Genomic DNA, 113,224 nt, shown 5'->3' with positions numbered 1-113,224 from the left:
CGCTGCATCTCACGCGTCAGGGCGACCACGCTGAACTGAGCCTCGATCGGACACGGTCGAGTCTGGACGCCGAGGTGGATGCGAGCAGCAGGGCGGGCCGGGTTCCTGTGGACGACGACGGCAGCGTCGCCATCCGCATCCTCGTCGACCACTCGGCGCTCGAGATCTTCGCCGGCGGCGTGCCCCTCACCACGCGCATCTATCCGACTCGGGAGGACGCGCTCGGAGTCCGCCTGAGCGGCGAGGGCGTCCGCGCTCGCGTCTGCGCGTGGGCTATGCGTCCCACGGCCCGCGAAGCAGTGGACGTGGACGGTGCCGCCGCATGAGTGCGCCCACCGGCGGCACGATGCGGCCGCGATTCCATTTCAGCGTTCCCGACAACTGGAAGAACGACCCGCAGCGGCCGATCTACCTCGACGGCGAGTATCACTACTACTACCTCTACAACGGCGATTATCTGGCGGGCGGAATCGGCACCTCGTGGCGTCACGCCACCACCCGCGATCACGTGACCTTCGTCGATCACGGCGTGGCGATAGAGAAGTTCACGAACAGCAACGGCGACTGCTGGTCGGGCTCCCTCGTCGTCGACACCCACAACACCTCTGGTCTCGGTGCAGGCTCAGTCATCGCTCTGGTCACCCAGGCTGCGGTCGACCGTGTGCCAGAAGGACAGCAGGCCCAGTACCTCTGGTACTCCACAGATCGCGGCCGAACCTTCCGGCCAGGCTTCGACGAGCCGGTGCTGGCCGAGTCGGATATCGCCGACTTCCGCGACCCCAAGGTCATCTGGGACGACCACCGACAGCGGTGGTTCATGGCGCTCGCTGAGGGAGACCGGCTCGGCTTCTACAGCTCGCTCGACCTCGCCGACTGGCGCCGCGTCGGAGAGTTCGCCCGAGACGACCTTGGTCTCCTTGAATGCCCGGATCTCTTCCAGATGACCGCCGACGACGGTTCCGCGACCTGGATTCTCGGGGTCAGCGCCAACGCGAAACATCGTGGTCTGCCCGCGACCTACGCATACTGGAGCGGCGCGTTCGACGGCAGCGCGTTCGTCCCGGATGCCGACGAGCCGCGCTGGCTGGACTGGGGCTTCGACTTCTACGGTGCCGTCACCTACCCGCATCACGATGCAGCCGGTGAAGTGGACGCGTCACTCCGACATGTGATCGGCTGGGCGAACTTCTGGGACTACCCGCACAACACTCCCACGATCGTCTCCGACGGATACAACGGCGACGACATGATCGTCCGGGACCTCCGGCTGGTGCACGACAGCGCCGGCTTCCGGCTGACCTCGGTACCGACCGCGGCGCTCGAGTCCTACACGACCAGGACGCATCAGCTCGGCGACATCGAGGTGGACGGGAGTGCGGACATCGCGATCCGGAGCGCAGCGTACGACCTCAGCTGCGCCATCTCTTTGACGACGGACGTGATCGACGTCGGCGTAGAGGTGTGCCGGGCAGAAGGCGGGTCCCGATTCGTCTCCGCAGGCCTGGACATCTCGACAAACCAGGCATACCTCGACAGAGCGCTGACGGCGAATCCGACGCGAGGACGTACCCACGCGCCCCTCGACACGACGCGGGGCACAACGATCGCCCTCCGCCTGCTCGTCGATCGCACCAGTGTCGAGCTGTTCATCGGCGACGGCCAGAGCGTCCAGTCCCATCGCGTCTTCCCCCTCGACGGAGACGACGGCATCCGGCTGTACGCCCGTGGAGGGGCTGCGGTCTTCCGTGGCCTCACCATCCGCGAGCTCTCCGTCCCCTCGGAGACGAGGGCATGACGGGGTGCGTGCTCGTCATCGGCGAGAGCGTCATCGACATCGTCCGCCGTGCAGACGGGGCAGTGGAGGAGGTGGTGGGCGGCTCGCCCGCCAACGTCGCGCTGGGGCTCGCGCGCCTGGGAGTGCGAGTCAGGTTCCACACAGCGCTGGCGCGCGATGCCCACGGCGAGCGTGTGGGCAGGCACCTGACCGCGGCCGGCGTCGAGGTGGTCGTCGCGTCGTGGTCGCTGGGGGCGACGTCGACTGCGCTCGCGCAGATCGGGGCCGACGGCGCCGCCCGCTACACGTTCGACGTCGACTGGTCGCTGCCGACCGAGCCCGACCCGGGCGGTGCCGCCATCATCCATGTCGGATCGATCTCAGCGTTCCTCGATCCCGGCGCCTTGGTCGTGGAGCAGACGGTCTCGACGGCGGATCAAGACACGCTGATCACGCTCGACCCGAACATCCGCGCCGCTCTGCTTCCCGACCGTGCCGACGCCGTGGCGCGGTTCCAGCGTCTGGCCGCCTTGGCGGACATCGTGAAGCTCAGCGACGAGGACGCCGCGTGGCTGTACCCGGGAGAGCGCGAGGAGGTGGTGGTCCGAAGGCTCCTCGCCCGCGGACCGCGCCTCGTCGCGCTGACGCGGGGGAGTTCGGGGGCGCTCCTCGCCAGCCGAGGCGGGAATCGGCTCGTGTCCGCACCGTCCGTGCGGGTGCGTGACACCGTCGGCGCGGGGGATACGTTCATGGCAGCGCTGATCGCGCAGGTCGTGAGGGGTCCCAGCGTGCTCGACGAGCTGGACCCTCACGCTCTGGACGCCATCGGGACATTCGCCGTGACCGCTGCGGCGATCACCGTGCAGCGCGCCGGTGCAGACGTCCCGACGGAGGGCGAGGTGCGCCAGGCGCTCGCCCGATGAGGGGACCTCCGGTCCGGGCCCGCGCAACGCGCTGCGGTGCCGATGCGAACATCGCTCGTGACGGCGTCGCGTCGTCCATCGGTGCATCGTCAGGAAGGGGCGACGATTGCGTCGGTAGCGACCGATGTATCGAGACGCATGATCGCCCGAGCGGCGGTCATGCGGAAGAATCGGGAGCATCGATGCCGGGCCTGTCGTCTCAAGCGATCCCGCGTTCGACCATCTCCGGGCGAGTATCGAGGACTTCGCCGCCGGCGGATACCCCGTCGACCGGGTGATCCCTGCGCTGTGCGAATGCGGTAACCGGACGTTCCTGGTCTTCCTCGACGACGAGGTGGGTGTCGCGGCGAGAGTATGCACCGCTTGCGAGTCGGAGGCGGGGATCGCCGACTCCGATGAGCACTCCGATGACGTGGAGGTCGTCGAGCAGGCGCAGTGCTCCTGCGGGAGCGTCGTCTTCACTGTCGCGACGGGATTCGCGCTCGACTCCGGCGGGGGCGTTCGCTGGGTCTCCGTGGGGCTGCGGTGCACGTGCGATGGGATCGCCGGGGCCTATGTCGACGGGAAGGTCGACGACGCGCCCACAGCGCACCTCTTGGCCAATACGTAGAGGAGCAAGGTGCCCGCTCCTCCCTGAACCGCGAATCTCCAGATGCGCGGGCAGCGGTCTGGCACGAGATCAGCGGCTCTCCGGGAAGCCCGCGACGGCATGCGCGTCACCTCGCGTGCCGGTCTCGACACCGAACACGAGCACGGTGAGGCCAGGATGCCCGGAGGCTGTGTCGACGGGCCGCTCATCGTCGCACCGATCGCGGGGGTGCTCGGAATAGTCACTCTAGCGCCCCGACGGAGTTCGCCGGGCTCTCGGAGTCCGCTTCCGGCCTTCCCCGCGGAGGCGATCGGCACGCCAAGGGGGTCGAGCTGCCGTGAGGATGCAGGCGTGTATTCGTGCTATTTTCAGAGAATGGTGAATCTCGATCGACGACTTGACCGATCGAACGCGGTGATCGCGTTCTCGGACTCGGGTGGCGATGGCGTACCGGTGGTGCTGACGCACGGGGCGGGCGTCGATCATACGATGTTCGACGTGCAGGCGGCGGATCTCGTCCGCGACGGCCTGCGAGTTGTCGTGTGGGATCTCCGCGGGCACGGACAATCGACGCTCGCCGACGGGGTCCGGTTCGTCGCGCGGGATGCGCTGGAGGATCTCGATGCCCTGCTCTGGGAGTGCGAGATCGAGAGAGCGGTGCTGGTGGGGCACTCGCTGGGTGGAAATCTCGTCCAAGCCTTCTCGCGAGCGCATGCGGACCGCGTGCGCGGCATGATCATCCTCGACTCCACCTGGAATACCGGGCCGCTGTCGAGCCTCGAGAGAATGGCGCTCCGTATCGCTGCGCCAGCCTTGTCGCTTGTTCCGGCGCGACGGCTGCCTGCCCTGATGGCGCGGGCCTCGGCGGTGAAGCCGGAGACGGTTGCCCGGGCGGAGAGACTGTTCGCACGAATGCCGAAGTCGAGATTCCTGGACGTGTGGAAGGCGACAGCCTCGTTCGTCGAACCTGACCCGCGCCATCGCACCGAGGTGCCGTTCGCCCTCATACGTGGCGCTGATGACCGTACGGGCAACATAGCCACCTCGATGCCCCGCTGGGCCGCGCTCGAGAACGTCGCCGAGCACGTCGTTCCCGGGGCCGGGCACATCGTGACGTGGGACGCACCAGCGCAGACCGCGCATGCTCTCCGTGAGATCCTCGAGAACTGGAGAAGCGCGGATGGGAGAGAGGAGAGGCGATCGTGACGTCGAACGAGCAGCATCAGTTCATCAACGCCATGGGCGATACTCTCGCGACCTGGCAGCTTTCTCGCTCCACCGGGCGCGTGTACGGCTACCTCCTCCTCCGGGGGACGGCGTCGAGTTCAGAGGAGTTGCGCGATGACCTCGCCCTGAGCTCGGGCGCTGTCAGCACCGCTGTCCGGGACCTGGTGTCCTGGGGGTTGGCGAGGACTCTTCCGCAGCCGGGGAGCAGGCGGCTGCTCGTCGAGGCCGCCGGCGGGTTCGAGCAGCTTCTCGCGGCGAGCCACGAGCGCACCCGTGCTTTCATACGGACGCTCGAAGCCGCCGAGCGTCTGACGGACAGCTCGAGCGCCGCCGCGCGCCTCCGTGACGTCACGGACCTGTTCGCCTCCTACGTGGACGCCGCCGAGCAGGCGCTTCGCGCAGGGTCGCGGTCGTGATTCACCGAGATGCGCACGACACGAAGCCGTCGCACCGGCGACACGGATGACGACGGTCGGTCCGGTCGGCGTTCGTCGAGTAGTCCTCAACCGCGACGCGACGTGCACACGAGTGGCGTCACGCGGGGTCTAAGACGCTGAACTCCCGTGCCGGTCGTCCAGCGAGGGCGCCGCGTCGATGAGCTGCCCGAGAGCGTCTCTGGTCGCCACGCGCTGGGCGATCTCGTCGGTGAGCCGGTCTCGCTCGACGATGAGTCGCCTCGTCAGCTGCGCAGTCTGAGATTCAGGGTGCGCCATGCACGGCAGGACGTCGGCGATGGCCGCGGTCCCGAGCCCGGCGTCGAGCAGCTGCCGGATGAGGAGGACGCGATCGATGACCGAGGACTCGTAGCGCCGCTGCCCGCTCGCGGTGCGCGTCGCATCGATGAGTCCGCGCTGCTCGTAATAGCGCAGCGATCGCACACTGGCCCCCGTGCGCCGCGAGAGATCTCCGACTCGCATCGCTTGCCCCTCACACTGATGTCAGGTCCTACCGTAGTCGGCATGACAGATCACGCTCCCGCATCCACGCATCGCGTGAGGCAGCTTCGCCTCGTCGTGGAAGCAGAGGACTTCGACGCGGCCCTGCGGTTCTATCGCGATGTGCTCGGCCTCACGGAGCGCGCGGCGTTCGAGGGTGAGGGCGATGCCCGCGTCGCGATCCTCGACGCCGGTGCTGCCACCCTCGAACTCGCCAATCCTGCCCAGGTTAGGATGATCGACGCCGTCGAGGCCGACGGGCGGCCCAGTGCGCGCATCCGCGTCGCGTTCGAGGTCGAGGACGGTGCCGGAGTCACCGACGAACTCGTCGACGCCGGCGCGCAGCTCATCGCCGCTCCCAGGGAAACGCCGTGGCGGTCGCTCAACTCCCGTCTGCATGCACCGGGGGAGCTGGAGATCACCCTGTTCCAGGAGCTCGAAACGCCCCTCGAACGCTCTTCGCATCCGGGTTTCACCGCTGGTGGTGCGGGCGGACGCCAGGGGTGAGATCAGGCTGCGCCCGCGGCCACGACAACTCGTCGGCTTCAGGATGGCGCTGGATGGCCGGCCGGTGTGCTGCTCGGCGTCGACTGTGTCGCGGCGCAGCTTGCCGCCGATCAGGCCGGACGGCCGTCGATTCCTGCATCGGGGCGGAGAGCTCCGGAAGGTCGCATGGTGTTCGCGCGCGACGAGCCATCGTTAGGCTGCGTCCGTGCAGAGTCGCGCAGCGCCCGACAGCCGCTGCTCGACATCAGATGCTGAGTATGCCGAGCCCCTCGATGGCCTGGACACCCGCGATAGCGGGGAGAAGGTCGCCGGGGATGAGGATCTTGGACGCGCGAATGCCGCTGCCGAGCACGATCAGTTCCTTCTGGATGACGCGCGCGTCGGCGTAGATCGGCCATGCGCTGGGGAGGCCGACCGGGGTGATGCCGCCGTACTCCATCCCTGTGGAGTTCGTCGCGGTGTCTCTCGAGACGAATGAGGCTTTACGGACATCGAGCAGCCGCTTGATCGTCGAGTTGATGTCCGCCCTGCTGTCCGCCAAGACCACACAGGCGGCGATCTTCTCGACGCCCTCGCGGCGGCCGGAGACGATCACGCAATTCGCGAACACGTCCCACGGGAGTCCGAAGCTCTCTTGGGAAGCCGCCGTGTCCGAGATGTCGGGGTCGATCTCGACAACACCGGTCCTGTCTTCCAGGCCTACGGCGCGGATCGCGTCGCGCGCGGCGGGCGCGAGAAGATCCGGTCGTCGCGAGGCGGGGACGGCGGACAGAGAGCCGAGACGGTAGAGAGGCATATCGCCACCGTATGCGGACATCTCTGCGCCAGAAGGGAATATGACACGACATGCGTGTCCCGCTGACGAACCCCACCGGGGTGATAGGGAGTCGCGATCCTCCGTCTTTGCAGGATTCCATCTGTTACAAAATGCGTCCTGCCGGCGCAGCTTGCTGTTACAAACCTCCATAGCATTGCGGCCGTGCCAACCGCTGCGTCCCCAGGGTCACGACCTCGCGTGCATCTCGCCGCCTTCGTTGAGGGCGTCAACCACACCACGATCTGGTCCCATCCCGCAGCGGGGGATCAGATCGCCGTCGAGACTTTCGAGCACATTGCTCGAGTCGCGGAACGAGGCTTGTTCGACCTGCTGTTCCTGGGACAGGGTCTCCGGCTTCGCGAGCATCGAGGGGAGCTGTTCGAACTGGACGTCGCCGGACGTCCCGACTCCCTCGCCCTTTTCGCAGCGCTCTCCGCGCGAACCGAACGCATCGGGCTGGCGGCGACGCTCAACACCACGTACACCGAGCCTGCGGAGCTCGCCGCGGGGCTCAGCACGATCGACCACCTGAGCAATGGTCGCGCGGCGTGGAACATCGTCACGTCGCACGACGCGTACTTCGGCGAGAACTTCCGCCGTGGTGGGTACCTCTCGCACGCTGACCGCTACGTTCGCGCAGAGGAAGTCATCGGCGAGGTCGAGGCGCAGTGGAAAGCAGCGCAAGACCGCCTACCCCAAGGGCGTCCGGTGTACATCCAGGCGGGAGACTCCGCTGACGGACGGCGCTTCGGTGCGCGCTACGCCGACGTCATCTTCTCGCTGAACACGTCATTCGACGCCGCAGAGAGGTTCTCGGCCGACATGGCTACACATCTCACGGCCATCGGGAAGAAGCGTGAGGAGCTGCGGATTCTGCCGATCGCACGCGTGGTCTTCGGCGACACCGCCGCCGAAGTCGAGGAGCGGGTGCGCGAGAACGGGTTCGCCCAGATTTCCGGCCCACGTGCGTTGGCCTTCGCTGAGCAGGTGTGGGGGCGCTCCCTGGACGGTGTCGACCCCGAGGGCCCTCTGCCGACCTTCGATCCCGTACGCCCAGCCGATCACCTGATGAAGGGCCGTGTGCAGTCGAAGGCGGACCCGTTCGAGACCGTCGCGAGATGGCGCGCGCTGGCAGACCGAGACGGTCACTCGCTTCGCAGCCTGATGGTCGCGATGTATGGCCAGCCGGCTTTTCGAGGCACTCCGTCCGCGGTGGCGGACGAGATCACGCGCTACACCGACGCGGGCGTGACAGATGGGTTCGCACTCGGCGCCTACGTCATGCCGGGCGGGTTCGATGAGATCGTCGACCGCCTCGTGCCAGAACTTCAAGAGCGTGGAGTCTATCCCGACCGCTACGAGGGGACCACTGCCCGCGACCACCTGGGGCTCGCGCCGGTCGGCCAGCCCTCTTACTGAACTCCCCGAACACCCGCACCCATCCTCCCGAGGAGCACCATGACCATCCACTCGATTCGTCCCCTGCGCACGGGCGCGCTGGTCGCCGTCGCGGCGACATCGGCTGTTCTGCTCGCCAGCTGCGCCGCCGGCAGTGACACCACGTCCACCCCCACGCCGACCTCCTCGCCCTCCGCCGGCGGGGACCTCACGATCGGGATCTCCGCCGACCCGGTATGCCTCGACCCGCAGCAGAACGGCAACGCAGCGTCGATCAACGCCAGCCGTCAGGTTGTCGACAGCCTGACCGACATCGACCCCGAGACGGGCGAGCTCGTGCCGTGGCTGGCTGAATCGTGGGAGGTCTCCGACGACGCGACGAGCTTCACTTTCACATTGCGCGAGGGCGTCACCTTCAGCGACGGGACACCTCTGGACGCTGACATCGTCGCCCGCAACTTTACGAACGTCGTCTCCCTCGGCGCGGCCACCTCCCTCGTCACGGGCTACCTCGCGGGGTTCGAGAGCGCCACGGCCGTCGATGACACCACCGTGCAGGTCGACTTCTCGGCGCCGAACGCCGGGTTCCTCTCGAGTACTGCAGTGGTTCAGCTCGGCATCGTCGGTGCCTCCACCCTCGACCTGACTGCGGAAGAGCGCTGCCAGGCGGAGAACATCATCGGCAGCGGACCTTTCACGTTCACGTCGTACGCCCAGAACGATTCCACCGTGCTGACCCGACGCGACGGTTACGACTGGTCGTCGGCGCGTGCCGCGCACACCGGGGACGCGTACCTCGACACGGTGACGTTCCAGGTGGTCGGCGAGTCGAGTGTGCGTGTCGGTTCGCTGCAGTCGGGACAGCTCGATGCCATCACCGATGTGCAGCCCACCGACGAAGAGGTCCTCTCGGGCGCCGGCTTCGGTGTCATCGCCCGCGCGAACCCGGGTGTCCTGAACAGTCTCTTCCCTCGGGCCAGCAACCCGATCACCGCCGACCCGGCGGTGCGTCAGGCCCTGCAGATCGGCATCGACCGCGAGCAGCTCGCCGCGGTGCTGAGCGTGTCGTACGCACCCGCAACCGGCGTGCTCGCCAGCAGCACTCCCGGCTACCTCGACCTCTCTGATGAGCTGACGTTCGACGCGGATGCTGCGGCAGACCTGCTCGACGGAGCGGGCTGGGAGGCGGGTGCTGACGGGGTGCGGGAGAAGGATGGCGTACCGCTGTCCCTCGAGGTGGCGTACATCAACAGCGTCGTCACGAACCAGAGCGTGCTCGAACTCGTGCAGCAGCAGCTGAGCGACCTCGGCATCGAGCTGACTCTGCGTCCGCTCGCGGTCGCGGACTACCTCGAGGCGGTCAAGGACCCCGCCCTCGCGTTCAGCTTCGGCAACTTCACTCGTCCCGAACTCGACGTGCTGCGCACCACGTTCGGCGGTGCGGCCACGAACCCTGCACGCTTCTCCGACGACCAGCTGACCTCCCTGTTCGGCGACCTGCAGGCAACGGCGGACACCGCGGCTCGCGATGAGGTGGGAGCCGACGCTCAGCAGCTGATCGTCGACCAGGGGTACGGCATCCCCGTCTACGAACTCGCCCAGGTCGCCGCTGTCGGGCCCGATGTGAACGGGGTCTCCTTCGATTCCTCCTCGCGACTGTTCCTGTACGACGCATGGCTGGCGAACTGATCGCCCAGCCGGGCTCCCGCATGCATCTCGCTCTCTCGGCGGGAGTGGGCGGGGTGCATCAGGGTGCGTGGAGGCAGGCCAGCAGCCGTACCGAAGAATGGGGGACCATCGGACTGCTCACCGATCTCGCTCGGCAGGCGGAGGGGGCGCTTCTGGATGCGTTCTTCGTGTCCGACCTGTCTCAGGTGAACCGTGCGGGCCTGCGGGTGCAGCAGCCATACCTCTACTTCGAGCCGCTGACCGTGCTGTCGGCGCTGGCGACCCAGACGAGCCGGATCGGGCTCGTCGCGACGGCATCGACGACCTTCTCGGAGCCGTACACGCTCGCCCGGCAAGTGGCGTCGCTCGATCAGATCAGTGCCGGGCGCGCGGGCTGGAACGCGGTGACCTCCAGCGTCGGCTCGGGCAACTACGGTCACCACGCGTGGCCCGATCATGATGCACGCTACGAGCGCGCAGAGGAGTTCCTCGACGTGGTGACGGGGTTGTGGGACAGCTGGGCGCCCGACGCTCTCATTCGCGATCGCGTGGCGGGGCGGTTCGCCGACCCTGACCGGGTGAGGCCCCTCGATCACACCGGCACGCACTTCCAGGTGGCCGGGCCTCTCAATGTGCCACGTTCCGCGCAGGGGAGGCCTGTGATCGTCCAGGCGGGGTCGTCCGGCCCTGGCCGTGACCTGGCTGCACGGCATGCCTCGATGGTGTTCACCGCTCAGCAGGACGTCGACGAGTCACGGGCTTTCATCCGCGACATCCGTGCGCGAGCTGTCGGTTTCGGCCGGAGTGAGAGGGATGTGGTGGTGCTGCCAGGCCTCAGCCCGGTGATCGGTGACACCGAGGCCGATGCGCACCGCATCCGTGACGACCTTCTCGACCTCGTCGACGAGCCGACCGCCATCGCCCGGCTCGCCGACCAGCTGGGCGGTGCGGACCTGACCGGCCTCGGATTCGGGGACATCATCCCTGCGAACCGGCTTCCCGAGGTCTCCGCTGTGCAGGGAAGACGTAGCCGATACGAGCTGTTCCGCAGGCTGGCTGTCGAGGAACAGTGGAGCGTGCGCCGCCTCGTGGGCCTGGAAGCCGCGTCGTACGGGCACTGGTCGATCAGCGGAACCGCCGAGCAGGTGGCGGACGCGATGGAGGAGCGCTTCCGTGCGGGTGCGGCCGACGGGTTCATCGTGATGCCCCCCTCTCAGGACGCCCTGGATCGCTTCTACGAGAGGGTCATCCCGCTGCTCCAAGCCCGCGGACTCTTCCGAACCGAGTACGAGGGGACGACGTTGCGTGATCATCTCGGTGTCGCCGCGCCCGAATGGCCGGAACGGTGACCGGAGTGCCGCAGGGCTATGAGATCGGCGAAGCGGATTGGGACGATGAGGAGTTCCGTGAGCTCGTGCGGTGGGTCGGGGCCCAGACGCTCGCCCTATACGACGGTGTCGACCTCAGCAAGCAGAAGGTGCGTCCGCTCACCCGAGACGACGTGCGCACCATCGTTGCCATTCGCATCGACGGACGACTGGTTGCGGCGGGGTTGCTATCGGACGCGCACGGCGTGTGGGAAGTGAACCGCCTCGCGGTCGACCCCGACCATCGCCGTCTCGGGCTTGCGCGGGCGGTGCTCGCCGAACTGGAGAGACGTGCTCGTCGTGACGGCGTCGGACGGCTGCGCCTGCAGACCGGGTTCCGTCAGGAGGCGGCCATCGCCCTCTACGTCGACGGGGGATGGACCCGCATCCCTCCGTACGGTCCTTACGCCGACGACGACATCGTGAGCGTGTGCTTCGAGAAGGAACTGACATGACCCTCGGAATCGTCTTGCCCCCCGCGGACTCGCCGTTGGCGTCCGCTGCCATCAGGCAGGCGGCCTCGTCGGCGGCAGCGGCGGACGCCGCCGGCGCCGACTTCATCGTGGTCTCACGCCCGGCGGTGCCCGGATTGTCTCCCGTGCTGGTCGCGGCGCACCTGGCTGCCCACACCACGCAGATCGGACTGGTGGCGGACACACCCGCGGACGGTGCCGAGCCCTTCCATCTCTCCACCGCGCTCGCGACCCTCGACCACGTCAGTCACGGCCGGGGCGGGTGGCTCGTCGGACCCGCCGATGGCACTGACGATCTCGCTGACGCCGCCGCGGTGATCGACGCCGTCGCGCGGCTCTGGGACAGCTGGGAGGATGACGTCGTCATCCGCGACACCTCCACCGGACGCTACCTCGATCGCGCCAGACTGCACGCCATCGACCTGCAGGCAGCGACGTTCCGCATCGCCGGTCCGTCGATCACCCCGCGTCCGCCGCAGGGACGACTGCCGATCATCGCGGGAGCCGCCCTCGCGGACACACAACCGGCGACGGCGTGGATCGAGATCGTGCGCGGTCAGTCGCTGGTCGAGCGCCACGTCCGGAATGCGGCAGACGTCCGCGAAGTGCGCGACGCGCTCGCGGCGGGAGTGTCGGTGCTCGCCCGGCCCGAGACGCGCGACGCCCTCGCCCTCCTGCTCGCCGCCTCACCTGGGTCTTCTGGTGCTGAGACGCCCGCCACGACTCTTCGCGAGCGCTTCGGGCTGGCGCGGCCGCGATCTGTGTACGCAGGAGCCGAATGACCCGCCATCTCCTGTCGCGGATCGTGCAAGCGGCGGGCGTGCTCCTCGCCGCCTACACGCTGGGCTTCCTCATCCTCTACGCGCTCCCGAGTGATCCTGCCGAGATCATGGCGGCCGGCGCCGAGGGCGACAACATCGACCCCGCGGAGCTCGCCCGGTTCCGCGCCGAGCTGGGTCTCGACCGGCCCCTCGCGGTGAGGTACGTCGACGCGCTGCTGGCTGCACTGCGCGGAGATCTCGGCACATCGATCGCATCCGGCCGTCCCGTGACGGCCGTGCTCGCCGAGGCGCTGCCTCCCACCCTGCTTCTCGCGGGTCTCACCTTGGCGGTCGCGGTGGTGGTGGGCATCCTGCTCGCACTCCCCGCAATGAGCACGAGACGGCCTCGGCTGCGCGCGGCGCTTCTCGCCGTTCCGGGTCTCGGCCTGTCGATCCCGACATTCGTCGTCGGGCTCGTGCTTCTGCAGGTGGTCTCGTTCCGCTGGGGATGGGTCCCTGCGTTCGGCGCGGAAGGCCCGGCAGCGCTCGTGCTGCCGGTGCTCACCCTCGCTGTTCCGGCGTCGGCCCTGCTCGCACAACTGCTTGCCAAAGGCATCAGCGCCGAGGACCGTGCAGCGTACTCGGCAGTGCTCGCATCGCGCGGATCGTCACGGCCGCGCATCTTCTTCGCGCACCTTCTGCGTAACGCCTGCTTGCCTGCTCTGACGGCGGGCGCGCTCCTCGTCGGCGAACTGCTCGCCGGGTCGATCGTCGTCGAGACCGTCTTCTCCCGTCCCGGCCTCGGCCGCATCGCCGTCTCCAGCGTCGTGGCACGCGACCTGCCGGTCGTGCTCGGGATCGTCGTCGTCGGCGCCATCGCCTTCGTCGTCGTCAACGTGATCGTCGACTTCCTCTACCCGCTCCTGGACCCCCGGATCGTGAGGCACCGTGCTCGCCGCTCCTGAGATCGTCGCATCGCCCGTGACCCGCGGCCTCCGAGGTACTGCATCTCGTCCCGGCGTCATCCTCGCCGTGCTCGTCATCGTCGTCGTCGTCGGCTGGGTGCTCCTGCCGCAGGTCTTCGCGCCGGGTGACCCGCTTCGCGCAGCCCCCGAGAGCCGTCTTCTCGCCCCATCGCCCGACCACTGGTTCGGTACCGATGAGCTCGGCCGCGACCTCTACCTGCGGGTCGTTCACGGGGCATCGCTCTCCGTGCGCTCAACCCTCCTGGCGGTGATGATCGGGCTGGTGGCTGGTTCGCTCATCGGCGTCATCGCCGGCTACCTCGGCGGAATCATCGACGGCGCGCTCATGCGCGCGGTCGACGTGGTGCTCGCCATTCCCGGGCTGATGCTCTCCCTCGCGGTGATCGCCGCCCTCGGCCCCGGAACGCTGCAGATATCCATCGCCGTCGGAGTGGGCGCTATTCCCGCGTTCGCGCGCGTGGTCCGCGCCGAGACACTTCGCGTGCGTTCCAGCGATTTCATCGAGGCGGCGCATGTCGTGGGAGTGCGCGGGTCGCGGATGCTGGTGCACCACGTCGTCCCCAACATCACCGGCCACGTCGTCGTACTGGCCACCGCGACGCTCGCGACCGCCGTGCTCGCTGTGTCGGCCCTGAGCTTCCTCGGGTTCGGAGCAGCGCCACCGGCGCCGGAGTGGGGGAACCTCATCTCCGACGGCCGCGACTACCTCGCCGTCGCGTGGTGGCTCACGCTGCTGCCGGCCGCAGTCGTGGTCGCCACCGTGTCCTCGATCATGCACATCTCTCGCACTCTCGAGACACGGACGGGCGGCGCACGATGACTGCGATCCTGGACGTCAACGACCTCACGATCTCCTACGGTGACGGAGCGCCCGCCCTCGAAGCGGTGTCGCTCTCGCTCGGCCGCGGTGAGGTCCTCGCGGTCGTAGGGGAGTCGGGGTCCGGCAAGACGACGCTCGCGCGTGCGGTCCTCGGGCTGCTTCCCGGATCGGCCTCGATCGCCGCGGGTCGCATCCGCTTCGAGGAACTGGACCTCCTCGCGTCGGACCAACGACAGTGGCGCGCTCTCCGAGGCCGCCGGCTGGCATACATCCCTCAGGACCCCGCGACCTCTCTCAACCCCACCCGCCGGGTCGGTGCGCAAGTCGCTGAGACGTTGATCGCGCACGGGCTGACAGACCGTCGCACGGCTGGCCGTGCCGCGGTCAAGGCGCTCCAGAACGCGGGACTTCGTGACCCGGAGCGCGCCGCGCGCGCCTGGCCGCACGAACTGTCCGGCGGTATGCGTCAGCGTGCCCTCATCGCCGGAGCGTTCGTCGGCGACCCCGGACTCATCATCGCCGACGAGCCGACCAGCGCTCTCGACACGACAGTGCAGCGCCGGGTGCTCGATCATCTGGGTGGGCTCGTGCGTGAACGAGGCACCTCTATGCTGCTCATCACGCATGACCTGGGTGTCGCGCTCGAGCGAGCAGACCGCGTCGCCGTGATGCGCCGCGGGCACCTCATCGACGTGTTCGCGCCCGACGACCTCGGGGTGAGCGAGCTCGATCCGTACGTGACTGAGCTGCTGGATGCCGTCCCTTCGCTCGCGAAGGCGGTCCATGTGGAGAAGATCGACCGTGATCCGGTCCTTGCGGTGCGCGGCCTCGTCACCCGGTATCGGGGCGGTGTGACGGCGGTCGATGGGGCGAGCTTCGATGTGTCGCGGGGGATGACGACGGCGCTCGTCGGCGAATCCGGGTCGGGAAAGACGACCATTGCGCGCACCGTGCTCGGGCTCATCCCCGCAAGCGAGGGAACGATCAGGTTCGAAGGCACAGACATCGACTCACTGCGAGGCGAGGAACGTCGGCAGCTGCGCCGTCGCGTGCAGCTCGTTCAACAGAACCCGCATTCGACCTTCGACCCCCGAATCCCGATCCGCCGGGCGCTGGCCGAACCGTTGAAGGTGTTCGGACTCGGCACGCGCCAGGAGCGACAGCGCCGAGTGGACCAGCTGCTCGACCAGGTCGCGCTCGCACGCAGCCTCGGCGACCGGCTCCCGCACGAGCTGTCAGGCGGTCAACTGCAGCGCGCGGCGATCGCCCGAGCGCTCGCGCTTCGACCGGAGGTCGTCGTGTGCGACGAGCCGGTCTCCGCGTTGGATGTCTCGGTGCAAGCGCAGATCCTCCGGCTGCTTCGCGAGCTCCAGGACGAGCTCGGGCTCACTTACCTCTTCATCACCCACGACCTGGGCGTCGTCGGCGAGATCGCACACGACGTGGTCGTGCTCGCAGCAGGCCGGGTCGTCGAACACGGTCCGCTCGCATCGGTGTTCGGCACCCCGCAGCACGAAGTCACCCGCGAACTGCTCGCTGCGGCCCCGGGCGCGCCGTCTGCCCGATCGCTGCGTGACCGCCCCTTCGGAAAGGAACCTGCATGACCCAGTCACCGCGTCTTTCGCGCTTCGCCGCACAACTGGACGTCCCGCGCACGTTCGTCGAGGTACTCGGCAACCAGGCACTCGACAGCATCGACCTGCTCGGCGGCAACCCACCCATCGAGGCGCTGCCACTTGCCGGTTTCGCGGAGGCGGTGGCCGAAGCGGCTTCTATCGCTGGTGCGCCGGCGTTCCAGTACTCCTCACCTCGAGGTATCCCTGCGCTCGTCGAGCAGATCGCCCACCTGGAAGGGGTGGGCGCCGAACGAGTCGTGGTCACCAACGGTGCGCTGCACGCCCTGTCTCTCGCGACCCTCGCGCTCGTCGACCCGGGCGATGTGGTCGTCGTCGACGATCCGGTCTTCCCCGTCTTCCGTCGTGTACTCCAGCTCGCCGATGCGAACGTGGTTCCGGTTCCGGTCGACCGTGATGGCCTGGATGTCGATCGTCTCGAGGCACTGTTGGCAGAGGGGCTTCGACCACGCCTGGTCTACACGGTGCCGGACTTCCAGAACCCGACCGGCGGGTCGCTCTCGGTTCCGAGACGCGAGAAGCTGGCCGAGCTCGCGCGCCGCTACGGTTTCTTCGTCCTGTGGGACAACCCGTACCGCCGCTCGCGGTGGGCAGGGGAACCTCTCAAGGACGCCGACCCTGGTGACGACGTGTTCCTCCGCATCGACACGTTCTCCAAGTCTCTGGGGCCAGGGCTCCGTCTGGGATGGATCGTCGTTCCCGAATCCCTCGTGCCCGCGATCATCGCGGTACGGTCCCGCACTGATCAGCATCCGTCGACGCTGATTCAGACCGCCGTGGCGTCCCTCCTTGCCGATGGTGGGTTTGCAGACATCACGCGAGCTCTGGCCGCCGAACTTCGCGTGCGCGCCGAGACTCTCACCTCCGAACTGCGCGCCCGCCTCGGCGACGCGGTGACCTTCCATGAGCCGCAGGGCGGGTTCTTCCTCTGGGCCCGTCTCAACGACCCGACGCTGTCCGTCGCGCGCCTGAATGAGCTCAGCAGCGCGCGCGGTACGCAGTTCTCACGAGGCACCGCATTCGCCGTGCCCGGTGGTCGTTCCCACGATGAGGCGATGCGGTTGGGTTTCAGCTCGACGCGCGCCTCCGACATCCCGACAGCGGTCGCCCGGCTCGCCGACGCCTGGGGACAGCTCGCCGACGAAGGCGAGCACCATGGCTGAGGTCTCACTCACCCTCCTCGACCTCGCCGCAATCCCGGAGGGCGGCAGCGCTGCGGACACCATCGCCGCGTCGATCGCGCTGGCACAGGACGCCGAACAGTGGGGATACCAGCGGTACTGGCTCGCCGAGCACCATCTCACCGCCGGCCTCGCCGCCGTCAGCCCCGTCTCGGTGCTCGCTGCGATCGCGGGACGCACCAGCACCATCCGCATCGGTTCGGGAGCCACCCTCACCGGTCACCGCACCGCGCTGTCCATCGCCGAGGACTTCGCCACCCTCGCCGCCCTCGCCCCCGGCCGCGTTGACCTGGGATTCGGGCGGTCGGCCGCACGCGGACGCGACGCGTCGACCACGCGACCGGCTGCGGCAGCGGTCGCGGCATCGCCCCGATTTGCCCGGCGCCTCGACCTCCTTCAGCAGTCGGGTGCGGTTGCGGCCGACCACGGCGATCTTGTTCGCGATGTGCTCCGTATGCTCGAGGATGAGTACGTCGACGCGGATGGTGAGAAGTGGAACGCGCTCGTCGGCGGGGGCGAGGTCGAGGTGTGGTCGCTGGGCAGCAGCGCGGGCGAGAGTGCACAGCTCGCTGGAGACCTCGGCCTGCCGTTCGCGGTGAACCATCACATGAGCCCCTCGACCGCTGAGGACGCTGTGCAGCATTACCGCGCAGCCTTCACCGCCGCGCATCCGGGGCTTGCGGCGCGTGTTGCCGTCGCCGCTGAGGTGTGCATCGCCCAGGCACGTGACCAGGTCGCCGACCGTCGCGCGGCACATGCGGAATGGATCGCCCGCCAGCGGCGCGGCCTCGGCATCCTTCCGTTCCCGACGTCAGGGGCGCCCGGCGTCATCGACGACCCGCAGATCGCCGATCGGATGGGCGCGCTCGTCGCCGGCGCCCCGTCGGACGTCGCCGCCGACCTTCGTGCCCTCGCGTCCCGATTCGAAGCGGACGAGGTGATCGTCAGCATCCTCGATCACGAGCTCGCTCGTCGCGCCGAAACCCACCGGCTTCTCGCGGAGGCATGGTTCGTGTAACAGAGGGACTGTGCCGTCAGGCGGTCACAGCTGACACGAGAGCCGCGGCCATCCGCTCACGTTGGGAGCGGGTGAGATCTGTCTGCCCGACGGGTATGCGGATGTGCCCGCGGTCGACGGCGTCCAACCAGCACACGCTCCCCAGACCCCCGATCATTCCGTCAGCGGTGAGGTGCTCGACGGCGGCAACCTCCTCGCGCACCGGCACCCAGAGAACGAGGCCCTCGCCTGCAGGCAGTGGGAGCCCGGCCTCGTCCATGGACCGGACCAGAGCCCGGCGTCGCTGCTCGTACCGCCGGGCGGCGCTCTGCACGAACGCACGGGTGTCGGCATCGGTCAGCAACCACGCCAGGGCGTTCTGCAGCACAGGGCTGTTCCACACGGCCAACATTCCACGTGCCATGTTGACCGCTCGGATGGCGTCGTTGCTGCCGCTGATCACCGCGGTGCGCAGCCCGAGGCCGTGGCTGACATCGAACGAGCGGATGCGCACCACCGCGTCGGGAAGATGACGCGCAAGGCTCACCGCAGGCGCCGTCGACGCGGCACCGACCATGTCGTCCTCGACGATGACGACATCGGGATGCGTCTCGAGTACATCCGCGAGCTCCCTGACACGCCGAGGCGAAGCAGAGCGGCCGGAAGGGTAGTGCGCGCGCGGCTGCCAGTAGAACATGCCGGCTTTGCGTTGCACGACCGCCTGGCGAAGCTGATCGGGATCAGGCCCCTCCTCGTCCCAGGACACCCCGACCTGCGCTCGACGGTGATGCCGCAACAGCGCCATCGTCCGTTGCGCTGTCGGCTGTTCCACCGCGACTGGCCGCGCCCGCGGTGCGAGCGCACGCAGAACGAGCGCGGACGCATCCGTGGCCCCGTCCGCTGTCGTCCACGATGCGGGGCGGTACGGCCAGTCCTCTTCCACCGCGGAACGAAGCGGATCGGTGATGTAGGCGAAGTCGTGCGCGTTGACTGTGTCCCCAGAGAGTGCCGCTGTGAAGGCGTTCTGCAAAGCCGGTTGAAGTTCGGGGTCGGCAGCGCCTTGTGCGACGTCCATGAGGATCGACCCGGCGGTGGTGGAGATCTGCCGTTTGCCCGACCGTGGAGCGATGAACGTGCCCCGCCGTCCCTCGGTGCGGATCACCCCCGACGCGTGCAGACGGCCCCACGCGTCGGAGACGGTCGTGGGGGAGACCGACAGCGAGGAGGCGAGAGCGCGAATGGTGGGCAGTCGCGTCCCCGCAGCGAGGTGTCCGGCGTCGACCAGCTCACGGAGATCCTCGGCGATCGCCTGGCTCGTCCGCCCCGAGATCGAGCTCCACACGTCGATGCTCACGTGGATATGCCTCCGGGCCGACTGGATGGTGAGTGTGCACTGCGCGTGGCGATCGCCCGGCGACGGCAAAATCCTAAGGCAGAGGTCGCGTGCGCGCTGCACAGCGCCAGCGCGTCGTTTCAGCATCCACGCGGATGTTCCGCGAGATCGCCGCGGCGCGCAGCCGGCGGGAGCAACCGCATCTGTTGCGGGAGAAGTCCGGCGGTGTCCAGGTGTGACGGTGAGGCGTCCACGATCTCTGCCGGCGTGTTGTTGTCGTTCCCGGGCCTACATGAGAGAGGTCCGGAACGGAGGTCGCGGGTGAGATACGTCATCCGGCGCGTGCTGTACGCGCTGTTCGTGGTGTGGGCGGCGTACACGATCACGTGGCTGCTGCTGTTCTACCTGCCGGGTAACAGCGCGTCCATGATGATCAGCGGCGCGGGTGCTGACATCGATAAGACGCTGCTGGCGACGCTCGAAGCACGGTACGGGCTGGACCGCCCGGCCTATGAGCAGTACTTCGGGCTGTTGTGGCAGACGCTCACGGGTGATCTCGGCACGTCGATCGCTCTCGGTGTGCCGGTCGCGGTCGTCATTGGGGGCGCACTTCCGCACACCCTTGCGCTGGGCGCGCTTGCGCTCGTGCTCAGCGTCATCTTGGGCTTCGCGATCGCGCTACTCGCCAACACGGCGCGGGCGAGCTGGTTGCGCAACATCCTGTTCTCGCTGCCTTCGGCGTTCCTCTCCTTCCCGGTGTTCCTCACCGGCCTGATCTTGATCCAGATCTTCGCTTTCCAGCTCCATGTGCTTCCTGCCGTTGGAAACGACGGCTTCCGCGCCCTCATCCTTCCGGCGGTGACCTCGGCCATCCCGGCGAGCGCGGCGATCGCGCAGGTGACCGCGAAGAGCCTGTTCGAGTACACGCACGGCCCGCAGGCCACCTTCCTGAGCGCCCGCGGCGTCGGCCGCGGTCGGATCGTGTTCGCGCACGGTCTGCGCAACGCCGTCATTCCGGCCGCCACGATCATCGGGATGTCCGTGGGCGGCATCCTCGCCGGCGCCGTCATCACCGAGACCGTGTTCTCGCGCCAGGGCTTGGGACGCGTGCTGCAGGCTGGGGTCGTCAGCCAGGACGTTCCTGTCGTCCAGGGCGTCGTGATCGTCTCGGCGCTGCTGTTCGCTCTTGCGAACCTCGCCGTCGATCTCTTCTACCCGCGGATCGATCCGCGCATCCGATTGGGGGTCTCATGACAGTGGATATCGCAGATGAGGCGATCGCACGCGAGACGGCGGCGAACGCCGGCTCAGCCGTCGCCGAGGTTCCCGGCGGCATCGCGATCGTCGAGACCGAGCCCGCCCGCGCCAGGCCCCGTCGATCGGCGCGGGTCGCTCAGGCAACGCAGCCGACCTTCATCCTCTCGGCGCTGCTGATCGCCGCGGTGATCGTGGCCGCGTTCGTACCATCGCTGTTCACGAGCCTCGACCCGTACGCCACCGATCTTGCGAACAAGCTCGCGGCGCCGACGTGGCAGCATCCCCTCGGCACCGACAATCTCGGACGCGACCAGTACACGCGGGTCGTCTACGGCACCGCGAACACGCTCATCGCGTCACTGCTCGCCGTCGTGCTCGGGCTCTCGATCAGCGCCGTGCTCGGCATCCTCGCCGGATACCTCGGCGGCTGGGTCGACGAGGTCGTGGGCCGCTTCGTCGACATCTTCCTCGCCGTGCCGGGCCTGCTGGTCTCGCTCATGATCGTCACGACGCTCGGCTACGGCACGATCAACATCGCCGTGGCGGTCGGCATCGGCTCGATCGCCGCGTTCACCCGGATCTTGCGCGCCGAGGTGCTGCGGGTACGCGAGTCCGACTTCGTCACGGCCGCGCGCCTGTCGGGCCAGCGATGGTGGAACATCCTCCCGCGCCACGTCTTCCCGCACTCGATCGGGCCCCTCATCGCACTGCTGGCGCTGCAGTTCGGCGAGGCGCTGCTGGCGATCTCGGCGCTGAGCTTCCTCGGGTTCGGGGTGCAGCCGCCCGAGCCGGAGTGGGGCCTGCTCGTCTCGGAGGGCCGCACCTACCTCTCCACCGCGTGGTGGCTCGCGATCCTGCCCGGCCTCGTCATCGTGCTGGTCGTGCTCGCAGCCAACCGCATCAGCAAGTTCATCGAGAAGGTGACCTGAGAATGACCGACACCGCGCTGCTCGAGGTCGAGGACCTCACCGTCCGCTATGCCACCGCCGGCGATGACGTCGTCGCGCTCGACAGGGTCTCCCTCCGGCTGGCTCGGGGTGAGCGTCTGGCCGTCATCGGCGAATCGGGCTCGGGCAAGTCCACGCTCACCCACGTGCTGCTCGGCATCCTGTCGCGCAACGCCCACGTGAACGCCGCTCGTGCCGAACTCGACGGCGTCGATCTTCTGGGCGGCCTCACCGAGAAGCAGTGGAACGAGCTGCGCCGCTCCCGGGTGGCCTACATCCCGCAAGACCCGAACATCGCGCTGAACCCTGTGCAGCAGATCGGCCGGCAGCTCGACGAGGCGCTGCGGCTGTCGCCGCAGAAGGTCGAGAAGCTGCGGCGGCGCGACGAAGCGCTCGCGTTGCTGACGCGGGTGGGGATCGCGGATGCCGAGCGCGTCTACGCCTCCTACCCGCACCAGGTCAGTGGCGGTCAGCGCCAGCGCGTGCTGATCGCTATCGCGCTGGTCGGGCGCCCGCAGCTGATCATCGCCGACGAACCGACGTCCGGGCTGGACGTGACCGTGCAGAAGACCGTGCTCGATGCCTTGGACGAGCTGGTCACCGAGACCGGTGTCTCGCTCATCCTGGTGACCCACGACCTCGCCGTCGCGCGCCGCCGCTCCGACCGGCTCATCGTGCTCCAGCACGGCCGGATCGTGGAGGACGGCGCCACCGTGGCCGTCACCGACCGCCCGCAGCACGCCTACACCCGCCGGCTGCTCGACGCGGTTCCCTCCCTGCACGCGGGCAAACTCTCGCCGACGCCGGGCGTGCCGGGGCCGGCAGCGCCGCACGAGGAGGGCGGTCTTGTCGCTCGCGATCTGGTCAAGACGTATGTGCGACGCGATGCGCGGCTCGGCAAGATCGTCACGCCGGCAGTGCGCGGGGTCGGGTTCACGATCGAGCCCGGGTCGACCTACGGGCTGGTGGGGGAGTCCGGATCAGGCAAGTCCACGCTCGCGCGCATCGTCGCAGGCATCGACCGCGCCGACGAGGGCTCCGTGCTCTTCCGAGGCCAGGACGTCGCCCAGGCGCGTGGAGCCGATCTGCGGACGTTGCGCACCCGCATCCAGTACGTGTTCCAGAACCCGTACACGTCGCTGAATCCCCGCTGGCGCATCCGCGACGTCGTGGCCGAGCCGCTGCGCGGGTTCAAGGTCGCCACCGGGGCGGAGTTGGAGCGCCGGGTCCGCGAAGCGCTCGACGTCGTCGGGCTCCCCTCTGCGGTCGCCGGCCGCACCCCGTCCGAGCTGTCGGGCGGCCAACGGCAACGTGTCGCGATCGCCCGCTCGATCGTACTGAAGCCGGAGCTCATCGTGCTCGACGAGCCGGTCTCGGCCCTGGATGTCTCGGTGCAGGCGCAGATCATGCAGCTACTCATCGATCTCCAGTACGAGTTCGGCGCCGCCTACCTATTCATCTCGCACGACCTCGCCGTCATCCGCGAGCTGTCCGACCGGGTCGGGGTGCTCCGGGCCGGAGAGCTCCTCGAGGAGGGACCTGTCGGCGAGGTGTTCGCCGACCCGCAGCACGACTACACCCGCCGGCTCGTCGATTCCATTCCGCAATTCGCCTGACCTTCATCGTCCCCTAACCCGAGGAGCAGTATCAATGTCCCGTTTCACGACCCGCCATCGCGGACGCACAGCATCCGCGGCAGTTGCCGCGCTTGCAGCCGCCACAATTCTCCTCAGCGCGTGCGCTTCTTCGACAACCGACGCCGCCAGCGCCGATGCTGCCGGTGAGCGTGTTGACGGTGGAACGATCACGGCGTACAGCGCCAACATCAGCTATCTCGACCCGCGGCAGAACCACGGCTTCGTTGGGCGCGCACTCGCGGACTCGCTGCTCGACATCGATCCCGACACGTTCGAGCTGAAGCCCTGGCTCGCATCAGCGTGGTCGGTGAACGACGACCAGACGGAGTTCAGCTTCACGCTGCGTGACGACGTTACATTCTCGGACGGCACAAAGCTCACCGGAGACGTTGTGAAGGCCAACTTCGACGGTGCTGTCCAGCAGATCGAGGACGGCGTCGGCTGGTACATCCGAGGCCTGTTCGACAACTACATCGAGACCGAGGTCGTCAGCGACACCGAGGTCGTCGTGAAGTTCAGCGAGCCCAATCCGGCGTTCCTGCCGACCATTCCGACCAGCTTCCTCGCCATCCTGTCCGCCGACTCGTTCGACAAGAGCTACGAAGAACGCCAGGCGGGCGACTTCTCGGGCAGCGGCGCGTTCGAGCTCGAGGAGTACACCCCGAACGAGCAGATCACGCTCGTGCGTCGCGACGACTACGACTGGGCCTCCGAGGTGGCCGAGCACACCGGCCCGGCAAGCCTCGAGAAGATCACGATCAATTTCGTCGACGAGCAGTCCGTCCGCGAGAACGCGCTCCTCTCCGGGGAAGTGCAGCTTGCCCAGAACCCCACGGTCGAAGGCACCAAGCAGCTCACAGATCAGGGCTTCGGACTGATCTCGCGCGCACAGTCGGGTAACCCGTACAGCCTGGTCCCGAACTTCGCTCGTCCGCTGACCAAAGACATCGAGCTGCGTCGTGCGCTGGCGAAGGTGATCGACCGCGACACCATCCAGTCGAGCATCACCACCGACGCAGAGCCCGCCTCGACCAGCGTGCTGACGCCGCAGACCTTCGGCTATGCCGACCAGTCCGACCTCATCTCCTTCGATCCCGAAGGCGCGGAGGAGATCCTCGATGAAGCTGGATGGGTCGTCGGCGACGACGGCATCCGCGAGAAGGACGGACAGCGGCTCACGTTCACGCTCGTGAACTGGTGGGAGCCGAAGGCGGTTATCGACGCGCTGCAGCTCATCAAGGAGGACGCTGCGAAGGTCGGCATCGAGATCGAGCTTGTCAACGAGGCGCCCGGCGGGAGCACCTGGACGGACGGCAAGGGCGACTTCCTCTACAACAACGCCACGCGGGCCGACGGCGGCATCGCGCTGTACTCGCAGTACACCGACGAGTACCTGCTCGCGAACTCCGGTGCGACGACCGAGGAGGTGATTGAGCCGGGCTCGGACCTCAATGGCATCCTGGAGGCGTCGTTCGTCGAGCCCGACACCGACAAGCGACAGGACCTGCTCGCCCAGGCGCAGGAAATCATCGTTCGGGACGCCGTCCGCATCCCGGTCTTCGACAACGTCAATAGCGAATCGGGCTACTTCGCCTACGACAGCAAGCTCCACGGCCTGCGTGAGAACTCCATCTCCGAGCTCGTGCTCTATGACGCCTGGCTCACGAGCTGAGCCATCGAGGTCCGTCTAGACCGGACGAGGGCTCGTCACGGTGGCGAGCCCTCGTCTCGCTCTCGCCCCTGGCGGGTACGACCGCATCACGAAGCGAGCTGGTTCATTGCGGAACACGATCGCGGGTGGCCGTTCGGGAGCCAAGATGGTGCGCGATTCGGGCTGGAGGCGCCATTTCTCGTCGAAACGGGCGTTTGCTGGCCACCTTGGCCAGCCAACGCCCGTTTCGACGAAAAAATAGACGGCTCGCAGCGGATTGCCTTCCTGGCTGCTGAGAGAGCGCGAGCAAGCGCGAGGCGAAGGCACCGGTTTGGTCGGTGATTACGGCTGGGCACGGCGTTGGGCCGGGGTGGGTGCAGGCCGGTCAGTAACGGTCTCGTATACGAGGTCTGTGGTGATGGAGCCGACCTGGGCGAGCTCGGTCGTGATGCGTTCGAGGTCGTTCATATCGGTGGCCAGGACCTCAAGGCTGTAGCAAGACTCTCCGGTGATGCGGAGTGCGCGAACGATCTGGGGATTCCGCTGCAGTACCGCCGTGATCTTGTCGTACAGGGCGCCATGCACTTTCACGCGCACGACGGCATGGAGTGTGTAGCCGAGTGCAGTGGGGGAGACGTGAACAGTGTGGCCCGTGACGACGCCGCGTTCTTCGAGCGAGCGCAATCGCACCCTGGTGGCGGAGACGCCGAGGTGGACCGCTTGGCTGAGCTCTGTGAGCGTCGCCCGTGAGTTCGCTTGCAGGGCCCGAACAAGCTGATCATCGATCTCATCGAGAGGCGAAGCGGTCATGCGTTGAGTGTTCCGCAACTATTGCGGTGCTCCGCGCTATTGACCGTGCGTATCTCATTCCGTGTCGCACAGGTGCTCAATATCGTTGAGAAGAAACTGAGCCGGGAGGATGCGACGAATGTCACGAGACGTGCCCTTTGTCCTTGTGGATGTATTCGCTGACGAGCCCCTGAGCGGCAACCCGCTCGCGCTGGTGCCGGATGCGGAGGGACTGCCAGTGTCGACGATGCGGGCGATTGCGCGAGAGTTCAATCAGTCGGAGACGACGTTCCTGGTACGTCCCACTGTTCGCGACGCGCTGTGGCGATTGCGTTCCTTCACTCCGATCGGCGCGGAAGTTCTCGGAGCGGGGCACAACGCGATGGGTGCGTGGATCTGGCTTGCGGCGACCGACCGGCTCCCTGTCGGCGAGACGGATTTCCGGCAGCAGATCGGTGACGACGTGCTCCCGGTTCGGGTGCTCAGGAACGACGGCTCGCCAGCGGTGGTGTCCATGGAGCAGTCGCGACCGGAGTTCGGGGCGACGGTCAGCGATTCCGGGGAGCTCGTCGCAGCGCTCGGCCTCGTCGACTCGGACATGGTGGCCGGTGAGGTGGCGCAGACGGTGTCCACTGGCGCGAGCCATCTGCTGGTCCCGTTGAGAGGACGGGACGCGGTGGACCGGGCTCGGCCCGACTCGGCGCGCCTGCTCCCTGCCCTCCATGCCGCCGACGCCGAAGGCTGCTACGTCTACAGCCTGGACCCGATCGCCGCCGACGTCGGCTCCGTCGCGTACGCGCGCTTCTTCAATCCGACTGTCGGAATCTCGGAAGACCCTGCCACCGGAACAGCGGCCGGTCCGTTGGTCGCCTCGCTCGTCGCCGCCGGCAAAGTCGCAGACCGTGCATCGGTCGTCGTCGAACAGGGCTACGCTCTCGGGCGTCCGAGCAAGCTCGCCGTGACCGTTGCCGGAGAGCACGTGCTGCTCAGCGGTTCCGGTCTCGTCGTCGCTGAAGGCGTCCTCCACCTCGCGGAGTGAACAGTGAGTGAAATGCGATGGCCCTCGCAACACGACCATCTAGTGGGCAACATCTCGCCTCAATGCGCCAAATGGCGTCGTCGCCAGTCGTTGGGGCGCCGGCACTCGCCTCTCAGCGAGCCATCCTCCACGGCGGATGTCACCGGGGGCAACATCGGAATAGTCGTGCCGGTCCGAAGTTGCGACTGTCATGCCCATCACACGCGTTGTCGTCGCTCACGGCTATGGTGCCCAGCCCGCAGACCACTGGTTCCCTTGGCTCGCGGAGGCACTGACCGAGGAGGGGGTGTCGGTGATCGTGCCTCGTCTTCCGGACTCTGATGCTCCACGACCCGACCGGTGGACCGGCGACCTGGTGGAGGTGATCGGCGTGCCAGACGCGAACACGGCCGTCGTGGCGCACAGCCTGGGGACCGCGTCCACGCTTCACGCTCTCGACCGGGTCCCAGGGGAGTGGGTGCTCGGCGCGTTCGTCTCTGTAGCCGGTTTTGTCTCAGCGCTTCCCGCGCTCCCGCAGTTGGACTCATTCACGGCCATCCGCCCGGACGTTGCACGTACCGCTTCGCGCACGGCCGTCCGCGCGGTTGTCCAGTCGGACGCCGACTCCTACGTGCCCGCATCCCATACCCGAGAGCTGAGTGATCTCCTTCGAGCGGAGACGTTCACGCTCGCCGGCGCGGGGCACTTCCTCGGCGAAGACGATGTTCGAGCGTTGCCGATCGTCCTCGACCGACTGCAAGACGCCTGAGTATCTCGAAGCGGCGGACGATCGACCGCGGAAGAGAGATGGATCACGCGTCAGCGCGGCCGCGATTGAACCGGCACGTGACCGCGTCCCGCCTTCTGCGACTCGATGATGCCCTGGGCGACCGGTCGCGTGACGACGAGCCGAACGCCCTCGCTGCGACGGTGCGGTATCCGCTTCGAGATGCTCAGCTGCTCGGCCCGAGATGTCTCATCGTCCGGGGAGGGGTGGTCGGGGTGCCTGTCCGGGCGCGGATGATCGCCGCGATTCCTGCGGCGAGTGCCACCCCGGCTCCGAAGGCGAGTACGGCGGTGTGCAGACCGATCGTCGAGGCGAGCGCGCCGGCAATGACCGCCGGTACTCCGAACGAGAGGTAGGCCACGATGTAGAGCGATGCAAACAGCTCGGCGCGCTCGTGTACGGCCGCGAAGGGCATGATCGATCCGACCGTGCCTGAGAACGCAGTTCCGAAGCCGGTACCTGCGATGACGACGGCCACGATGTACAGCGGCAACGATCCGACCGCGAGCGCGATGAGCATCAGCAGTGTACCTACCGCAAGGGCTGACGCGCCGTAGACGGCGTTGACGAGCGGCCGGCGATTGCGCATCACGAATGCGGCGATCGCGCCGGTCGCGGGAAGCGCTCCGATCACGAGGCCCTGCGCCAGTGAGCTGTTCACGCGCAGCTCAGCGTGCACGATACTCGGGCCGAGAGAGAGGAAGAGGCCGCCCGTTGCCCAGCCGGCCAGGATGATCGGCACACTGATGCCGAAAAGGCGGGCTGCCGCACGGGGGACCGCAACACGGGGTCGGAGCGCCCGGCGCCAGCCCGCTTCACGTGGGGAGGTCTCCGGGGTTGCCCAGATGAGCGCAGCCACGATCAGGTACGCGAACGCGAGCGGGACGAAGGTCGCTGTCGCCGCGGCAGGGCCCGCCGCCTCGAGGAGGGCACCCGCGTACAGAGTGCCGACCGCTAAGCCGGTCATGGGCGCGATCGAGTTGAGCAGCGTGGCGGCTTTCGGTCGATGCGGAGGTGCGAAGTCGACGATCGTGGCCGATATCGTCGAGATCAGTGCGCCGCTGGCAATGCCTTGCATCGACCGGCCGAGATACAGCATCGTCCCGGTGTCCGCACGCCAGACGAGCAGGATGGCCCCCGCGAGAAGCAGATACCCGATGAAGATGATCGGGCGGCGGCCGAGGTGGTCCGAGATCGATCCAACCGTGAGGAGGGCGATGAGGAGCGCAACGGCGTACACGGCGAATGCGATCGTCACGCCGAAGGCGCCGATGCCGAGCTGTTCCTGCAGATGCGGGTAGAACGGCGACGGCGCGCTCGCTCCGATCATCATGATGGTGCTGGCGAGGCCTGCGAGCCCGAATCCGAACGCTCGTCGGGGGATGGAGGATGCACGCTCCGACCGCGACCTAGCCTGCACGGAGACGGAATTCGTATCAGCAGCCATGAGCGCGCATCCTTCGGTTCCAAAAAATTCGAACTCTCGGACGCTACCTGCTGGGACGCAATAGTTCAACTAGAGTCGAACCATGGTTGCGGTCCCCGAGCTCGCGCATCCCGCACGGGATGAGATCCAGCTGAGCAGCGTGCTCTTCGCGCTCAGCGACCCGGATCGACGTGAAGTCGTCCGTCAGCTGCTGGATGGGCCGTTGGATGCAGCGAACTGCTTTGCCTCGGACCCTTCCATGCCCAAGTCGACCAAGTCCCATCTCATGAAGGTGCTCCGTGAGGCCGGGATCATCCGCAACGAACCCCACGGGCGCAACCGTCGGCTGACGTTACGTCGCGCTGACCTCGACAGTCGCTTTCCCGGGCTGATCGATGCGATCTTCACCGCACACGAACCTCCCGATTGAGCGCTCCGAGCTCGACGCCGAAGCGGGCACGCGCGGAGTCGATCTGCGCCCCTCCCAACAGTCGCGGAGTCGAGTAGCCGCGCTCCCGCGTTCGTCCTCGTTGACTCCGCTCGCGAGAGGTGTCATCGTCGTCGGCACTGCGGAGCAGGCGCTCCTATCGGGTCGCTACGGCACCCTTGCCAGGTCAACCCAGAGTTGACACGAGCGGGCGACATTGCGCGAGCGTTTCACCGGTGCCCCCGGACCGAGACTGCGTGCAGACCACGCCGGTGTTCGTGCTCGCGGCGATTAGGCGTGGTCCACGCGGAAGACGACTCGTCCGGACGGGCGGGGCGCTCCCCGTTCGACCCAGGCGGCGAGTTCCGTCCATGGACGGATATCGACGTCGCCGACGCGGAGCCGGTTGTCCGCCGCCAGATAGGCCATCTCATCAGCCAGTCCGTTCTCCGACCCGAGGAAGAAGCTTGTGACGGAGCGGTCAGAGGTTGCCGGACCGGCGATGAATGCTCCGTAGGGGAAACGTTCGTCTGCACCCGCCGAGTGCCCGAGTGCGATGACAGCAGCACCGGAATCGAGGAGTGCGTAGGCGTCGACGAGATGCTGGCCGCCGACCATGTCAATCGCTCCGTGTACGCGAGATGAGACGGAGGAGAGGGAGATGTGCGTCTCACGGGCACCGAGGTGTTGGAGCTCGGTGTGCGTGTTCTCGTCGCGTGCGATGGCGATGACGTGCGCACCGGAGCGGGCGGCGAGCTGCACGGCGATTCTGCCGACCGCGCCCGTCGCTCCCACGATCAGGATGCGTCGCCCGATGACGGAGCCGAGCTTCCGTAGAGCCCTCAGGGCACTGGTCGCCGGCACGGGCAGCGCTGCGAGGTGCTCCCATGCCACATCGGGCGGCGCGGTGGCAGTGGTCGCGTGCGGCACGGCCCGACGCTGTGCCCATCCGCGGGCGCCGAGCCCGAGGAAGAGCACGTGGTCGCCGGCGCGAGGCCCCGTGCCGTCCGCCGCGGCCTCGAGCACGACGCCCGCTCCGTCCCATCCGGGGATGGAGCCCGCGGGGACACCGGGCAGTGCCGCGAGATCGCCGGGGTTCGGAGAGAACGCCTCGACCCTCACCAGCAGCTCGTGCGGAAGCGGAGTCGGTTCTGCCACCTCGCTCAGCCGTAGTCCTCCCATTGCGGCCGGCGCCGTCGTCCATGCCTGCATCTCAGAGCTCCCCGTCCCTCCCTATGAGTCGGGAACCGGCGGCGGTGGGCATGTATTCCGCGTGGCCACCTCTGGAGATGGACTGGGTCGCCGTCGTCGGGTAGGGGCGTTGCCGCCGGGAAGTGGCGTCATCCGGTCGGCTCCTGACTCGGCAAGCCCGCCTCCGCGTCGTGAAGCCCCTCGAGGAAGGCATATCTCGACGACAGTGCGGCATCGGCTCTCGCCGCACGCCACCACTCGTCGATCCCGGCGAGCGTCGGCGAGGCGGTCGCACTTCCGAGGCGGGTGACGGCGAGGCCGGCGCACAGGGCACCGAAGGCGGCGACGTCCGCGAACTGCCATCCGCGCAGTAGGCCGGCGACGACACCGGCCCCGAGCACGTCGCCGGCACCCGTGGTATCGACGGCATCGACGGGGATCGCGGGAATGAGGCTCTCGCTGCCGGCGCCCGCGTCGAGTGCGATCACTCCCTCTGCGCCGCACGTGACGATCACCCGTTCGACCCGGTCCCCGAGAGCGCGCGCGGCCTCGCGGGGTGTGGCCGTCCTGGTGTACGCCATCGCCTCGACGCTGTTCGGGAGAAACACATCGCACGATCGCAGGGGTGCGAGGTCGCCGTCGTCCCAGCGGCCAGAGGCGTCCCATCCGATGTCGGCGACGACGACGGTGCCGTCGGTCCGCGCGCGCGCCGCCACGTCCCGGAGATTCGCGAGCAGCGCCCGAGCCGCGACCGGCGGCGTTCGTCGCCGCGGTGGCGGCTCCTGGAACGTGGCCATCGCGCGATCGTCGCGATCTGAGATGCAGACGGTGAGGGGTGTGCGCCAGCCGTCGAGGAGCGGTGCGGCGGACACGTCCACGGCCTCGGTCATCAGCACATCCCTGCACAGCAGGCCCGCGGCGTCCGCCCCCAGGTCGGAGTGCAGCGCGGTCTGTAACCCGAGCCGTGATGCGGCGATTGCGGCGATCGCCGCACCGCCCGGTCCCAGTGCGGCATCCTGGGCGAAGACCTCCCGCCCGGGATGGACAGTCGCTTGCAATCCCGCCAACGTCACGTCGAGGAAAGTCGGGCCGGAGACGACCAGGTCCATGAAAGCTCCCTCAGATCTCGTGGCGCGTACGTTGCGCGAACATGACTGATTCTGCGCGCTCAGGCTCGATCGCGGTTGTAGCATCAGGATATGTTGACTTCGACGAGGCATGCGCGCATCCTCTCCGTGCTCAGCGCGGACGGCGAGGCGACGGTCGAAGCACTGGCTGACACGCTCAGGGTCTCCCCATCGACCATCCGCCGTGATCTCAACGCGCTCGACGCGGCTGGACTGATGCGCCGTGTGCGCGGTGGCGCCAGTATCGAGCGCGACCCTGTCTCGATCACCCAGACGGCGGTGCAGCAGCGTGCTGAGAAGCAGCGGATCGCTTCGGCGGCTGCCGCCGAGGTGAGAGACGGCGATGTGGTCCTCATCGATATCGGGGCGACGTGCGCTCTCGTCGCGCGCGAACTCCGCGGGCGGAAGATCACGGTGGTCACAGCAAGTCTCGCCGTCGTCGACGAGCTCCGCGAAGACGACGATCTCGAGCTGATCGTACTCGGGGGAGCGGTGCGGAAGAACTACCAGTCGATGGTCGGCGCCTTCGCGCTGCAGGCGCTGACCCAGATCCGTGCATCGGTCTGCTTCCTGGGGACGAGCGGCGTGCAGGCAGATGGCTCGATCCACGACTCCACGCCGACCGAGGTTCCCATCAAGCAAGCCCTTCTGGACGCCTCCGAGCGTCGCATCGTCCTCGCCGACGGGGCGAAGTTCCCCGGGGTGAGCGTCGCTCGCGTCGCGGGTCCCGAGCGCATCGGCATGCTCGTCACCGACGACGGTGCCGACCCCGCGACGCTCGCGGAACTGCGCCGCGCCGGCGTCGACATCACGATCGCATGAAACTGACGATCATCGGCGGGGGAGGGTTCCGCGTGCCCCTCATCGTGGAGGCGGCTGCGGCAGCTCAGCGAACGTCACCCATCGAGGAGATCGTGCTCCACGACGTGTCGCCGGCGCGGCAGGAGCGCATCCTCGCAGTCATCCGCGACATGCCGTCCGCAGCCTCCGTGCGCGTGCGGGCCGTCGCCGATCTCGCGACCGCCCTGCGGGATGCGGACTTCGTCTTCGTCGCCATCCGGCTCGGCGGGACGAACGGCCGCGTTCGTGATGAGCGCATCGCGCTCGAAGCCGGGGTGCTCGGACAGGAGACGGTCGGCGCCGGCGGTCTGGCCTACGCCTGGCGGACCGTTCCCGCGACCCTCGCGCTCGCGGAGGCCATCCGGTCGGCGGTGCCACGAGCGTGGGTGATCAACTTCACGAACCCCGCGGGAATCGTCACCGAGACCATGCAGAAGGTGCTGGGCGACCGCGTCGTCGGCATCTGCGACACACCGATCGGGCTGATCCGCCGCGCTCTCGTCTCCGCGGGGATGCCGGGGAGCAAGGATGTCGACGTCGACTACGTCGGCTTGAATCATCTCGGATGGCTGCGGGCGCTCCGCGTCGACGGCGTGGACCTGCTGCCAGGTCTTCTCGCATCGCCCCGACTGGAGAACCTGGAAGAGGCGCACCTCCTCGGCGCGGACTGGATTCGGGCGTTACGTGCGATCCCGAACGAGTATCTCTTCTACTACTACCGTCATCGCCAGGCGCTCGAATCCGCGCGAGAACGGCCGCTCACCCGCGGCGAGTACCTGCACGAGCAGCAGACCAGGTTCTTCGACGAATCGGCAGGCGACGCGTGGCAGCGATGGAACGATGTGCGCGCGAAACGAGAGCAGACCTACATGACCGAAGGCCGGCGTCCGGGCGCTCGCCGGCGGCCGCAGGATGTCGAGGCCGGCGGATACCACCGCGTCGCACTCGACCTGATGTCCGCGCTCGCCACCGGAGCGTCGACGACCGCGGTGCTGAACGTCCGCAACGGGGCGGTCGTCCCGTCGCTCCCGAGCGACGCCGTGATCGAGACCGCATGCATCGTCGCCGGCGGCAGGATCACGCCGAGCCCGGTCGCACCCTTGACCGGTGACATGCTCGGGCTCGTCCAGCAGGTGAAGGCCTCGGAGCAGCTCATCATCGAGGCTGCCCTTGGCGGTTCGAAGCAGGTTGCGTGGCGAGCGTTCGCCGCGCACCCCCTCATCGATTCCCTCGACATCGCCGCCGATCTCGTCGACCGCTATCTGGACGAGGCTCCCGCTCTGTCGCGCAGCTGAGGTGCGAGGAGCGTCGCTCGCGACGCACCTGTCGCGTCCTAGGCGGGTGACATGAACGTGTGTGACGGCGCGCGGCAATGAGATGCCCACTGTGCGCATATTCTCCCAACATCGAGCATGTTCGAGCGTGACGGGAGGGTGTCCATGGGGAGAGCACGTCGGCTGCGACCGCTGCGGCAGGCTGCCGTCGGATACGCGTTCCTCAGCCCGAGCCTCGTCGGGGTGACGGTGTTCATGCTCGTTCCGGTCGCCGTGGTGCTGTGGCTCACCACGCAGGACTGGGACCTCATCGGCAGCCCTGAGTTCGTCGGGGCGACGCAGATCATCGACGTCCTCAGCGATGCGGCGTTCGTGAACGCGCTCGGGGTGACGTTCCTGCTCATCGCGCTCACGGTTCCGGTGCAGGTCGCCGTCGGCCTGCTTCTCGCGAACCTCCTCACCAAGGGGGTCCGGGGTACGACGGTCTTCCGCACGCTCATCGTCATCCCGTGGATCTCCTCGCCTCTCGCGCTCGGGGTCGTCTGGAAGTGGATCTTCGCGCCGACCGGGGGCCTGCTCAGCGCGATCGTCGGACATCGGGTGGAGATCCTCGTGTCGCCGATGTGGGCACTCCCCGCTGTCGCGTTCGTCGTGATCTGGAACAGCGTCGGCTACACCGCGCTGTTCTTCATCGCAGGCATCCTCGCCATCCCGTCCGAGATCCTCGAGGCCGCGGAGGTCGACGGAGCAACGCGGCTGCGGGCCTTCTGGTCGATCGTTCTGCCCCTGCTGCACCCGACGCTCTTCTTCGTGACCGTGACATCGGTGATCGGCGCGTTCAACGTGTTCGACCAGATCTACGCGCTCACCGGCGGCGGGCCAAACGGGCGCACATCGGTGCTCGCGTGGCAGATCTACGCGGAGGCCTTCGAGAACTGGAACCTCGGGCGCGCTGCGGTCGCGGCCACCGCGATGATGCTCATCCTCATCGCGATCACACTGCTCCAGCACGGGTACTTCCGGCGAAGGATCACCTATGCCCTCTCCTGACCGGACACGCAACCGCCGCGGCGCGCTCGCAACCGCAGGAATCTATCTCGGACTCATCATCGCGGCGGCGATCACCGTCCTGCCGTTCGTCTTCAGCATCATCACCGCCTTCAAGTCCCCGCAGAACTTCGCCAACCAGTCGCCGCTCAGCCTCCCGGACCCCTGGACGTTCGAGAGCTTCCAGGCGATCCTCAGCGGCCGCGTGGAACTCGGCCGCGCCATCCTCATCACACTGGGAACCGTCGTGGTGACCGTCCTCTGCCAGGTCACCTCATCCGTCCTCGCGGCGTACGCGTTCGCACGCCTGCAGTTCCCCGGACGTGATGCGATCTTCTGGCTGTTCCTGTCGACGATGATGATCCCCGGGACGGTCCTGATCGTCCCGCTGTACCTGATGGTCGCCGAAGCCGGGCTGAAAGACACCTTCGCCGGTCTGGTGGTCCCATTCCTCCTGGCCTCCCCATATGCCGTCTTCCTGCTCCGCGAGTACTTTCGCGGCATTCCGCAGGACGTCATCGACGCCGCACGGATCGACGGCGCGGGGCATCTGCGCATCCTCGCGCGCATCGTGGTTCCGCTGTCCACACCGATACTCGCGACCTTGCTGCTGATCACGGTGGTCAGCCAATGGAACTCGTTCATGTGGCCACGGGTGATCGCCGGAAACGAGGTCCCCGTTATCACGGTCGCCACTGCGAGCGTGCAGTCGCAGTACGTCTCCAACTGGACGTATGTCATGGCCGCGACGACGATCGCGCTCGTCCCGCTCATCGTCGTGTTCGTCATCTTCCAGAAGCAGATCGTCCGGTCGATCGCCATCACCGGCATCAAATAGCCCCGCCGGCACCCTTCCGCGGAGCATCGAGAGAGAAAGGCACCGAACAGTGCGAAAGCATCCCTTCACCCGCACGATCGCCCTCATCGGCGTCGCCGGCACCGCCGTCGCCCTGGCCGGCTGCCAGGGCGCGGGGTCCGGTGCCGACGGCGGGAGCGCCACGGTCACCCTCCGCCTCTGGGACGAAGCGGCCGCCGAGGCATACGAGCAGGCGATCCCCTCCTTCGAGGAGGCGAACGACGGCATCACCATCGACGTCGAGGTCATCCCGTGGGCCGACTACTGGACATCGCTGCGCAACGACGTCGCCTCCGATTCCGTCTCGGACATCTTCTGGACGAACTCGAGCAACTTCATCGACTACGTCGATGCGGGCGCCCTCCTCGACATCGGTGAGACGCTCGGCTCGGACGCGAGCGCGGACTGGTCCGCCACCGTCGTCGAGCAGTACACCTACGACGGGACTCTGTGGGGCGTGCCGCAGCTGACGGACCCGGGCATCGGCGTCTTCTACAACAAGGCCCTCCTCGACGAGGCCGGCGTCAGCGTCGAAGAGGTCGAGAACCTCGTCTGGGACCCCACGGGCGACGACGACACGCTCCGCGATGTCGCCGCGTGGCTCACGAAGGACAGCGACGGCAGAGGACCATCCGACCCCGACTTCGACCCGCTCACGCTCACGCAGTTCGGCTACAACGCCGCCTACGACTTCCAAGCCATCTGGGCGGACTACCTCGCCTCCGCCGGGGCGGTCTTCCAGCCCGCGGACTCCGACGAGCTCGCCTTCGACACACCGGAAGGTGTCGCGGCCACCGAATACCTCGTGGACCTGATCAACACCGACCACGTCGCTCCGTCCGCGGCGGACACCAACGACAACGGCGATTTCAGCCGCGACCAGTTCCTCCAGGGCCACCTCGCGCTGTTCCAGACCGGAGCGTACAACCTCGCCAACATCCGGGACGGCGCCGACTTCGAATGGGGCATCGCCCCGCTGCCGGAAGGGCCGGAAGGGCGCATCAGCCTCACCAACGGCATCATCGCCGCTGCCAGCTCGCAGTCCGAGCACCCCGATGCCCAGAAGAAGGTGCTCGAGTGGCTGGGAAGCGTCGAGGGGGCCAGCGCCCTGGGTACCACAGGGGCGGCACTGCCTGCGGTCACCGCCGCGCAGCAGTCGTTCTTCGACTACTGGCAGTCGGAAGGCGTCGACGTCTCACCGCTCATCGACGTGCTCGACAACGGCACCATCTCGGCGCCGCACGGGGCGAAGATCTCGGAGGCGTTCACCGCGATCGCACCCGTCCTGAAGGAGGTCTTCCTGGGTCGCACACCCGTCGACGAGGGTCTCACCGCGGCGCAGGCGGCGGGCAACGACGCGATCGCCGGGAACTGAGATGGCCCTCGAGATCACGCGCGTCCTCGGCGTGTACGCACACCCGGACGACGCCGACGTCGGTGCGGGGGCAACGCTGTCCCGCTTCGTACGTCAGGGAGCGTACGTCACGATCGTCGTCATCACCTCGGGAGGGGAGGGGGGTTTCGACGACACGCCCCGCGAGGAGATCCAGGAGATCCGTCGATCGGAGCAGCGAGCGGCCGCGGCCGCGATCGGCGTGGAAGACGTGCGGTTCCTCGAGGGATACGCCGACGGCGACCTCTGGGTCACGCGGGAGCTCGTCCGCGACGTCGCCCGCATCATCCGCCAGACGCGCCCGCAGCTGATTCTCACCACCTCGCCGGAGCGCAACTGGGAGAGCATCGGGGCAAGCCACGCCGACCACCGAGCGGCAGGTGAGGCGGTTCTCCGCGCCGTGTATCCGGCCGCGCGCAATCCGTTCGCGTTCCCCGACCTCCTCGCCGAGGGTCTCGAGCCGTGGATTGTGGATGAAGCCTGGCTCCAGGGGCACCCCTCCCGCAACCACCACGTGTCCTTGGAATCGGTGGACGTGGAGCGGAAGATCGCCGCGGTCTCTGCGCACGGGAGTCAGTTCGCCGATCTCGAAGCGATCAGCACCTTCGTGCGAGAGCGGGCGATCGTGGACGCGTCCGAAACAGACGCGGAGTATGCGGAGCGGTTCTTCCGCGTGGACGTGCGCGGACACGACTGAGACCCGCGTGCCGCCGCGGCGAAACGGGTGCCGTGGCGGCACGCGTCCCCACGGCGGCACGGGGCGGCGTTCGGCGAATGTGCGCTTCGCTCGCGAGGCCTCATGAATCTCTGACGAGCTGCCCGCTCCTCGAGTGTGCAGGCGCTGTCGTATCGGCGGATGACGCCCCGGCGCGCGCGGCCGGTGCGGGACGCATAGCGTGATCGGGTGACACGACCGCTCCGCTCTCTCGGCTTCCTGACCATCGGTCTCTTCGATCGCGATTCGCCTGGCGCCGGGCACGAGGCCACGCTCGCGATCATCGAACGCGCTGAGGCCCTCGGCTTCGACAGCGCCTGGCTGCGCAACCGCCACCTTCAGTACGGCATCTCGTCCCCGGTGGCGGTCCTCGCGGCGGCCTCGCAGCGCACCCGTCGCATCCGCCTCGGCACCGCGGTCATCCCGCTCGGATACGAGAACCCGTTCCGGCTCGCCGAGGACCTCGCCACGGTCGACGTCCTGACCGGTGGACGGATCGAGCCGGGCTTCTCGGTCGGCGCGCCGCGCAGGCTGGACGAGATCGCGGAGGCGCTGTATCCCGACACCGCCCCGCACGAGGACTTCGGGTACGCGCGGCTGGCGAGGCTGCGGCGACTGCTCGCGGGCGATCGGGTCAGTCCCTTCTCCGGCACAGAGGGCATCGAGGAGTTCTCCGAGCGGATCGAACCGCATTCCCCCGGGCTCGCCGAACGCCTCTGGTACGGCGCCGCCAGCCCCGACTCCACGGTCTGGGCGGCGGAGAACGGGTTCCACCTGCTGACCAGCAGCGTCATCCAGTCGGTCCATACGCACGACTTCGACACCGAGCAGCATGCGCAGATCCAGCTGTACCGCGAACATCACCCGGCAGGGCAGAGCGCTCGGGTGTCGCAAGGTCTCGTCGTGATCCCCACGGATTCGGCCACCGCCGAGCAGAGGGAACGATACGCCGCCTACGCCCGGTCGCGCGCGGGCCGCGTGGGTGTCCCGCACGGGCCGCGTGGCTTCCTCTTCGCCGCCGACATCGTCGGCACGTCGGAGCAGATCGTGGAGGCGCTCGCCGCCAACCGCGCATTCGGCGAGGTCGACGAGGTCGCCTTCGCGCTGCCCTTCGCTCTCGAGCCCGGCGACTACGTGCAGATTCTCGAGGACATCGCCGGTCGGCTCGCGCCGCTCCTGGGGTGGGCCGGCGGAGCGCTCTCGGCCGACCCCGAGCCGGCAGGGCCGGCCGCACCGGTCGGCTGACTCCACATCGGGGTGAGCACGTGGGTCCACGGTCCTCGATCGGTCCTCCGTCCCGCTCCTGCTGGTCCGGCTGTTCGGTGTGCTCGCGGTGGCTGCGGTCGGCGACATAGTGGGTAGCGGTGCGTCATCGAGGGTCACAGCCGGCTGCCGCGTCGCAACCCGCTCTTATCGTGGACGCCACGCGACGAGAAGGAGCCGACCATGACGATCGCCGAGACCACCTCCCCGACCGAGGTGACCGAGCGTGTCGCCGGGGACATCACGGCGCTGATCGGAGGCACTCCGCTGGTCGACCTGTCGCGATACGCCGAGAACCGGGCACTCGGGGCGCGGCTCCTGGGCAAGGCGGAGTTCCTGAACCCGGCAGGCTCGGTCAAGGACCGTGTCGCGTGGAGCATCATCCGCGACGGCGAGGAGACGGGCGAGCTGCGCGCCGGCGATCTCATCGTCGACATCACGAGCGGCAACACCGGAATCGCGCTCGCGGCGATCGCCGCCAGCCGCGGCTACCGCACGAAGTTCTATCTGGGCGACAACACCAGCCCCGACAAGCACCGCATACTCGAGGCGCTGGGTGCGGAGCTGATCGACGTCCCCAACAGCCTGTTCCTCGATCCGGAAGGCGTCGAGCGGCTCTTCGCCCGTGCCGAGGAGGAGAACCCCGGGGCGTTCATCGCGAACCAGCTGGGCAATCCGGCGAACCCGCGCGTGCATCGCGAGACCACGGGGCCGGAGATCTGGGCGGACACGGCCGGGGCGGTCGACATCCTGGTCGCGGGCGTCGGCACCGGCGGCACGGTGTCGGGAGCGGGCGGCTTCCTCAAGGAGCGGAAGCCGACCGTGCGTGTCGTCGTCACCGAGCCGGGTGATCGGTCGGTTCCGACGGAGGACGAGGTCTATCCCGATGAGATCGACGGGGTGCACAAGGTATGGGATGTGGAGCCGGACCTGCTGCCGCCCAACTTCGACGCGGACGTCGTCGACGAGGTCGTCGCGGTCGAGGCGGCTGAGGCGTACGCGGCGGCTCGTGCTCTCCTCCGCGAGGAGGGTCTGTTCGTCGGCGCGTCGGCGGGCGCCATCCTCCACGCGGCCACCGTGATCGCGGGGCGGCCGGAGAACGCGGGGGCGACGATCGTCGTCATCCTCCCGGATACGGGAGAGCGCTACCTGTCCGCAGGGGTGTTCGAGATCACGCGGGGGGCAGGCGGATGATGACCACGTACACGGAGACGACGAGCATCACCCGCTGGGAGCGCGCGCTTCTCGTGCTGGGTGCCGGGGCGTACGAAGAGCCGCACATCCAGTGGGCCTGCGCGGAAGTCCTGCAACGCGACCGTGCCTCGCGAATGGCTGGCGGACACCCCGCGGACGAAAGAGCGACGTGAGCGCAGAGGACCGGGGGCCCGGTCGGCGCCGGGCGCGGTTGTCGGCGAGGCGGCGCTGACGGCACGTGTCGACATTCGCGTGCGCGGTCGACTCCCGCGCCTAGCGTGTGCTCATGCCCGCTGTCCGCATCGATTCCGTGGTTCGCCGCACCTCCGGGCAGGTCGCAGGATTTCATCCGGATCGAGTTCACGATCTTCCCCGGGCGCTCATCCCAGGCCAAGCGCGCCCTGTACCGAGAAGTGACGGTGCGGCTCGAAGAGCTCGGCATCGCGCCGGACGACGTCTTCATCATCGTCCACGAGCCGCCCCTGGAGAACTGGGGCATCGCCGGCCGATCGGCGTCGGAGATCGATCTCGGGTTCGCGCTCGACGTCTGAGCACCCGGACAACGCGGGGTCGACGGGGTGATGAGGCGACGGGCCGTCACCTGCTCGCGCCGCGCGAGCATTCGTCGACACGCGAGGTCATGGAAGGCCATCCGAGGTCATGGAGGAATCATCGCCCCCCGGCGCGTGCTGGATGCGGCATGAGTAGATTCGTGCAGCAACAGGACATCGGCGACCCTCTCGTTCTGGGCGTCGTCCGCCGTGAAGAGCCGCATGCCGGTCCCGGGCAGGTGCGTATCCGGGTGCGCGCAGCGGGACTGAACCCGGTGGACTGGAAGATTGCGGTGTACCCGGAACTGGCGGGGCGCTTCGGGGTGGTTGCTCCGACCGGGTTCGGCAACGACTACGCCGGCGTCGTCGACGAGGTAGGCGAGGGGGTCGACGGGTACGCGGTCGGCGATCGCGTCTACGGTGGTGCGCGCGGGCGCGCTCTGGCGGACCATGTCGTCGTCACGGTGGGGGAGGAGATCCTCGAGCGCACGCCCGCCGGAGTGGACGACGACGTCGCGGCAGCGCTGCCCATTGCGGCTCGCACGGCGGCCGCAGCGGTGTCCGCGGCCGGCGTCGGGGACGGCGACACCGTCCTCGTGGGCGGGGCGGCGGGTGGCGTCGGCGTCTTCGTCGTGCAGCTGGCGCTCTCGGCAGGTGCGACGGTGGTCGCGACCGCATCTCCGGCGAACCACGAGTTCCTTCGCGGCCTCGGCGCGAATCCCCTTCCCTACGGCAGCGGGCTGGCTGAGCGGGTGCGCGAACTCGCTCCCGGTGGAATCGACGCCGCGATCGACCTGCAGGGGACCGAGACCGCGGAAGCGGCCCTGTCGATCGGAGTTTCCCCCTCCCGCGTGGCCACCATCGCGGCGGGCCCGAATCCTCCCGGCGGCGCGATCGCGACGGGTGGAGGCGACGCCGGCCCGGAGGCTCTTCCGCGCATCGCCTCAGCGATCGCAGAAGGGGCGCTGACCGTGCCCATCCAGCAGCGGTATCCCCTGGAGCGGCTCGACGAAGCCGTCGCCGTCCTCCGTGACGGACACGTTCGGGGGAAGCTCGTCGTGACGCTCTGAGCGAACGTCCGCGCTCGGCCTCGACCTCCGCCGCCTCCCCGGAGGAGGGGAGGTCGAGATCGTCGGTCGCCGAGGACCTCGCCCCGTGGTTCGCGCGATCGTGCTCGGTGCTCCCACCGGCCGTCAGGCGATGAACGGGGGAACCGCAAGGGGAGAGCCGGGTCGACGTGTGTCGGCCGGCTGTCCCTGGATCGGCTGAGGTCGATCAGTCACTGCCCGGGTCTGATCACGCCGGATTCGTAGGCGAGGATGACCAGCTGTGCGCGGTCGTGGGCGTTCACCTTCCCCATGATCCTGTTCACGTGCGTCTTCGTCGTGTGCGGAGAGATGACCAGCTGATCGGAGATGTCCTGGTTGGAGTGGCCTTGCGCGACCAGCAGCAGTACTTCTCGTTCCCGCTCTGTCAGGGCGGAGAGCCGCGGGGAGTGCGCGATCGCGGCACGTGGCGCTGCGGGAGCGACGAACCGGTCGATGAGGGCGCGGGTCGCGACGGGGGAGAGCAGGGCGTCGCCGGCGTGGACGGCCCGGACGGCCCGGACGATCTCCTCCGGTTCGGCGCCCTTGCCGACGAAGCCGCTCGCGCCGGCGCGGAGTGCGGAGACAAGGTACTCGTCCTCTTCGAAGGTCGTCAGGATGAGGACCCTCGTGTCGTCGAGGTAGGAGTCGGCGCAGATCTCCGAGGTCGCCGTGATGCCGTCGACCTCGGGCATCCGGATGTCCATCACGACCACGTCCGGGAGGAGCGCTCTCGCGAGGGTCACCGCTTCGCGCCCGTTGGCGGCGAGACCGACCACAGTGATGTCGTCGTGTCCGGTGAGGATGTCTGAGACCGCCTGCCGGATCAGCGGCTGGTCGTCGACGACGAGGACGTGCGTCACGGCGTCTCCTCGCGGTCGACCGGCAGGACGGCTTCGAGCTTCCATCCGCCCGGGGCGGGACCTGCGTCGACGGTGCCGCGAACCGATGCGACACGTTCGCGCAGACCGACGAGACCTAGCCCGGAGCCGGGCGGGATCCGATACCCGTCCTGTCCGACATCCATCAGGTTGGTGACGGCCACGGTCACGGCGTCGGCGGCCACATGGACGAGGACGTGCGCACGACCCTCGGCACCGTGCTTATGCGCGTTGGTGAGCGCCTCCTGCACGACGCGGTAGGCGACGAGGTCCGCCGCTCCGGTCACGGCGTCCGGGGAGCCCTCGACGCGCGTGTGGACGTCGAGCCCGGCGGCGGCGAACTGCGCGACGAGACGGTCGAGTTGCGCGAGCCCCGACTGCGGTCTCGGGACGGCGCCGCTGTCGTCGTCGGCGCGAAGCATCGCCATGAGGTCCCCGATCTCTTTGAGTACCGTGCGCGCGGCCCCTCTGATGGTCGCCAGCGACTCCTTCGCCTTGTCCGGACGGGTGTCGACGGCGGTCGATGCGACGCCCGCGTTGAGGCTGATGACAGAGATCTGATGGGCGACGGTGTCGTGCAGGTCTCGCGCGATGCGCAGGCGCTCCTCGCTGACCCGTCGTCGTGCCTCGTCTTCTCGTGTCTGAACGGCGCGCTCTGCGCGATCGCTGATGGCCTTGACATACGCGCGCCGAGAGCGCGCTCCGTCGCCGGCTGCCGCGGCGAACGCCACGAGCAGCCCGAACTGCACCACCCGGGGGTCGAGCGGGCTCCCGACGGAAGCCAGGAGGGAGAGCAGCATGAGCAGGATCGCGGCGCAGCCGCCGGCGAGCATGGCCCGTCGGCGGGTGGTGCGCGTCGCCAGGTGGAACACAGCCATCCCCACGGCGACGCCGACGCCCGGTGAGAGCGTCCCGCAGGCAGCCGCGGATCCGAACACGAGCAGGAGAAGCACGAGCACGGCCGAGGGCCAGCGGCGGCGGAACGGCACGATCGCGATGGGCGAGAGCACCAGCGCCAACGCGAGAGGGCCCGCCGGTGCGAACTCCGTGGCAGGGACCGGCGCGAAAGCGGCGACGACGACGATGAAGGCGAGGAGAACATCCGGCAGCCACCCGGGCGGATGGCGCGGATCGTCCGGCACCTCCGGGAGCTCGAGCCGTTGCGTCACCCCCACAGTCTCTCCGACGCCCCGGACGGGCGTCATCCACCCCGCGCGCGACGTCCGGTACCGCGAACGCGGTACGTCAGGTGCCCGCCCCTGGGGGATGCGTCCGAGCACCGCCCCGATGAGGCTGAGAGTATGCCTCGCGGAAATGGAGTTCCCTTCTCATGACGACCCCGATTCTGCACGTCGATGATGTGCACAAGACCTACGGCCACGGCCAGAGCCGTTTCGAAGCCCTCAAGGGTGTGTCCTTCGACATCCGAGAGGGCGAGTCGGTCGCGATCGTCGGGAAGAGCGGTTCCGGCAAATCCACGCTCATGCACGTGCTCGCGCTCCTTGACGCCCCCGATTCGGGACGAATCCTCCTCGAAGGCACGGACACGGCGCGACTGCGTGGAGGGAGGTTGAACCGGACGCGGAACAAGACATTCGGGTTCGTGTTCCAGCAGTTCTTCCTGACCGGAGGCGACACGGTCCTGGAGAACGTCATCCTGCCGTTGAAGATCGCCGGGGTCGGCCGCAGCGAACGCAGGAAGCGGGGTCTTGCCGCGCTTGAGCAGCTCGACCTGGCGGACAAGGCGAAGAACAAGGCGCTCAACCTGTCCGGAGGGCAGAAGCAGCGTGTCGTCATCGCCCGCGCCCTGGTGAACAACCCGCGGATCATCTTCGCCGACGAACCGACCGGCAATCTCGACACCACCACCGGTGCCACCGTGGAGGACATCCTCTTCACCCTCAACCGTGAGCACGGCATCACTCTCATCGTCGTCACCCACGACGAGGACCTCGCTGCTCGCTGCGACCGCCGCATCGTCATCCGAGACGGGCAGATCGTCGAGGACACCGCGAAGCAGGTCGCCGCATGAGGGCCCCCGACCTGATCGGCGCTGCCGTATCGAATACGTTCCGCTCGAAGACCCGCACGGTCCTGACGATCCTGGCGATCTTCGTCGGGGCGTTCACCCTCGCCCTCACCAGCGGCCTGGGTACCGGGATCAACGCCTACATCGATGACACCGTCTCCGGAGTCGGGGCCTCCGATGCGATGACGGCCACGAAGATCGACGAGAACGCCACCGGTGTCCCCGGCGCTGGCTCCACGGAACCGCGCGAGTACGACCCCGATGCCGTCTCTAGCGGTATTCCTGGGCAGACGGTGGTCGCCCTCACCCCCGACGACATCGAGACGATCGAGGGACTCGATGGGGTGCTGAGCGTCGACGCGGTCCGGACCATCACCCCCGACTACATCCAGGCCGGCGATGGCACGCAGCTCGTCGCCTCCGTGGGGAGCCTCATCCCCGGGCAGACCGTCGTCCTCGCCACCGGAACCGAACCCGACCCCGACACCACCAGCCTGGAAGTCGCCCTGCCCCTCGCGTACGTCGAGCCGCTCGGATTCGACGGCGACGACGGCGCCATCGGACAGACGGTCACGATCGGGATCACCGACGCCGAACGCACACAGCACACCCTGGAAGCCACTGTCGTCGGTGTCGCCGAGGAGGCCCTCGCCAGCCCGACGGGGTCGAGCATCCTCATCAACGACGCCCTCGCCGACGTCCTCTTCGACGCACAGTCCACCGGACTCACGGACGAACAGGCCGAGCGGTTCGCCTCCGCGACAGTGTGGTTCGACCCAGAGGCAACCGAGACGGAGATCGACGCGCTCAAGGACCGCCTCGCAGACGCCGGATTCACCGGGACCACGATCGCCGACCAGCTCGGCATGATCACCACCGTCATCGACGGTATCGTCCTCGTCCTCAACGCGTTCGCGATCATCGCCCTGCTCGCTGCCGCGTTCGGCATCGTGAACACCCTCTACATGTCCGTCCAGGAACGCACCCGCGAGATCGGGCTCATGAAGGCGATGGGCATGGGCTCCGGCCGTGTCTTCACACTCTTCAGCCTGGAAGCCGCGTTCCTCGGCTTCCTCGGCAGCGCCATCGGCGCAGGCATCGCCATCCTCGCCGGCACCGCGATCAGCGGCGCGCTCGCGCAGGGGCTCCTCGCCGACCTCCCCGGCCTGACACTGATCGCGTTCGACTTCTCCTCCATCGCCACGATCGTCGTGCTCGTCATGGTCATCGCGTTCCTCTCCGGCACGTTGCCCGCAGCGCGCGCCGCACGGAAAGATCCCGTCGACGCCCTGCGCTACGAGTGATCACCCGGCGACGCCCTCCGAGCTTCGACCCGGCGCGAGATCGCCCCGCCGGTCGTTCGGGCGCGGTCGCGTACCTCGCTCACGCAGGACGAGGCGGGGCCTGGTCGCGGACAGCCGCGAGCCCGGCCCGATAGCCGGTCACGGCGAATTCGGGGAACCGTGCCGCGAACATGGACGAGTCGAAGATGTTGTCGTGCGCATACCGGGGGAGCAGTTCGCGGATCTCCCGCGCGGACGCGGAGACGATGCCTGCCGCGACGAGTGCCCAGCGGGGGATGACGGTGAACCGCAGGTCGCGATCGAAGACGTTTGCGGCAAGGGCGACGAACTCGCGGTACGTGAGGTGCTCGGGTGAGGTCGGCAGGTGCCAGGTCCGACCGAAGGCGTCGGGAGTGTTCCCGAGCAGCGCCAGAGCCCGGCCGGCGTCCGGTGTCCAGATGAGGGTGCGTCGGCGATCAGCGCGGACGGGAACGAGGGCTCGCTTGCCGCTCAGAAGGCGGTCGATGATGAGGGTGTTGGTGAAGCTCTGCGTGAGACCGGGGCCGTAGAACTCGGGTGCTCGCGCGATCAGCACGGGTATGTCGCCGCGTGCCATCTCGTCGAGGACCATCGACGCCATGGTCGCGCGCACGCGCCCCTTCCGTCCGACGGGCGCGAACACCGTCTCCTCGGTCTGGACCCGGTCATCCTGCGGGTACATGTAGGTGTTGTCGAAGTAGGCGAACGCCGCACCCGCCGCACGGGTCGCGTCGAGCGCGTTGCGCAGCATGGTCGGGAAGCGCGCCTCCCACAGCTCCGTGTCCGCAGGCAGGCCCGCCGTGAAGTAGACGATCTCGCTGCCCTCGACCGAGGCCGCCGTCTGCACGGGATCCATGAGGTCGGCGCGGGCGAGGGCGTCGGAGTCGTTGACCCTGCGCGGGTTGCGGCTCACGAGCCTCAGCCCGTCGACACCGGCACGATCCAGTTCACGGGCGAGCTCGACGGCGATCTGTCCCCCTGCTCCGACGATGGTCTGCATTGCCTGCGCTCCTCCGTGGTGTTTACACTGCTTACATCATAAGAAGGAAGTGAGCAGTGTCAACATCATCGGCCGGCACCTACCATCACGGCGATCTGCGCGCTGCGCTCGTGGCGGCGGCACGGCGGGCGCTCGAATCAGGAGAGACGTTCTCGCTCCGGGCGGTCGCTCGGGATGTCGGGGTTTCCCCGACCGCTCCCTATCGGCACTTCGCCGATCGCGACGCCCTCGAGTCGGCTGTCGCGGCGGAAGGCTTCCGCGACCTGCGGGCTCTGCTCCTCTCTGACGATGAGCTGCCGGCGACGCGAGCGGCTTTCCTCGAGTTCGCCGTCGTCTACGTGGATTTCGCGGTGGCCCACCCCTCTCTCTTCCGCGTCATGTTCGGGAGGGAGTGCGACAACGACGCTGACGAGCGCGTGCGGGCGGCCGCCGCGGTGCATGAGCTGCTCACGCGTTCAACGGCGAGCCTCTTCCCCGACCGGGATGCCGAGATGCTCGGGACAGGGCTCTGGAGTGCGACGCACGGGCTCGCGTTCCTCTTCCTCGACGGAAAGCTCCGCGCCGCTTCAGCCGAGGACCGCGCGCGTCGCGTGCGCGCGACGATCGCCGCGCTGATCTGATCCCCCGAAGGAGCACCTCCATGGCCACACGCATCCTCCACGTCGTCACGAACGTCGCCCACTACGACGACCCGTCCCATCCCACCGGGCTGTGGCTGTCGGAACTCGCGCACGCCTGGAAGGTCTTCGAGGGCCGCGGGTTCGAACAGGTGATCGTCAGCCCTGCTGGCGGGCCATCGCCGCTGGAGCCCCGGTCGCTGAAGTTCCCCACCTACGACAGGATCGCCAAAGCCTGGCATGACGACCCCGCACGGATGGCGCTCCTCGAGAACACCCTCCGCCCCGACCAGGTCGACCCCGCCGACGTCGACGCGATCTCCTTCACCGGCGGGCATGCCGTCATGTACGACTTCCCCGACAGTGAAGGACTCCAGAGCATCACCCGCGAGATCTGGGAGCGCGGCGGCATCGTCTCCTCTGTCTGCCACGGCTACTGCGCTTTGCTGAATACGAGACTGTCGGATGGGTCACTGCTCGTGGAGGGGAGGAAGGTCACCGGCTTCGCCTGGAGGGAAGAGGTTCTCGCGCGCGTCGACGAGCTCGTGCCCTTCAATGCCGAAGAGGAGATGAAGAACCGCGGTGCCCACTACGAGAAGGCGATCCTCCCGTTCGTCTCGTATGCGGTCGTCGACGGAAACCTGGTGACGGGCCAGAATCCGGGCTCTGCGAAGAAGACGGCGGAGAGGGTCGCGGCACTGCTCTGACGGGCTCTGCTCCTCGGCTTCGCGAGGAACGGGGCCGGGATGCGTCGCTCGCGGTGCCGGTCAGAATCCGCACCGCGGTGCGGATCGCCCATCATCTCGCATCGGCCGTCGTCGACGCGTCGTGGTCGGCGTTGACGACGTCTTCGCGCCTGCGATGCGTCGACTGTGGAGTCGTCGGGCCGGAGCTCGCCAGCGTGCTGAGAGCTGTCATCGCCGTCGTCTCGATCGTCGCGATCTCCTCCAGCAGGCGACCGGCCCGCTCGAGGTCGGCCGGCTGCCCCGTCTTTCCCGCCTTCTCGAGGAGTTCAGCGACCTGCGTCCACCGAAGCGCGGACACTGCGAAGAGGTCTCGTCCTCTCTCGACGAGCTCCGCGTCCGACTCGCGCTCGAGCAGGTCTCGGCACTCGGTGAGGAAATCGCGGTAGAGATTGCGGAACAGGGCGCCGCCGGTGCCCGCGCGCTCCATCATCATGGCGATGGCTGCGAGGTCGCGACGGGGGTCCGCGAGTCGATCGAACCATGCCGGGACCCGCTTCGAGGCGGTACGGACCCCCCGGCCGCCGAGGTTGGCGATGGGCGGTGCGAGGAACTCCCGTGCGCACGCGGTGATCGCGAGGACGATTGCGGGAGCGAGGTGCTCGCGGCCGCCCTGCGACGGCACTGTGCGCGTTACGGTGAAGGACCGGTGGCGAGCGGACATCGGGCCTCGTGCGGCTCGGGCCCGGGCGAGGCTCTCCAGGCTGGTGGACACGGCTCCGCCCTGTTGCGCGGTGTCGACCAGATAGGCGCGCTCCGCGTCGTAGCCGTACATCGCGACGACGTGACCGGCGAAGTGCACGCGAGACCCGAAGTACTCCAGATCATGGCTGTCGAGCTGGAGCCCGACGGGCGTGCCGGCATCGATCGACGCGCGGACGGCGTCCCACGCCTTGCGTGCGGATGCAGTCTCCTCCGCGCGGAGCTCGACTCCCAGTCGCCGGGCGAGGTTCTGCGTGAGCACGAAGGGCTTCACCCTGCCGCCGAGAAACGGCAGCTCCTGCCGCGCGGAGTCCCAGTAGACGAAGGACAGACCGCTGCCCAGCCCGAAGAGCATCGCTTCTGAGAGGTCGAGTCCAGCGTGGTGCAGGAGCACGCCGAGCGCCGTCGTCTCGCAGTGCACGCCGCCCGCTGTGGAGATCCCGTCGACGATCCTCCTCTCGAGGGGCCCCTCCGACCCGCCCTGGTCGCTCATCGTGCGTCCCGGACTCGTGCGGCGAGCCACGATCTCTCCGCCTCCAGCAGGCTGAGCGAGTACGAGAAGACCTCGCGCGCGGGCCGGGGCAGCGGAGCCTGCGACCGTTCCGCGTCTCGCACCGACCCGATCCTGGCCTCGAGCTCGGTCAACCTGCTGCACAGGGCGTCGTCGTAGGCCGCTTCGGAGAGCAGCGGCAGGTTCGCGATCCCCACGAGCACGGGGTACGGGACAGTGCGGAGCTCGGCTATGGATGAGAACGCCTCGTCCGCTGCCATCCTTCGGCCCGCCGCGGTGGCCTGGAACACGCGTCTCGACCGTGCGCCGGATCGGCCTCCACCTGCCTCGACGAGACCTCGCTTCTCCAGCTTGGCGAGCACGTAGTAGATCGATGAGAAGGCGATGTCCGTCCACTGACGGATGCCGCGTTGCGCGATCACCTGCTCCAGGTCGTAGCCATGCCTCGGCTCCTCGATGACGAGGCCCAGAACGGTCAACTCGGCGGCTGTCAGCTCCACGCCTCTACTCTAGTACTAGAATAGGCGCGGTGCTCGGGGAGCCGTTCGAGCGTCGCGGGCGCGGGCTCAGCTTCCGCGGACGACACGGCGCGCGATGCGCACCTGCCGACCCAGCTGCCGGAGTGCGTCGGCCAGCGCGTCGCCGGCGAACTGGAGGTCGGCGTCGCTCATCGGGCCGAGTGCGTCCAGGATGAAGAGCGCGTCGGTCGTGTCGTCTCGGAGGGCCGTGCGGCGCCCCTGTCGCCAGTTCCAGCGGCGGCACGTGATGCCGTCGTCGTCGCGCCAGACGACCTCGCCACGCTCGGGATGCTCGATGACGGGCTCGCCCCCGGCGACCGTGTCGAAGGGCTCGTCCCCTGCGGCGCGCACGAGTCGCGCTGCGCCGCGGTAAGCGGTGCGGTCTTCGCCGCCGATCGGCACCTGCTGCAGCACCGAGATCGCGTTGTACGCGTCGGTGAGCGCGTTGACGCGCGGCAGAGCGTCGACGGCGCGGCGGGTGAGCGCCTCCACGCTGTTGCGGGTGCGCTGCGGCTTCGCGCCGAACGCGCGGTACGCGTCGCGCCACGCGGCGATATGCGGGTGCTCCTCGAGCGGGCGCTCCGCGACCAGCTCGCGCGCCCGCCGCTCCGCCGCAGTGACGAGATCGTCGACGGCTTCGCTCGTGGTCGACGGCTCCAGCCCGTCGACGACGAGCAGCAGCGCGCGGTAATCCGGCCGGAGTGCGTGCACCTCCACGTCGATCGCGCACCGGGCGAGGAACGCCTCCTGCTCGTTCAGCTCATCCATCCTGTCGTCCTTCCTTGTTCGCCGCGCCTGCTGCGGGCTCGAGCACCGCGAGGCAGAAGCGCGTTCGCGAACCGCCGTCGTTCCGGTACGCGTGGGGGCGACTGCCGTCGAAGCGCAGCGCGTCGCCGGCCGAGAGTGCGTGCGTCTCCTCGCCGACCTCGATCACGACCTCGCCGTCGACGACCAGCAGCAGTTCGCGCGCGCCTGCAGTGTGGGGCTCGCTCGCGTGCCTCTCGCCCGGAGCCAGCGTCCACTCCCACAGCTCGAACACCTCGGGGGCGTCCTCGCCGGTCACGAGCACACCGCGCCCTCCGCCGTCGCCCGACCACAGCACGGCTCCCTCGCCGGTGCGCGTCACCCGCGATCCGGTGTCGGCGGGCGGCTCGACGAGCGACGGCAGGCCGATTCCGAGCGCCTCGGCGAGGCGCAGAAGCGTGGCGATGCTCGGGTTGGCCTCGCCGCTCTCGACGTTCACGACCATCCTCCGGCTGACGCCCGACCGCTCGGCGAGCCGATCGAGGGTCCATTCGCGCGCTCGCCGAGCCGCGCGGACGCGTTCGCCGATCACGCGGCCGATGGAGTCTCTCGGGATGCCCATAAGGTGCAGGATACTGCACTCATATCGCCCCTGCCCGCGCCGCGTCGGTGTAACTCGTGCACGCCGGTGCAGCTCGTGCAGGCCGGAGCATGTGGCACACGCACTTCCGTGCTGCGCTCGCACCGCTGTGCACGCCGGGCACCTGCCTGCCCGCCCCACGGGGCGCACGATGCGTGCCGACCGGAGAAGACGCCGGGTGACGCGCGCGACGCCGAACGAGGGCCGTGCCGCGCCTTCCGGGTAACGTGAAGCGCATGCCCGAGAACGAGATCCCCGAAGTCGCGCGCCTGGCCGCCGATCTCATCCGGTTCGATACGACGAACTACGGCGGCGGCAACGCCAAGGGCGAGCGCGAGGCCGCCGAGTACGTCGGCGCCTACCTCGAGGGCCTCGGCCTCGAGACGCAGTACTACGAGCCCATCCCTCGGCGCACGAACGTGACCGCTCGCGTCGCCGGCCGCGACCGCGACAAGCCCGCCCTCGTCCTGCACGGCCACCTCGACGTCGTGCCCGCCGTCGCGGACGACTGGTCGGTCGACCCGTTCGCGGGCGAGATCCGCGACGGGCTGCTGTGGGGCCGCGGCGCCGTCGACATGAAGAACATGGACGCGATGATCCTCACCTCGGTGGCCGAGCTGCTTCGCGCGGGGGAGCAGCCGGAGCGCGACATCGTGCTCGCCTTCTTCGCAGACGAGGAGAACGGCGGCGTCGAGGGCTCGCAGCTCGTCGTGCGCGACCGCCCTGACTGGTTCGCGGGCGCCACCGAGGCGATCAGCGAGGTCGGCGGGTACTCCATCCCCGTCGGCGACAAGAGCGCGTACCTCCTGCAGGTCGGCGAGAAGGCCCTGATGTGGGTCACGCTCGTCGCGCGCGGCCGCGCCGGCCACGGCAGCCGCGTGCATGCCGACAACGCCGTCACGCGCCTGGCGGAGGCCGTCGCGACGCTCGGCCGTGTGGACTGGCCCGTCGAGATGACGGCGACGACGCAGCGCCTCCTCGACGGGATGGCCGACCTCGCGGGCGAGGCATCGTCCGATCCCGACGCCATCGCCGCCCATGCCGGCCCCGCCGAGGCGTTCATCCGCTCGACGTTCCGCACCGTGACGAACCCCACGGGGCTCACGGCCGGCTACAAGCACAACGTCATCCCCGACGCCGCCTCCGCGACGGTCGACATCCGCGTGCTCCCAGGCACGGAGGACGCCGTGCTCGCGCGCGTGCAGGAGATCATCGGCGACGACATCGAGATCCGGATGTTCCTGCGCGACATCGGACTGGAGATCCCCTTCGAGGGCGCGCTCGTCGAAGCCATGGTCGGAGCGCTCGGACGCCACGACCCCGGCGTCCCCGTGCTGCCCTACCTGCTCGGCGCGGGCACCGACAACAAGGCGCTGTCGACCATCGGCATCGCGGGCTACGGCTTCGCGCCGCTGCGGCTCCCGCGCGACCTCGACTTCACCGGGATGTTCCACGGCGTCGACGAGCGCGTGCCCGTGTCGGCCCTCGCGTTCGGGCAGCGCGTGCTGACCGACCTCATCCGCAGCTACTGACCCGACTTCCTCCGACAGAAAGATCGCATGTCGTTCATCGAAGCCATCATCCTCGGGCTCGTGCAGGGCCTCACGGAGTTCCTCCCCATCTCGTCGTCCGCGCACATCCGCATCGTGGGGGAGTTCCTGCCCTCGGCCGAGGACCCCGGCGCGACGTTCACCGCCATCACGCAGATCGGCACCGAGCTCGCCGTGCTCGTCTACTTCTGGTCGAAGATCGTGCGCGTCGTGAAGCAGTGGGCGCTCTCGCTCGCCGGCCGCGTCCCGCGGAACGACCCCGATGCGCGGATGGGGTGGCTCGTCATCCTCGGCACGATCCCGATCGGCGTGCTCGGGTTCGCCTTCCAGGACGTCATCCGCGACGTCTTCCGCAACCTGTGGCTCGTCGCCGTCGTGCTCATCGTCTTCGGCATCATCCTCGGCGTCGCCGACCGCTACGGACGGCGCACGCGCGAGATGGAGGACATCACCTACCCGCACGGGCTCGGCATGGGCGTCGCGCAGGCGCTCGCGCTCATCCCGGGCGTGTCGCGGTCGGGTGCCACCACGACGGCGGCGCGCGCACTGGGCTACAGCCGGACGGCCGCAGCCGAGTTCGCCTTCCTCCTCGCCGTTCCCGCCGTCTTCGGCAGCGGGCTCTACGAGCTGCTGCACGCGATCCGCGAGCCCGAGCCGAACCCGGCCTACGGGCTCGGTGAGACGGCGGTCGCCACGGTCGTCGCGTTCATCGTCGGATGGGTCGTCATCGCGTACCTCATGCGGTACCTCAAGACGGGCAGCTTCCTGCCGTTCGTGATCTACCGGGTCGCGCTCGGCGCCGTGCTCATGGTGCTGCTCGCGACGGGCGTGCTGCAGGCGTACTGAGCCGCGCGGCGGCCGCTACCTGCGGTCGCCGCGCCCGTCGCGGGGGTCTCGCCCGTCGCGCGGGTCGTCGCGGTGCAGATACCGCTCGAAGGCCTGCGCGATGGCGTCGCCCGATGCGTCGGGAGAGTCCACCGTGTCGCGCGTCTGCTCGAGCTGGCGGATGTAGTCGCTCATGTCCTCGTCGTCGGCGGCGGCCGCGTCGATCGTGGCCTCCCACGTCGCCGCGTCGGTCGCGAGCGTGCCCTTCGGAACGACGGCACCGGTCAGCTCCTCGAGCTTCTCGAGGAGGGCGAGCGTGGCCTTGGGCGACGGCGTGTGCCCGGCCACGTAGTGCGGCACGCTCGCCCACAGCGACAGCGTCGGGATGCCTGCACGCTCGGCCGCATCGCCCAGCACGCTGAGGATGCCGACGGGCCCCTCGTAGGTCGACCGCTCGAGACCCAGCTGCTCGCGCACGGCGGCGTTCTCGCTGCTCGCGAACACCGAGATGGGCCGCGTGTGCGGCACGTCCGACATCATCGATCCGAGCGTGACGAGCCCCGTGATGTCCTCGGCGAGTGCTCGATCGACGAACTCGCCCGCGAACGAGCGCCATGCACGTGCCGGCTCGTTGCCCGTGATCGTCCAGAACCAGACGTCGCCGATCCCGGCGGCCGGCCGGTGCAGCGTCGCATCCGGCCAGCGCAGCGTCCGCCCGCCCTCGCCGTCGGCCTCGATGTGCGGGCGCGTGTACTGGTAGTCGAAGTAGAGCTCGGGGTCGACGGCGAACGCGGGGGAGAGGTCCCCCTCCTCGCGCAGCATCCGCACGGCGCCTGTGGCCGCCTCTCCTGCGTCGTTCCATCCGTCGAAGGCCGCAACGACGATCCTGCGTCCGAGTGTCTGCACCGGTGTCCCTCCTCCCGCCGAGCGGGTGTCCGTCCAGGTTAGTCCCGGATGCCGCGCCGGTAGGCTGATCCGGTGACAGCCGAACAGCCTCTCGCCGTGCTCTGGGACATGGACGGCACCCTCATCGACTCGGAGCCGTACTGGATGGCGGCGGAGACCCCCCTCGTGGAGAGCTTCGGCGGCACGTGGGACCACGAGCAGGCGCTGCAGCTCGTCGGCCTGGGCCTGCCCGACGCCGCGCGCGTGCTGCAGGGCGCGGGCGTCGGCATGGAGGTGGACGCCATCGTCGCGCACCTCACCGACGCCGTGCTGCGGCAGATGGGCGAGCTCGGCGTGCCGTTCCGCCCCGGCGCGCAGGAGCTGCTGCGCAGCCTCCGCGCGGCGGGCGTGCGCACAGCGCTCGTCACGATGTCGCTCCACCGGATGGCCGCGTCGATCGTGGAGCTGCTGGACTTCGACGCGTTCGACCTCGTGCTCGGCGGCGACGACGTGCCGCGCCCGAAACCGCACCCCGATCCGTACCTCCGCGCCGCCGAGCTGCTCGGGGTCGACATCGCGCACACCGTCGCGATCGAGGACTCGCCGAACGGACTGCGGTCGGCCGTGGCCTCGGGCGCCGTCTCGCTCGGCGTGCCGCACTTCGTCGGACTCGACGGAGTGGGCGCCGACACGCTGTGGCCCACCCTCGAGGGGCGCACCGTCGACGACATCGCCGCGCTGTACCGCGCTCACCGCCCCTGACCCGCCCTCTCCTGACCCCCATCCCCTCCGGAGGAACCATGTCCGCGCCTCGCGGCCCCTTCCGCTTCGGCGACCGCGTGCAGCTCACCGGCCCGAAGGGCAAGCTGCACACCATCACGCTGCGCGAGCGCGGCGAGCTGCACACGCACCACGGCGTGCTGCGGCACGAGCAGCTCGTCGGCCAGCCGGACGGCTCCGTCGTCGCGAACAGCTCGGGCAGCGAGTACCTCGCACTGCGGCCCCTGCTGCGCGACTTCGTCATGTCGATGCCCCGCGGTGCAGCGATCGTCTACCCGAAGGACGCCGCCGCCATCGTCGCGCAGGCCGACATCTTCCCCGGCGCCGTCGTCGTCGAAGCGGGCGTGGGATCGGGCGCGCTGTCGCTGTCGCTCCTGCGCGCCGTCGGCGACGAGGGGCGCCTCGTCTCGTTCGAGCGGCGGATGGAGTTCGCGGAGGTCGCTCTCGCGAACGTCGAGACCTTCTTCGGCGGGCTGCCGCCGCAGTGGTCGGTCGTCGAGGGCGATCTCGCCGAGGCGCTGCCTCGTACCGTCGAGCCGGGCAGCGTCGACCGGGTCGTCCTCGACATGCTCGCGCCGTGGGAGGTGCTCGAACCCGTCGCCGATGCGCTCGCGCCCGGCGGCGTCGTGATCTGCTACGTCGCGACGGCCACGCAGCTGTCCCGTGTGGCGGAGTTCCTCCGAGGCCTGGGCTGCTTCACGGAGCCCGAGGCGAGCGAGACGATGGTGCGCGGATGGCACGTCGACGGCCTCGCCGTCCGCCCGGATCACCGGATGGTCGCGCACACGGGCTTCCTCATCACGGCGCGCCGGCTCGCCCCGGGCGTCGTGCCGCCCGAGGTGAAGCGCCGCGCGTCGAAGAAGAGCTTCACCGACGACGACCTCGAAGTGTGGACCCCCGGCGCCGTGGGCGACCGCGACATCACCGACAAGAACCTGCGCAAGCGCGTGCGCGACGCGCAGCGCGCCGCCGCCGGTGCGCGCCTCGCCGCCTCGGCGGACGACGCGTTGTCGGAGGAGGGGGCGGCGGATGCCTAGACTGATGCCCGTGCGCAAGACCCCGGCCATCCTCTCCGTCCTCGCCCTGTCGACGCTCGCCCTCGCGGGCTGCACCGTGGGAGGTGCGGATGCCGCATCCTGCGACCGCGCGGCGGGCGCCGACGCGTCGCTCGCCGACCTCATCCAGGTGACGGGCGAGGTCGACGCCGTCCCCTCCGTGGACATGTACACGCCGCTCGAGGTCCCGTCCGACGCCTACGTCGACGTGGAGGAGGGCGACGGCGAGGTCATCACGTCGCTCGACCAGGCCGGTGTGCTCGACATGACGCTGTTCGACGGCGAGACCGGCGAGCAGCTCATCGGCACGGCGTACAGCGGCGACACGTCGGGAGCCGCGGCCCTCTCGCAGTGGCTCCAGCAGTTCCCCGGCCTCGAGAGCGCGCTCCAGTGCGCGAGCGAGGGCTCGCGCATCGTCGCCGCGCTCGGCGCCGACGGCGTGACGGAGGAGGCGCGCACCGGCTACGGGTTCTCTGAGGACGGCACGATCGTCGCGGTCGTCGACGTGCGGAAGGTCTACCCCGAGGCGGCGTCCGGCACGCTGCAGTACAACGACGGCTTCGGCCTCCCGAGCGTCGTCCGCGACGTCGACGGCCGCCCCGGCATCGTCGTCCCCGACACGGCGGCCCCCGACGACCTCGTCGTCCAGACCCTCATCGAGGGCGACGGCGAGGAGCTCACGATCGACGACACGCCCATGGTGCAGTACACGGGCGTGCTGTGGGATGAGAAGACCGTGTTCGACTCGTCGTGGGAGAACGGGTCGCCTGTCGCCCTCACGCTCGACGGCGGCGTCATCGAGGGATTCTCGCAGGGGCTCGTCGGCCAGAAGGTCGGCTCCCAGGTCATGATCGTGATCCCCTCCGACCTCGGGTACGGCGACGAGGGCCAGGGGACAATCCCCGGCGGCGCGACCCTCGTGTTCGTCGTCGACATCCTCGGCGTCGAGGACGCGCCCGCTCAGTAGCGCGTGCGTCCGCGCGGTCCGCGGGGATCCTAGGATGGCTGTCGTGGCCGAGCGGATCCCTGCGGAAGAGCGACTGATGAACCTCGTCGTCGCGCTCGTCGCGACCGAGATCGGGCTGACGAAGCAGCAGATCCTCGAGTCGGTCTCCGGCTACCGCCAGCGGGCGGGGTCGCGCTCCGACGCCCTCGACAAGATGTTCGAGCGCGACAAGGAGGAGCTGCGCAGCATCGGGATGCCGCTCGAGACCATCCCCTCCAGCACAGATCCGAACGATCTGCGCGACGCGCGCTACCGCATTCCGAAGTCGGAATACCACCTGCCGGAGGACATCTCCTTCACGCCAGCCGAGCTCGCGGTGCTGGGCCTCGCGGGGCGCGTGTGGAGCTCGGGGTCGCTCTCGGCGGACGCGCGGTCGGGCTTGCGCAAGATCCGCTCGCTCGGCATCGACGTGGACGAGCCGATCCTCGGCTTCGCGCCTCGGCTCGACCCGCGCGACGCCGCGTTCGGTCCGTTGCAGGCGGCGATCGAGAGGTCGCGCACCGTGACGTTCCCGTACCTCAAGCCGGGGGAGGACGCCGAGACGCGGCGGACGGTCGAGCCGCTCGCGCTCGTCGAGTACGAGGGGCGCTGGCATGTCTACGGGTTCGACGTCGACGCCGCAGCCGACCGGACGTTCCTCCTGAGCCGCATCGTCGGCGACGTCGTCCCGACGGGTGCGGTGTTCCCCGCCTCCGCGCGCGCGGGAGCGGGCGAACGCGCGCTCGCTGGGCTCGAGGAGGTCGCACGGCGCCAGCGTGCGCTCGTGGAGGTCACGCCGGGCTCCGAGGGGGCCCTGCGCCTCCTGCGGCGTGCCGAGTCGGCCCCCCAGGGCTACCTCGTGCCGTACGTCGACCGGCACATCTTCGCCGACGAGCTGGCCTCCTACGGGCCCGAGGTGCGCGTCGTGGCCCCCGATGACCTGCGCGACGCCGTCGTGGAGCGGCTCAGGGCCGCCGCCGCAGCGCACACGGAGGAGGCGGCGCGATGAGCTTCCTCGCGAGCGACCAGGTCCGCATCCTCCTGACCCTCGTGCCGTATCTCTTCGAACGCGGCGAGGTGCCCGTCGAGGAGGCGGCGGACGAGTTCGACATCACCCCCGCCCAGATGCGTCGCCTCGTCAAGCGGCTGCCCCTCATCGGCCTTCCGGGCGAGGACGGGTACTTCCAGATGCCGAACGAGATGTTCGACATCGACTGGGATCTGCTCGACGAGCGCGACGCCATCCGCATCAGCGAGAAGGTCGCGCTGGAGCGGGCGCCGCGCCTCACGGCGCGCGAGGCGGCGGCGCTCCTCGCGGGCCTGCAGCTCGCTCGCGCCATCCCGGGTGTCGCGGAGTCCGAGGTGTACGCGGGCCTCGTCGAGAAGCTCGCCCGCGGCGCGTCTGCGGCGCCGGCCGACGTCGTCGTCGCCCCCGGCCCCGTCGACGAGGTGCGCACGCTCGTCTCGCGTGCGATCGGCGAGGGCGTCGCCCTGTCGTTCACGTACCGCGCACCCGACGCCGAGCCGACCACGCGCACGGTCGACCCCGTCAGCGTGCTCATCACGGACGGCCAGTGGTATCTGCAGGGCTGGTGCCACCTTCGCCGCGCGATGCGCACGTTCCACCTCGACCGGGTCGGCGACGTGCGCCTCACGGGCATCCCGATCGCGCACGGCCCCGGCGCGGACGAGCCTCAGCCCTTCGGAGCGGCCGATGGCGACCACGTGGTCGCCGTGCGCTACCGGCAGGAGCACGCGTCCCTGCTCGGCGACTACCTCCGCACCGCGGAGATCGATCGAGCCGACGAGGTCGAGACCGCGCGGATCCGTCTCGCCGACCCGCTGTCGCTCCGTCGCCTCGCGACGAGGCTCGGGGGCCGGCTCGAGATCGTCGGCCCCGCGTCGGCGCGGCAGGCCGCGCGGCGATGGGCGGACGAGGCGCTGGCTCTCTACGCGGCACCGGATCCCCGACCAGAGGATTCCTGCAGCGGATCCGTGCGTCGAGACCCGCGGCGCACGGGATCCTCCGGCTAGACTCGCATCGACCCCCTCACGACCGACGGAGAACCTCATGCTCGGCAACCTCAACGGCTGGCACCTGCTCATCCTGCTCGCCGTCATCCTGCTCCTCTTCGGCGCGGCCCGCCTTCCCGCCCTCGCGAAGAGCGTCGGCCAGTCGGCTCGCGTCTTCAAGGGCGAGATGAAGCAGATGAAGGAGGAGAGCGGCGACGACGAGGCGAAGAAGCCCGCGGCCGACGGCTCCTACACGCTCAACGGCGAGACCGTCGACAAGCCCAAGGCCGACGGCTCCTCCGGCTCCTCCCCGAGCTAGGGATGGCGCAGGCCGACACGGACGTGTCCGTGCCGGACGACATGCCCTACCGCGATCGCCGCATGACGCTGGCGGCTCATCTCGTCGAGCTGCGCAAGCGCCTCATGATCGCGGCCGCGGCGCTCGTCGTCGGCATGGTGGTCGCGTTCCTCATCACCGATCCCGTGATCGCGGTGCTCACGCACCCGATCGAGCTCATCGCCGAGCGACGGGGAGACGACTTCGCGCAGCTGAACTTCGATTCGGTCACCGCGGGCTTCGACATGCGCATGCGCATCGCGTTCGCGATCGGCCTGCTGCTCTCCGCACCCGTCTGGCTCTGGCAGGTATGGGCGTTCATCATGCCGGGGCTCACGCGCAAGGAGGTGCGGTACACCGTCGGCTTCCTCGGCGCTGCCATCCCGCTCTTCTTCGCCGGCTGCTACGTGGGGCTGCTGATCCTCCCGCACGTGATCGAGCTGATGGCGTCGTTCGTGCCGGATGCCGGGGCGCAGTTCTACAAGTACGACTACTACTACGACTTCGTCCTGAAGTTCCTGCTCGTGCTCGGCGTCGCCTTCGTGAGCCCCGTGTTCCTCATCGCGCTCAACCTCGCGGGCATCCTGACGGGCAAGGCCATCATGAAGGGATGGCGCGTCGCCGTCGTCGTCGCGACGGCCTTCGCGGCGATCTCCACGCCGGCCGCCGACATCACGTCGATGCTGCTGCTCGCGGGGATCCTCATCGTGCTGTACGTCCTCTCCGGGCTCCTCGCCCTGCTGTTCGATCGGCGCAAGCGCAAGAAGAACCCGGAGCTGTTCGCCGACGCCTGAGCCGCGAGCACGACGAGGCGCGATAGGGTCTCCTGCATGAGCGGCCCGAGCCCTTCCGACAGCTACGCGGCCGCCCGGGAGCGGCGACGCCATCCGATCAGCGCCGACTTCGCCGACGCGCAGCGCTTCGATCTCGACCCCTTCCAGATCGCGGGCTGCCAGGCGCTGGAGGACGGGCGGAGCGTGCTCGTCGCCGCGCCGACCGGCGCGGGCAAGACGATCGTCGGCGAGTTCGCCGTCCACCTCGCGATGCGCACGTCCGGCGAGAAGGCGTTCTACACCACGCCGATGAAGGCGCTGTCGAACCAGAAGTTCCGCGAGCTGCAGGCGGTCTACGGCGACGACGAGGTCGGGCTCCTCACCGGCGACACGAACATCAACGGGGATGCGCGCGTGGTCGTCATGACCACCGAGGTGCTCCGCAACATGATCTACGCCGGTTCGTCGGCCCTGCAGGGTCTCCGGTACGTCGTCATGGACGAGGTGCACTACCTCGCCGACCGCTTCCGCGGCGCGGTGTGGGAGGAGGTCATCATCCACCTGCCGCCGAGCGTGCGGCTCGTCTCGCTCAGCGCGACGGTGTCGAACGCGGAGGAGTTCGGCGACTGGCTCGACGCGGTGCGCGGCGACACCGAGGTCATCGTGTCGGAGACACGGCCCGTGCCGCTCGAGCAGCACGTGCTCGTGCGGGGCGATCTGCTGCCGCTGTTCGATGAGCGCGCGGGCGCCGCAGCCGCGCAGGTCAACCAGGAGCTGCTGCGCGTGAGATCGTCCTTCGCGCAGACGCATCGGGCAAACGAGGCCGTCATCTCCGGCCGGCGGAGCGGCAGGAGAGGATCGTACAGGCGACCCGGCCCCGTCCGGCGCATGGAGCGCATGGAGCGGCCGGCGGTGATCGAGCTCCTCGGGCGGCAGAACCTGCTGCCGGCGATCTTCTTCATCTTCAGCCGCGTCGGGTGCGATCAGGCCGTGCAGCAGGTGCGCCGGTCGGGCGCGCGGCTCACCACGGCTGAGGAGCGCGCGGAGATCCGTGCGGTGGTCGACCGGCGGATGGCGTCGCTGCCAGACGAGGACCTCGGCGTGCTCGGCTTCTGGGAATGGAAGGACGACCTCGAGCGGGGCGTCGCGGCCCATCATGCCGGCCTGCTCCCCGCCTTCAAGGAGGTCGTGGAAGAGCTCTTCCAGCGCAAGCTCGTGAAGGCCGTGTTCGCGACGGAGACACTCGCCCTCGGCATCAACATGCCGGCGCGGACGGTCGTGCTGGAGAAGCTCGAGAAGTTCAACGGCGAGGCGCGCGTGCCGATCACGTCGGGGGAGTACACGCAGCTCACGGGCCGCGCAGGGCGACGCGGGATCGACGTCGAAGGGCACGCGGTCGTGCAATGGACCGACGGGCTCGACCCGCAGGCGGTCGCCTCGCTCGCCTCCCGTCGCACGTACCCCCTCAACTCGAGCTTCCGGCCGACGTACAACATGGCGGTCAACCTGATCGACCAGTTCGGCACGGCACGGGCGCGCGAGCTGCTCGAGTCGTCGTTCGCGCAGTTCCAGGCCGACAGGGCCGTCGTGGGCCTCGCCCGGCAGGTGAAGGACGCCGAGGAGTCGCTCGCCGGCTACGAGAAGGCGATGGCGTGCGATCGCGGCGACTTCGCGGAGTACGCCGGCATCCGCCGGGAGCTGAGCGACCTCGAGAAGCTGAACCGCCGCGACCTCAACGCCTCCCGTGCGAGGAGGCAGCAGCGCCAGGAGCAGATGGCGGCGCTGCGACGGCGCATGCAGCGCCATCCCTGCCACGGCTGCCCCGATCGCGAGCACCACGCCCGGTGGGGCGAGCGGTACTGGAAGCTGCGCAAGGAGATCGGCAAGCTGCGCCGGCAGATCGAGAGCCGCACCGGCAGCGTGGCGCGCCAGTTCGACCGCATCATCGACGTGCTCGACGAGCTCGACTACCTCGGGCGCGGCGACGGCGGCGTCTCGCTCACCGCTGCGGGCCGGCGGATGCGCCGCATCTACGGCGATCGCGACCTGCTCGTCGCGGAGTCCCTCCGCGAGGGCCTCTGGCAGAAGCTCGACGCTCCCGCGCTCGCGGCGCTCGCGTGCGCCCTCGTGTACGAGCCGCGGCGCGACGAGGCGGTCGACGCGCACGGACTGCCACGCGGAGCCTTCCGCGAGGCGCTGTCGGCCACCGAGATGCTGTGGAGCCGTCTCGATGATCTCGAGCGCGATCGCGGGCTCGCAGGCACGAGCCCCGTGGCGGCGGGCCTCGCGCAGGCCATGCACATGTGGGCGCGCGGCCAGGGCCTCGATCGCGTGCTCTCCGCCGCCGACATGGCCGCCGGCGACTTCGTGCGCTGGGCGAAGCAGACGATCGACCTCCTCGACCAGCTGTCGATCGTCGCCGATGGGCCGCTCGCGCGCACGGCGCGCTCGGCGCTCGACGCCGTGCGCCGCGGCATCGTCGCCTACAGCTCGCTGTGAGGCGGCGCGCCCGTAGGCTTGCCGTCATGCCCGAACGCCCCCTGCTGCCGCTGCGGGCCGCGATCCTCGCGGCCGCGGCCGGCGGGCTCGCGCTCGATGCGGCCTTCCCGTCGCTCGGAGTCTGGCCGCTCGCCTTCGTCGCCGTGACGCTGTCGCTCGCGAGCCTGCGCGGCCGCCGGGCGTGGGCGGCGGTGCTCGTCGGCGGCGTGTTCGGCGCGTGCTTCTACCTCCCTCACATCTCGTGGGCGGCGGGCTTCCTCGGCGACGACCCCTTCGCCTGGGCGCCGTGGGTCGCGCTCGCGACGGTCGAGACGGTCTTCCTCGCCGCCGGCGCCGTCCCGATCGCGCTCGCCTACCGGTGGCTGCCCCGGCTGCGCGACACCCCCTGGATGCGCATGACCGCGCTGCCCGCCGTCGTCGCCGCCGTCTGGACGACGCGCGAGATCGTCCTCGGCTCGTGGCCGTACGGGGGGTTCGCGTGGGGGCGCATCGGCATGAGCCAGTCGGAGAGCCCGCTCGCGACGGTGGCGTCGTGGATCGGCGTGAGCGGGCTCACATTCCTCATGGTGCTCCTGTGCGCCCTCATCCTCGAGGCCGGCATCCTCTTCTCCGCGCGCAAGACGGGCCGACGCGGATGGCGCCTCGCCGTGCTGCCAGCGATCGTCGCGATCGCGCTCCTCGCGACCCCGCAGTTCCCCACGACGCCGGCCGGCACCCTGTCCGTCGGCGCCGTGCAGGGCGACGGTCCGGCCGCCTACATGGACGAGCGGGAGCCGTACGCCGTCCTCAACGCGCAGATCGCGGCATCCGAGCCCCTGCGCGGCCTCGATCTCGACGTCGTCGTGTGGCCAGAGGGAGGGGTCGACAGCGATCCCCTGTACAACGGGGCCACGGCCGCGGCGCTCGACGCCGTCGTCGACGATCTCGGCGCGCCGCTCCTCATGAACGCGGCGTCGGCTCGCGGCGGGGATCCCACCGACCCCGCCACGCCGATCTACAACACCTCGATGCTGTGGACCGGGAACGGCGCCGAGCAGCTGCACTCCAAGCGCCATCCCGTGCCGTTCGGAGAGTACGTGCCCGACCGGGCGTTCTTCGAGGCGCTCGCGCCCGACCTCATCGGGCTCATCCAGCGCGAGTACACGCCGGGCGACGACAGCCCGGTGTTCGACATCGACGGGGTCGCGGCCGGACTCGCGATCTGCTTCGACGTCATCTCCGACGCCTTCATCGCCGAGGGCATCCGAGACGGCGCTCAGGTCTTCCTGCTCCAGACCAACAACGCCGACTTCCGCGGCACCGACGAGAACCTGCAGCAGCTCGCCTTCGCCCGCATGCGCGCGATCGAGACGGGGCGGTCGGTCGTCAACCTCTCGACGACCGGGACGAGCCAGATCATCGCCCCCGACGGCACAACGCTCGACGCGCTGCCGATCGACGAGGCCGGGGTGATGGTCGCCGACGTCGAGCTGCGCGACGGCACCACGGCGGGCGTCGCGGCGGGCCCGTGGGTGCAGGCGGCCATGCCGCTCGGACTCGTCGCGATCGCCCTCGCCGGCCTCCTGGCCCGGCGCCGCGCGCGTGCATAGGATCGACGCATGAGCAGCCTCCAGGACGACCCCGAGAAGAAGTACTGGTACAACCTCCGGACCGGGCAGGTCGAGTTCGGCCTCGTCTCGCCCGCCGTCGACCGCGCCGGCCCGTTCGACACGGAGGCCGAGGCGGCGAAGGCGCCGGAGCTCATGGCCGAGCGCTCGCGCGCGTGGGCCGACGACGACGCGAGCGACGACGACTGGTCGCAGACGCGTCCGGGCACCGCCGACCACTAGTCTGGGAGACAGCGCGCAGCCGGATGCGGCGAGGCGTCAGAGAGGATCCGATGGACAAGCAGAGGGACTTCGTGCTCCGCACGATCGAGGAGCGCGGCGTGAAGTTCGTGCGCCTGTGGTTCACCGACGTGCTCGGCACGCTCAAGTCGGTGGCGATCGCCCCGGCGGAGGTGGAGGGCGCGTTCGGCGAGGGCATCGGCTTCGACGGTTCCGCCATCGAGGGGCTCACGCGCTCGTACGAGTCCGACCTGCTGGCGTTCCCCGACCCCTCGACGTTCCAGATCCTGCCGTGGCGCGGCGAGGTCGACCCGACGGCCCGGATGTTCTGCGACATCACGACGCCCGACGGGCAGCCCGCGTCGGCCGAGCCCCGCAACGTCCTCAAGCGCACCCTCGCGAAGGCGGCCGACGCCGGCTTCACGTTCTACACGCACCCCGAGATCGAGTTCTACCTGCTGAAGTCGAGCCGCTTCGGCGCGGAGGGACCCGAGCCCGTCGACCGCGCCGGCTACTTCGACAACGTCCCCGGCGGCACGGCGCACGACTTCCGCCGCCGCGCCGTGCGCATGCTCGAGGACCTCGGCATCTCCGTGGAGTACAGCCACCACGAGGTCGGCCCCGGTCAGAACGAGATCGACCTGCGCTACGCCGACGCGCTCACGATGGCCGACAACATCATGACCTTCCGCACGGTCGTGAAGGAGGTCGCGATCGAGCAGGGCGTGCACGCGACGTTCATGCCGAAGCCGCTCGCCGGTGAGCCCGGCAGCGGCATGCACACGCACATGTCGCTCTTCGAAGGCGACGTGAACGCGTTCTACGAGGAGGGCGCGCAGTACCAGCTCTCGCGCACGGGCCGCCAGTTCATCGCGGGCCTGCTCAAGCACGCGAACGAGATCGCGCTCGTCACGAACCAGTTCGTCAACTCGTACAAGCGCCTGTGGGGCGGCGACGAGGCGCCCAGCTACATCACCTGGGGCCACAACAACCGCTCGGCGCTCATCCGCGTCCCGCTCTACAAGCCGGGGAAGGGCGGCTCCGCGCGTGTGGAGTACCGCGCCATCGACTCCGCCGCGAACCCGTACCTGGCGTATTCGCTCATGCTCGCGGCCGGCCTCAAGGGCATCGAGGAGGAGTACGAGCTCGGGCCGGAGGCGGAGGACAACGTTTGGGCGCTCTCGAGCGCCGAGCGCCGAGCGCTCGGCTACCAGTCGCTGCCGTCGAGCATGTACGACGCCATCAAGCTCATGGAGGACAGCGAGCTCGTGGCGGAGACGCTCGGCGAGCAGATCTTCAGCTACGTGCTGGCGAACAAGCGCCGCGAGTACGACGCGTACCGCTCCCAGGTGACGCAATACGAGCTGAAGTCGACGCTCGACGTCATCTGATCGCGGCGGCGCGTCGATGGTGAGGGAGCGCCGCGCCTCGGGCCTCACGGCGCTCGCGCGGATCGGATTCAGCGACCTCGGCGCCGCCGATGCGGCGATCGCCGAGCTCGCCGAGCTCGTGGCGGTCGAGCGGGAGACGCTGCTCGCCGACGCGGTACGCGCGGCCGACCCCGACGAGGCGCTCGGCGGCCTGCTGCGGATCGCCCGTCGTGCGCCGGAGCACGCCGCGGGCGTGCTGTCGGACGCGCGTGGCCGGCTCGTCGCATGGCGGCTGCTCGGGGCATCCCGCGGCCTGGGGGACTTCTACCTGCGTCGTCCCGCCTCGTTCGCCGCGGTGCCGGCGCTCGGCGACCGGCTGCCATCGGCCGAGGAGCTCCGGCGCGAGCTGCTCGACGCCGTGGGAGCGGGCGACGGGTTCGCCTCCGACGCCGACGAGACGGCGTGGGTCGCGCTGCGCGTCGCCTACCGCGAGCAGCTGGCGCGGATCGCGGCTTACGACCTGCTGTCGCGCGACCCGGTGTCGGCCGTGAAAGACGTCGCCGCCGCGCTCGCGGATGCCGCGGGTGCGGCGCTCGAGGCGTCGCTCGCGGTCGCGCGGGCGCGCGTCGTCCGCGGCGTCCCCGGCGCCGGCCTCTTCCCGCGCGCGGAGGTCGAGCAGACGCTCCTCTCCGTCATCGGGATGGGCAAGGCCGGGGCGCGGGAGCTGAACTACGTCTCCGACGTCGACGTCATCTTCGTCGGCGGAGTCGCCGGCGGGGCAGGCATCGAGGAGTCGCGGGCGCTCGAGATCGCGCACCGGCTCGCCGTGCAGACGATGCGCGGCATCTCCGAGACGGAGGTCGAGCCGCCGCTGTGGGAGGTCGACCCCAACCTGCGCCCGGAGGGGAAGCAGGGCGCCCTCGTCCGCAGTCTCGCATCGCATCTCGCGTACTACGACCGGTGGGCGCACACCTGGGAGTTCCAGGCGCTGCTGAAGGCGCGGCCGCTCGCGGGCGACGCGGCGCTCGGGGAGGCGTACGTCTCCGGCACGCAGCCCAAGGTCTGGGAGAGCGCGGGCCGGGAGAACTTCGTCGACAGCGTGCAGCGCATGCGCGAGCGCGTTACCGACAACATCCCCGCCGTGGATGTGCCGTTCCAGCTGAAGCTGGGGCCGGGCGGCATCCGCGACGTCGAGTTCACGGTGCAGCTGATCCAGCTCGTCCACGGAGTGTCAGACGCGTCGATCCGCGTGCGGGGAACGCTTGACGCGATCGACGCGCTCGTCGCCGAGGGGTACATCGGCCGGCAGGATGCGGCCGCGTTCGCGCGCGACTACCGGGTGCTGCGCCTGCTCGAGCACCGGCTGCAGCTCGCCGGCCTGTCTCGCACGCACCTGATGCCGCGCGACGAGGACGGGGTCCGCGTGCTGGCCAGGGCGAGCGGGCTCGCCGACACCGCGTCGGGGCTCGTCGAGCAGTGGGAGGCCGTCAAGCGCGAGGTGCGCGACATCCACGTGCGGCTGTTCTACCGTCCGCTGCTCTCCGCCGTCGCCGCGCTCCCCGAGGAGCAGCGCAGCCTCACGGCCGACGAGGCGCACGCGCGTCTCGCAGCCACGGGGTTCCGAGACCCCGGTGGCGCGCTGCGGCACATCCGCGCCCTCACGACGGGGCTCAGCCGGAAGGCGACCATCCAGCGCCACCTCATGCCGGTCATGCTCCGATGGTTCGCCGACGGCGTCGACCCGGATCAGGGGCTGCTCTCGTATCGGCGCATCAGCGAGCGGCTCGGCGAGTCGCCGTGGTTCCTCCGCATGCTGCGCGATTCATCGGGCGCCGCGGAGGGGCTCACGAAGCTCCTGTCCGGGTCGCGGTACATCGGCGACCTCATGGAGTGGATCCCCGAGTCGGTCGCGTGGCTCGACTCCGTCGAGCAGCAGCGCCCCCGGACGGGAGCCGTCCTGCAGGCGGAGGCCAGAGCCATCCAGGACCGTCATGGCGATCTCGAGGAGGCGATGGCGGCGGTCCGGGCGCTGCGGCGCCGCGAGATGCTCCGCACCGCGATGGGCGCCGTGCTCGGCGCGATCACGATCGAGGAGCTCGGCTCGGCGCTCACGACGATCACCGAGGTGACCATCCAGGCGACGCTGCGCGCCGTGCGGCGCGAGGTCGTCCCGCCCGAGGACGACTCGCTCGACTTCGCGATCATCGGGATGGGCCGGTTCGGCGGTGCGGAGCTGGGCTTCGGGTCCGACGCCGACGTCCTGTACGTCTACCGCCCCGAGCAGGTCGAGCCGAGCCGCGCGCACGAGCTGGCGAGCCGCATCGTCGCGGAGGTGCGCCGCGTCTCGGAGGACATGCGGCTCCCGCTCGATCTCGACGCCGAGCTTCGGCCGGAAGGCCGGAGCGGGCCGCTCGTGCGCTCTCTCGACGCGTACGCCGAGTACTACCGGCGCTGGTCGCTGTCGTGGGAGGCGCAGGCGCTGCTGCGTGCGCGAGGCATCGCGGGCTCGTCGAAGCTCATCGCCGACTTCATGGCTCTCGCCGACGAGATCCGCTATCCCGCCGCTCTCGACCTCGCGGCGACCCGCGAGATCAAGCGCATCAAGGCGCGGGTGGAGAACGAGCGGATGCCGCAGCGCATCGACCGCACGCGCCATCTGAAGCTCGGCCCCGGCGGGCTCAGCGACGTGGAGTGGCTCGTGCAGCTGCTGCAGCTCGAGCACGGCCGCTCGGACGCGGCGCTGCGGACGACCTCGACGCTCGACGGGCTGGAGGCCGCGCGTGCGGCGGGCCTCGTGGCGGACGGCGACGCGCAGCTGCTCGCGGAGTCGTGGCGGCTGGCCGCGCGGCTGCGCTCGGCGAACACGCTCGCCTCGGGCAAGACGAGCGACCTCCTGCCGACGGAGCGCCGCGCGCTCGACGGCATCGGACGCATCCTCGAGTATCCCGCGCACTCCGCGACGGAGGTCGAGGAGGACTGGCTGCGCACCGCGCGTCGCGCCCGCCGCGTGTTCGACCGGCTGTTCTACGGCGAGGCGTAGCGCCGGATCGCGGTGCACACCGCAGGTGTTCCGGGCGACCGTGGTCGGCACTGGCCCCGATTCACGCGGATACGAGGCCGCGGGCGCCGGGATCTCCTGCGTTGTGCGCGGCCCGATGAGACGTTCACGGGTCGGTCAGGCGCGGGGCGCCCCTGAAGAGGCGAACTCCTGGAGACGGCAAACGGCCCAGCTCCCGCGATCTCTCGCGGGAGCTGGGCCGTTTGAGGGCCTAGCGGGAGGTCAGACGCCGAAGTACAGCTCGTACTCGAAGGGGTGAGGACGCTGCGCGAGCGGCTTGATCTCGTTCTCCTCCTTGTACTCGATCCAGGTGTCGATGAGCTCCTGCGTGAACACGCCGCCCTCGAGGAGGAACTGGTGGTCGGCGCGGAGCGCGTCGAGCGAGTCCTGCAGGGAGTTCGGCACCTGCGGGATGTTCTTGGCCTCCTCTGCGGGGAGCTCGTAGAGGTCCTTGTCGACGGGCTCGTGCGGCTCGATGCGGTTCTTGATGCCGTCGAGGCCCGCCATGAGCTGCGCCGCGAACGCGAGGTACGGGTTGCCCGAGGCGTCGGGGGCGCGGAACTCGATGCGCTTGGCCTTCGGGTTCGAGCCCGTGATCGGGATGCGGATGGCCGCCGAGCGGTTTCCGGCCGAGTACACGAGGTTGACGGGGGCCTCGAAGCCCTTCACCAGACGGTGGTAGCTGTTGAGCGTCGGGTTCGTGAACGCGAGCACGGCGGGCGCGTGGGCGAGGATGCCGCCGATGTACCAGCGCGCGATGTCGCTGAGCCCGCCGTAGCCGGCCTCGTCGTAGAAGAGCGGCTTGCCGTCGCTCCACAGCGACTGGTGCGTGTGCATGCCCGAGCCGTTGTCGCCGAACAGCGGCTTCGGCATGAAGGTCGCGACCTTGCCCCACTCCTCGGCCACGTTCTTGACGATGTACTTGAACTTCAGGATGTCGTCGGCCGCGTGCACCATGGTGTCGAAGCGGTAGTTGATCTCCTGCTGTCCGCCCGTGCCCACCTCGTGGTGCGCGCGCTCGAGGATGAGACCGGCGTCGATCAGCTTGAGGCTGATGTCGTCGCGCAGGTCGGCCGTCTTGTCGACGGGCGAGACGGGGAAGTAGCCGCCCTTGTACGGGGTCTTGTTGGCGAGGTTCCCGCCCTCCTCGGCGCGGCCCGTGTTCCACGCGCCCTCCTCGGAGTCGACCGAGTAGAAGCTCGCGTTCTGCTTCACCTCGTAGCGCACGTCGTCGAAGATGTAGAACTCGGCCTCGGGGGCGAAGAACGCCGTGTCGGCGATGCCGGTGGAGGCGAGGTACTTCTCCGCCTTCTTCGCGACCTGGCGCGGGTCCTTCGCGTAGATCTCGCCGTTGCGCGGGTTGTAGATGTCGAAGACCATGATGAGGGTCTTCGCCTCGCGGAACGGGTCGAGGTACGCCGTCGTCACGTCCGGGATGAGCTGCATGTCGGACTCGTGGATGTTCGCGAAGCCGCGGATCGAGGAGCCGTCGAAGAGCTGGCCGACCGTGAAGAACTCCTCATCCACCGTGGAAGCAGGGATGTTGAAGTGCTGCTGCACGCCGGGAAGGTCCGTGAAGCGGATGTCGAGGAACTTGACGTCCTCGTCCTTGATGAACTTCAGGACCTCGGAGGAATCTTTGAACATTGAGGCTCCAGTTTCGGGAACTCGGGTGGGGCGATCCGTGGGACGGACGTCGCCGCCAACCTACGGGCAGAGGATTGCCTGGCGGTATCCCCTTTGTTTCCGGCATGTTACAGGGCGCGCTGATCTAGGCTCGACAGGTGACGACCTCGACCTCCGCCGACTACCCGGGCGGCCGCCTGGGACTGCCCTCGACGGGCTCCGGCAGCATCGCGCGCCCCGGCCGCCGCATCGGCGCGCTCCTCATCGACTACGCCGCGGCGACGCTCGTCGCGACGGCGTTCTTCTCGTTCGACCAGTTCGCCCTGCCCGCGGAAGCGGGGCTGACGCAGTTCGCGCCGATGGCGGTGTTCGCCGTGCTGCAGATCGTCTTCATCCCGACCCTGGGCGGCAGCCCGGGGCACCGCCTGCTCGGCATGCGGGTGGTGCGGGCGGATGGCGCGTGGACCGGCGTGTGGCGCCCGCTCGTGCGCACGCTCCTGCTCGTCGTCGTGATCCCCGCCGTGATCTGGGACGCCGACCAGCGCGGACTCCACGACAAGGCCGCCGGAACCATCCTCGTGCGAGCCTGAGCGGAGACGACGAGAGCCCCGTCGATCGGCGGGGCTCTCGTGACGTGCGGACAGCGGATCAGCGCGGTCGCTGCGCGCGGACCTTGGTGGGATCGATGCCCTTCGGGATCGGCAGGGACGCGAGCGACTGCGAGACCGACTCGATGCGCTGGACGACGGCGCCCATGGTGGCGCGGTCGATGGCCTTCGGCAGCGACTTGATCGTCTTGGAGAGGCGGTCGATGGAGACCTCGCCCTCGCCGTGCCCGATGTAGAACTCGTGGACCGGCACGCCCTGTGCGACGCGCTGGGCCTTCATCCGCTCGTCGCGCATGAGGCGCGTGAGCCGCCCGCGCGAGCCCTCGCCCACGATGACGATCCCGCCCTTCCCGACGGCGCGGTAGACCGCCTCCTGCGTCTTGGGGTTGATGCCGACCGGCATGTCGTCGGCGCGCCAGCTGCGTCCCAGCATGTTCGCGAGGACGTGGCCGGATGCGCCGGGCATGCCGTCGAGCTTGCGGTACATGGCGCGCGTGGAGAGCTGCGTCATGGTGATCATCGCGCCGAGCGCGCCGACCATGAGTCCGGTGATGGCCCACAGGAGGATGCCCCACCAGACAGGCTGCAAAAGGAACCCCGCGACGACGCCGAGCGCGACGCCCACCACGATGATGGCGATGAGCAGCCAGCCGAGCCACGGGAACGCCTCACGGGTGAAGGTGAAGAGTGACTTGATCTGGGAGAAGAAGCCGGGTCGCTTCTCCGCGGGTGCGCTGCGTGCTGCCATGCGTCGATTCTACCGGCGTCGGATGGCCCTCCGCGGCCCATGGAGCGTCCTCCCGTCCCCAGCCCCCGCCCTGCGGCGTGTGCTCTCCCCACTGCCCGGTCCGCGGCGTGCGCGCCGCATGGATGCGTGCATCGTGGGGGCATGAGCTGGGATGCCGTCGTCACGGGAGCCGCTCCGCCGCCCACGGAGCCGACCGGCGCCTACCGCGCCGTCCGACGGGTGACGCCGCCCGCGTCGCCTCTCGAGGGGATCATCGCCTCGCAGGGAGACGACTCGGTCGTGCTCGTCCCCGTCGAGCAGCTGGACGGGTGGGAGGGATGGCGCAGCGCGGGCTCCCAGCACGTGCTCGCGCCGCTCGACATCGTGCGCCTGGCCGACGGACACGCTGTCGTCCTGCCACGCTGCGACGACACCGTGGAGGCGCGTCTCGCGCACCGCGCCGCCCGCGGGCCGGTGCTGCGCGGCGGGGAGGCGGTGACGCTCGCGGTCAGCCTGCTCCGCGGCGTGCAGGAGGCGTGGGCGCAGCGGCCGCCCGGCGCCGATGCTCCGCGGGGGCGGTGGTGGCTCTCGGCCGATGCGCGGCCGCTCTTCGCCTTCGGCGACGGGGATCCCGTGGAGGAGTCTGCGGCCAGCCTGCTCGCGGCCGCGGGGGAGTGCTGCCCCGACAAGGTCGTGCGTCGTGTGCTCGACGACGTGCGGGTCGCGTTCGAACGACCGCGTGCGCTGCGGCGAACGGGCCCCGATCTGGAGACGCGACTCTTCGAGGCGTGCGCGCCCCAGCCGCTCGCGGAGGACGGTCCGTCCGACGTCCGCCCGGACCACGCCGACCTGCGTGAGGACGCGCGCCCGGCTGCGCCATCGGAGGGATGGCTCGTACACCGCGTCGATGTCGGACTCGGCGAACTCGTGGCGGATGCGTTCGCCGAGGTCGGCCGCCGGATGCGCGCGCGAGGCACCGCACGGCGCGTCAGACCGACGCGTGCGGCCACGGGAAGCGCATCGCCCGCGGGAGGACCGCTCCGTCGACGTGCTCCGATCATCGTCGGAGCGATCTGCGGCGGTGCCGTGCTGGCGGTGGGGCTCGCGTGGCCTTCCGCGACCGACGACGCCTCCCCAGGCCCGGGGCGCACCGGGGCGGCGGATGACGGCGACGCGTCATCCACGGTCGTGCATGCGACGTCGGCACCGCCCGCACCCGCCGCGGAGGCGACGCCGCCGACCGAGCACGTGCCGACCGCAGACGCGACGGCGACCGGGGTGCCGACGCCGTCCGCCGAGGAGGAGACGCCCGAGCAGGCGACCGCGCGGCTCGTCGAGGGCGCCGCGGACGCTGCGCTCGTGGACGACTTCGGCGATGTCGCGGTCACGCGCGTCGAGGGTGACGGCATCGTGCGCCACGTCGTCCTCGAACGGGTCGACGGCGTCTGGCAGCTCCGGCAGACCTATGAGACGGCCGAGGGGGCGGGATGAGCGCCGGGCGCCCATCCCGCCCCCTCCGGGAGCGGCGGTGTCTCAGATGCCGAGGTCCCCCGCGAAGTCGGCTGCCTCGAGGCGGGCCTTCACGGTCGACAGGAAGCGCGCGGCATCGGCACCGTCGATCGTGCGGTGGTCGTACGAGAGCGCGAGGTACACGTACGATCGGATGCCGATCGCCTCCACGCCGTCGACCTTCACGACACCGGGGCGCTTGAACACGACGCCCGTGCCGAGGATGGCCGACTGCGGCAGGAAGACGACGGGCGTGTCGAACAGCGCGCCGCGCGAGCCCGTGTTCGTGAGCGTGAAGGTGCCGCCGGCGAGCTCGTCGGGCTTCAGCTTGTTGTCGCGCGTGCGCGCGGCGAGGTCGGCGATCTCATGCGCGATCTGGGCGAGGTTCTTCGACCCGGCGTCGCGGACGACCGGGGTGAGGAGGCCGCGCTCCGTGTCGACGGCGATCGAGAGGTTCTCGGATGCCGGGTACACGATGTTGTTGTCGGCGTCGACCGTGGAGTTCACGATCGGGAAGGCCTGCAGCGCCTCCGCGGCGGCAAGCGCGAAGAAGGGCAGGAACGACAGCTTGTCGCCCGTCTTCTCGAGGAAGGAGCCCTTCACCTGGTCGCGGTAGCCGGCGAGCTTCGTCACGTCGACCTCGACGACCGTCGTCAGCTGGGCGGTCTGCTGCATCGACTCGACGGCGCGCGTGGCGAGAACCTTGCGCAGGCGCGACATCGGGGCGGTCGTCCCGCGCAGCGGCGACGGCTCGGGCTTCACCGAGGCGGCCGCGGCCGGAGCGGCTGCGGCGGGCGCCGAAGCCGACTCCGCCGCCTTCAGCACGTCCTCCTTGCGGATGCGTCCGCCGACGCCCGTGCCCGAGACGGTCGCGAGGTCGACGCCGTTCTGCGCCGCGAGACGGCGCACGAGCGGGGTGACGTAGATCTTGTCGTCGCCGGCGGGGGCGGCCTGAGCCGGCTCCGCGGGAGCAGCCGATGCCGCGGGTGCCGGTGCCGCGGGTGCCGGTGCCGCCGCGGGTGCGGGGGCGGCAGCGGGTGCCGGTGCTGCCGCGGGTGCGGGTCCTGCCGCGGGTGCTGCGGCAGGAGCCGGGGCCGCGACGGGTGCGGCAGGCGCGGGGGCCGCGGCAGGAGCCGGTGCCGCCGCAGGAGCCGGTGCCGCGGGCGCACCGCTGCCGACGCGTGCCAGCACGGAGCCCACCTCGACGGTCTCGTCCTCCTGGACGAGGATCTCCTGCACGGTGCCCGCGACGGGCGAGGGGATCTCGGTGTCGACCTTGTCGGTGGAGATCTCGAGCAGGGGCTCGTCGACCTCGACGCTGTCGCCGACCTGCTTCAGCCAGCGGGTGACCGTGCCTTCCGTGACGCTCTCTCCGAGCTCGGGGAGGACGACGTCCGATGCGTCGGACGACGCGACGGGAGCCTCGGCTGCGGGCGCCTCGGCGGGAGCGGCCGGAGCCTCGGCGGCGGGGGCCGCAGCCGCGGGAGCCTCCGCGGCGGGCGCCTGCTCTGCGGCGGGCACCTCTGCCGCGGGAGCCGCGGGGGCCTCCTGCGCGCCGGAGCCGTCGCCCAGGCGGGCGAGCTCGGCGCCGACCTCGACGGTCTCGTCCTCCTGAACGAGGATCGCCTCCAGAACGCCGCTCACGGGCGAGGGGATCTCGGTGTCGACCTTGTCGGTCGACACCTCGAGAAGCGGCTCGTCCGCTGCGACGGTGTCGCCGACCTGCTTCAGCCAGCGGGTGACCGTTCCCTCGGTGACGCTCTCTCCGAGAGCGGGGAGGACGACGGAAGTGCTCATGTCAGGAGTCTCCTTCGGAGTGTCGAATTCTCATCTAGCTTAGTGATGCTGCGGGGTGCTCGAGGGCGTCAGAGCGCGTGGAGCGGCTTTCCGGCCAGTGCGAGGAAGGCCTCGCCGAGCGCCTCGCTCTGCGTGGGATGCGCATGGAGGAGCGGCGCGATGTCCTCGGGATGGGCCTCCCACGCGACGGCGAGCTGCCCCTCCGTGATCAGCTCGCCCACGCGGTCGCCCGCGAGATGCACGCCGAGGACGGGCCCGTCGACGCGGCGGACGACCTTCACGAGGCCGGCCGTGCCGATGATCTCGCTCTTCGCGTTGCCCGCGAGGTTGAACTCGGTCGTCGCGATGGCGTCGTCGCCGTGCGCCGCGCGCGCCTGCTCCTCCGTGAGCCCGACGGAGGCGAGCTCGGGATGCGAGTACGTCACACGCGGGATCTGGGTGTCGGCGACCGGCGGGCTCGCCAGCCCCGCGATGCGCTCGGCGACGGCGATGCCCTGCTGGAATCCGCGGTGGGCGAGCTGCAGCCCCCTGACGATGTCGCCCACGGCCCACACACGGGCGACCGAGGTGCGCAGCAGGTCGTCGGTGGCCACGAAGCCGCGGTCGCGGGCGACCCCCGTCTCATCCAGGCCGATGCCGTCGGTCGCAGGGCCGCGTCCGACGGCGACGAGGAGGACGTCCGCCGTGAGGGACTCCCCGTTCTCCAGCGTCACGGTCACGGAGGAGTCGTCCTGCGAGACCGACGAGAACCGCACGCCGAGCGACGTGCGGATGCCCCGCTTGCGGTAGGCGCGCTCGAGCGCCTTGCTGAGCGCGGCATCCTCGTTCGGCACGAGCCGGTCGAGCGCCTCGACGATCGTCACCTCGGCGCCGAGCGACCGCCAGACGCTCGCGAACTCGACGCCGATGACGCCGCCACCCAGGATGATCGCGCGGTCGGGCACGGTGCCCAGGGCGAGCGCTCCCTCGCTGTCGAGGACGCGTCCGCCGAACTCCAGTCCCGGGAGGCTGCGGCTGTACGAGCCCGTCGCGATGACGACATCGCGGCCCCGGTAGAGGTCGTCGCCGACGCGCACGGCGGGCCCCGGCTCCAGCGTGCCGGCGCCCGAGACGACCTCGATGCCGCGCGCCTTGACGAGGCCTTCGAGACCCTTGTGCTTCTTCGAGACGATGCCGTCGCGGTACGTGGCGATGCGCGCGGGGTCGATGCCCGTGAGCTCGGCGCCGATGCCGTAGGCCCCCGCCTCGCGGACGGTGTCGGCGACCTCGGCGGCGTGCAGCATCGCCTTCGTGGGCACGCAGCCGCGGTGGAGGCACGTGCCGCCCAGCTTGTCCTTCTCGACGACGATCACGCTCTTGCCGAGCTCTGCGGCTCGCAGCGCGGCAGCGTAGCCTCCGCTGCCGCCGCCGAGCACGACGACGTCGACGGTGCGCTCGCTCACAGGAGCTCGCCTCCCGCCGCGACGAACTCGAGCAGCGCGCGCACCGTGGCGCCCGTCGGCCCCTTGTCGGTGAATCCGTACGGCGCTCCCGTGCTCATGGAGGAGCCGGCGATGTCGAGATGCACCCAGGGGATGCGCGGGGCGTCGTCCTCGTCCGCCGTGCGGCCGACGAAGCGCTGCAGGAAGAGACCCGCATAGAGCGCCCCGCCCGCGCGGTTGCCGACGTTCGCGTTGCGGACGTCGGCGATGCGCGAATCGAGCTCGTCCGCGATGTGCTCGGGGAGGGGGAGCGCCCACGCGAGCTCGCCCGTGCGGTCGGCGGCGCGGAGGAAGGCGTCGACGGCGTCGCCGTGCCCCATGACGCCCGTGTGGCGCGTGCCGAGGGCCACCACCATGGCGCCCGTCAACGTCGCGACGTCGACGACGACGTCGGGGTGCTCGCGGCTCGCCGCGACGAGGCCGTCGGCGAGCACGAGGCGGCCCTCGGCATCGGTGTTGGTGACCTCGACCGTGGTGCCGTCGGCGATCACGAGCACGTCCCCGGGCCGCGTCGCGCGCCCCGATGGCATGTTGTCGGCGATGCACAGCCACCCCGTGACCCGCACGGGAAGGGCGAGCTGGGCGGCGGCCCGGACGACCGCGAGCACTTCGGCGGCGCCCGTCATGTCCTCCTGCATCCCGACCATGGACGCGGCGGGCTTGAGCGACAGACCGCCGGTGTCGAACGTGATGCCCTTGCCGACGAGCGCGACGTGCCGCGCGGCTCCCTCCGGCGCGTAGTCGAGCCGCACGAGACGCGGCGGTCGATCGGAGCCCTGGCCGACGCCGAGGATGCCCCCGAAGCCGTCCTCCGCCAGCCGCGCCTCGTCCCACACCGTCGCCGTCACGGGGAGGTCGGCGGTCGTCTCCAGAGCGATGTCGGCGAGTCGAGCGGGGCTCTGCCACTCCGCCGGCGTCGACACGAGGTCCTTGACGAGAGCGACGGCCTCGGCGCCCGCCCGGATGGCGGCGAGGTCGGCGTCGTCTGCGTCGTCGGGAGCGTGCACGACGACGCGGCGCGCACGACGGCGCTTCGCCTTCTTCTCCTCGGAGTCGGACTTGTAGTCGTCGAAGGCGTACCCGCCGAGCGCCGCCCCCTCTGCGGCGGCGCGCCATCCGCCCTCGATCTCCGCCGGGACGGACACGGCGACGACGTCGAAGCCCGTGAGCTGCCGGATGGCGGCGCCCACCGCGTCCCGCACGGTGCGCGCATCCGGGGCGCGCCCGAGGCCGACGACGGCGAGGGGGAGACCCGAGAAGCCGGGTGCGTGGACGCGGGCGAATGCGCCCTTCGCCGCGGTGAAGCCGATGGCGTCGAGTGCGGCGGCGAGCTCTGCCGGTCGTGCCGGCGCAGCGTCGTCTCCTGCGGGATCGGGGATCGCGATCACGAGGGCATCGGCACCCTCCGCGGGGACAGCTGTCGGGGACAGCGCGATATCGGGGTGCGACATGCCTCCCATCCTAGGTTCCGGTCCTTCACCGGGTGCGACGGCCCGCGAGGGCGCGCCGCCTCGTAGCATGGAGGAATGCCCGTCCCCCGAGACCTCAGCGAACGCGCCGCCGACGCCCCCGTCGTCCCCGGCGGGCTTCCGCTCGTCGTGCTGCTCACCGGGTTCACGGACGCGGGCGGCGCGGTGTCCGGCGCCATCGACTACATGCGCGCGGTCGTCGACCAGCGCATCGTGGCCGTGTTCTCGAACGACGCGCTCCTCGACTACCGTGCTCGCCGCCCGATCGTGACCTTCGACAAGGACCACCTGACGGAGTACCGTCCGCCGCGCCTCGAGCTGTCGCTCGCGCAGGACGCGCTCGGCCAGCCCTTCCTCCTGCTCTCGGGGTACGAGCCCGACTTCGTGTGGGACGGCTTCGTCGAAGCGGTGCTGTCGTTCGCGCGCGAGTTCGACGTCTCGGGGCTGACCTGGGTGCATGCGATCGCCATGCCGGTGCCCCACACGCGCGATCTGGGCGCGACCGTCAGCGGCAACCGCCCAGAGCTCATCGCGGCGCAGTCGATCTGGCAGCCCCGCACGCAGGTGCCCGCGACAGCCGGGCATCTGCTCGAGTTCCGTGCAGCGCAGACGGGGCTCCTCGTCGCCGGCTTCGTCCTCCTCATCCCGCACTACCTCGCGGAGACGGACTACCCCGCGGCGACGCTCTCGGCGATCGACCGGATCGCCTCGTCGACGGGGCGCGTCTTCGACGTCGACGCCCTGCGCACGGAGAACACCGAGTACCTCGCGAAGGTGGGGGAGCAGATCGCCGGGAACGACGAGCTCGGCCGCATGGTCGCGGGCCTCGAGGAGCGCTACGACGCCTACATGGCCGGTCTCGTCGACGGCACCTCGCCGCGCTCGGGTCTGCACGAGAGCGACCTGCCGAGCGCGGACGAGCTCGCCGCCGAGCTCGAGCGCTATCTCGCGTCCCGGCCGACGGGCGACGACGAGAAGCCGATCGGCTGAGGCGTCCGCAGGGGAATGCGGCGGCCGCGGACGCTGTTGTCGCCATCAGGGTCACCCGGGCGCCGCGTCGGATCGCGCGGCGGAGTGTGAGACAATGGTCGGACGACCCATTGGCGAGTCCCGTGCTGGCGAGGCGCAGGACTTGACAAGGGTCTTACTAGTGCCCGAAGACACCCGGGGGCGAGGCGCACAGCGCCATCGGTGAAAGGCGAGAACGTGACAACTGCCACGAAGGCTTCGCGGAGCACCGCGAACGACGACGAGGCCGTCGAGGACGAGGCCGCTGCGGCCGCCGGTCCCGCGGCCAAGAAGACCACCAAGAAGACCGCAGCCAAGACCGCGTCGACGAAGAGGACGAAGGCGGCGAAGAGCGCGAAGGCGTCCGACGAGGACGAGGAGGAGCTCGAAGGCGACGTCGAGCTCGAGGCGGACGACGCCGACGAGACGTCCGACGACGCCGACGAGGCGAAGGACGACGCCAAGGGCGACGACGACAAGGGCAAGCCGGCGACGGTGGAGCCGCTGCCCACGGGCGCCATCGTCATCAGCTCGAGCGACGAGGAGGACGTCCCCGTCTACTCGACGCAGATCACGGGCGCCACGGCCGACCCCGTCAAGGACTACCTCAAGCAGATCGGCAAGGTCCCGCTGCTGAACGCCGCGGAGGAGGTCGACCTCGCCATGCGCATCGAGGCCGGCCTGTTCGCGGAGGAGAAGCTGTCGAAGATGTCGGCGGCGGAGAAGTCGAGCCAGCTCGGCCTCGACCTGCAGTGGGTGTCACGGGACGGCCAGCGCGCGAAGAGCCACCTGCTCGGGGCGAACCTCCGCCTCGTGGTGTCGCTCGCGAAGCGCTACACGGGCCGCGGCATGCAGTTCCTGGATCTCATCCAGGAGGGCAACCTCGGTCTCATCCGCGCCGTCGAGAAGTTCGACTACACCAAGGGATTCAAGTTCTCGACGTACGCGACGTGGTGGATCCGCCAGGCCATCACGCGCGCCATGGCCGACCAGGCGCGCACCATCCGCATCCCGGTCCACATGGTCGAGGTCATCAACAAGCTCGCCAGGGTCCAGCGGCAGATGCTGCAGGACCTGGGTCGCGAGCCCACGCCCGAGGAGCTCTCCAAGGAGCTCGACATGACGCCCGAGAAGGTCGTCGAGGTGCAGAAGTACGGGCGCGAGCCCATCTCGCTGCACACGCCGCTCGGCGAGGACGGCGACAGCGAGTTCGGCGACCTCATCGAGGACACCGAGGCGGTCGTCCCGGCCGACGCGGTGGGCTTCACGATGCTGCAGCGTCAGCTCGAGAGCCTGCTCGACTCGCTCTCCGAGCGCGAGGCGGGTGTCATCCGCATGCGCTTCGGCCTCGGCGACGGGCAGCCGAAGACCCTCGACCAGATCGGCGACACCTTCGGCGTGACGCGTGAGCGCATCCGCCAGATCGAGTCGAAGACGATGGCGAAGCTGCGCCACCCGAGCCGCTCGCAGTCGCTTCGGGACTACCTCGAGTGATGGCGGAGGCGAACGAGGGCAAGCGCCTCGAGGTCGAGGTCGACGGCGTCCGCTACGCGCGCATCCCCCTGCGCACGAAGGTGGTGATGCCGGACGACCGGATCGACGAGATCATCGCGGAGTACGCGAAGGACGCCGTCGAGCCGGGCGACCTGCTGTTCGTGACGGAGAAGATCGTCGCCATCACGCAGGGCCGTTCGTACATGATGGACGAGATCCAGCCGCGCAGGCTGGCGACGTTCCTCTCGAAGTACGTCACGAAGACCGCCTACGGCATCGGCCTCGGCATCCCCGAGACGATGGAGATGGCGCTGCGCGAGGTCGGCGCGCCCCGGATCCTCTTCGCCGCGGCAGTGTCGGCCGTGACCAAGCTCTTCGGGCGCCGCGGCGACTTCTACCGCATCGCAGGCGACAAGGCGCGCGCGATCGACGGCCCGACGCCCGGCACGATCCCGCCGTACAACAAGGCGGTCGTCCTCGGTCCCGAGCGTCCGCGCGAGGTCGCGGCGCACGTCCGCTCGCTTCTCGGGGTCGACGCCCACGTCGCCGTCGTCGACATCAACGACATCGGCGGCAACATCCTCGGCTCCACGCTCGACAAGGCGGGGGAGAGGCGACTGGTGCGCATCCTCGGCGACAACCCGCTCGGCCAGGGCCACCAGTCGACGCCGCTCGGCATCATCCGCGCGGTCTGAGACCAGACGGCGAACGCCCCTCCACGGAGGGGCGTTCGCCGTTCGCGGCTCAGAATCCGATCGCCGTGCGGTAACGAGGCTTGTGGCCCGTGCGGATGCCCGTCACCGACGGCTTGTTCTCGTAGACGCCCGCGCCCCAGTTGCCCTCCACGAGCACGGGGCCGTCCGGCGTGACCACGACATCCCATCCGACGTACTGCACCTGCGGCACGACGCGCGCGACCGCGTCGATGAACGCGCGCACCTCGTCCATGAGGGGCAGCTGGAACGACGCGATCGGGAAGCCCGTGTCGGGATGCTTCTCGTGCACGTGCCCGTGCGAGTCGTAGCCGGATCCGAGCGCGCGCCCCGCGTCGTCGAGCATCGTGTAGAAGCCGCCGAACGACATCTGGTCGCTCACGGCGCCGCGCCCGAACTTCTGCGCGATCGCGAGGATGTGCACCTCGGAGCCGTCGTGGAATGCCGTGATGCGCGTGGTGTTCACGGTTCCCGGGCAGACCGCGGCGATGTCGGGGTGCTGCACGATGACCTCCTCGAGCAGGACCTCGTCGCGTTCGAGCAGCCCGCGGTGGAAGGCCGCCCAGTCGTCGACCTCGCTCGCGTGGTAGCGGTGGACGCCGAGCCCCATGTGGCTCACGGGCACCTTCGCGACGATCGTGCCGTGCTTCTCGACGAACGCGCGCACGGCGTCGGCGTTGCCGGTCTCGACGACGAGCCACTCCCGGCGCAGGAACCGGTCGAACCGCTTGTTGAACTCGATCTTGTTCTCGAACAGCACGCGGTAGTCGGGGTGCGCGTACCGCGCGGCGAGCTGCATGGACACGGGGTGCGTCATGAAGGTCGCACGCTCCGCCTTCGACAGGATGGCGAAGTCGTAGTCCACGTAGTCCTGGAAGGCGACATCGCGGCGGCCGGCCGACCACAGCATGTCGGCGACGACGAGCGGCACGGGCTTGCCGTGCTGCTCATGCACCTCCTTGGCGCGTTCGATCACCGACGAGACGTCGATGCGGCGCGCCCGCTCCACGAGATAGCGGAGCTTGGGGCCGAGGCTGAGGCCGGTCGAGGGCATGCGGGCGTCCTCCAGGTCGCGGGCGGGGGGCCTGGCTAGTCTAGATCGGGTGACTTCGCCCCGCCTCCGGACCGCGGCGCCGTGGACGCGCGTGTCGCCCGCCGCCCTCGTCGCGAACCTCGAGTCGGCATCCGTCGGCGCCTCGGACGTCGGCGATCTGCGCCGTGACGCGTGGGGCCACGGACTTCTCGTGGTGGGTCGCGCCCTCCGGCACGCGGGCGTCGGCGCCGTCGTCGTCGACGCCGTCGACCGCGCGATCGCCGAGGACCTCGGCTTCGTCGTGACGGATGCGGCGCCGACCGTTCCGATGGCGCGCATCCTGGGCCTGGAGGGCGGCGCACCCGTGATGTCGCTGCGCGCGCGCGTGCTGTCGACCAAGCCGCTCCGCAAGGGCGAGGGCGTGTCGTACGGCTACATCCACCGTGCCGCGACGGACACGCGCGTCGCCCTCGTGCCCGGCGGGTACGCGCAGGGCGTCGTCCGCGCGCTCGGCAACAGCGTCTACGTCGACATCCGAGGACGCCGCCGGAGGATTGTCGGACGCGTGGCGATGGACGTGTGCGTCGTGGATGTCGGATCGCACGGGGATGTCGTCCCCGGCGACGAGGTGGTGTTCTTCGGCGATGGCGTGGTGCGCGACGAGCTCGGGCAGTGGGCGTCGGCGACGGGGCTGCGTCCCGCCGAGCTTGCGGCGCGCGTCGGTCTCGGCACGGCGCGGGAGGTGGCGGAATGACGGAGTTGAGGATCGACCTGGCGCGTCTGCGGGCGAACGTGCGCGCGGTGGCCGAGCGTGTGGCGCCCGCGGCGCTTCTCGTCGTCGTGAAGGACGACGCATACGGCCACGGCGTCGAGCCCGTCGTGGCCGCGGCTCTCGACGAGCGAGTGTCGTGGTTCGGCGCCATCGACGTGCCGTCGGCGGCGCGCGCGAAGGCGGCGGCCGGCGAGCGCGCGCGCGTGTTCTGCTGGGCGACCCTGCCGGAGGAGGCGGTCGCCGGCGCCCTCGACGCGGGGCTGGAGCTCGGCGTCGGCGACGCCGGCTACCTCGAGCGTGTGGCGCGCATCGCGAGCGGACGCGGGGCGGCCGCCCCCGTCCACCTCAAGATCGACACGGGACTTCACCGCAACGGCGTGCGACCGGAGGAATGGCCGTCCTTCACGGCGCGCGCGGCCGCGCTCGAGCGGGACGGGGCCATCCGCGTCGTCGGCCTGTGGAGCCACATCTCGGAGGCGAGCGACGCCGAGGACGACCTCTCACGTGCGGTGTTCGAGGAGGCGGGCCGCGTCGCCCTCGACGCGGGTCTCCGGCCCGACGTGCGGCACCTCGCCGCGAGCGCCGCGGCGTGGCACCGGCCGGCGTTCCGCGGCGACCTCGTGCGTATCGGCGCCTTCTGCTACGGCGTCCGCTCGGCCGGAGACGACGACATCCCCGGTGTGGCGCCTGCCGCCTCGCTCGTCGCCGACGTCGTCGGCATCGGCGCGGAGGGCGTGGAGATCGGCGTCGGATGGCTCGACGGCGTGTTCTCGACCCTCGCCGGGCGGATCGAGGTGGGGACGCCCGCGGGCGCCCGCACTCTTCTGGACGTCGCGGAGACCACCTCGACCGTCGCGTCGTGGCCCGGCGCCGCCGTCGGCGACAAGGTCGTCGTCTTCGGGCCGGGCACGACGGGGGAGTGGACGCCGACGAGCGTCGGCGAGGCCGCGGGCACGGTCGGCGAGGAGCCTCTGCTGCGGCTGTCTCCCCTCATCCCGCGTGTGCACGTGGACTGAGGCGGCCCCCGACGACGAAGCGCCCGTCCTCGCGGACGGGCGCTTCGGAAGCACGGTGTCTCAGCCGGCCTCGGCGAGACGGGCCGTCTCGTCGATCCACGACGTGGCGACGGCGCGCAGCTTCTCCTCGTACTTGCGACCGTGGTGGGCGCAGTAGAGCAGCTGGCTGCCGTTCACCTCGGCGGCGATGTAGGCCTGCGCTCCGCAGCTGTCGCAGCGGTCGGCGGCCGTGAGGCGGTAGGCGGCAGGTGCTTCGGGTGTCGTTGTCGCGGTCATGGTCTGCCTCCTGTTCGAACTGCCTGATCCGAGTTCACAGTATGAAACCACGCCCACCTCGGAAAGATGCCCGAACGCCGGCGTGTTTCGCTCAGCGCGTACGTCGGCCCCCGGCCGGGGAGTGTCATGCAGGCGGTGCGCCGCGTCGAAAGTATGCTCGAAGACTGTGACCGCCGAGTACTCCGCCCACCACCTCCAGGTCCTGGAGGGCCTCGAGGCCGTCCGCAAGCGCCCCGGAATGTACATCGGCTCGAACGGATCGCCCGGGCTCATGCACTGCCTGTGGGAGATCATCGACAACGCCGTCGACGAGGCGGTCGCGGGCAACGGCTCGCGCATCGACGTCATCCTGCACGGCGACGGCTCCGTCGAGGTGCACGACCGCGGTCGCGGGGTTCCCGTCGACATCGAGCCGCGCACGGGACTCTCGGGAGTCGAGGTCGTCTACACGAAGCTGCACGCGGGCGGGAAGTTCGGCGGCGGCTCGTATGCCGCGTCCGGTGGTCTTCACGGCGTGGGCGCGTCCGTCGTGAACGCGCTCTCGGAGCGTCTCGACGTCGAGGTCGATCGGGACGGGAAGACGTGGGCGATGTCGTTCCACCGCGGCGAGCCCGGCCTCTTCGACGATGCCGGGGCTCCGGCGCCGGATGCGCCGTTCCGCCCTTTCGAGGAGCGCAGCGAGCTGCGTCTCGTCGGCAAGGTCGGGAAGGGCGTCAGCGGGACGCGGGTGCGCTACTGGGCCGACCGTCAGATCTTCACGAGGGATGCGGCATTCCAGCTCGACGAGCTCGTCACGCGCGCGCGGCAGACGGCGTTCCTCGTGCCGGGCCTCGAGATCGTCGTCCGCGACGAGCGCGGCGACGACGCCGTGGAGACGTCGTACCGCTTCGATGGCGGCATCTCCGAGTTCGTCGACTTCCTGGCGACGGACGCTCCCGTCACGGACGACTGGCGGCTGCAGGGCTCCGGCACGTTCCAGGAGACCGTGCCGATGCTCCAGCCGGACGGCTCGATGCGCTCGACCGAGGTCCAGCGCGAGTGCACGGTCGACATCGCCCTGCGATGGGGGACCGGCTACGACACGGCCATCCGCTCGTTCGTCAACATCATCTCGACGCCCAAGGGCGGCACGCACCAGCAGGGGTTCGAGCAGGAGCTGCTCAAGCAGCTGCGCGCCGAGGTGGAGAAGAACGCCCGGCGCCTCAAGGTGGGCCAGAACGACAAGCTCGAGAAGGACGATGTGCTGGCGGGCCTCACCGCCGTCCTCACCGTCACGGTCCCGGAGCCGCAGTTCGAGGGGCAGACCAAGGAGGTCCTCGGCACTCCCGCCGTGCGCGCCATCGTCGCGAAGGTGGTTCGCGAGGGGCTCCGCGAGCGCTTCACGTCGACGAAGCGCGACGACAAGAACCAGACCTCGATGCTGCTCGACAAGGTCGTCGCCGAGATGAAGGCGCGCGTGTCGGCGCGTGCCCACAAGGAGACGCAGCGCCGGAAGAACGCGCTGGAGAGCTCCTCCCTGCCGGCCAAGCTGATCGACTGCCGTTCGAGCGACGTGGCGCAGTCGGAGCTGTTCATCGTGGAGGGCGACTCCGCGCTCGGCACCGCGCGTCGGGCGCGCGACAGCGAGTTCCAGGCGCTGCTGCCCATCCGCGGCAAGATCCTCAACACGCAGAAGGCCTCGATCGGCGACATGCTGTCGAACGCCGAGTGCGCGTCCATCATCCAGGTGATCGGCGCGGGGTCGGGCCGGACCTTCGACATCGAGGCCGCGCGCTACGGCAAGGTCATCATGATGAGCGACGCGGACGTCGACGGCGCGCACATCCGCACCCTGCTGCTGACGCTGTTCTACCGCTACCTGCGGCCGCTCATCGAGGACGGTCGCGTGTACGCGGCCGTCCCGCCGCTGCATCGGGTCATCGTCGTCAACCCCGGCTCCAAGCCGAACGAGACGATCTACACGTACAGCGACGTCGAGCTGCAGCGGCTGCTCGCGAAGCTGCAGAAGCAGGGCAAGCGCTGGCAGGAGCCCATCCAGCGGTACAAGGGCCTCGGCGAGATGGACGCCGACCAGCTCGCGGAGACGACGATGCAGCGTGACGGGCGTCTGCTCCGACGGGTGCGGATGGAGGACGCGGAGGCGGCCGGCCGCGTCTTCGAGATGCTCATGGGCAACGAGGTCGCCCCGCGCCGCGAGTTCATCATCGACTCCGCCGACCGCCTCGACCGCGAGGCGATCGACGCCTGACGGTCCGAGCCCCCGGGCCGGTCGGTCGTCGAGCGAGGGCGCGCAGCGACCGAGTCGACAGGTCGCGAGGTGCGATGTCAGACGATCGTGCGGCCGATCGACGAGATGACGGCGTCGAGCGGCTGACCCGACGCGTCGCGCTTGGCGAGCGTCTGGGGGAGCTTGCGCGCAGAGCCGTTCTGATCGACGGCGAGCGCCGGGTCTGGCCCCACCCACGCGAGCGTGAGCCGGTCCTCGCCGCGGAGGAAGGCGTGCGCGCGCACGCCGCCCGTCGCGCGGCCCTTGCCCGGGAACTCGGAGAAGTCCGAGATCTTCGCGCGACCCGTGTCGGCGCCCGGCAGCATCGCCTCCGAGCCCGACACGGTGACGACGACGTCGCCGTCGCCCGAGACGGCGCCGAAGAACAGCGCAGACGCGTTCGCGCCGAGCTTGATCCCGGCCATCCCGCCGGCCGCCGCGCCCTGGGGGCGCACCGACGACGCGGCGAAGTGCAGCAGCTGGGCGTCTGTCGTGACGAACACGAGCTCCGCCTCCTCGCCCGCGGGCGCCGCGCCGACGACCTCGTCGCCGGGCTTCAGGGCGATGACCTCGATCTCCGCCTTCGCCGGCAGGGCGGCCGGGACGATGCGCTTGACGATGCCCTGCGCCGTCCCGAGCGCGACCGGCGTCTCGTCGTCGAGGCGGACGAGCGCGACGATCCGCTCGGCGCGGTCGGTGAGACCGACGTAGTCGTGCAGCTTCACGCCCGCGCCCAGCTGCACGGCGTTCGCCGGCACAGAGGGGATGTCGACGGGATGGAACCGCACGAGACGGCCGCGGTTCGTGAGGGCGCCGGCCTCGCCACGGATGGTCGTGGCGACGGTCGAGAGGATCGCATCGTGCTTGCTGCGCCGACCAGGGGCCGCGAGCGCCTGCCCCTCGGGAACCTCCACGCGCACGGCGCGCCCCGTCGTCGACAGCGCGACGAGCGTCGCGCCGTCGGCGATCTGGAGATCCGCATCGTCGGTCCTGCGCGAGCGGGTCGCCGCAGGCTTCGCGTTCATGAGGAGCGTGCGCCGCGGCGTGCCGTACTTGTCGACGACCGCGTCCAGCTCGGACGACACCTGGCGGCGCAGGAGGGCATCCGATCCCAGCAGCTCCTCGAGGTGCGCGATCTCCGCGAGCAGCTCGTCGCGCTCCTTCTCGAGCTCGATGCGCGAGAACTTCGTGAGGCGGCGCAGGCGCAGCTCGAGGATGTACTCCGCCTGCACGTCGTCGAGGTCGAACACCTGGCACAGTCGCGAGCGGGCCTGCTCGGAGTCGTCGGAGGTGCGGATGACCTGGATGACCTCGTCGATGTCGAGGATGGCCACCAGCAGGCCCCTCACGAGGTGCAGACGCTCCTGCCGCCGCGCGAGGCGGTAGCGGCTGCGGCGCGTGACGACCTCGATGCGGTGCCCGACGTACACCCGCAGGAGCTCGAGCAGTCCCAGGGTGTGCGGACGCCCGCCGACGAGGGCGACGTTGTTGAAGTTGAAGGAGTCCTCGAGCGGGGTGAGGCGGTAGAGGCGCTCCAGCACGGCCTGCGGGTCGAAGCCGGTCTTGACCCCGATGACGATCCGCAGCCCGTTGTTGCGGTCCGTGAGATCGGTGACGTCGCTGATGCCCTGCAGCTTCTTCGACTGGACGGCGTCCTTGAGCTTCTCGATGACGCGCTCCGGCCCCACCATGTACGGCAGCTCGGTGACGACGATCCCGGTCCGCCGCGGGCCGATCTGCTCGATCGACACCTTGCCGCGCACCTTGATCGCGCCGCGCCCCGTCTCGTAGGCGTCGCGGACGCCGTCGAGCCCCACGACGATCCCGCCCGAGGGGAAGTCGGGGCCGGGTACGAACTCCATGAGCTGGTCGAGCGTGGCATCGGGGTTCTCGATGAGGAAGTTCGCGGCCGCGACGACCTCCGTGAGGTTGTGCGGCGCCATGTTCGTCGCCATGCCGACCGCGATGCCGGTCGTGCCGTTGACGAGGAGGTTGGGGTACGCGGCGGGCAGCACGTCGGGCTGCTGGAACTGGCCGTCGTAGTTCGGCACGAAGTCGACGACGTCCTCGTCGAGGTTCTCCGTCATCGCCATCGCGGCGGCGGCGAGGCGCGCCTCCGTGTAGCGGGCCGCAGCCGGGCCGTCGTCGAGGGAGCCGAAGTTGCCGTGGCCGTCGACGAGCGGGACGCGCAGGGCGAAGTCCTGGGCGAGGCGGACGAGCGCGTCGTAGATGGCGGTGTCGCCGTGGGGGTGGAGCTTCCCCATCACCTCGCCCACGACGCGGGCGCTCTTGACGTGGCCGCGCTCGGGGCGCAGGCCCATCTCGGCCATCTGGAACAGGATGCGCCGCTGCACGGGCTTGAGGCCGTCGCGCGCGTCGGGGAGCGCTCGGGAGTAGATGACCGAGTAGGCGTACTCGAGGTACGACCCCTGCATCTCCGACTCGAGGTCGATGTCCTCGATGCGCTCGTCGACGGGTGCAGCGTCGGACGCCTGCCTGCGCGCCATTCGGCCCTCTTCCTCGCGTGATGCCCGGTGCTCGTCCGCCGTCCTGCCCGCCCGCGGCCGGGTGGCGCGCGCAGGGCGGCGTGGACGCCGCTATGGGAGACTTGCCCGGATGTCCCTCATCGTACCCGGGGGCCCGGCGAACGCCCGGAGCCTCACCGAGCTCGCGCCCGAGTCGCTGCGCGCGCTCGACGGCCGCGGCACGTGGCTCGCCCCTGCGACGTCCCTCGTCCTCGTCGTCGTCGACGGGCTCGGCGCCATCCAGCTGCGGGCCCATGCAGGACATGCGCGCCGTCTCGCGGGCGCGATGGCCCGTCGCGACACCGCGCGGAGCGTCTTCCCGTCCACGACGGCTGCCGCGCTCACGAGCATCCTCACGGGCGCGGACCCCGGCCGCCATGGTCTGGCGGGCTACCGTGTGCGCGATCCCGAGCGCGGAACCCTCGCGAACCAGCTGAACGGCTACGAGCGCGACGGCCTCGATCCCTCGACGTGGCAGCGGGAGCCGACCGTGTTCGAGCAAGCGCTGGCGGACGGCCGGCGCGCGTTCGCTGTCGGCCTCGGCGAGTACGCCGGCACGGGCTTCAGCCGCGCGGTGCTCCGCGGCGCGGAGTACGTCGCGGAGGACGGCGTGCGCGCCCGCGTCGCGACGGCGTACGCGCTCGCCGCCGCCCATCCCGGGGCGTTCGTCTACTGCTACCTCCCCGAGGTCGACAAGGCGGGACACCGGCACGGCGTCGACTCGCCGCAGTGGCTCGCCGCGCTGGAGGACGTCGATGCGGCGTTCGCGGCGCCCGTGCCCGCCGGCGTCGGCGTCATCGTCACGGCGGACCACGGCATGGTCGACGTCCCCCGGCGCCGCCACGACCTGCTCGACCACGGCGACCCGCGTCTCGACGGCGTCGCGCTCATCGGCGGCGAGCCGCGGCTGCTCCACCTCTACCTCGACGACGGGGCGCAGGCGGAGACCGTGGCGGCGACCTGGACGCGGCTCTCAGAGCGCAGCGGGGTCGTCGCGACGCGCGACGCCGCCGTCGCCTCCGGTCTGTTCGGCGAGGTGGACGCCGCCGTGGCGCCGCGGATCGGCGACGTCCTCGTTGCGGCGCGCGGCACGTGGGCGTTCTACGACGATCGCCTCGCCGACAAGCGCTCGCAGGCGATGGTCGGCCAGCACGGCTCCGTCACTCCGGAGGAGACGAGCGTCCCGCTCATCCTCCTCGGCGCCGTCGCACGGCGCTGAGGAGGATCAGGCGCTGAGGAGGGTCAGTCGTCGGCGCGGGCGCCGAAGACGATCTCGTCCCACGACGGCATCGACGCGCGCCCGCGACGGCGGGGCGCGTCCTGCTCCGGGCGGGCGGCCGTCTCCGCGGCGGGTTCCGGCTCCGGGTCGCCCGCGTACCCCGGCTCGAGGGCGTCGAAGATCGCGACGGGGGCGGCGCCGGGCTTCTCGGGCTCGTCCGGGGCGTCGGTCTCGGTCTCGAGCACGGGCGCGGTCTCGCGCTGGCCCCGTCGACGGCGGAGGGCTTCGAGGAGGTCGGCGGTGTCGGGGTGCGGGGCGTCGGCGCTCGGAGCGCGCTTCGTCGCGGCGTCGCGCACCGACGGGATGGCCCGTGTCAGGCCGTCGGTGGCGGTCTCCGCTTCGGGGAGGCGACGTGGTCCGAAGGCCCCGGAATCGAAACGCTCCTCCTCGCGCGGCTCGACCGCGTCGAGCGCGCGCAGCCGGGGGATGAGACCCTCCGGGAGCGGACCCTGGCGCGAGAGCTGCGTGGCGTCGCCGTTCAGCGGGGCGAGCGCGCCGCGGCGCGGATCGAAGCTCCAGCGCGCGTCGTGGTCGACGTCGGATGCCGTGAACTCGAGCTTGACGACCCAGCCGGTGTCGTCCTTCCAGCTCGTCCATCGCTCACCCGTCGCGGAGATGTCCGACAGCTTGCCGCGGATGGCGTCGCCGAACGTCGGGTTCTGCTCGCCGCCGAGGTCGACGGCCATGAGCACGGGCACCGCGAGAGCGCGTCCGACGATGTGCTCGCGCTCGGCGACGACCGGGCCCTCGAACCGCCGCACGTCCTCGAGACGCGCTCCGAGGAGGGCGGCAACCTCCTCCGCGGAGAGGCCCGAGCGGATGTGCTGCTGGATCTCCCGCGGACTCACGGCCGGGAGCCGCGGCTCGTCGCTGTGGGCGGCCCTGTCGATCCGCCGCAGCTGGGTGCGCAGCAGGTCGTCTGCGGGCAGCACGAACCGCACGCCCGAGTCGTTCGCCAGGACGAGCTTCCCGTCCTCGGTTCCCACGATCGTGAGCTGTTCCATGCGCCTGCTCCTCACACGATGGCCATCGGTGTCCCGTCATGGTGTCACGGGCAGGGCGTCCAGGCCGGGAATACCGCGGGCGCGCCGCGGGTTCCGATGCGTGCAGGCGCCGGAGGCGGCGCGTCGGGCAGAACGCATTTGCGAAAGCGCGACGCGTCGTGCAAGATAGCGCCGCCCCGCCACGCGGCGGGGATGAGCAACACCCGATGACGAAAGAAGTGACGCCCTAGATGGCAACCGACTACGACGCCCCGCGCAAGAGCGAAGACGACAACAACGAGTCGATCGAGGCGCTGAAGGCGCGCCGCCCCGACAACGCGGGGTCGATCGACTCGGAGGACGCCGACAACCCGTCGAGCTTCGACCTGCCGGGCGCCGACCTCTCCAACGTCGAGCTCGACGTCGTCGTGCTGCCGCCGCAGGACGACGAGTTCACGTGCATGAGCTGCTTCCTCGTGAAGCACCGCTCGCAGCTCGACCACGACGGCGCAGACGGTCCGATCTGCCGCGACTGCGCGGCCTGACGCGACCGGCCCGCGTCAGCGGGTCTTCCCGCGCGCACGCCGCACGGCCGCCGCGAGGCGGTCGGGCGTGCGCGTGGACACCGTCCACGACGTGACGGGGTCGTCCTCGTCGGTGTTCGGGATGACGACCACGCCGTCGATGCCGCCGCGCACGAGGTACCAGCCGCGCGGGTCGAGACCCGTCCCGCGGGCCGCGCGGGCCTCCTCCCCGACGAGCGGCACGGGCTCGCCGAGGTAGCGGGCCTCGATGTGCGCGCGCCCTGCGCGCAGGCGGCCCTCCCGCACCTCCACGACGGGGGAGCCGGCGAGCAGCAGTGCGATGATCGCGACGGCGCCCGCCGCTCCCAGCGCCAGCGCCAGCGCAGGCTCGATGCGGATGAAGACGAGAGCGATCATGGGGCCCGTGACGGCGGCGGACGCGAGCGCCCACAGCGACGGCGACAGGCGCTCTCGGTACGGAGCGGCGGCACCCGCGGAGGAGGTGCTGTGGGGGGACGGCACGGTGTTCTGCATTACCCTCGTTGCGTGACCGATATCGTGGACGTCCCCATTGTCGCACCCGCGGTGCCCGTCTACTCGCACCCCGGCGACGCAGGAGCCGACCTCGTCTCGGTCGAGGACGTCGCGCTCGCACCGGGGGAGCGCGCCCTGGTGGGTACCGGCGTGCGCGTCGCGCTGCCCGACGGATATGCGGCCTTCGTCGTGCCCCGCAGCGGGCTCGCCGCGAAGCACGGCATAACGATCGTGAACGCGCCGGGGACGATCGACGCGGGCTACCGGGGCGAGATCAAGGTCGCCCTCCTCAATACCGACGCGCGCGAGACGTACCGCGTCGCGAAGGGCGAGCGGATCGCGCAGCTGATCCTCATGCCCGTTCCGCGCGCGAACTTCATCCCCGTCGACGAGCTGCCCGGATCCGTGCGCGGTGACGGCGGCTTCGGCTCGACGGGCAAGCAGACACGAGGAGACGCATGAGCGACGACAGCGGGCAGGGCGCCGACGAGATCGAGGTCGCGGAGACGACGGGGCCGACCGCGCGCGACCGCGCCGCGGACGGGCCGTTCGACGAGTCCGAGGCCAACCCCGTGCGCCCGTACATCGATCTCGGCGGCATCAAGATCCTGCCGCGGGAGGGGCTGAACCTCCGGCTCGAAGTGGAGGAGCAGTCCAAGCGCATCGTCGCGGTCGGGCTCGACTACGCCGACTCCACGCTCCAGGTGCAGCCCTTCGCCGCTCCCCGGTCGGCGGGACTCTGGGATGAGACGCGCGACCAGATCCGCGAGCAGGTGCGCCAGCAGGGCGGGCGCGTGGAGGAGCGCGAAGGCCCCCTCGGCCCCGAGCTCCTCGCCGAGGTGCCCGTCCTCGCCGGCGGCGCCTCCGAGAAGCGGCTCGCCCGCTTCATCGGCGTCGACGGGCCGCGCTGGTTCCTGCGCGGCGTCGTCGGCGGGCGCGCGACGAGCGATCCCGAGGCCGCGGAGCGCGTGGAGGACCTCTTCCGCTCGATCGTCGTCGTGCGCGGCGGCGCCCCCATGCCGCCCCGCGACCTCATCCCCCTGAAGATGCCGCAGACCCCGGGAGCGGCGTGAGCGCAGCGGGCGATCGAGAAGAGGACACGCCCCTCGAACCGCCGAGCGCCTCCGACGCGCTGGGCGCCGCACTCGGCGGAGCCGCCCGCCGCATGGGCCTGGACCCGTCTGCGCAGGCGGGCACGGGCCAGGTGGTGTGGAAGGCCATGGGCGGATGGCGGGGCGTGCTCGAGTCCGTGCTCCCGAGCCTCGCCTTCGTCGTGCTCTTCACTCTCTTCCCCGACGCGCTGGTCCTCGCGCTGGGCGTCTCCGTCGGGGTGGCCGCGCTGTTCACGCTCGTCCGCCTCATCCAGAAGTCGCCGCCCTCCGCCGCCCTCGGGGGCCTCATCGCGGCGGCGGCCGCGGCCGCGCTCGCGCTCTGGACCGGGCGCGGAGAGGACAACTTCGTCCCCGGCTTCCTGACGAACGCCGTCTACGGAACGGCCCTCCTGGTCTCCGCCCTCATCGGGTGGTCGCTCATCGGCCTCGCGGTCGGCTTCCTCATGGGGGAGGGGACGGCGTGGCGCAGGGATCGCCGGAAGCGCCGCGTCTTCCTGTGGCTCGGGCTCGCGTGGGCCGCGCTGTTCTACGCGCGTCTCGCCGTGCAGCTGCCGCTGTACTTCGCGGGCGACGTCACGGCGCTCGGCACCCTCAAGCTCGTCATGGGCCTCCCGCTGTTCGCACCGCTCGTCGCGGTGACGTGGCTCGCCGTGCGCGCGCTCTACCCGCGCCCCGCAGCCTGACACGCGCTCGCCTGGGCCGTGCGTGAGCATCCACGCGTGCTAGATTTATCTTGACATCGAGATAAATCGCGCAGCAGTCGCGCCTCGCCCGCCGTGGTCGTCGGGTTAGGTCCGCCTTCCTAGCCTTCCGCTGCGGGCGGCGAGCAAGATGGGGGCGTAAGTGCGCGGTCGACCAGGAGGAGACAGCCCGTGTCAACGGTGAACAGCTTCGGTGCGAAGAGCACCCTGACGGTCGGCAGCACCGACTACGAGATCTACCGCATCGACGCCGTCGCCGGCTACGAGAAGCTCCCGTACAGCCTCAAGGTGCTGCTCGAGAACCTCCTCAGGACGGAGGACGGCGCGAACATCACGAAGGCGCAGATCGAGGCGCTCGGCTCCTGGGATGCCGCGGCGGAGCCCGACACCGAGATCCAGTTCACGCCGGCTCGCGTCGTCATGCAGGACTTCACGGGCGTGCCGTGCATCGTCGACCTCGCCACCATGCGCGAGGCCGTCACGGCGCTCGGCGGCGACGCGAACCGCATCAACCCGCTCTCGCCCGCCGAGATGGTCATCGACCACTCGGTCATCGCCGACCTGTTCGGCAGCGAGAACGCGCTCGAGCGCAACGTCGAGATCGAGTACGAGCGCAACGGCGAGCGCTACCAGTTCCTCCGCTGGGGCCAGACCGCCTTCTCCGACTTCAAGGTCGTCCCCCCGGGCACCGGAATCGTCCACCAGGTGAACATCGAGCACCTCGCGAAGGTCGTGTACGACCGCGAGGTCGGCGGCGTGCTGCGCGCCTACCCCGACACGTGCGTCGGCACCGACTCGCACACCACCATGGTGAACGGCCTCGGCGTGCTCGGATGGGGCGTCGGCGGCATCGAGGCGGAGGCCGCCATGCTCGGCCAGCCCGTCTCGATGCTCATCCCGCGTGTGGTCGGGTTCAAGCTCACCGGATCGATCCCGGCGGGCGTGACGGCGACCGACGTCGTCCTCACGATCACCGACATGCTCCGCCAGCACGGCGTGGTCGGCAAGTTCGTCGAGTTCTACGGCGAGGGCGTCGCCTCCGTGCCGCTCGCGAACCGCGCCACGATCGGCAACATGAGCCCCGAGTTCGGCTCGACGGCCGCCATGTTCCCCGTCGACGACGTCACGCTCGACTACCTGCGGCTGACCGGCCGCGACGAGCAGACGGTCGCGCTCGTGGAGGCGTACGCCAAGGAGCAGCACCTCTGGCACGACCCGTCGCGGGAGCTCGTCTTCAGCGAGTACATGGAGCTCGACCTCTCCACGGTCGTCCCCTCCATCGCCGGCCCGAAGCGCCCGCAGGACCGCATCCTGCTGTCGGACGCGAAGGAGCAGTTCGGCAAGGACATCCTGAACTACGCGGAGCCCGCTCAGGAGCCGGTCGAGGTGGACGGGACGTTCCCCGCCTCCGACCCGGGCGTCGCCCCCGGCGTCGAGCACGAGCACGTCGAGGCGCACGATCTGCACCACTCGCCGTCGGTGCTGGTCTCCGGTGCGCCGCACGCCGCGTCCAACCCCGTCAAGGTGACCACGCCGGATGGCGCGGAGTACCTCCTCGACAACGGCGCCGTCACGCTCGCCGCGATCACGTCGTGCACGAACACGTCGAACCCCTCCGTGATGATCGCCGCGGGGCTCCTCGCGCGCAAGGCCGCGCAGAAGGGCCTGACGCGCAAGCCCTGGGTCAAGACGACGCTCGGCCCCGGGTCGAAGGTCGTGACCGACTACTACGAGAAGTCGGGTCTCGACAAGGACCTCGAGTCGCTGGGCTTCTACACGGTCGGCTACGGCTGCACGATCTGCATCGGCAACTCGGGCCCCCTCATCGAGGAGGTCTCCGCGGCCATCAACGAGAACGACCTCGCCGTGACGGCCGTGCTCTCCGGCAACCGCAACTTCGAGGGCCGCATCAGCCCCGACGTGAAGATGAACTACCTCGCGTCGCCTCCGCTCGTCGTGGCGTACTCGCTCGCCGGGTCGATGAACTTCGACTTCGAGGCGGACGCGCTCGGCACCGATGCGGACGGCAACGACGTGTTCCTGCAGGACATCTGGCCCTCGCCGGACGAGGTCCAGGAGATCATCGACTCGTCGATCTCGCGGGAGCAGTTCATCAAGCAGTACGCGACCGTGTTCGACGGCGACGAGCGCTGGCGCAACCTGCCGACGCCGACCGGCCCCGTCTTCGAGTGGAACGACGAGTCGACGTACGTGCGCAAGCCCCCGTACTTCGAGGGCATGACGATGGACCTCACGCCCGTCACCGACATCGTGGGCGCGCGCGTGATGGCGACGCTGGGCGACTCGGTGACGACCGACCACATCAGCCCCGCAGGCAACATCAAGGCGGGCACGCCCGCCGCGCAGTACCTGACGGAGCACGGCGTCGCACAGAAGGACTTCAACTCGTACGGGTCGCGACGCGGCAACCACGAGGTCATGATCCGCGGCACGTTCGCGAACATCCGCCTGAAGAACCTCCTCGTGAGCGCCGTCAACGACGGCGCCGTGGTCGAGGGCGGTTACACGCGCGACTTCACGAAGCCCGACGGTCCGCAGTCGTTCATCTACGATGCGTCGCAGAACTACCAGGCGCAGGGCACCCCGCTCGTCATCTTCGGCGGCAAGGAGTACGGCTCCGGATCGTCGCGCGACTGGGCGGCCAAGGGCACGAGCCTGCTGGGCGTCAAGGCCGTGATCACCGAGAGCTTCGAGCGCATCCACCGCTCGAACCTCATCGGCATGGGCGTCGTCCCGCTGCAGTTCCCCGCGGGCGAGAGCTGGGCGTCGCTGGGCCTCGACGGCACCGAGATCGTCTCGATCGAGGGCCTCGAGCAGCTCAACGAGGGCGTCACGCCCAAGACGGTCACCGTGACCGCCGCGCCGAGCGAGCACTCCGCTCCCGGCAAGGAGACGGTGCGGTTCGACGCCGTCGTGCGCATCGACACCCCCGGTGAGGCGGACTACTACCGCAACGGCGGCATCCTGCAGTACGTGCTGCGCAGCCTCGTCTGACGCACGTCCCCATCGGCCCCGGTGCCCCGCTCTGCGGGTGCCGGGGCCGTTGCGCGCCGGGAAGTCAAGCCCGGTCGCGTCGCACGCTCCCTCCAGGCTGTCGGCGTAGGCTCGCATCATGACTCTGCTCGACCGGATCCGCGGGCCACGCGACCTCGATGCGCTCTCCGAGGACGAGCTCGCGCAGCTCGCCGGCGAGGTGCGCGAGTTCCTCGTCGAGAACGTGGCGCGCACAGGAGGCCATCTCGGGCCGAACCTCGGGGTCGTGGAGCTCACGATCGCCCTGCACCGGGTGTTCGACTCCCCGCACGACCCGATCATCTGGGACACGGGGCATCAGTCGTACGTGCACAAGCTGCTCACGGGGCGGCAGGACTTCGCCCAGCTGCGGTCGCGCGGCGGCCTTGCGGGCTACCCGCAGCGCTCCGAGAGCGAGCACGACGTCGTGGAGTCGTCGCATGCGTCGAGCTCGTTGAGCTGGGCGGACGGCATCTCCCGCGCCTTCCAGCGCACCGGCCGGTCAGACCGTCACGTCGTCGCCGTCGTGGGCGACGGCGCGTTGACGGGAGGAATGACCTGGGAGGCGCTCAACAACATCACCGACGACAACGAGCGGAACCTCGTCATCGTCGTCAACGACAACGGCCGCTCCTATGCGCCGACGATCGGCGGGATGGCGCGGTACCTCAACCGCGTCCGCACGGGTGAGGTCTACCGTGATCTGGGCGAGAAGTCCGGCCGTCTCGCTGGCCGCTTCGGCGCCGTCGGGCGTGCGCTCTACCGCGGGCTCCGAGGCGGGACCCACGGCTTCCTCTCCCGCCTCACCAACAACAGCGAGCTCTACTCGCAGCTCGACATCAAGTACCTCGGCCCGGTCGACGGCCACGATCTGCCGGCCCTGCTCGAGACGCTGCGTCTCGCGAAGGCGTTCGGCGCGCCCGTCATCGTCCATGCGATCACAGAGAAGGGCCGCGGCTACCAGCCCGCCCTCGACGACGAGGCCGACCAGTTCCATGCCGTCGGCCGCATCGACCCGGTCACGGGACAGCCGATGGGCGGCTCGGGCGGCCGAGGGTGGACCGAGGTGTTCGCCGACGAGCTCGTCCGGGTGGGGGAGAAGCGCGACGACGTGATCGCCATCACGGCCGCCATGCTCCGTCCCACCGGCCTCGCGCCGTTCGCGGAGCGCTTCCCCGACCGCGTGTACGACGTCGGCATTGCGGAGCAGCACGCCGTGGCCTCGGCGGCCGGACTGGCCTACGGCGGACTCCATCCCGTCGTCGCCCTGTACTCGACGTTCGTCAACCGCGCGTTCGACCAGGTCCTCATGGACGTCGCCCTCCACAAGGCCGGCGTCACCTTCGTGCTCGACCGCGCGGGCGTCACGGGCCCCGACGGACCGAGCCACCACGGAATGTGGGATCTGGCTCTCCTGCACATCGTGCCGCACGTGCGGATCGCCGCTCCGCGCGACGCGGAGCGGCTCCGCGAGGTGCTCCGCGAAGCCGTCGACGTCGCCGACGCCCCGACCGTCATCCGGTTCCCGAAGGGCAGCGTGGGCGAGGATATCCCCGCCGTCGAGCGGCTGTCCGACGGGGTGGACGTGCTCTTCCGCGCCGAGGACGAGGACGTGCTCATCGTCGCCATCGGCCCCTTCGCCACGACGGGGCTGGACGTCGCCCGGCGGCTGCAGGCGCAGGGGATCGGAGCGACCGTCGTCGATCCGCGCTGGGTGGTGCCGGTCGCGGAGTCGATCGTCGCCCTCGCCGCCCGGCACCGGCTCGTCATCACGCTCGAGGACGGCATCCGCGTGGGGGGGATCGGCACGCGCGTGCGCCAGGTCCTCCGCGAGGCGGGCGTCGACACGGCGGTCGACGAGCTCGGTCTCCCCGATGCCTTCATCGACCACGCATCGCGCGAGCAGGTGCTGGAGGACGCCGGGCTGACGCCCGCGAAGATCGCGCACGACGTCGTGTCGCAGGTGCTCGGAACCCGCATCCCCGTGGCGCGGCCCGAGGGCGCGACGGCTCCGCCGACGACCGGCCAGATCGAGCGCATCGCCGGAGTCTGAGGACGACGGAGGGGCGGGGCCAACGGCCCCGCCCCTCCGTCGTCCCGATGCGTCAGCCGTCGACGCCGCGGATGACGGGATCGTGGAAGGTGCGGCCGGAGACGCGCTCGGACGCGCCGACCCTGTCGAGGTAGACCGAGGCGCCGCCGTCGATGAACGGCCATCCGGCCCCGAGGATCAGCGCGAGGTCGATGTCCTCGACCTCGGGCACGACGCCCTCGTCGAGCATGAGCCGGATCTCGCGCGCCAGCTCGTCCTCGACACGGCGCAGGATCTCGTCCTCTGTCGCGGGCGACGAGCCGACGGAGAGCACGCGCTGGGCCTCCTTCGTCCACCCCGTCACGCGGCCGCCCTTGTCCTTCTCGACGGCCTGCGGCACGTCGGCGAGCGCATGCAGGTTGGCCGAGGCGTGGAAGCGTTCGGGGAAGTGCGACACCATGGTGTCCTGCACGTGCGCCGCGACCTTCCAGCCGACGAGGTCGATGAGCTGGAACGGCGTCATGGGCAGACCGAGCGGGCCGAAGGCGCGCTCCACGGTCGCCAGCGGCGTGCCAGCGTCGAGCGCCCGGGCCGCCTCGCCCATCACCTTCGCGAGCAGCCGGTTCACGATGAAGCCGGGCGCGTCGGCCGAGCCGATCGCGTTCTTGCGCAGGTTCTTCGCCACGACGTACGCCGTCGCCACCGCCTCCTCGCTCGCCTGCGGCGTGCGGACGATCTCGACGAGCGGCATGACGGCCACGGGGTTGAAGAAGTGGAACCCGACGAGGCGTTCGGGGTGTGCGAGGACCGAGCCGATCTCCTCGACCGACAGCGAGGACGTGTTCGTCGCGAGGATCGCCTCGGGAGAGACGATGCCCTCGATCTCGGCGAACACCTGCTGCTTCACGGCGGTCTCCTCGAAGACCGCCTCGATGACGAAGTCGCAGTCGGCGAACTCGGTCTTGTCGACCGTTCCCCGCACGAGCGCGCGCAGCCGGTTGGCCTCGTCGGCGTCGATGCGCGCCTTCTGCTCGAGCGCGGCGATCTCGTCGCGGATGTACGCGAGCCCCTTGTCGACGCGCGCCTGGTCGACGTCGGTGAGGACGACGGGCACCTGGAGGCGGCGCAGGAACAGCAGCGCGAACTGGCTGGCCATGAGCCCCGCGCCGATGACGCCGACCTTCGAGACGGGGCGCGCGAGCTTCCGGTCCGGGGCGCCGACGGGGCGCTTGGCGCGCTTCTGGACGAGGTCGAACGCATACATCGACGCCGCGAACTGATCGCCCGCGATGAGGTCGGCGAGCGCCTCGTCCTCGCGGGCGAAGGCCTCCTCCCTCGTACCGGAGCGCGCCTTCTCGAGCAGCTCGAGCGCGCGGTACGGCGCCTTGGGCACCGTGCCGATGCGGCTCTCGAGCATGCCTCGCGCGACCTTGATCGCGATCGGCCACTTCGTGAGGCGCTCGATGCGTCCGGGGGCGTTCCTGCGCTCGACGCGGACGGATCCCGTCAGCACGCCGTCGGCCCACCGCAGGGAGTCCTCGAGATAGGAAGCCGGCGGGAAGATCGCGTCGAACATGCCGAGCTCGAACGCCTGGCGCGGCTTCAGCGTGCGGTTCTGCTTGAGCGGGTTCGAGATGACGACCTCGAGCGCGTTCTCGATGCCGATGAGGTTGGGCAGCAGGTAGGCGCCGCCCCAGCCGGGGACGAGCCCGAGGAAGACCTCGGGGAGCGCGATCGCCGCGGCGGAGGAGTCCACCGTGCGGTAGGTCGAGTTCAGCGCGATCTCCGTGCCGCCTCCGAGGGCGAGGCCGTTCACGAAGGAGAACGTGGGCACGCCGAGCTCGGACAGGCGCCCGAGGACCTGGTGGCCGCGCTGCGCGATCCGCAGCGCGTCCGCGCGCCTGGTGAGGGCGCCGATCTGCGAGAGGTCGGCGCCCGCGGCGAAGATGTACGGCTTGCCCGTGATGCCCACGGCGTCGATCTCGCCCGCCGTGGCGCGGCTCTGAAGCGCGTCGAGCACGCCGGACAGCTCCGAGAGCGTCTTCGGGCCGATCGTGTTCGGCCGCGTGTGGTCGCGCCCGTTGTGCAGCGTGATGAGGGCGAGGGTGCGTCCGCTCGCGAGCACCACGTCGCGCACGAGGGAGCGGGTCACGACCTCATCGGCGCCGAGCGCCTCGAGGTCCGAGAAGTCGATGGCGTCGTAGTCGGTCATCTCGCTCACTTCCGCTTCCGCTTGCCGGTGTAGTGCGGGTTCTCCCAGACGACGCTGCCGCCCTGCCCGAGCCCGACGCACATCGCCGTGAGGCCGTAGCGCACCTCGGGGTGCTCGGCGAACTGCGCGGCGAGCTGGATCATGAGCCGTACGCCGGATGCCGCGAGCGGATGGCCGAGCGCGATCGCGCCGCCCCACGCGTTCACGCGCGGGTCGTCGTCGTCGATGCCGAAGTGGTCGAGGAACGACAGCACCTGCACGGCGAAGGCCTCGTTGAGCTCGAAGAGACCGATGTCGTCGATCGTCAGTCCCGCCTTGGCGAGCGCCTTCTCGGTCGAGGGGATGGGGCCGATCCCCATGATCTCGGGCTGCACGCCGGAGAACGCGAACGAGACCATCCGCATCTTGGGCGCGAGCCCCAGCTCCTTCACGGCCGCCGATCCCGCGAGCAGGCTCACGGTGGCCCCGTCGGTGAGGGGCGAGGACGTTCCTGCCGTCACGCGCCCGTGCGGGCGGAACGGCGTCTTGAGGCCCGCGAGCCCCTCGAGCGTCGTCTCGGGGCGGCGCCCCTCGTCCTCCGCGGCGAGGCGGAAGGCGCCATCCGCATCGGCCACGGCGACGGGGACGAGGTCGGGCTGGATGCGGCCGGCCTCGTACGCGGCCTGCACCTTCTGCTGGCTGCGCATGCCGTAACGATCCGCGCGGTCCTTCGTGATGGCGGGGAATCGGTCGTGGATGCGCTCGGCCGTGACGCCCATGTTGAGGGCGCCGGGGTCGACGAGCTTCTCCGCGACGAAGCGCGGGTTGGGATCGGCGTTGGCGCCGATCGGGTGCCGCCCCATGTGCTCGACGCCTCCTGCGATGGCGACGTCGTACATGCCGAAGCCGATCGAGGCGCCCATGGTCGTCACCGCCGTCATGGCGCCCGCGCACATGCGCTCGACGGCGAGGCCGGGCACCGTCTGCGGGAGCCCCGCGAGGATCGCCGTGCTGCGCCCCAGGGTGAGCCCCTGGTCTCCTGTCTGCGATGTCGCGGCGATGGCGACGTCGTCGATGCGATCGCCGGGGATCCCGCCGTTGCGCTCCATGAGCCCGATCATCGCCTTGACGATGAGGTCGTCGGCCCGGGTGTTCCAGTACATGCCCTTCTCGCCGGCGCGCCCGAACGGGGTCCGCACGCCGTCGACGAAGAAGACTTCCGAGAGCTCGGCCACTCTGCCTCCCTGTATCCGTTGCGATCAGCCTAGGCGGGCTGTCGGCGGCGGGACGGCATCGGTTGGGACGAACCTACGAAGCCTCCGCGCCGTCCTCGGGCGGGGTTTGCGCGGCCCGCACAAAGGCGGCGGCGATGAGCGGCGCCGTCTGCGCGATCTGCCACTCCCTGGCGCCCTGAGCGCGCAGCGCGTCCGCGACCGCGTCGACGGTCGGCTCGACGGGCGGCTGCCACGCGACGCGGCGCAGGGATTCGGGGGTGAGCAGGTTCTCCGTCGGCATCGAGAGCTCGGCGGCGCGCGCCTCGACGTCGGGTCGCGCCTGCCGCAGCCGAGCGTCCGCCTCGGGGTTGCGGTCGGCCCAAGCACGGTGCGGAGGGAGCGCGTCGCTCGGCACGCGCTCGGCGGGGAGGTCCTGCGACTCGCGCCCGGCGACGATCGCGTCCCACCAGCGGTCGATCTGGGTGCGGCTGGCGCGGCCCGTGAACTCCTTCAGCCCGGCGAGCGCCTGCTTGGTGCGGGGTGCCGCGAGCACTGCGGCGAGAAGCGCGCGGTCGGGCACGAGGCGGCCGGGGGAGACGTCCTCCGCCCTGGCGTACTCCTCGCGTGCGAGCCACAGCTCGCGCGCGACGGCGAGGTTGACGCGTCCGCGCACCTTGTGGAGCCCGCTGAGCCGTCGCCACGGGTCTGTGCGCGGCGGCTTCGGCTCGCGCGCGAGCGTCGCGGCGAACTCCTCCCGGGCGAACCCGTCCTTGCCCGCCGCGACGAGGTCGGCGGCGAGCCGGTCCCGCACGTCGACGAGGTGGAGGACGTCGAGAGCGGCGTACTCCAGCCAGTCCTGCGGCAGCGGCCGCTGCGACCAGTCCGCCGCGGAATGGGCCTTCGCGAGCTCGATCCCGAGCGTCGCCTCGACGACGGCGCCGAGGCCGACGCGCTCCCTCCCGAGCAGGCGCGAGGCCAGCTCCGTGTCGAAGATCGACGTCGGCTCGAGCCCGAGCTCGCGCAGCGACGGAAGGTCCTGGCTCGCGGCGTGGAACACCCACTCCTCGTCGCCGAGCGCGCGCTGCACGACGGTGACGTCGGGCACGGCGATGGGGTCGACGAGCACGACGCCGCCCCCGCGCCGGAACAGCTGCACGAGGTACGCGCGCTGCGAGTACCGGAAGCCGGATGCGCGCTCGACGTCGACCGCGACGGGCCCCTCGCCCGCGGCGAGGCGGTCGACCGCCTCGGCGAACGCGTCGGCGGTCTCGATGACGGCGAAGTCGGTCACGTCGGTCTCCTGGCGCCGAACACGGCGATGTCCTCGGACCCCGGCGGGAGCCCTGCGAGCATGCAGACGAGCTCCGCCCAGGCTTCGATGTGCGTGCGGAACCCTCCCTGCGGCGTCCACGAGGCGCGCAGCTCGATCTGCGCGCCGTCGCCCTCTGCCGCGAGCCCGCCGAACCCCTTCGACAGGATCTTCGTGGCGGTGCCCGAGGCCGAGTGATAGGGCGCCTCGCGCGAGTCGAGCGCGTCGACGAGCCACGACCATGTGACGTCCGCGAGGAGCGGATCCGTGCCGATCTCGGGTTCGAGGGGCGCCTGCGCGAAGGCGACGATGCGCCACGCCCCCGCCCAGGCGTCGGGTTCGGAGGGGTCGTGCAGGAGGATGAGCCGTCCCGTCCCGTAGGGCGAGTCGCCGTGGTCGCCCGGACGGACGTCGGCGGACAGGGCGAGAGCGTGGGGCGCCAGTCCCTGCGGTGCGGGCACCGATGCGACGACGAGATCGGAGCGGAAGACCGCCGCGCGCACGGCGTCCGCGGCGGCGGCGAACGCCTGCGCACCGGGACGGTCTGAATTCACGTCGTCAGATTAGAGTGAGGGGGCCATGAACACCCCCAGGCGCGCCGCATCCCCGTTCTCCGCCGCCGTCCGCACCGCGCTCACGGTGCTCGCCGCGATGCTCGCGGGCGCCGCGGGCGCCGTCGCCTACGTCTCCCTGAGGATCGCCCGTCAGGCCGTCACACCGGGCCCGCGGGTCGCCGATGTGGCCGTTCACGGCTTCGACACGGGCGCGCAGACCATCACGCTCTCCCGCACGCCCGACACGGTGCTGCCCGGGCGCTACGGCCTGTTCACGGGCGGCAGCGAGCACTACCTCAAGCTCGGCGCCGTGCTCGCGGAGGACGGCCGGCGCGTGCGTCGCAAGCTGCTCACCGAGGTGGACTCGAGCACGCAGATCGGCCCGTACGCGGCGTTCAGCGGCTGGTACTACGAGCGCGCGGAGGAGCTGCATCTGCCCTTCACGACGGAGTTCATCGGCGCGCCCGTCGGTCCGTGCCCCGCGTGGTTCTTCCCGGCCGACGACGAGTCGGCGGACACCTGGGTCGTCGCCGTGCACGGCCGGGGGACGACGCGCGCGGAGGTGCTGCGCGCGGTGCCCGTGCTGCACGCGGAGGGCCTGCCCGTCGTGTGCGTCTCGTACCGCAACGACGGCGAGGCGCCGCGGAGCAAGTCGGGCCGCTACGGACTGGGGGCCACCGAGTGGCGCGACGTCGACGCCGCCATCGCGTGGGCCCTGCGCCGCGGCGCGCGGCGCATCGTGCTCATGGGGTGGTCGATGGGCGGGGCCATCGCACTCCAGGTCGCCCTCAACTCGGCGCACCACGAGGCCATCGCGGGCGTCATGCTCGAGTCGCCTGTCGTCGACTGGCGGCTGGTCCTCGGCTTCCACGCACGGGAGATGCGCGTGCCGTCGCCGTTCTCGCGTCTCGCGATGGGCGCGCTGGGCCAGGAGTGGTCGTCGCGCATGATCCGGCACGGCGATCCGATCTCGCTCGACGACCTCGACATCGTGGCTCGGGCCGACGAGCTCGCGCACCCCGTGCTGCTCCTGCACAGCGACGACGACGGCTTCGTGCCGTCCGATGCGTCGCACCGTCTCGCGGACGCGCGCCCCGATCTCGTGACGATGGAGACGTTCCACACCGCGCGCCACACGAAGCTGTGGAACTTCGACGAGAGCCGCTGGAACGGCGCCATCCGCGACTGGCTGCGCGGCAACGGGCTGTCGGCGCGCGGCTGACCCTCAGACGGACCGCGCGCGGATCTGGCGCTTCGCGCGCAGGAGCATGCCGGTCATCCCCGAGATCCGCAACGGCGAGACGATGCGCGTGAGCCCGAGCGTCTGCGGGAAGTCGTCCGGCACGCCGAGCGCCTCGTCGACGGCGAGCCCCGTCAGTCCCTGCGCGAGGATGCTCGCGAATCCGCGCGTCGTGGGCGCCTCCGCAGGGGCGGTCGCGTGCATCACGACGCGGCCGTCGTCCACCTCGAGGACGATGAACACGGGGGACTGGCACTCCGCGACGCGCTCGGCGAGCTCCGGATGATCCTCGAGCCGCTCGGGGAACGCCGGCAGCTCGTTCGCGAACTCGAGCAGGAGCTGAAGGCGCTCGGGCTCGTCGAGCGCGAGGAAGTCGTCGCGGATCGCGGCGAGGGGGGCGGGGAGGGGCGCGTCGCTCATCCGCCCCAGACTACGTCGTGGGCACCGTCCCCGGCTCGGCGCCCGTCGCGATGGGCACGCGGACGGCGCTGCCCCACTCTGTCCAGGAGCCGTCGTAGTTGCGCACGTTCGCGAATCCCAGCAGGTGGCGAAGGACGAACCACGTGTGGCTCGAGCGCTCGCCGATGCGGCAGTAGGCGATGATGTCGTCGCCGTCGTCGAGGCCGATCTCGTCGCGGTACACCGCCTCGAGCTCGGTGCGCGGCTTGAAGCCGCCGTCGTCGGAGACGGCTCGCGCCCACGGCACGTTGTGCGCGGTCGGGATGTGCCCCGCGCGCAGCGCGCCCTCCTCGGGGTAGGCCGGGGCGGTCGTCCTGGCGCCCGTGTACTCCTCGGGCGAGCGGACGTCGACGAGCGGCCGGCCGATGTGCGCGAGGACGTCGTCCTTATAGGCCCGCAGCACCGAGTCGTCGCGCTCGACGACGGGGTAGTCCGTCGCCGGGCGCGCGGTCCGCTCCGTCGTCAGCCCGCGGCCCTCCGCGATCCAGCGGTCGCGCCCGCCGTCGAGGAGACGCACGTCCTCGTGGCCGAACAGCGAGAACACCCACAGCGCGTAGGCGGCCCACCAGTTGCTCTTGTCGCCGTAGATGACGACGGTGTCGTCGCGGGAGATCCCCTTCGCGCGCAGCAGACGTGCGAAGCCCTCTCCGTCGACGTAGTCGCGGATGACGGGGTCGTTGAGCTCCGTGTGCCAGTCGACCTTCACGGCGCCCGGGATGTGGCCCGTCTCGTAGAGGAGGACGTCCTCGTCGGACTCGACGACGACGAGGCCGGGTTCGCCCAGATGGTCGTCGAGCCACTGCGTCGAGACGAGGCGCCAGGGCTCCGCGTACTCGGCGAACTTCTCCTGCGAGGCATCGGGTGCGACGGCCATGGCTGCTCCTCGTTATCGTTGATGCGTTCCGCTTCCGAGCCTATGCGGCTCGGAGCGCCCTGGCGCGGCTCGTCGGCGGCGCCCGTAACCGACAGACATCCGAGGACCCATGACCTCCACCGCGACCGAGATCGTCCCGCTCGCCGAGCGCCATCCGCAGCTCTCCGGCGAGGAGATGCTCGCGAGCCTCGTGCCGCCGCGGCAGTTCGACGGGGCGACCTTCGCGTCGTACCGGGTCGACCCCGCGTTCCCCTCGCAGCAGGAGGCGAAGGAGGAGCTGGAGCTGTTCGCGGCCGGCGGGATGGCGCCCAAGCGCGGCGGCCTCTTCTCGCGCAAGCCGAAGGCGCCCGAGATGAAGCCCGGCGTGTACCTCGACGGCGGGTTCGGCGTCGGCAAGACCCACCTGCTCGCGGCGATCTTCCACGCGGTGCCCGCCCGTCGGAAGTACTTCGGGTCGTTCATCGAGTACACGGCGCTCGTCGGGGCGCTCGGCTACAAGAACACGGTCGACCTGCTGCGCGGGTCGGCGCTGCTGTGCATCGACGAGTTCGAGCTCGACGACCCAGGCGACACCATGGTCATGACGCGGCTGCTCGGGGAGCTCGTCGCGTCGGGGACGCGCCTCGCGGCGACGAGCAACACGCCGCCGAATGCGCTGGGGGAGGGCCGCTTCGCCGCGCAGGACTTCCTGCGGGAGATCCACGCCATGGCCGACAGCTTCCGCACGCTGCGCATCGACGGCGTCGACTTCCGCCAGCGTTCGCTCGACGGCCAGGCGATCGTCCTCGACGAGGCCGACTACCGCTCGGCACTGGACGCGGCGGGTGGGGTCGTGAGCGACGACGCGTTCGACGCCCTCATCGCCCATCTCGCACGCGTCCACCCGTCGCGGTACATCCGCCTCGTCGACGGCATCGGCGCCGTCGGACTGCGCGACGTGCGCCCGCTCGTCGACCAGTCGGAGGCGCTGCGGTTCGTCGCGTTCGTCGACCGCGTGTACGACGCGCAGCTCCCCGTCCGCGCCACCGGCGTCCCGCTGCACGAGGTGTTCTCTCCCGAGATGCTCGCCGGCGGCTACCGCAAGAAGTACCTGCGTGCCATCTCGCGCCTCGTCGCGTCGACGCACGCGTGATCCACGGGCGGGCCTCCGCACCGGACGAAACATGTTGTTTACCGGCAGCCGTCGTGCGTAACAGAGTCGAAACAGCGCGCGCACCAGTCGGGTAACGCGGCGTCGACAGACTGGGGCCACCCGGATGGCGCGCGACCGCGACCCGAAGCTCTCCGGGCCCCGTGACCCGATCTGGAGAAACACATGGATCAAGGCAACACCGCGTTCATCCTGATCGCCGCAGCGCTCGTGCTGCTGATGACGCCCGGCCTGGCGTTCTTCTACGGCGGTCTCGTCAAGGCCAAGAGCGTCATCAGCATGATGATGCTCAGCTTCGGCGCCATGGGGCTCATCGGCGTCCTGTGGGTGCTCTACGGCTACGCCATCGCCTTCCCTGGCGCGGAGGGGCTCGTGGCCCCGTGGAACATCGACTGGTCCGCGCTGGGCCTGTCGAGTCTCCTGGAGACGCCTGAGGATGCCGCGTTCCCGCCGCTCGCGTTCGTCGCGTTCCAGGCCACGTTCGCCATCCTGACCGTCGCGCTCGTGTCCGGCGCCATCGCCGACCGGGCCAAGTTCGGGTCGTGGCTGCTGTTCGCCGGCATCTGGGCGACCGTGGTGTACTTCCCCGTCGCCAGCTGGGTCTTCAACTTCGGCCTCGCGGACGATGGCTCGTTCGCGTACGGGGGATGGATCACGTACGGGATGCAGGAGTGGCTGGGTGTCGGCGCGATCGACTTCGCGGGCGGCACGGCCGTGCACATCAACGCCGGTGCGGCGGCCCTCGCGCTCGCGCTGGTCCTGGGACGCCGTGTCGGGTTCCAGAAGGGCGCGCACGTGCCCCACAACCCGCCGTTCGTGCTGCTGGGTGCGGGTCTGCTGTGGTTCGGGTGGTTCGGGTTCAACGCGGGCTCCGAGCTCGCCGCCGACGGCACCGCGGCCCTCGCGTTCGTCAACACGATCGCCGCTCCCGCGGCCGCCCTCCTCGCCTGGCTGGCCGTGGAGAAGCTCAAGGAGGGCAAGGCCACCTCGGTGGGCGCGGCCTCTGGTGCCGTCGCCGGTCTCGTCGCCATCACCCCCGCGTGCGCCGCGCTCGACCCCGTCTGGGCCATCCTGCTGGGATTCCTCTCGGGCGCGCTCTGCGCTCTCGCGATCGACCTGAAGTTCCGCTGGGGCTTCGACGACTCGCTCGACGTCGTGGGCATCCACCTCGTCGGCGGCCTGCTCGGCACCGTCTACCTCGGCTTCTTCGCCAACGGCACCGGCCTGTTCATGGGTGGCGACGGCACGCAGCTGCTCGTCCAGGTCATCGCGGCCGTCGCGGTGCTCGTGTACTCGTTCGTGCTGGCCTACATCATCGGCTTCGCGATCGAGAAGACGATCGGCTTCCGCGTGAAGAACGAGGACGAGGTCGCCGGCATCGACACGGTCCTCCACGGCGAGGAAGGGTACGTCCTCGACGTCCGCTGACTCGCCGCTTCGTCCGCGGGGGCGCTCCCGGCCCGCCGGGGCGCCCCTGCGGCGCGTCCGGGTGCTGCCAGGGGCTGCGGCGGCGGCTTGCGCCGGTAGGGTGGCGGCGTGGCACGACAAGGATTCCTCGGGGCGCTCGCAGGTCTCGCGCTCGACGTCCTCGCACAGGCGACACGCGGCGCGAGGAAGAGCAGACAGGAGACGTCCCGTGCGCCCGAGGCGGCACGGCCATCCCCCGCCCGCCCCTCGACGCCCGCCCCCGCGCGGACGGCCGTGCCCGGATCGGCCGCGGCGTCGTCGGGGACGACGACCGTCGAGGTCGACCCGCGCACGGTGCGCGATCTGCGCCTGTCGTACGCACCCGATCGGGATGGCGCACCCGACGCCGGCGAGATCATCTGGACGTGGGTGCCGTACGCAGAGGCCGACGGACGCGGGAAGGACCGCCCCGTGCTCGTGATCGCGCGGCAGTCCGCCGAGCGGGCGTACGCCGTGAAGCTCACGAGCAAGTCGCATGACGGCGATCGCGAGTACGTGTCCATCGGTTCGGGGGAGTGGGACGCGCAGGGCCGCGAGTCGTGGGTGGACCTCGACCAGCTCTACGTCGTCCATGAGGACGGCATGCGCCGCGAGGCGGCGGAGCTGGACGAGGCGCGGTACGCCGTCGTCGCGCGCGAGCTGCGGCGGCGGTACGGGTGGCAGGCGGGGGAGTGACGGGCGCGCACGACCTCGGCGGCGGCATCCTGCTCCGCCCCCTCCGCGTCGACGACGCGTCGGCGCTCGCGGCGGCCTACACGCGCAATCGCGCGCACCTGGCGCCGTGGGAGCCCGAGCGCAGCGAGCGGTTCTTCACCTCGGAGGGCCAGCACGACGAGGTGCGCGGCGCGCTCGCTTCGCGCACATCGGGCACGAGCGAGCCCCTCGTGCTCGTCGGGAGCCGTGGCATCGTCGGGCGTCTCAACATCTCGTCGATCACGAGGGGCGTCTTCCAGAGCGCGACGCTCGGCTACTGGGTGGACGCGGCGCTGCAGGGCAGGGGAGTCATGACGCGGGCCGTCGCCGCGGTGGTCGGGATCGCGCGCGTCGAGCTCTCGCTGCATCGGCTGGAGGCGGGCACGCTCGTGCACAACACCGCCTCGCAGGCCGTGCTCCGCGCGAACGGCTTCGTGGAGTACGGCCGCGCCGAGCGGTACCTCCGGATCGCGGGCCGGTGGCAGGACCACGTGCTGTTCCAGCGCATCCTCGAGGACTGAGCCGCCGGCGGGCGGCGTTCCGACGAGAGAAGCCCCGGGGCGACCCGGGGCTTCTCGATGGTGGGCGATACCAGACTCGAACTGATGACCTCTTCCGTGTGAAGGAAGCGCGCTACCAACTGCGCCAATCGCCCATGTGATGTTGTCGTGCGCCGGAGCGGCACAGGTGTCGAGCATACCGGATCGGCCGGGCGCTGGCGAACCGGAGGCGCGCTCTCGCGTGTCGGACATGAACGGCGGGTGACACGCCCGGAGCCGGTCGGCGGTTTGGCCGGTCGCCGAACGTGGGCTAATGTAGGTCAAGTGCCCGGGGCGAGCCCCGGTCGCGGAAATGCGGATGTAGCGCAGTTGGTAGCGCATCACCTTGCCAAGGTGAGGGTCGCGAGTTCGAGTCTCGTCATCCGCTCGAGTGCAGGGATCCCGTCAGGGTTCTCGGCACGTGGGTTCGATCCCCGCGGTGGCGTGGCCGAGAGGCGAGGCACCGGCCTGCAAAGCCGTTTACACGGGTTCGAATCCCGTCGCCACCTCGCTCATAACTGAACAGCTCTTTATGAGCGCGATTGGCGCAGCGGTAGCGCGCTTCCCTGACACGGAAGAGGTCACTGGTTCGATCCCAGTATCGCGCACGCGGATGTAGCGCAGTTGGTAGCGCATCACCTTGCCAAGGTGAGGGTCGCGAGTTCGAGTCTCGTCATCCGCTCGGTCGCAGGGCCTCCGCGAGGAGGCCCTGTTTCTTTGGGCGATTGGCGCAGCGGTAGCGCGCTTCCCTGACACGGAAGAGGTCACTGGTTCGATCCCAGTATCGCCCACCATCCGGACCCCGCCTCGAGCGGGGTCTTCGTGTATCCGGGGGCGTTCCGCGCCGCGACTAGACTTGTCGGGTGACCACCGGATTCGATCTGTACCCCGACAGGAACGTCGTCGCCATCCGCGTCGACGGTGAGCTCAAGGACCTCGCGACCGAGGTCGCCGAGACGCAGACGACGGAGCCGGTGACGATCGACAGCCCCGACGGGCTGAACATCCTGCGCCACTCGACCGCGCACGTGCTCGCGCAGGCGGTGCAGACCATCAACCCCGCCGCCAAGCTCGGGATCGGCCCGTTCATCGCCGACGGCTTCTACTACGACTTCGGCGTCGACGAGCCGTTCACTCCCGACGACCTCAAGGCGATCAAGCGCGAGATGCAGCGCATCGTCAAGGAGGGGCAGCGCTTCGTGCGCCGTGTCGTCTCCGACGAGGAGGCCGCGGCCGAGCTCACCTCCGAGCCGTTCAAGCTCGAGCTCATCGGGCTCAAGGGCGGCACCAAGGAGGCGGCGGAGGGCGCGAACGTCGAGGTCGGCGCCGGCGAGCTGACGATCTACGACAACGTCGACGCGAAGAGCGGCGAGACGCGCTGGAAGGATCTCTGCCGCGGCCCCCACGTGCCCTCCACCCGCCTGCTCGGCAACGGCTGGGACATCGTCCGCATCGCCGGCGCCTACTGGCGCGGCAGCGAGAAGAACC

104 protein-coding genes and 6 tRNA genes (2 of these 110 running past the window's edge) are annotated in these 113,224 nt (G+C 70.1%); 78 read left to right on the top strand and 32 right to left on the bottom strand.

Annotated features, from left to right (window positions below; translation table 11 throughout):
* From ABD998_RS03980 to ABD998_RS03955, 6 genes are all read left to right on the top strand, one after another.
* Window positions 1-326, top strand: partial view of a glycoside hydrolase family 32 protein gene (locus ABD998_RS03980; RefSeq protein ID WP_345436144.1) — the final stretch only. It extends 1,180 nt beyond the left edge of the window; only the last 326 of its 1,506 coding nucleotides appear in the window; the start codon falls outside the window, past its left edge; the stop codon is at window positions 324-326.
* On the top strand, window positions 323-1,795 hold the full coding sequence (locus ABD998_RS03975) for a glycoside hydrolase family 32 protein (RefSeq protein WP_345436142.1): 1,473 nt from the start codon (window positions 323-325) through the stop codon (window positions 1,793-1,795). The genes ABD998_RS03980 and ABD998_RS03975 overlap by 4 nt, the downstream gene beginning before the upstream one ends.
* Complete coding sequence (locus ABD998_RS03970; protein ID WP_345436140.1) at window positions 1,792-2,697, top strand: carbohydrate kinase family protein; 906 nt, start codon at window positions 1,792-1,794, stop codon at window positions 2,695-2,697. Before ABD998_RS03975 ends, ABD998_RS03970 begins: the two co-directional genes overlap by 4 nt.
* A 274-nt stretch (window positions 2,698-2,971) precedes the next feature.
* A complete protein-coding gene (locus ABD998_RS03965; protein ID WP_345436138.1) occupies window positions 2,972-3,307 on the top strand; it encodes a hypothetical protein in 336 nt (111 codons plus the stop codon).
* A gap of 354 nt (window positions 3,308-3,661) precedes the next feature.
* Window positions 3,662-4,492: an alpha/beta fold hydrolase gene (locus ABD998_RS03960; protein ID WP_345436136.1), complete on the top strand. Its 831-nt coding sequence runs from the start codon at window positions 3,662-3,664 to the stop codon at window positions 4,490-4,492.
* Window positions 4,489-4,929: a GbsR/MarR family transcriptional regulator gene (locus ABD998_RS03955; protein ID WP_345436134.1), complete on the top strand. Its 441-nt coding sequence runs from the start codon at window positions 4,489-4,491 to the stop codon at window positions 4,927-4,929. Before ABD998_RS03960 ends, ABD998_RS03955 begins: the two co-directional genes overlap by 4 nt.
* Window positions 4,930-5,058: 129 nt before the next feature.
* Here ABD998_RS03955 and ABD998_RS03950 read toward each other — a convergent pair whose 3' ends face one another.
* Entirely contained in the window at window positions 5,059-5,430 is a 372-nt protein-coding gene (locus tag ABD998_RS03950; RefSeq protein ID WP_345436132.1) for a MerR family transcriptional regulator, read from the bottom strand.
* A 42-nt stretch (window positions 5,431-5,472) separates the two neighbouring features.
* On the opposite strand from ABD998_RS03950, the gene ABD998_RS03945 reads away from it, so the two are divergent.
* Window positions 5,473-5,955, top strand: a complete 483-nt coding sequence (locus ABD998_RS03945; protein ID WP_345436130.1) for a VOC family protein — start codon at window positions 5,473-5,475, stop codon at window positions 5,953-5,955.
* A gap of 244 nt (window positions 5,956-6,199) precedes the next feature.
* On the opposite strand, the gene ABD998_RS03940 is transcribed toward ABD998_RS03945, so the two are convergent.
* On the bottom strand, window positions 6,200-6,751 hold the full coding sequence (locus ABD998_RS03940; protein ID WP_345436128.1) for a YbaK/EbsC family protein: 552 nt from the start codon (window positions 6,749-6,751) through the stop codon (window positions 6,200-6,202).
* Between the two features lie 219 nt (window positions 6,752-6,970).
* Here ABD998_RS03940 and ABD998_RS03935 point away from each other — a divergent pair, with 219 nt between their 5' ends.
* Genes ABD998_RS03935 through ABD998_RS03890 form a run of 10 tightly spaced genes read left to right on the top strand, consistent with a single transcriptional unit; the run spans window position 6,971 to window position 18,078 of the window.
* A complete protein-coding gene (locus ABD998_RS03935) occupies window positions 6,971-8,191 on the top strand; it encodes an LLM class flavin-dependent oxidoreductase (RefSeq protein WP_345436126.1) in 1,221 nt (406 codons plus the stop codon).
* Between the two features lie 39 nt (window positions 8,192-8,230).
* Window positions 8,231-9,859, top strand: coding sequence for an ABC transporter substrate-binding protein (locus ABD998_RS03930; protein ID WP_345436124.1), 1,629 nt, complete (start codon window positions 8,231-8,233; stop codon window positions 9,857-9,859).
* Window positions 9,844-11,187 carry an LLM class flavin-dependent oxidoreductase gene (locus ABD998_RS03925; RefSeq protein ID WP_345436121.1) on the top strand — a complete coding sequence of 448 codons (1,344 nt, stop codon included), beginning with the start codon at window positions 9,844-9,846 and terminating at the stop codon, window positions 11,185-11,187. The genes ABD998_RS03930 and ABD998_RS03925 overlap by 16 nt, the downstream gene beginning before the upstream one ends.
* On the top strand, window positions 11,184-11,660 hold the full coding sequence (locus tag ABD998_RS03920; protein WP_345436119.1) for a GNAT family N-acetyltransferase: 477 nt from the start codon (window positions 11,184-11,186) through the stop codon (window positions 11,658-11,660). Before ABD998_RS03925 ends, ABD998_RS03920 begins: the two co-directional genes overlap by 4 nt.
* Entirely contained in the window at window positions 11,657-12,460 is an 804-nt protein-coding gene (locus ABD998_RS03915; protein ID WP_345436117.1) for an LLM class flavin-dependent oxidoreductase, read from the top strand. Before ABD998_RS03920 ends, ABD998_RS03915 begins: the two co-directional genes overlap by 4 nt.
* Complete coding sequence (locus ABD998_RS03910) at window positions 12,457-13,404, top strand: ABC transporter permease (protein WP_345436115.1); 948 nt, start codon at window positions 12,457-12,459, stop codon at window positions 13,402-13,404. The genes ABD998_RS03915 and ABD998_RS03910 overlap by 4 nt, the downstream gene beginning before the upstream one ends.
* Window positions 13,388-14,245, top strand: a complete 858-nt coding sequence (locus ABD998_RS03905; protein WP_345436113.1) for an ABC transporter permease — start codon at window positions 13,388-13,390, stop codon at window positions 14,243-14,245. Before ABD998_RS03910 ends, ABD998_RS03905 begins: the two co-directional genes overlap by 17 nt.
* Complete coding sequence (locus ABD998_RS03900) at window positions 14,242-15,849, top strand: ABC transporter ATP-binding protein (protein WP_345436111.1); 1,608 nt, start codon at window positions 14,242-14,244, stop codon at window positions 15,847-15,849. The genes ABD998_RS03905 and ABD998_RS03900 overlap by 4 nt, the downstream gene beginning before the upstream one ends.
* Complete coding sequence (locus ABD998_RS03895; RefSeq protein WP_345436109.1) at window positions 15,846-17,042, top strand: aminotransferase-like domain-containing protein; 1,197 nt, start codon at window positions 15,846-15,848, stop codon at window positions 17,040-17,042. Before ABD998_RS03900 ends, ABD998_RS03895 begins: the two co-directional genes overlap by 4 nt.
* The gene (locus ABD998_RS03890; RefSeq protein ID WP_345436107.1) at window positions 17,035-18,078 is read left to right on the top strand and encodes an MsnO8 family LLM class oxidoreductase; all 1,044 of its coding nucleotides are present in this window, start codon (window positions 17,035-17,037) and stop codon (window positions 18,076-18,078) included. Before ABD998_RS03895 ends, ABD998_RS03890 begins: the two co-directional genes overlap by 8 nt.
* 16 nt (window positions 18,079-18,094) lie before the next feature.
* Here ABD998_RS03890 and ABD998_RS03885 read toward each other — a convergent pair whose 3' ends face one another.
* Window positions 18,095-19,411 carry an aminotransferase class I/II-fold pyridoxal phosphate-dependent enzyme gene (locus ABD998_RS03885; RefSeq protein ID WP_345436105.1) on the bottom strand — a complete coding sequence of 439 codons (1,317 nt, stop codon included), beginning with the start codon at window positions 19,409-19,411 and terminating at the stop codon, window positions 18,095-18,097.
* A 300-nt stretch (window positions 19,412-19,711) separates the two neighbouring features.
* Here ABD998_RS03885 and ABD998_RS03880 point away from each other — a divergent pair, with 300 nt between their 5' ends.
* Genes ABD998_RS03880 through ABD998_RS03865 form a run of 4 tightly spaced genes read left to right on the top strand, consistent with a single transcriptional unit; the run spans window position 19,712 to window position 24,903 of the window.
* The gene (locus ABD998_RS03880) at window positions 19,712-20,644 is read left to right on the top strand and encodes an ABC transporter permease (protein ID WP_345436103.1); all 933 of its coding nucleotides are present in this window, start codon (window positions 19,712-19,714) and stop codon (window positions 20,642-20,644) included.
* A complete protein-coding gene (locus tag ABD998_RS03875; protein ID WP_345436101.1) occupies window positions 20,641-21,576 on the top strand; it encodes an ABC transporter permease in 936 nt (311 codons plus the stop codon). The genes ABD998_RS03880 and ABD998_RS03875 overlap by 4 nt, the downstream gene beginning before the upstream one ends.
* Window positions 21,577-21,578: 2 nt before the next feature.
* Window positions 21,579-23,210, top strand: a complete 1,632-nt coding sequence (locus ABD998_RS03870; protein ID WP_345436099.1) for an ABC transporter ATP-binding protein — start codon at window positions 21,579-21,581, stop codon at window positions 23,208-23,210.
* Between the two features lie 34 nt (window positions 23,211-23,244).
* Window positions 23,245-24,903, top strand: coding sequence for an ABC transporter substrate-binding protein (locus ABD998_RS03865; protein WP_345436097.1), 1,659 nt, complete (start codon window positions 23,245-23,247; stop codon window positions 24,901-24,903).
* 321 nt (window positions 24,904-25,224) lie between these two features.
* Here the strand turns inward: ABD998_RS03865 and ABD998_RS03860 are convergent, their stop codons facing one another.
* The gene (locus ABD998_RS03860) at window positions 25,225-25,692 is read right to left on the bottom strand and encodes an Lrp/AsnC family transcriptional regulator (protein ID WP_345436095.1); all 468 of its coding nucleotides are present in this window, start codon (window positions 25,690-25,692) and stop codon (window positions 25,225-25,227) included.
* Between the two features lie 118 nt (window positions 25,693-25,810).
* Here ABD998_RS03860 and ABD998_RS03855 point away from each other — a divergent pair, with 118 nt between their 5' ends.
* Entirely contained in the window at window positions 25,811-26,710 is a 900-nt protein-coding gene (locus ABD998_RS03855) for a PhzF family phenazine biosynthesis protein (protein ID WP_345436093.1), read from the top strand.
* Between the two features lie 190 nt (window positions 26,711-26,900).
* Window positions 26,901-27,458: an RBBP9/YdeN family alpha/beta hydrolase gene (locus ABD998_RS03850; protein ID WP_345436091.1), complete on the top strand. Its 558-nt coding sequence runs from the start codon at window positions 26,901-26,903 to the stop codon at window positions 27,456-27,458.
* Window positions 27,459-27,642: 184 nt separating this feature from the next.
* On the opposite strand, the gene ABD998_RS03845 is transcribed toward ABD998_RS03850, so the two are convergent.
* Window positions 27,643-28,923: an MFS transporter gene (locus ABD998_RS03845; protein WP_345436089.1), complete on the bottom strand. Its 1,281-nt coding sequence runs from the start codon at window positions 28,921-28,923 to the stop codon at window positions 27,643-27,645.
* Between the two features lie 82 nt (window positions 28,924-29,005).
* Between ABD998_RS03845 and ABD998_RS03840 the strand changes: the two genes are divergently transcribed.
* Complete coding sequence (locus ABD998_RS03840) at window positions 29,006-29,332, top strand: ArsR/SmtB family transcription factor (protein WP_345436087.1); 327 nt, start codon at window positions 29,006-29,008, stop codon at window positions 29,330-29,332.
* Window positions 29,333-29,620: 288 nt separating this feature from the next.
* Here the strand turns inward: ABD998_RS03840 and ABD998_RS03835 are convergent, their stop codons facing one another.
* Together ABD998_RS03835 and ABD998_RS03830 are read right to left on the bottom strand one after the other, a co-directional pair.
* Complete coding sequence (locus tag ABD998_RS03835) at window positions 29,621-30,487, bottom strand: alcohol dehydrogenase catalytic domain-containing protein (protein ID WP_345436085.1); 867 nt, start codon at window positions 30,485-30,487, stop codon at window positions 29,621-29,623.
* A 182-nt stretch (window positions 30,488-30,669) separates the two neighbouring features.
* Entirely contained in the window at window positions 30,670-31,629 is a 960-nt protein-coding gene (locus tag ABD998_RS03830; protein WP_345436083.1) for a carbohydrate kinase family protein, read from the bottom strand.
* A 90-nt stretch (window positions 31,630-31,719) separates the two neighbouring features.
* Between ABD998_RS03830 and ABD998_RS03825 the strand changes: the two genes are divergently transcribed.
* The 10 genes from ABD998_RS03825 (at window position 31,720) to ABD998_RS03780 (ending at window position 41,850) form a co-directional block, all read left to right on the top strand.
* Window positions 31,720-32,469, top strand: a complete 750-nt coding sequence (locus ABD998_RS03825) for a DeoR/GlpR family DNA-binding transcription regulator (protein ID WP_345436081.1) — start codon at window positions 31,720-31,722, stop codon at window positions 32,467-32,469.
* Window positions 32,466-33,782 (top strand): family 4 glycosyl hydrolase, encoded by a 1,317-nt coding sequence (locus tag ABD998_RS03820; protein WP_345436079.1) that lies wholly within the window; start codon window positions 32,466-32,468, stop codon window positions 33,780-33,782. Before ABD998_RS03825 ends, ABD998_RS03820 begins: the two co-directional genes overlap by 4 nt.
* 144 nt (window positions 33,783-33,926) lie before the next feature.
* Window positions 33,927-34,811: a carbohydrate ABC transporter permease gene (locus tag ABD998_RS03815; RefSeq protein WP_345436077.1), complete on the top strand. Its 885-nt coding sequence runs from the start codon at window positions 33,927-33,929 to the stop codon at window positions 34,809-34,811.
* Complete coding sequence (locus tag ABD998_RS03810) at window positions 34,798-35,646, top strand: carbohydrate ABC transporter permease (RefSeq protein WP_345436075.1); 849 nt, start codon at window positions 34,798-34,800, stop codon at window positions 35,644-35,646. Before ABD998_RS03815 ends, ABD998_RS03810 begins: the two co-directional genes overlap by 14 nt.
* Before the next feature lie 49 nt (window positions 35,647-35,695).
* Window positions 35,696-37,039 (top strand): ABC transporter substrate-binding protein, encoded by a 1,344-nt coding sequence (locus tag ABD998_RS03805; protein ID WP_345436073.1) that lies wholly within the window; start codon window positions 35,696-35,698, stop codon window positions 37,037-37,039.
* A 1-nt stretch (window position 37,040) separates the two neighbouring features.
* Window positions 37,041-37,754 carry a PIG-L deacetylase family protein gene (locus ABD998_RS03800; protein WP_345436071.1) on the top strand — a complete coding sequence of 238 codons (714 nt, stop codon included), beginning with the start codon at window positions 37,041-37,043 and terminating at the stop codon, window positions 37,752-37,754.
* A 207-nt stretch (window positions 37,755-37,961) separates the two neighbouring features.
* Window positions 37,962-39,017 (top strand): LLM class flavin-dependent oxidoreductase, encoded by a 1,056-nt coding sequence (locus ABD998_RS03795; protein ID WP_345436068.1) that lies wholly within the window; start codon window positions 37,962-37,964, stop codon window positions 39,015-39,017.
* A gap of 201 nt (window positions 39,018-39,218) precedes the next feature.
* Window positions 39,219-40,229 carry a PLP-dependent cysteine synthase family protein gene (locus tag ABD998_RS03790; protein WP_345436066.1) on the top strand — a complete coding sequence of 337 codons (1,011 nt, stop codon included), beginning with the start codon at window positions 39,219-39,221 and terminating at the stop codon, window positions 40,227-40,229.
* 278 nt (window positions 40,230-40,507) lie between these two features.
* Complete coding sequence (locus tag ABD998_RS03785) at window positions 40,508-40,780, top strand: tautomerase family protein (protein WP_345436064.1); 273 nt, start codon at window positions 40,508-40,510, stop codon at window positions 40,778-40,780.
* A gap of 149 nt (window positions 40,781-40,929) precedes the next feature.
* Window positions 40,930-41,850 carry an NADP-dependent oxidoreductase gene (locus ABD998_RS03780; protein WP_345436062.1) on the top strand — a complete coding sequence of 307 codons (921 nt, stop codon included), beginning with the start codon at window positions 40,930-40,932 and terminating at the stop codon, window positions 41,848-41,850.
* 209 nt (window positions 41,851-42,059) lie between these two features.
* On the opposite strand, the gene ABD998_RS03775 is transcribed toward ABD998_RS03780, so the two are convergent.
* Window positions 42,060-42,728 (bottom strand): response regulator transcription factor, encoded by a 669-nt coding sequence (locus tag ABD998_RS03775; RefSeq protein WP_345436060.1) that lies wholly within the window; start codon window positions 42,726-42,728, stop codon window positions 42,060-42,062.
* Window positions 42,725-43,915: a sensor histidine kinase gene (locus ABD998_RS03770; protein ID WP_345436058.1), complete on the bottom strand. Its 1,191-nt coding sequence runs from the start codon at window positions 43,913-43,915 to the stop codon at window positions 42,725-42,727. The genes ABD998_RS03775 and ABD998_RS03770 overlap by 4 nt, the downstream gene beginning before the upstream one ends.
* A 161-nt stretch (window positions 43,916-44,076) precedes the next feature.
* On the opposite strand from ABD998_RS03770, the gene ABD998_RS03765 reads away from it, so the two are divergent.
* Entirely contained in the window at window positions 44,077-44,778 is a 702-nt protein-coding gene (locus tag ABD998_RS03765; RefSeq protein ID WP_345436056.1) for an ABC transporter ATP-binding protein, read from the top strand.
* Window positions 44,775-46,079, top strand: a complete 1,305-nt coding sequence (locus ABD998_RS03760; RefSeq protein ID WP_345436054.1) for an ABC transporter permease — start codon at window positions 44,775-44,777, stop codon at window positions 46,077-46,079. Before ABD998_RS03765 ends, ABD998_RS03760 begins: the two co-directional genes overlap by 4 nt.
* A 79-nt stretch (window positions 46,080-46,158) precedes the next feature.
* On the opposite strand, the gene ABD998_RS03755 is transcribed toward ABD998_RS03760, so the two are convergent.
* Window positions 46,159-47,097, bottom strand: a complete 939-nt coding sequence (locus ABD998_RS03755) for an NAD-dependent epimerase/dehydratase family protein (protein ID WP_345436052.1) — start codon at window positions 47,095-47,097, stop codon at window positions 46,159-46,161.
* A 56-nt stretch (window positions 47,098-47,153) separates the two neighbouring features.
* Between ABD998_RS03755 and ABD998_RS03750 the strand changes: the two genes are divergently transcribed.
* Window positions 47,154-47,717, top strand: a complete 564-nt coding sequence (locus ABD998_RS03750; protein WP_345436050.1) for a TetR/AcrR family transcriptional regulator — start codon at window positions 47,154-47,156, stop codon at window positions 47,715-47,717.
* A 20-nt stretch (window positions 47,718-47,737) separates the two neighbouring features.
* Window positions 47,738-48,421 carry a type 1 glutamine amidotransferase domain-containing protein gene (locus ABD998_RS03745; RefSeq protein WP_345436048.1) on the top strand — a complete coding sequence of 228 codons (684 nt, stop codon included), beginning with the start codon at window positions 47,738-47,740 and terminating at the stop codon, window positions 48,419-48,421.
* A gap of 91 nt (window positions 48,422-48,512) precedes the next feature.
* Here ABD998_RS03745 and ABD998_RS03740 read toward each other — a convergent pair whose 3' ends face one another.
* The 4 genes from ABD998_RS03740 to ABD998_RS03725 all read right to left on the bottom strand — a co-directional run bounded on the left by ABD998_RS03740 (window position 48,513) and on the right by ABD998_RS03725 (window position 51,554).
* Window positions 48,513-49,652, bottom strand: a complete 1,140-nt coding sequence (locus ABD998_RS03740; protein ID WP_345436046.1) for a BtrH N-terminal domain-containing protein — start codon at window positions 49,650-49,652, stop codon at window positions 48,513-48,515.
* A complete protein-coding gene (locus ABD998_RS03735; protein ID WP_345436044.1) occupies window positions 49,649-50,170 on the bottom strand; it encodes a PadR family transcriptional regulator in 522 nt (173 codons plus the stop codon). Before ABD998_RS03735 ends, ABD998_RS03740 begins: the two co-directional genes overlap by 4 nt.
* Window positions 50,171-50,236: 66 nt before the next feature.
* On the bottom strand, window positions 50,237-50,956 hold the full coding sequence (locus ABD998_RS03730) for a B3/B4 domain-containing protein (RefSeq protein WP_345436042.1): 720 nt from the start codon (window positions 50,954-50,956) through the stop codon (window positions 50,237-50,239).
* Complete coding sequence (locus ABD998_RS03725) at window positions 50,949-51,554, bottom strand: helix-turn-helix domain-containing protein (protein ID WP_345436040.1); 606 nt, start codon at window positions 51,552-51,554, stop codon at window positions 50,949-50,951. Before ABD998_RS03725 ends, ABD998_RS03730 begins: the two co-directional genes overlap by 8 nt.
* A gap of 254 nt (window positions 51,555-51,808) precedes the next feature.
* On the opposite strand from ABD998_RS03725, the gene ABD998_RS03720 reads away from it, so the two are divergent.
* Window positions 51,809-53,104 (top strand): M20/M25/M40 family metallo-hydrolase, encoded by a 1,296-nt coding sequence (locus tag ABD998_RS03720; protein WP_345436038.1) that lies wholly within the window; start codon window positions 51,809-51,811, stop codon window positions 53,102-53,104.
* Window positions 53,105-53,131: 27 nt separating this feature from the next.
* Window positions 53,132-53,968 (top strand): undecaprenyl-diphosphate phosphatase, encoded by an 837-nt coding sequence (locus ABD998_RS03715; RefSeq protein WP_345436036.1) that lies wholly within the window; start codon window positions 53,132-53,134, stop codon window positions 53,966-53,968.
* 15 nt (window positions 53,969-53,983) lie between these two features.
* Here ABD998_RS03715 and ABD998_RS03710 read toward each other — a convergent pair whose 3' ends face one another.
* Window positions 53,984-54,853 carry a PAC2 family protein gene (locus ABD998_RS03710; protein ID WP_345436034.1) on the bottom strand — a complete coding sequence of 290 codons (870 nt, stop codon included), beginning with the start codon at window positions 54,851-54,853 and terminating at the stop codon, window positions 53,984-53,986.
* A 72-nt stretch (window positions 54,854-54,925) separates the two neighbouring features.
* Here ABD998_RS03710 and ABD998_RS03705 point away from each other — a divergent pair, with 72 nt between their 5' ends.
* From ABD998_RS03705 to ABD998_RS03650, 12 genes are read left to right on the top strand one after another with little or no spacing between them, the layout of a single operon-like run.
* Window positions 54,926-55,594 carry an HAD family hydrolase gene (locus ABD998_RS03705; protein WP_345436032.1) on the top strand — a complete coding sequence of 223 codons (669 nt, stop codon included), beginning with the start codon at window positions 54,926-54,928 and terminating at the stop codon, window positions 55,592-55,594.
* A 38-nt stretch (window positions 55,595-55,632) separates the two neighbouring features.
* Window positions 55,633-56,649, top strand: a complete 1,017-nt coding sequence (locus tag ABD998_RS03700) for a tRNA (adenine-N1)-methyltransferase (protein ID WP_345436030.1) — start codon at window positions 55,633-55,635, stop codon at window positions 56,647-56,649.
* Window positions 56,650-56,659: 10 nt separating this feature from the next.
* Window positions 56,660-57,634, top strand: coding sequence for an FKBP-type peptidyl-prolyl cis-trans isomerase (locus tag ABD998_RS03695; RefSeq protein WP_345436028.1), 975 nt, complete (start codon window positions 56,660-56,662; stop codon window positions 57,632-57,634).
* Between the two features lie 34 nt (window positions 57,635-57,668).
* Entirely contained in the window at window positions 57,669-58,661 is a 993-nt protein-coding gene (locus ABD998_RS03690) for a helix-turn-helix transcriptional regulator (protein ID WP_425562933.1), read from the top strand.
* A complete protein-coding gene (locus ABD998_RS03685) occupies window positions 58,658-59,686 on the top strand; it encodes a helix-turn-helix transcriptional regulator (protein ID WP_345436026.1) in 1,029 nt (342 codons plus the stop codon). Before ABD998_RS03690 ends, ABD998_RS03685 begins: the two co-directional genes overlap by 4 nt.
* A gap of 37 nt (window positions 59,687-59,723) precedes the next feature.
* Window positions 59,724-59,984: a twin-arginine translocase TatA/TatE family subunit gene (gene tatA / locus ABD998_RS03680; protein WP_345436024.1), complete on the top strand. Its 261-nt coding sequence runs from the start codon at window positions 59,724-59,726 to the stop codon at window positions 59,982-59,984.
* Between the two features lie 2 nt (window positions 59,985-59,986).
* The gene (gene tatC, locus ABD998_RS03675) at window positions 59,987-60,796 is read left to right on the top strand and encodes a twin-arginine translocase subunit TatC (RefSeq protein WP_345436022.1); all 810 of its coding nucleotides are present in this window, start codon (window positions 59,987-59,989) and stop codon (window positions 60,794-60,796) included.
* A gap of 36 nt (window positions 60,797-60,832) precedes the next feature.
* Complete coding sequence (locus ABD998_RS03670; protein ID WP_345436020.1) at window positions 60,833-63,274, top strand: DEAD/DEAH box helicase; 2,442 nt, start codon at window positions 60,833-60,835, stop codon at window positions 63,272-63,274.
* Window positions 63,275-63,300: 26 nt separating this feature from the next.
* On the top strand, window positions 63,301-64,863 hold the full coding sequence (gene lnt / locus ABD998_RS03665) for an apolipoprotein N-acyltransferase (protein ID WP_345436018.1): 1,563 nt from the start codon (window positions 63,301-63,303) through the stop codon (window positions 64,861-64,863).
* A 9-nt stretch (window positions 64,864-64,872) separates the two neighbouring features.
* Window positions 64,873-65,103, top strand: coding sequence for an SPOR domain-containing protein (locus ABD998_RS03660; RefSeq protein WP_345436016.1), 231 nt, complete (start codon window positions 64,873-64,875; stop codon window positions 65,101-65,103).
* A 50-nt stretch (window positions 65,104-65,153) separates the two neighbouring features.
* The gene (gene glnA / locus ABD998_RS03655; RefSeq protein WP_345436014.1) at window positions 65,154-66,491 is read left to right on the top strand and encodes a type I glutamate--ammonia ligase; all 1,338 of its coding nucleotides are present in this window, start codon (window positions 65,154-65,156) and stop codon (window positions 66,489-66,491) included.
* A 16-nt stretch (window positions 66,492-66,507) separates the two neighbouring features.
* A complete protein-coding gene (locus ABD998_RS03650) occupies window positions 66,508-69,510 on the top strand; it encodes a bifunctional [glutamine synthetase] adenylyltransferase/[glutamine synthetase]-adenylyl-L-tyrosine phosphorylase (protein ID WP_345436012.1) in 3,003 nt (1,000 codons plus the stop codon).
* Window positions 69,511-69,750: 240 nt separating this feature from the next.
* Here the strand turns inward: ABD998_RS03650 and glnA (ABD998_RS03645) are convergent, their stop codons facing one another.
* Window positions 69,751-71,175, bottom strand: coding sequence for a type I glutamate--ammonia ligase (glnA, locus tag ABD998_RS03645; RefSeq protein ID WP_345436009.1), 1,425 nt, complete (start codon window positions 71,173-71,175; stop codon window positions 69,751-69,753).
* Window positions 71,176-71,312: 137 nt separating this feature from the next.
* On the opposite strand from glnA (ABD998_RS03645), the gene ABD998_RS03640 reads away from it, so the two are divergent.
* Entirely contained in the window at window positions 71,313-71,744 is a 432-nt protein-coding gene (locus tag ABD998_RS03640; RefSeq protein ID WP_345436007.1) for an RDD family protein, read from the top strand.
* A gap of 58 nt (window positions 71,745-71,802) precedes the next feature.
* Here the strand turns inward: ABD998_RS03640 and ABD998_RS03635 are convergent, their stop codons facing one another.
* Window positions 71,803-72,510 (bottom strand): DUF4191 domain-containing protein, encoded by a 708-nt coding sequence (locus ABD998_RS03635; RefSeq protein WP_345436005.1) that lies wholly within the window; start codon window positions 72,508-72,510, stop codon window positions 71,803-71,805.
* Window positions 72,511-72,651: 141 nt separating this feature from the next.
* Between ABD998_RS03635 and ABD998_RS03630 the strand changes: the two genes are divergently transcribed.
* The gene (locus ABD998_RS03630) at window positions 72,652-73,980 is read left to right on the top strand and encodes a hypothetical protein (RefSeq protein ID WP_345436003.1); all 1,329 of its coding nucleotides are present in this window, start codon (window positions 72,652-72,654) and stop codon (window positions 73,978-73,980) included.
* Between the two features lie 42 nt (window positions 73,981-74,022).
* On the opposite strand, the gene sucB is transcribed toward ABD998_RS03630, so the two are convergent.
* The 3 genes from sucB to ABD998_RS03615 form a co-directional block, all read right to left on the bottom strand.
* Window positions 74,023-75,795 carry a 2-oxoglutarate dehydrogenase, E2 component, dihydrolipoamide succinyltransferase gene (sucB, locus tag ABD998_RS03625; protein ID WP_345436000.1) on the bottom strand — a complete coding sequence of 591 codons (1,773 nt, stop codon included), beginning with the start codon at window positions 75,793-75,795 and terminating at the stop codon, window positions 74,023-74,025.
* A gap of 68 nt (window positions 75,796-75,863) precedes the next feature.
* A complete protein-coding gene (gene lpdA, locus ABD998_RS03620; RefSeq protein ID WP_345435998.1) occupies window positions 75,864-77,237 on the bottom strand; it encodes a dihydrolipoyl dehydrogenase in 1,374 nt (457 codons plus the stop codon).
* Window positions 77,234-78,727 (bottom strand): leucyl aminopeptidase, encoded by a 1,494-nt coding sequence (locus ABD998_RS03615; RefSeq protein WP_345435996.1) that lies wholly within the window; start codon window positions 78,725-78,727, stop codon window positions 77,234-77,236. The genes lpdA and ABD998_RS03615 overlap by 4 nt, the downstream gene beginning before the upstream one ends.
* A 75-nt stretch (window positions 78,728-78,802) precedes the next feature.
* Here ABD998_RS03615 and ABD998_RS03610 point away from each other — a divergent pair, with 75 nt between their 5' ends.
* The 3 genes from ABD998_RS03610 to ABD998_RS03600 all read left to right on the top strand — a co-directional run bounded on the left by ABD998_RS03610 (window position 78,803) and on the right by ABD998_RS03600 (window position 81,942).
* Window positions 78,803-79,735: a proteasome assembly chaperone family protein gene (locus tag ABD998_RS03610; protein ID WP_345435994.1), complete on the top strand. Its 933-nt coding sequence runs from the start codon at window positions 78,803-78,805 to the stop codon at window positions 79,733-79,735.
* A gap of 216 nt (window positions 79,736-79,951) precedes the next feature.
* Window positions 79,952-81,247 (top strand): RNA polymerase sigma factor, encoded by a 1,296-nt coding sequence (locus tag ABD998_RS03605; RefSeq protein WP_345435992.1) that lies wholly within the window; start codon window positions 79,952-79,954, stop codon window positions 81,245-81,247.
* A complete protein-coding gene (locus tag ABD998_RS03600) occupies window positions 81,247-81,942 on the top strand; it encodes a coenzyme F420-0:L-glutamate ligase (protein ID WP_345435990.1) in 696 nt (231 codons plus the stop codon). Before ABD998_RS03605 ends, ABD998_RS03600 begins: the two co-directional genes overlap by 1 nt.
* A 49-nt stretch (window positions 81,943-81,991) precedes the next feature.
* Here the strand turns inward: ABD998_RS03600 and ABD998_RS03595 are convergent, their stop codons facing one another.
* The gene (locus ABD998_RS03595) at window positions 81,992-83,014 is read right to left on the bottom strand and encodes a sugar-transfer associated ATP-grasp domain-containing protein (RefSeq protein ID WP_345435988.1); all 1,023 of its coding nucleotides are present in this window, start codon (window positions 83,012-83,014) and stop codon (window positions 81,992-81,994) included.
* Between the two features lie 49 nt (window positions 83,015-83,063).
* Between ABD998_RS03595 and ABD998_RS03590 the strand changes: the two genes are divergently transcribed.
* Window positions 83,064-83,747: an alanine racemase C-terminal domain-containing protein gene (locus ABD998_RS03590; protein ID WP_345435986.1), complete on the top strand. Its 684-nt coding sequence runs from the start codon at window positions 83,064-83,066 to the stop codon at window positions 83,745-83,747.
* On the top strand, window positions 83,744-84,781 hold the full coding sequence (locus tag ABD998_RS03585) for an alanine racemase (RefSeq protein WP_345435984.1): 1,038 nt from the start codon (window positions 83,744-83,746) through the stop codon (window positions 84,779-84,781). The genes ABD998_RS03590 and ABD998_RS03585 overlap by 4 nt, the downstream gene beginning before the upstream one ends.
* A gap of 60 nt (window positions 84,782-84,841) precedes the next feature.
* On the opposite strand, the gene ABD998_RS03580 is transcribed toward ABD998_RS03585, so the two are convergent.
* Window positions 84,842-85,057: a DUF7455 domain-containing protein gene (locus tag ABD998_RS03580; protein WP_345435982.1), complete on the bottom strand. Its 216-nt coding sequence runs from the start codon at window positions 85,055-85,057 to the stop codon at window positions 84,842-84,844.
* Window positions 85,058-85,223: 166 nt separating this feature from the next.
* On the opposite strand from ABD998_RS03580, the gene ABD998_RS03575 reads away from it, so the two are divergent.
* Window positions 85,224-87,305 (top strand): DNA gyrase/topoisomerase IV subunit B, encoded by a 2,082-nt coding sequence (locus ABD998_RS03575; RefSeq protein WP_345435980.1) that lies wholly within the window; start codon window positions 85,224-85,226, stop codon window positions 87,303-87,305.
* A 77-nt stretch (window positions 87,306-87,382) separates the two neighbouring features.
* Here the strand turns inward: ABD998_RS03575 and ABD998_RS03570 are convergent, their stop codons facing one another.
* Window positions 87,383-89,830: a DNA gyrase/topoisomerase IV subunit A gene (locus tag ABD998_RS03570; protein ID WP_345435978.1), complete on the bottom strand. Its 2,448-nt coding sequence runs from the start codon at window positions 89,828-89,830 to the stop codon at window positions 87,383-87,385.
* Window positions 89,831-89,939: 109 nt separating this feature from the next.
* Here ABD998_RS03570 and ABD998_RS03565 point away from each other — a divergent pair, with 109 nt between their 5' ends.
* On the top strand, window positions 89,940-91,067 hold the full coding sequence (locus ABD998_RS03565) for an alkaline phosphatase family protein (protein ID WP_345435976.1): 1,128 nt from the start codon (window positions 89,940-89,942) through the stop codon (window positions 91,065-91,067).
* A gap of 23 nt (window positions 91,068-91,090) precedes the next feature.
* Here ABD998_RS03565 and sepH read toward each other — a convergent pair whose 3' ends face one another.
* Entirely contained in the window at window positions 91,091-92,131 is a 1,041-nt protein-coding gene (gene sepH / locus ABD998_RS03560) for a septation protein SepH (RefSeq protein WP_345435974.1), read from the bottom strand.
* A 230-nt stretch (window positions 92,132-92,361) separates the two neighbouring features.
* On the opposite strand from sepH, the gene ABD998_RS03555 reads away from it, so the two are divergent.
* On the top strand, window positions 92,362-92,655 hold the full coding sequence (locus tag ABD998_RS03555; protein WP_345435972.1) for a DUF4193 domain-containing protein: 294 nt from the start codon (window positions 92,362-92,364) through the stop codon (window positions 92,653-92,655).
* 15 nt (window positions 92,656-92,670) lie between these two features.
* Here the strand turns inward: ABD998_RS03555 and ABD998_RS03550 are convergent, their stop codons facing one another.
* A complete protein-coding gene (locus ABD998_RS03550; RefSeq protein ID WP_345435970.1) occupies window positions 92,671-93,168 on the bottom strand; it encodes a DUF3093 domain-containing protein in 498 nt (165 codons plus the stop codon).
* A gap of 12 nt (window positions 93,169-93,180) precedes the next feature.
* Between ABD998_RS03550 and dut the strand changes: the two genes are divergently transcribed.
* The 5 genes from dut to dxs all read left to right on the top strand — a co-directional run bounded on the left by dut (window position 93,181) and on the right by dxs (window position 100,067).
* Entirely contained in the window at window positions 93,181-93,630 is a 450-nt protein-coding gene (gene dut / locus ABD998_RS03545; protein ID WP_345435968.1) for a dUTP diphosphatase, read from the top strand.
* Window positions 93,627-94,241: a DUF3710 domain-containing protein gene (locus ABD998_RS03540; protein ID WP_345435966.1), complete on the top strand. Its 615-nt coding sequence runs from the start codon at window positions 93,627-93,629 to the stop codon at window positions 94,239-94,241. The genes dut and ABD998_RS03540 overlap by 4 nt, the downstream gene beginning before the upstream one ends.
* A complete protein-coding gene (locus ABD998_RS03535) occupies window positions 94,238-94,963 on the top strand; it encodes a DUF3159 domain-containing protein (RefSeq protein ID WP_345435964.1) in 726 nt (241 codons plus the stop codon). The genes ABD998_RS03540 and ABD998_RS03535 overlap by 4 nt, the downstream gene beginning before the upstream one ends.
* A gap of 189 nt (window positions 94,964-95,152) precedes the next feature.
* Window positions 95,153-97,996: an aconitate hydratase gene (locus tag ABD998_RS03530; protein ID WP_345435962.1), complete on the top strand. Its 2,844-nt coding sequence runs from the start codon at window positions 95,153-95,155 to the stop codon at window positions 97,994-97,996.
* A gap of 118 nt (window positions 97,997-98,114) precedes the next feature.
* Window positions 98,115-100,067 (top strand): 1-deoxy-D-xylulose-5-phosphate synthase, encoded by a 1,953-nt coding sequence (dxs, locus tag ABD998_RS03525; protein ID WP_345435960.1) that lies wholly within the window; start codon window positions 98,115-98,117, stop codon window positions 100,065-100,067.
* Between the two features lie 52 nt (window positions 100,068-100,119).
* Here dxs and ABD998_RS03520 read toward each other — a convergent pair whose 3' ends face one another.
* From ABD998_RS03520 to ABD998_RS03505, 4 genes are all read right to left on the bottom strand, one after another.
* Window positions 100,120-102,258: a 3-hydroxyacyl-CoA dehydrogenase NAD-binding domain-containing protein gene (locus ABD998_RS03520; RefSeq protein WP_345436920.1), complete on the bottom strand. Its 2,139-nt coding sequence runs from the start codon at window positions 102,256-102,258 to the stop codon at window positions 100,120-100,122.
* Window positions 102,259-102,263: 5 nt separating this feature from the next.
* On the bottom strand, window positions 102,264-103,472 hold the full coding sequence (locus ABD998_RS03515) for a thiolase family protein (RefSeq protein WP_345435958.1): 1,209 nt from the start codon (window positions 103,470-103,472) through the stop codon (window positions 102,264-102,266).
* A gap of 73 nt (window positions 103,473-103,545) precedes the next feature.
* The gene (locus ABD998_RS03510; protein WP_345435956.1) at window positions 103,546-104,742 is read right to left on the bottom strand and encodes an HRDC domain-containing protein; all 1,197 of its coding nucleotides are present in this window, start codon (window positions 104,740-104,742) and stop codon (window positions 103,546-103,548) included.
* On the bottom strand, window positions 104,739-105,314 hold the full coding sequence (locus ABD998_RS03505) for a DUF3000 domain-containing protein (RefSeq protein ID WP_345435954.1): 576 nt from the start codon (window positions 105,312-105,314) through the stop codon (window positions 104,739-104,741). Before ABD998_RS03505 ends, ABD998_RS03510 begins: the two co-directional genes overlap by 4 nt.
* Before the next feature lie 25 nt (window positions 105,315-105,339).
* Between ABD998_RS03505 and ABD998_RS03500 the strand changes: the two genes are divergently transcribed.
* Entirely contained in the window at window positions 105,340-106,536 is a 1,197-nt protein-coding gene (locus tag ABD998_RS03500; RefSeq protein WP_345435952.1) for an alpha/beta hydrolase family protein, read from the top strand.
* A 3-nt stretch (window positions 106,537-106,539) separates the two neighbouring features.
* On the opposite strand, the gene ABD998_RS03495 is transcribed toward ABD998_RS03500, so the two are convergent.
* Together ABD998_RS03495 and ABD998_RS03490 are read right to left on the bottom strand one after the other, a co-directional pair.
* On the bottom strand, window positions 106,540-106,974 hold the full coding sequence (locus ABD998_RS03495; RefSeq protein ID WP_345435950.1) for a SufE family protein: 435 nt from the start codon (window positions 106,972-106,974) through the stop codon (window positions 106,540-106,542).
* Between the two features lie 10 nt (window positions 106,975-106,984).
* A complete protein-coding gene (locus ABD998_RS03490; RefSeq protein WP_345435948.1) occupies window positions 106,985-107,887 on the bottom strand; it encodes a sulfurtransferase in 903 nt (300 codons plus the stop codon).
* A 109-nt stretch (window positions 107,888-107,996) separates the two neighbouring features.
* Here ABD998_RS03490 and zapE point away from each other — a divergent pair, with 109 nt between their 5' ends.
* From zapE to ABD998_RS03470, 4 genes are all read left to right on the top strand, one after another.
* Window positions 107,997-109,019 (top strand): cell division protein ZapE, encoded by a 1,023-nt coding sequence (gene zapE, locus ABD998_RS03485; RefSeq protein ID WP_345435946.1) that lies wholly within the window; start codon window positions 107,997-107,999, stop codon window positions 109,017-109,019.
* A gap of 183 nt (window positions 109,020-109,202) precedes the next feature.
* Window positions 109,203-110,465 carry an ammonium transporter gene (locus ABD998_RS03480; RefSeq protein WP_345435944.1) on the top strand — a complete coding sequence of 421 codons (1,263 nt, stop codon included), beginning with the start codon at window positions 109,203-109,205 and terminating at the stop codon, window positions 110,463-110,465.
* Between the two features lie 108 nt (window positions 110,466-110,573).
* Window positions 110,574-111,179 carry a type II toxin-antitoxin system PemK/MazF family toxin gene (locus ABD998_RS03475; protein WP_425562931.1) on the top strand — a complete coding sequence of 202 codons (606 nt, stop codon included), beginning with the start codon at window positions 110,574-110,576 and terminating at the stop codon, window positions 111,177-111,179.
* Complete coding sequence (locus ABD998_RS03470) at window positions 111,161-111,718, top strand: GNAT family N-acetyltransferase (RefSeq protein WP_345435942.1); 558 nt, start codon at window positions 111,161-111,163, stop codon at window positions 111,716-111,718. Before ABD998_RS03475 ends, ABD998_RS03470 begins: the two co-directional genes overlap by 19 nt.
* 58 nt (window positions 111,719-111,776) lie before the next feature.
* Here ABD998_RS03470 and ABD998_RS03465 read toward each other — a convergent pair.
* Window positions 111,777-111,852 (bottom strand) — tRNA-Val (locus ABD998_RS03465).
* 199 nt (window positions 111,853-112,051) lie between these two features.
* On the opposite strand from ABD998_RS03465, the gene ABD998_RS03460 reads away from it, so the two are divergent.
* From ABD998_RS03460 to thrS, 6 genes are all read left to right on the top strand, one after another.
* Window positions 112,052-112,124: transfer RNA gene (locus ABD998_RS03460), tRNA-Gly, on the top strand.
* Between the two features lie 50 nt (window positions 112,125-112,174).
* Window positions 112,175-112,245: transfer RNA gene (locus tag ABD998_RS03455), tRNA-Cys, on the top strand.
* A gap of 27 nt (window positions 112,246-112,272) precedes the next feature.
* Window positions 112,273-112,344: transfer RNA gene (locus ABD998_RS03450), tRNA-Val, on the top strand.
* A 1-nt stretch (window position 112,345) separates the two neighbouring features.
* A tRNA-Gly gene (locus ABD998_RS03445) sits at window positions 112,346-112,418 on the top strand.
* 37 nt (window positions 112,419-112,455) lie between these two features.
* A tRNA-Val gene (locus ABD998_RS03440) sits at window positions 112,456-112,530 on the top strand.
* A 69-nt stretch (window positions 112,531-112,599) separates the two neighbouring features.
* On the top strand, window positions 112,600-113,224 hold the beginning of the coding sequence (gene thrS / locus ABD998_RS03435; RefSeq protein WP_345435940.1) for a threonine--tRNA ligase. It continues 1,349 nt past the right edge of the window; 625 of the gene's 1,974 nt are visible here — the first part of the coding sequence; its start codon is at window positions 112,600-112,602; its stop codon lies beyond the right edge, outside the window.

Source organism: Microbacterium gilvum (assembly GCF_039543865.1).
Lineage (GTDB): Bacteria > Actinomycetota > Actinomycetes > Actinomycetales > Microbacteriaceae > Microbacterium > Microbacterium gilvum.
This window is presented reverse-complemented; position numbering and strand designations above follow the sequence as displayed.

Excerpts from the sequence above, each read along its gene's own strand:
- ABD998_RS03815 (WP_345436077.1), top strand. The coding sequence starts at position 33,927 with ATGGGGAGAGCACGTCGGCTGCGACCGCTGCGGCAGGCTGCCGTCGGA.
- ABD998_RS03635 (WP_345436005.1), bottom strand. The coding sequence starts at position 72,510 with ATGGCAGCACGCAGCGCACCCGCGGAGAAGCGACCCGGCTTCTTCTCC.
- sucB (WP_345436000.1), bottom strand. The coding sequence starts at position 75,795 with ATGAGCACTTCCGTCGTCCTCCCCGCTCTCGGAGAGAGCGTCACCGAG.
- glnA (WP_345436014.1), top strand. The coding sequence starts at position 65,154 with ATGGACAAGCAGAGGGACTTCGTGCTCCGCACGATCGAGGAGCGCGGC.
- ABD998_RS03860 (WP_345436095.1), bottom strand. The coding sequence starts at position 25,692 with ATGACCGCTTCGCCTCTCGATGAGATCGATGATCAGCTTGTTCGGGCC.
- ABD998_RS03610 (WP_345435994.1), top strand. The coding sequence starts at position 78,803 with ATGCCCGTCCCCCGAGACCTCAGCGAACGCGCCGCCGACGCCCCCGTC.
- ABD998_RS03925 (WP_345436121.1), top strand. The coding sequence starts at position 9,844 with ATGGCTGGCGAACTGATCGCCCAGCCGGGCTCCCGCATGCATCTCGCT.
- tatA (WP_345436024.1), top strand. The coding sequence starts at position 59,724 with ATGCTCGGCAACCTCAACGGCTGGCACCTGCTCATCCTGCTCGCCGTC.
- ABD998_RS03850 (WP_345436091.1), top strand. The coding sequence starts at position 26,901 with ATGCCCATCACACGCGTTGTCGTCGCTCACGGCTATGGTGCCCAGCCC.
- ABD998_RS03720 (WP_345436038.1), top strand. The coding sequence starts at position 51,809 with ATGCCCGAGAACGAGATCCCCGAAGTCGCGCGCCTGGCCGCCGATCTC.
- ABD998_RS03975 (WP_345436142.1), top strand. The coding sequence starts at position 323 with ATGAGTGCGCCCACCGGCGGCACGATGCGGCCGCGATTCCATTTCAGC.
- ABD998_RS03875 (WP_345436101.1), top strand. The coding sequence starts at position 20,641 with ATGACAGTGGATATCGCAGATGAGGCGATCGCACGCGAGACGGCGGCG.
- ABD998_RS03900 (WP_345436111.1), top strand. The coding sequence starts at position 14,242 with ATGACTGCGATCCTGGACGTCAACGACCTCACGATCTCCTACGGTGAC.
- ABD998_RS03670 (WP_345436020.1), top strand. The coding sequence starts at position 60,833 with ATGAGCGGCCCGAGCCCTTCCGACAGCTACGCGGCCGCCCGGGAGCGG.
- ABD998_RS03760 (WP_345436054.1), top strand. The coding sequence starts at position 44,775 with ATGAGGGCCCCCGACCTGATCGGCGCTGCCGTATCGAATACGTTCCGC.
- ABD998_RS03940 (WP_345436128.1), bottom strand. The coding sequence starts at position 6,751 with ATGCCTCTCTACCGTCTCGGCTCTCTGTCCGCCGTCCCCGCCTCGCGA.
- ABD998_RS03520 (WP_345436920.1), bottom strand. The coding sequence starts at position 102,258 with ATGACCGACTACGACGCCATCGACTTCTCGGACCTCGAGGCGCTCGGC.
- ABD998_RS03715 (WP_345436036.1), top strand. The coding sequence starts at position 53,132 with ATGTCGTTCATCGAAGCCATCATCCTCGGGCTCGTGCAGGGCCTCACG.
- ABD998_RS03650 (WP_345436012.1), top strand. The coding sequence starts at position 66,508 with ATGGTGAGGGAGCGCCGCGCCTCGGGCCTCACGGCGCTCGCGCGGATC.
- ABD998_RS03730 (WP_345436042.1), bottom strand. The coding sequence starts at position 50,956 with ATGGATGAGCTGAACGAGCAGGAGGCGTTCCTCGCCCGGTGCGCGATC.
- ABD998_RS03945 (WP_345436130.1), top strand. The coding sequence starts at position 5,473 with ATGACAGATCACGCTCCCGCATCCACGCATCGCGTGAGGCAGCTTCGC.
- ABD998_RS03830 (WP_345436083.1), bottom strand. The coding sequence starts at position 31,629 with ATGGACCTGGTCGTCTCCGGCCCGACTTTCCTCGACGTGACGTTGGCG.
- ABD998_RS03480 (WP_345435944.1), top strand. The coding sequence starts at position 109,203 with ATGGATCAAGGCAACACCGCGTTCATCCTGATCGCCGCAGCGCTCGTG.
- ABD998_RS03585 (WP_345435984.1), top strand. The coding sequence starts at position 83,744 with ATGACGGAGTTGAGGATCGACCTGGCGCGTCTGCGGGCGAACGTGCGC.
- ABD998_RS03780 (WP_345436062.1), top strand. The coding sequence starts at position 40,930 with ATGAGTAGATTCGTGCAGCAACAGGACATCGGCGACCCTCTCGTTCTG.
- ABD998_RS03565 (WP_345435976.1), top strand. The coding sequence starts at position 89,940 with ATGTCCCTCATCGTACCCGGGGGCCCGGCGAACGCCCGGAGCCTCACC.
- ABD998_RS03550 (WP_345435970.1), bottom strand. The coding sequence starts at position 93,168 with ATGCAGAACACCGTGCCGTCCCCCCACAGCACCTCCTCCGCGGGTGCC.
- ABD998_RS03690 (WP_425562933.1), top strand. The coding sequence starts at position 57,669 with ATGGCTGTCGTGGCCGAGCGGATCCCTGCGGAAGAGCGACTGATGAAC.
- ABD998_RS03700 (WP_345436030.1), top strand. The coding sequence starts at position 55,633 with ATGTCCGCGCCTCGCGGCCCCTTCCGCTTCGGCGACCGCGTGCAGCTC.
- ABD998_RS03555 (WP_345435972.1), top strand. The coding sequence starts at position 92,362 with ATGGCAACCGACTACGACGCCCCGCGCAAGAGCGAAGACGACAACAAC.
- ABD998_RS03890 (WP_345436107.1), top strand. The coding sequence starts at position 17,035 with ATGGCTGAGGTCTCACTCACCCTCCTCGACCTCGCCGCAATCCCGGAG.
- ABD998_RS03855 (WP_345436093.1), top strand. The coding sequence starts at position 25,811 with ATGTCACGAGACGTGCCCTTTGTCCTTGTGGATGTATTCGCTGACGAG.
- ABD998_RS03595 (WP_345435988.1), bottom strand. The coding sequence starts at position 83,014 with ATGCCCTCGACCGGCCTCAGCCTCGGCCCCAAGCTCCGCTATCTCGTG.
- ABD998_RS03745 (WP_345436048.1), top strand. The coding sequence starts at position 47,738 with ATGGCCACACGCATCCTCCACGTCGTCACGAACGTCGCCCACTACGAC.
- ABD998_RS03755 (WP_345436052.1), bottom strand. The coding sequence starts at position 47,097 with ATGCAGACCATCGTCGGAGCAGGGGGACAGATCGCCGTCGAGCTCGCC.
- ABD998_RS03495 (WP_345435950.1), bottom strand. The coding sequence starts at position 106,974 with ATGAGCGACGCGCCCCTCCCCGCCCCCCTCGCCGCGATCCGCGACGAC.
- ABD998_RS03490 (WP_345435948.1), bottom strand. The coding sequence starts at position 107,887 with ATGGCCGTCGCACCCGATGCCTCGCAGGAGAAGTTCGCCGAGTACGCG.
- ABD998_RS03500 (WP_345435952.1), top strand. The coding sequence starts at position 105,340 with ATGAACACCCCCAGGCGCGCCGCATCCCCGTTCTCCGCCGCCGTCCGC.
- ABD998_RS03840 (WP_345436087.1), top strand. The coding sequence starts at position 29,006 with ATGGTTGCGGTCCCCGAGCTCGCGCATCCCGCACGGGATGAGATCCAG.
- ABD998_RS03660 (WP_345436016.1), top strand. The coding sequence starts at position 64,873 with ATGAGCAGCCTCCAGGACGACCCCGAGAAGAAGTACTGGTACAACCTC.
- zapE (WP_345435946.1), top strand. The coding sequence starts at position 107,997 with ATGACCTCCACCGCGACCGAGATCGTCCCGCTCGCCGAGCGCCATCCG.
- ABD998_RS03685 (WP_345436026.1), top strand. The coding sequence starts at position 58,658 with ATGAGCTTCCTCGCGAGCGACCAGGTCCGCATCCTCCTGACCCTCGTG.
- ABD998_RS03960 (WP_345436136.1), top strand. The coding sequence starts at position 3,662 with ATGGTGAATCTCGATCGACGACTTGACCGATCGAACGCGGTGATCGCG.
- ABD998_RS03870 (WP_345436099.1), top strand. The coding sequence starts at position 21,579 with ATGACCGACACCGCGCTGCTCGAGGTCGAGGACCTCACCGTCCGCTAT.
- ABD998_RS03580 (WP_345435982.1), bottom strand. The coding sequence starts at position 85,057 with ATGACCGCGACAACGACACCCGAAGCACCTGCCGCCTACCGCCTCACG.
- lnt (WP_345436018.1), top strand. The coding sequence starts at position 63,301 with ATGCCCGAACGCCCCCTGCTGCCGCTGCGGGCCGCGATCCTCGCGGCC.
- tatC (WP_345436022.1), top strand. The coding sequence starts at position 59,987 with ATGGCGCAGGCCGACACGGACGTGTCCGTGCCGGACGACATGCCCTAC.
- ABD998_RS03765 (WP_345436056.1), top strand. The coding sequence starts at position 44,077 with ATGACGACCCCGATTCTGCACGTCGATGATGTGCACAAGACCTACGGC.
- ABD998_RS03915 (WP_345436117.1), top strand. The coding sequence starts at position 11,657 with ATGACCCTCGGAATCGTCTTGCCCCCCGCGGACTCGCCGTTGGCGTCC.
- ABD998_RS03950 (WP_345436132.1), bottom strand. The coding sequence starts at position 5,430 with ATGCGAGTCGGAGATCTCTCGCGGCGCACGGGGGCCAGTGTGCGATCG.
- sepH (WP_345435974.1), bottom strand. The coding sequence starts at position 92,131 with ATGGAACAGCTCACGATCGTGGGAACCGAGGACGGGAAGCTCGTCCTG.
- ABD998_RS03825 (WP_345436081.1), top strand. The coding sequence starts at position 31,720 with ATGTTGACTTCGACGAGGCATGCGCGCATCCTCTCCGTGCTCAGCGCG.
- glnA (WP_345436009.1), bottom strand. The coding sequence starts at position 71,175 with ATGTTCAAAGATTCCTCCGAGGTCCTGAAGTTCATCAAGGACGAGGAC.
- ABD998_RS03600 (WP_345435990.1), top strand. The coding sequence starts at position 81,247 with ATGGCGGAGGCGAACGAGGGCAAGCGCCTCGAGGTCGAGGTCGACGGC.
- ABD998_RS03810 (WP_345436075.1), top strand. The coding sequence starts at position 34,798 with ATGCCCTCTCCTGACCGGACACGCAACCGCCGCGGCGCGCTCGCAACC.
- dxs (WP_345435960.1), top strand. The coding sequence starts at position 98,115 with ATGACTCTGCTCGACCGGATCCGCGGGCCACGCGACCTCGATGCGCTC.
- ABD998_RS03820 (WP_345436079.1), top strand. The coding sequence starts at position 32,466 with ATGAAACTGACGATCATCGGCGGGGGAGGGTTCCGCGTGCCCCTCATC.
- ABD998_RS03800 (WP_345436071.1), top strand. The coding sequence starts at position 37,041 with ATGGCCCTCGAGATCACGCGCGTCCTCGGCGTGTACGCACACCCGGAC.
- ABD998_RS03740 (WP_345436046.1), bottom strand. The coding sequence starts at position 49,652 with ATGAGCGACCAGGGCGGGTCGGAGGGGCCCCTCGAGAGGAGGATCGTC.
- ABD998_RS03845 (WP_345436089.1), bottom strand. The coding sequence starts at position 28,923 with ATGGCTGCTGATACGAATTCCGTCTCCGTGCAGGCTAGGTCGCGGTCG.
- ABD998_RS03790 (WP_345436066.1), top strand. The coding sequence starts at position 39,219 with ATGACGATCGCCGAGACCACCTCCCCGACCGAGGTGACCGAGCGTGTC.
- ABD998_RS03570 (WP_345435978.1), bottom strand. The coding sequence starts at position 89,830 with ATGGCGCGCAGGCAGGCGTCCGACGCTGCACCCGTCGACGAGCGCATC.
- ABD998_RS03540 (WP_345435966.1), top strand. The coding sequence starts at position 93,627 with ATGAGCGACGACAGCGGGCAGGGCGCCGACGAGATCGAGGTCGCGGAG.
- ABD998_RS03630 (WP_345436003.1), top strand. The coding sequence starts at position 72,652 with ATGAGCTGGGATGCCGTCGTCACGGGAGCCGCTCCGCCGCCCACGGAG.
- ABD998_RS03895 (WP_345436109.1), top strand. The coding sequence starts at position 15,846 with ATGACCCAGTCACCGCGTCTTTCGCGCTTCGCCGCACAACTGGACGTC.
- ABD998_RS03615 (WP_345435996.1), bottom strand. The coding sequence starts at position 78,727 with ATGTCGCACCCCGATATCGCGCTGTCCCCGACAGCTGTCCCCGCGGAG.
- ABD998_RS03930 (WP_345436124.1), top strand. The coding sequence starts at position 8,231 with ATGACCATCCACTCGATTCGTCCCCTGCGCACGGGCGCGCTGGTCGCC.
- ABD998_RS03970 (WP_345436140.1), top strand. The coding sequence starts at position 1,792 with ATGACGGGGTGCGTGCTCGTCATCGGCGAGAGCGTCATCGACATCGTC.
- ABD998_RS03725 (WP_345436040.1), bottom strand. The coding sequence starts at position 51,554 with ATGGGCATCCCGAGAGACTCCATCGGCCGCGTGATCGGCGAACGCGTC.
- ABD998_RS03865 (WP_345436097.1), top strand. The coding sequence starts at position 23,245 with ATGTCCCGTTTCACGACCCGCCATCGCGGACGCACAGCATCCGCGGCA.
- ABD998_RS03910 (WP_345436115.1), top strand. The coding sequence starts at position 12,457 with ATGACCCGCCATCTCCTGTCGCGGATCGTGCAAGCGGCGGGCGTGCTC.